This window comes from Lamprocystis purpurea DSM 4197, assembly GCF_000379525.1.
Lineage (GTDB): Bacteria > Pseudomonadota > Gammaproteobacteria > Chromatiales > Chromatiaceae > Thiodictyon > Thiodictyon purpureum.
In genome coordinates, this window is record NZ_KB902362.1 from 1 (window position 1) to 115,343 (window position 115,343).

The 115,343-nt window shown below is 64.8% G+C and carries 88 protein-coding genes, 1 tRNA gene and 1 pseudogene (1 of these 90 running past the window's edge); 44 read left to right on the forward strand and 46 right to left on the reverse strand.

All coding sequences use genetic code 11. The features are described 5' to 3' along the window. Positions 1-354 precede the first annotated feature (354 nt). Both A39O_RS40100 and A39O_RS0100010 read left to right on the forward strand, forming a co-directional pair. Positions 355-606, forward strand: a complete 252-nt coding sequence (locus tag A39O_RS40100) for a hypothetical protein (RefSeq protein WP_157639529.1) — start codon at positions 355-357, stop codon at positions 604-606. Between the two features lie 296 nt (positions 607-902). Beyond that, positions 903-1,835, forward strand: coding sequence for an Rpn family recombination-promoting nuclease/putative transposase (locus A39O_RS0100010; RefSeq protein WP_020502657.1), 933 nt, complete (start codon positions 903-905; stop codon positions 1,833-1,835). 683 nt (positions 1,836-2,518) lie between these two features. Here A39O_RS0100010 and A39O_RS0100020 read toward each other — a convergent pair. Continuing rightward, positions 2,519-4,447: a sensor domain-containing diguanylate cyclase gene (locus tag A39O_RS0100020; protein ID WP_020502659.1), complete on the reverse strand. Its 1,929-nt coding sequence runs from the start codon at positions 4,445-4,447 to the stop codon at positions 2,519-2,521. Between the two features lie 481 nt (positions 4,448-4,928). Between A39O_RS0100020 and A39O_RS0100030 the strand changes: the two genes are divergently transcribed. The 4 genes from A39O_RS0100030 (at position 4,929) to A39O_RS0100045 (ending at position 7,036) form a co-directional block, all read left to right on the forward strand. Then, the gene (locus tag A39O_RS0100030) at positions 4,929-5,261 is read left to right on the forward strand and encodes a hypothetical protein (RefSeq protein ID WP_020502661.1); all 333 of its coding nucleotides are present in this window, start codon (positions 4,929-4,931) and stop codon (positions 5,259-5,261) included. Positions 5,262-5,681: 420 nt separating this feature from the next. Beyond that, positions 5,682-5,984 carry a hypothetical protein gene (locus A39O_RS0100035; protein WP_020502662.1) on the forward strand — a complete coding sequence of 101 codons (303 nt, stop codon included), beginning with the start codon at positions 5,682-5,684 and terminating at the stop codon, positions 5,982-5,984. 21 nt (positions 5,985-6,005) lie between these two features. Further along, positions 6,006-6,461, forward strand: coding sequence for a hypothetical protein (locus tag A39O_RS0100040; protein ID WP_020502663.1), 456 nt, complete (start codon positions 6,006-6,008; stop codon positions 6,459-6,461). 74 nt (positions 6,462-6,535) lie between these two features. Beyond that, on the forward strand, positions 6,536-7,036 hold the full coding sequence (locus tag A39O_RS0100045) for a bacteriohemerythrin (protein ID WP_020502664.1): 501 nt from the start codon (positions 6,536-6,538) through the stop codon (positions 7,034-7,036). A 138-nt stretch (positions 7,037-7,174) separates the two neighbouring features. On the opposite strand, the gene recQ is transcribed toward A39O_RS0100045, so the two are convergent. From recQ to A39O_RS0100080, 7 genes are all read right to left on the reverse strand, one after another. After that, positions 7,175-9,436: a DNA helicase RecQ gene (gene recQ / locus A39O_RS0100050; RefSeq protein ID WP_020502665.1), complete on the reverse strand. Its 2,262-nt coding sequence runs from the start codon at positions 9,434-9,436 to the stop codon at positions 7,175-7,177. Between the two features lie 1,565 nt (positions 9,437-11,001). Further along, positions 11,002-11,931 carry a dTDP-4-dehydrorhamnose reductase gene (rfbD, locus tag A39O_RS0100055; protein WP_020502666.1) on the reverse strand — a complete coding sequence of 310 codons (930 nt, stop codon included), beginning with the start codon at positions 11,929-11,931 and terminating at the stop codon, positions 11,002-11,004. Next, positions 11,928-12,500, reverse strand: coding sequence for a dTDP-4-dehydrorhamnose 3,5-epimerase (gene rfbC, locus A39O_RS0100060; RefSeq protein WP_020502667.1), 573 nt, complete (start codon positions 12,498-12,500; stop codon positions 11,928-11,930). The genes rfbD and rfbC overlap by 4 nt, the downstream gene beginning before the upstream one ends. Continuing rightward, entirely contained in the window at positions 12,497-13,381 is an 885-nt protein-coding gene (gene rfbA / locus A39O_RS0100065; protein ID WP_020502668.1) for a glucose-1-phosphate thymidylyltransferase RfbA, read from the reverse strand. Before rfbA ends, rfbC begins: the two co-directional genes overlap by 4 nt. 16 nt (positions 13,382-13,397) lie before the next feature. After that, complete coding sequence (rfbB, locus tag A39O_RS0100070; RefSeq protein WP_026199040.1) at positions 13,398-14,456, reverse strand: dTDP-glucose 4,6-dehydratase; 1,059 nt, start codon at positions 14,454-14,456, stop codon at positions 13,398-13,400. A 137-nt stretch (positions 14,457-14,593) separates the two neighbouring features. Beyond that, on the reverse strand, positions 14,594-16,009 hold the full coding sequence (locus tag A39O_RS0100075; RefSeq protein ID WP_020502671.1) for a LutB/LldF family L-lactate oxidation iron-sulfur protein: 1,416 nt from the start codon (positions 16,007-16,009) through the stop codon (positions 14,594-14,596). Then, positions 15,999-16,736 (reverse strand): (Fe-S)-binding protein, encoded by a 738-nt coding sequence (locus tag A39O_RS0100080; protein WP_040526731.1) that lies wholly within the window; start codon positions 16,734-16,736, stop codon positions 15,999-16,001. Before A39O_RS0100080 ends, A39O_RS0100075 begins: the two co-directional genes overlap by 11 nt. A gap of 183 nt (positions 16,737-16,919) precedes the next feature. Here A39O_RS0100080 and A39O_RS0100085 point away from each other — a divergent pair, with 183 nt between their 5' ends. The 3 genes from A39O_RS0100085 (at position 16,920) to A39O_RS0100095 (ending at position 18,928) form a co-directional block, all read left to right on the forward strand. Further along, positions 16,920-18,050 carry a glycosyltransferase gene (locus tag A39O_RS0100085; RefSeq protein ID WP_026199041.1) on the forward strand — a complete coding sequence of 377 codons (1,131 nt, stop codon included), beginning with the start codon at positions 16,920-16,922 and terminating at the stop codon, positions 18,048-18,050. A gap of 258 nt (positions 18,051-18,308) precedes the next feature. Beyond that, positions 18,309-18,551, forward strand: coding sequence for a DUF433 domain-containing protein (locus A39O_RS0100090; RefSeq protein WP_020502674.1), 243 nt, complete (start codon positions 18,309-18,311; stop codon positions 18,549-18,551). Continuing rightward, positions 18,548-18,928: a DUF5615 family PIN-like protein gene (locus A39O_RS0100095; protein WP_020502675.1), complete on the forward strand. Its 381-nt coding sequence runs from the start codon at positions 18,548-18,550 to the stop codon at positions 18,926-18,928. Before A39O_RS0100090 ends, A39O_RS0100095 begins: the two co-directional genes overlap by 4 nt. A 177-nt stretch (positions 18,929-19,105) precedes the next feature. Here the strand turns inward: A39O_RS0100095 and A39O_RS0100100 are convergent, their stop codons facing one another. The 8 genes from A39O_RS0100100 to rpsP all read right to left on the reverse strand — a co-directional run bounded on the left by A39O_RS0100100 (position 19,106) and on the right by rpsP (position 26,764). Next, the gene (locus A39O_RS0100100) at positions 19,106-20,026 is read right to left on the reverse strand and encodes a transglutaminase family protein (RefSeq protein ID WP_020502676.1); all 921 of its coding nucleotides are present in this window, start codon (positions 20,024-20,026) and stop codon (positions 19,106-19,108) included. Further along, positions 20,023-20,985: an alpha-E domain-containing protein gene (locus A39O_RS0100105; protein WP_020502677.1), complete on the reverse strand. Its 963-nt coding sequence runs from the start codon at positions 20,983-20,985 to the stop codon at positions 20,023-20,025. Before A39O_RS0100105 ends, A39O_RS0100100 begins: the two co-directional genes overlap by 4 nt. 117 nt (positions 20,986-21,102) lie before the next feature. Beyond that, a complete protein-coding gene (locus tag A39O_RS0100110) occupies positions 21,103-22,575 on the reverse strand; it encodes a circularly permuted type 2 ATP-grasp protein (protein WP_020502678.1) in 1,473 nt (490 codons plus the stop codon). Positions 22,576-22,997: 422 nt separating this feature from the next. Further along, positions 22,998-24,449, reverse strand: a complete 1,452-nt coding sequence (sbcB, locus tag A39O_RS0100115; RefSeq protein WP_020502679.1) for an exodeoxyribonuclease I — start codon at positions 24,447-24,449, stop codon at positions 22,998-23,000. Positions 24,450-24,721: 272 nt separating this feature from the next. Further along, the gene (gene rplS / locus A39O_RS0100120) at positions 24,722-25,066 is read right to left on the reverse strand and encodes a 50S ribosomal protein L19 (RefSeq protein WP_020502680.1); all 345 of its coding nucleotides are present in this window, start codon (positions 25,064-25,066) and stop codon (positions 24,722-24,724) included. 56 nt (positions 25,067-25,122) lie between these two features. Then, positions 25,123-25,869, reverse strand: a complete 747-nt coding sequence (gene trmD, locus A39O_RS0100125) for a tRNA (guanosine(37)-N1)-methyltransferase TrmD (RefSeq protein ID WP_020502681.1) — start codon at positions 25,867-25,869, stop codon at positions 25,123-25,125. Between the two features lie 45 nt (positions 25,870-25,914). Continuing rightward, positions 25,915-26,433 (reverse strand): ribosome maturation factor RimM, encoded by a 519-nt coding sequence (gene rimM, locus A39O_RS0100130; protein ID WP_026199042.1) that lies wholly within the window; start codon positions 26,431-26,433, stop codon positions 25,915-25,917. Positions 26,434-26,482: 49 nt separating this feature from the next. After that, positions 26,483-26,764, reverse strand: coding sequence for a 30S ribosomal protein S16 (gene rpsP / locus A39O_RS0100135; RefSeq protein ID WP_020502683.1), 282 nt, complete (start codon positions 26,762-26,764; stop codon positions 26,483-26,485). A 635-nt stretch (positions 26,765-27,399) separates the two neighbouring features. Here rpsP and A39O_RS31285 point away from each other — a divergent pair. Next, positions 27,400-27,891, forward strand: a complete 492-nt coding sequence (locus A39O_RS31285) for a hypothetical protein (protein ID WP_020502684.1) — start codon at positions 27,400-27,402, stop codon at positions 27,889-27,891. Between the two features lie 248 nt (positions 27,892-28,139). On the opposite strand, the gene A39O_RS31290 is transcribed toward A39O_RS31285, so the two are convergent. Then, positions 28,140-28,556, reverse strand: coding sequence for a DUF302 domain-containing protein (locus A39O_RS31290; RefSeq protein ID WP_245561674.1), 417 nt, complete (start codon positions 28,554-28,556; stop codon positions 28,140-28,142). A gap of 447 nt (positions 28,557-29,003) precedes the next feature. After that, positions 29,004-31,241 carry an arginine/lysine/ornithine decarboxylase gene (locus tag A39O_RS0100150; RefSeq protein ID WP_020502686.1) on the reverse strand — a complete coding sequence of 746 codons (2,238 nt, stop codon included), beginning with the start codon at positions 31,239-31,241 and terminating at the stop codon, positions 29,004-29,006. 277 nt (positions 31,242-31,518) lie between these two features. Between A39O_RS0100150 and A39O_RS31295 the strand changes: the two genes are divergently transcribed. Both A39O_RS31295 and A39O_RS0100160 read left to right on the forward strand, forming a co-directional pair. Continuing rightward, complete coding sequence (locus tag A39O_RS31295) at positions 31,519-32,343, forward strand: hypothetical protein (protein WP_157639530.1); 825 nt, start codon at positions 31,519-31,521, stop codon at positions 32,341-32,343. Positions 32,344-32,439: 96 nt separating this feature from the next. Next, a complete protein-coding gene (locus A39O_RS0100160; protein ID WP_020502688.1) occupies positions 32,440-33,396 on the forward strand; it encodes a DUF808 domain-containing protein in 957 nt (318 codons plus the stop codon). 65 nt (positions 33,397-33,461) lie between these two features. Here A39O_RS0100160 and A39O_RS0100165 read toward each other — a convergent pair whose 3' ends face one another. Further along, entirely contained in the window at positions 33,462-33,686 is a 225-nt protein-coding gene (locus tag A39O_RS0100165) for a type II toxin-antitoxin system Phd/YefM family antitoxin (RefSeq protein ID WP_020502689.1), read from the reverse strand. Positions 33,687-33,927: 241 nt separating this feature from the next. Further along, on the reverse strand, positions 33,928-34,818 hold the full coding sequence (locus A39O_RS0100170) for a phosphoribosylaminoimidazolesuccinocarboxamide synthase (RefSeq protein WP_020502690.1): 891 nt from the start codon (positions 34,816-34,818) through the stop codon (positions 33,928-33,930). Positions 34,819-34,986: 168 nt separating this feature from the next. Here A39O_RS0100170 and A39O_RS0100175 point away from each other — a divergent pair, with 168 nt between their 5' ends. Further along, complete coding sequence (locus A39O_RS0100175) at positions 34,987-35,448, forward strand: hypothetical protein (RefSeq protein WP_020502691.1); 462 nt, start codon at positions 34,987-34,989, stop codon at positions 35,446-35,448. 247 nt (positions 35,449-35,695) lie between these two features. Here the strand turns inward: A39O_RS0100175 and A39O_RS36030 are convergent, their stop codons facing one another. Continuing rightward, complete coding sequence (locus A39O_RS36030; RefSeq protein WP_211211519.1) at positions 35,696-38,107, reverse strand: RHS repeat domain-containing protein; 2,412 nt, start codon at positions 38,105-38,107, stop codon at positions 35,696-35,698. An 859-nt stretch (positions 38,108-38,966) separates the two neighbouring features. Beyond that, positions 38,967-45,032 (reverse strand): Lcl domain-containing protein, encoded by a 6,066-nt coding sequence (locus A39O_RS0100185; protein WP_020502692.1) that lies wholly within the window; start codon positions 45,030-45,032, stop codon positions 38,967-38,969. A gap of 520 nt (positions 45,033-45,552) precedes the next feature. On the opposite strand from A39O_RS0100185, the gene A39O_RS0100190 reads away from it, so the two are divergent. Then, positions 45,553-45,939: a RidA family protein gene (locus tag A39O_RS0100190; RefSeq protein WP_020502693.1), complete on the forward strand. Its 387-nt coding sequence runs from the start codon at positions 45,553-45,555 to the stop codon at positions 45,937-45,939. 108 nt (positions 45,940-46,047) lie between these two features. Beyond that, on the forward strand, positions 46,048-47,175 hold the full coding sequence (gene mltB / locus A39O_RS31305; RefSeq protein ID WP_020502694.1) for a lytic murein transglycosylase B: 1,128 nt from the start codon (positions 46,048-46,050) through the stop codon (positions 47,173-47,175). 236 nt (positions 47,176-47,411) lie between these two features. Here mltB and A39O_RS0100200 read toward each other — a convergent pair whose 3' ends face one another. Beyond that, on the reverse strand, positions 47,412-47,828 hold the full coding sequence (locus A39O_RS0100200) for a secondary thiamine-phosphate synthase enzyme YjbQ (protein ID WP_020502695.1): 417 nt from the start codon (positions 47,826-47,828) through the stop codon (positions 47,412-47,414). A gap of 189 nt (positions 47,829-48,017) precedes the next feature. On the opposite strand from A39O_RS0100200, the gene recG reads away from it, so the two are divergent. From recG to A39O_RS0100215, 3 genes are all read left to right on the forward strand, one after another. Then, a complete protein-coding gene (gene recG / locus A39O_RS0100205) occupies positions 48,018-50,120 on the forward strand; it encodes an ATP-dependent DNA helicase RecG (protein WP_020502696.1) in 2,103 nt (700 codons plus the stop codon). A gap of 109 nt (positions 50,121-50,229) precedes the next feature. Beyond that, entirely contained in the window at positions 50,230-51,147 is a 918-nt protein-coding gene (gene ubiA / locus A39O_RS0100210; RefSeq protein ID WP_026199044.1) for a 4-hydroxybenzoate octaprenyltransferase, read from the forward strand. Positions 51,148-51,228: 81 nt separating this feature from the next. Next, positions 51,229-51,879, forward strand: coding sequence for a thiol:disulfide interchange protein DsbA/DsbL (locus tag A39O_RS0100215; RefSeq protein WP_026199045.1), 651 nt, complete (start codon positions 51,229-51,231; stop codon positions 51,877-51,879). A gap of 21 nt (positions 51,880-51,900) precedes the next feature. Here the strand turns inward: A39O_RS0100215 and A39O_RS0100220 are convergent, their stop codons facing one another. After that, complete coding sequence (locus A39O_RS0100220) at positions 51,901-52,755, reverse strand: pentapeptide repeat-containing protein (protein ID WP_020502699.1); 855 nt, start codon at positions 52,753-52,755, stop codon at positions 51,901-51,903. Between the two features lie 418 nt (positions 52,756-53,173). Here A39O_RS0100220 and A39O_RS0100225 point away from each other — a divergent pair, with 418 nt between their 5' ends. Then, entirely contained in the window at positions 53,174-54,448 is a 1,275-nt protein-coding gene (locus tag A39O_RS0100225) for an O-acetylhomoserine aminocarboxypropyltransferase/cysteine synthase family protein (protein ID WP_020502700.1), read from the forward strand. 271 nt (positions 54,449-54,719) lie between these two features. Here A39O_RS0100225 and A39O_RS37365 read toward each other — a convergent pair whose 3' ends face one another. From A39O_RS37365 to A39O_RS0100235, 3 genes are read right to left on the reverse strand one after another with little or no spacing between them, the layout of a single operon-like run. Beyond that, positions 54,720-55,397: a DUF6946 family protein gene (locus A39O_RS37365; RefSeq protein WP_083924370.1), complete on the reverse strand. Its 678-nt coding sequence runs from the start codon at positions 55,395-55,397 to the stop codon at positions 54,720-54,722. Next, positions 55,397-56,668, reverse strand: a complete 1,272-nt coding sequence (locus tag A39O_RS0100230) for a BPSS1780 family membrane protein (RefSeq protein WP_020502701.1) — start codon at positions 56,666-56,668, stop codon at positions 55,397-55,399. Before A39O_RS0100230 ends, A39O_RS37365 begins: the two co-directional genes overlap by 1 nt. Before the next feature lie 25 nt (positions 56,669-56,693). Further along, on the reverse strand, positions 56,694-58,625 hold the full coding sequence (locus A39O_RS0100235) for an SEC-C domain-containing protein (protein ID WP_020502702.1): 1,932 nt from the start codon (positions 58,623-58,625) through the stop codon (positions 56,694-56,696). A 225-nt stretch (positions 58,626-58,850) separates the two neighbouring features. Here A39O_RS0100235 and A39O_RS0100240 point away from each other — a divergent pair, with 225 nt between their 5' ends. Beyond that, positions 58,851-63,752, forward strand: coding sequence for an NACHT and WD repeat domain-containing protein (locus A39O_RS0100240; RefSeq protein ID WP_020502703.1), 4,902 nt, complete (start codon positions 58,851-58,853; stop codon positions 63,750-63,752). A 47-nt stretch (positions 63,753-63,799) separates the two neighbouring features. Next, positions 63,800-64,774, forward strand: coding sequence for a PDC sensor domain-containing protein (locus tag A39O_RS0100245; protein WP_026199046.1), 975 nt, complete (start codon positions 63,800-63,802; stop codon positions 64,772-64,774). 13 nt (positions 64,775-64,787) lie between these two features. Here A39O_RS0100245 and A39O_RS0100250 read toward each other — a convergent pair whose 3' ends face one another. The 8 genes from A39O_RS0100250 to A39O_RS0100285 form a co-directional block, all read right to left on the reverse strand. After that, positions 64,788-65,819 (reverse strand): PilT/PilU family type 4a pilus ATPase, encoded by a 1,032-nt coding sequence (locus A39O_RS0100250; RefSeq protein ID WP_020502705.1) that lies wholly within the window; start codon positions 65,817-65,819, stop codon positions 64,788-64,790. Positions 65,820-65,862: 43 nt separating this feature from the next. Beyond that, positions 65,863-67,176, reverse strand: a complete 1,314-nt coding sequence (locus tag A39O_RS0100255; protein WP_020502706.1) for a PilT/PilU family type 4a pilus ATPase — start codon at positions 67,174-67,176, stop codon at positions 65,863-65,865. A 327-nt stretch (positions 67,177-67,503) separates the two neighbouring features. Further along, a complete protein-coding gene (locus tag A39O_RS0100260) occupies positions 67,504-68,835 on the reverse strand; it encodes a hypothetical protein (RefSeq protein ID WP_020502707.1) in 1,332 nt (443 codons plus the stop codon). A 46-nt stretch (positions 68,836-68,881) separates the two neighbouring features. Next, positions 68,882-69,457: a 2OG-Fe(II) oxygenase gene (locus A39O_RS0100265; RefSeq protein WP_020502708.1), complete on the reverse strand. Its 576-nt coding sequence runs from the start codon at positions 69,455-69,457 to the stop codon at positions 68,882-68,884. Next, on the reverse strand, positions 69,454-69,927 hold the full coding sequence (locus tag A39O_RS0100270) for a CreA family protein (protein WP_020502709.1): 474 nt from the start codon (positions 69,925-69,927) through the stop codon (positions 69,454-69,456). Before A39O_RS0100270 ends, A39O_RS0100265 begins: the two co-directional genes overlap by 4 nt. Positions 69,928-70,048: 121 nt before the next feature. Continuing rightward, entirely contained in the window at positions 70,049-71,263 is a 1,215-nt protein-coding gene (locus A39O_RS0100275) for a protoporphyrinogen/coproporphyrinogen oxidase (RefSeq protein WP_020502710.1), read from the reverse strand. An 8-nt stretch (positions 71,264-71,271) separates the two neighbouring features. Then, a complete protein-coding gene (locus A39O_RS0100280; RefSeq protein WP_020502711.1) occupies positions 71,272-71,805 on the reverse strand; it encodes a hypothetical protein in 534 nt (177 codons plus the stop codon). A gap of 117 nt (positions 71,806-71,922) precedes the next feature. Next, entirely contained in the window at positions 71,923-72,531 is a 609-nt protein-coding gene (locus A39O_RS0100285) for a Tll0287-like domain-containing protein (protein ID WP_020502712.1), read from the reverse strand. 312 nt (positions 72,532-72,843) lie between these two features. Between A39O_RS0100285 and A39O_RS0100290 the strand changes: the two genes are divergently transcribed. Together A39O_RS0100290 and A39O_RS36035 are read left to right on the forward strand one after the other, a co-directional pair. Beyond that, positions 72,844-74,697 (forward strand): asparagine synthetase B family protein, encoded by a 1,854-nt coding sequence (locus tag A39O_RS0100290; RefSeq protein WP_026199048.1) that lies wholly within the window; start codon positions 72,844-72,846, stop codon positions 74,695-74,697. Next, complete coding sequence (locus tag A39O_RS36035; RefSeq protein ID WP_083924372.1) at positions 74,681-75,502, forward strand: potassium channel family protein; 822 nt, start codon at positions 74,681-74,683, stop codon at positions 75,500-75,502. Before A39O_RS0100290 ends, A39O_RS36035 begins: the two co-directional genes overlap by 17 nt. A gap of 187 nt (positions 75,503-75,689) precedes the next feature. Here A39O_RS36035 and A39O_RS37370 read toward each other — a convergent pair whose 3' ends face one another. The 3 genes from A39O_RS37370 to A39O_RS40105 are packed head-to-tail and all read right to left on the reverse strand — an operon-like array spanning position 75,690 to position 76,557. Further along, positions 75,690-76,244, reverse strand: coding sequence for a type II toxin-antitoxin system RelE/ParE family toxin (locus tag A39O_RS37370; protein WP_020502715.1), 555 nt, complete (start codon positions 76,242-76,244; stop codon positions 75,690-75,692). 39 nt (positions 76,245-76,283) lie between these two features. Continuing rightward, complete coding sequence (locus A39O_RS37375; protein ID WP_322786419.1) at positions 76,284-76,445, reverse strand: type II toxin-antitoxin system ParD family antitoxin; 162 nt, start codon at positions 76,443-76,445, stop codon at positions 76,284-76,286. Beyond that, a complete protein-coding gene (locus A39O_RS40105) occupies positions 76,390-76,557 on the reverse strand; it encodes a ribbon-helix-helix domain-containing protein (protein WP_169338387.1) in 168 nt (55 codons plus the stop codon). The genes A39O_RS37375 and A39O_RS40105 overlap by 56 nt, the downstream gene beginning before the upstream one ends. Positions 76,558-76,822: 265 nt before the next feature. Here A39O_RS40105 and A39O_RS0100315 point away from each other — a divergent pair, with 265 nt between their 5' ends. From A39O_RS0100315 to A39O_RS0100330, 4 genes and pseudogenes are all read left to right on the forward strand, one after another. Further along, the gene (locus tag A39O_RS0100315; RefSeq protein WP_020502717.1) at positions 76,823-77,131 is read left to right on the forward strand and encodes a DUF6088 family protein; all 309 of its coding nucleotides are present in this window, start codon (positions 76,823-76,825) and stop codon (positions 77,129-77,131) included. A gap of 8 nt (positions 77,132-77,139) precedes the next feature. Then, complete coding sequence (locus tag A39O_RS0100320) at positions 77,140-77,430, forward strand: nucleotidyltransferase family protein (protein ID WP_020502718.1); 291 nt, start codon at positions 77,140-77,142, stop codon at positions 77,428-77,430. Further along, positions 77,423-77,795 (forward strand): annotated as a pseudogene (locus tag A39O_RS0100325) (HepT-like ribonuclease domain-containing protein). The gene A39O_RS0100320 and the pseudogene A39O_RS0100325 overlap by 8 nt, the downstream one beginning before the upstream one ends. Continuing rightward, entirely contained in the window at positions 77,795-78,001 is a 207-nt protein-coding gene (locus tag A39O_RS0100330) for a hypothetical protein (RefSeq protein WP_040526736.1), read from the forward strand. The pseudogene A39O_RS0100325 and the gene A39O_RS0100330 overlap by 1 nt, the downstream one beginning before the upstream one ends. 24 nt (positions 78,002-78,025) lie before the next feature. Here A39O_RS0100330 and A39O_RS41995 read toward each other — a convergent pair whose 3' ends face one another. Next, positions 78,026-78,166, reverse strand: coding sequence for a hypothetical protein (locus A39O_RS41995; RefSeq protein ID WP_020502721.1), 141 nt, complete (start codon positions 78,164-78,166; stop codon positions 78,026-78,028). 473 nt (positions 78,167-78,639) lie between these two features. Here A39O_RS41995 and A39O_RS0100340 point away from each other — a divergent pair, with 473 nt between their 5' ends. The 7 genes from A39O_RS0100340 to A39O_RS0100370 all read left to right on the forward strand — a co-directional run bounded on the left by A39O_RS0100340 (position 78,640) and on the right by A39O_RS0100370 (position 94,454). Beyond that, entirely contained in the window at positions 78,640-79,647 is a 1,008-nt protein-coding gene (locus A39O_RS0100340; protein WP_245561675.1) for an ABC transporter substrate-binding protein, read from the forward strand. Continuing rightward, positions 79,644-82,892 (forward strand): EAL domain-containing protein, encoded by a 3,249-nt coding sequence (locus A39O_RS31320; RefSeq protein WP_020502723.1) that lies wholly within the window; start codon positions 79,644-79,646, stop codon positions 82,890-82,892. The genes A39O_RS0100340 and A39O_RS31320 overlap by 4 nt, the downstream gene beginning before the upstream one ends. Positions 82,893-83,041: 149 nt before the next feature. Beyond that, the gene (uvrA, locus tag A39O_RS0100350; protein ID WP_020502724.1) at positions 83,042-88,735 is read left to right on the forward strand and encodes an excinuclease ABC subunit UvrA; all 5,694 of its coding nucleotides are present in this window, start codon (positions 83,042-83,044) and stop codon (positions 88,733-88,735) included. Between the two features lie 348 nt (positions 88,736-89,083). Then, the gene (locus A39O_RS0100355; protein WP_020502725.1) at positions 89,084-91,399 is read left to right on the forward strand and encodes a cytochrome c3 family protein; all 2,316 of its coding nucleotides are present in this window, start codon (positions 89,084-89,086) and stop codon (positions 91,397-91,399) included. A gap of 45 nt (positions 91,400-91,444) precedes the next feature. Next, positions 91,445-92,035 (forward strand): BglII/BstYI family type II restriction endonuclease, encoded by a 591-nt coding sequence (locus A39O_RS0100360; RefSeq protein ID WP_020502726.1) that lies wholly within the window; start codon positions 91,445-91,447, stop codon positions 92,033-92,035. Next, entirely contained in the window at positions 92,019-92,705 is a 687-nt protein-coding gene (locus A39O_RS0100365) for an MT-A70 family methyltransferase (RefSeq protein WP_020502727.1), read from the forward strand. Before A39O_RS0100360 ends, A39O_RS0100365 begins: the two co-directional genes overlap by 17 nt. 540 nt (positions 92,706-93,245) lie before the next feature. Beyond that, the gene (locus tag A39O_RS0100370; protein ID WP_020502728.1) at positions 93,246-94,454 is read left to right on the forward strand and encodes a Fic family protein; all 1,209 of its coding nucleotides are present in this window, start codon (positions 93,246-93,248) and stop codon (positions 94,452-94,454) included. Positions 94,455-94,840: 386 nt separating this feature from the next. On the opposite strand, the gene A39O_RS0100375 is transcribed toward A39O_RS0100370, so the two are convergent. The 6 genes from A39O_RS0100375 to A39O_RS0100400 form a co-directional block, all read right to left on the reverse strand. After that, a complete protein-coding gene (locus tag A39O_RS0100375) occupies positions 94,841-96,922 on the reverse strand; it encodes a PTS transporter subunit EIIC (protein WP_020502729.1) in 2,082 nt (693 codons plus the stop codon). Between the two features lie 18 nt (positions 96,923-96,940). Next, a complete protein-coding gene (ptsP, locus tag A39O_RS0100380) occupies positions 96,941-99,469 on the reverse strand; it encodes a phosphoenolpyruvate--protein phosphotransferase (RefSeq protein ID WP_020502730.1) in 2,529 nt (842 codons plus the stop codon). Positions 99,470-99,802: 333 nt separating this feature from the next. Next, on the reverse strand, positions 99,803-100,627 hold the full coding sequence (locus tag A39O_RS0100385) for an undecaprenyl-diphosphate phosphatase (protein ID WP_020502731.1): 825 nt from the start codon (positions 100,625-100,627) through the stop codon (positions 99,803-99,805). Between the two features lie 102 nt (positions 100,628-100,729). Further along, complete coding sequence (gene zapD / locus A39O_RS0100390; protein ID WP_026199050.1) at positions 100,730-101,497, reverse strand: cell division protein ZapD; 768 nt, start codon at positions 101,495-101,497, stop codon at positions 100,730-100,732. A gap of 30 nt (positions 101,498-101,527) precedes the next feature. Further along, a complete protein-coding gene (locus A39O_RS0100395; RefSeq protein ID WP_051088740.1) occupies positions 101,528-102,445 on the reverse strand; it encodes a diguanylate cyclase in 918 nt (305 codons plus the stop codon). Beyond that, on the reverse strand, positions 102,432-103,049 hold the full coding sequence (locus A39O_RS0100400; protein WP_020502734.1) for an Hpt domain-containing protein: 618 nt from the start codon (positions 103,047-103,049) through the stop codon (positions 102,432-102,434). The genes A39O_RS0100395 and A39O_RS0100400 overlap by 14 nt, the downstream gene beginning before the upstream one ends. A gap of 251 nt (positions 103,050-103,300) precedes the next feature. Between A39O_RS0100400 and A39O_RS0100405 the strand changes: the two genes are divergently transcribed. The 4 genes from A39O_RS0100405 (at position 103,301) to lptF (ending at position 107,381) form a co-directional block, all read left to right on the forward strand. Continuing rightward, a complete protein-coding gene (locus A39O_RS0100405; protein ID WP_020502735.1) occupies positions 103,301-104,788 on the forward strand; it encodes a mannose-1-phosphate guanylyltransferase/mannose-6-phosphate isomerase in 1,488 nt (495 codons plus the stop codon). A gap of 170 nt (positions 104,789-104,958) precedes the next feature. Beyond that, positions 104,959-106,050: a redox-regulated ATPase YchF gene (gene ychF / locus A39O_RS0100410; protein ID WP_026199051.1), complete on the forward strand. Its 1,092-nt coding sequence runs from the start codon at positions 104,959-104,961 to the stop codon at positions 106,048-106,050. 75 nt (positions 106,051-106,125) lie between these two features. Then, positions 106,126-106,202: transfer RNA gene (locus A39O_RS0100415), tRNA-Met, on the forward strand. A 60-nt stretch (positions 106,203-106,262) separates the two neighbouring features. Next, positions 106,263-107,381 carry an LPS export ABC transporter permease LptF gene (gene lptF, locus A39O_RS0100420; protein WP_020502737.1) on the forward strand — a complete coding sequence of 373 codons (1,119 nt, stop codon included), beginning with the start codon at positions 106,263-106,265 and terminating at the stop codon, positions 107,379-107,381. Positions 107,382-107,622: 241 nt separating this feature from the next. Here lptF and A39O_RS31325 read toward each other — a convergent pair whose 3' ends face one another. Beyond that, positions 107,623-109,164: a hypothetical protein gene (locus A39O_RS31325; RefSeq protein WP_157639533.1), complete on the reverse strand. Its 1,542-nt coding sequence runs from the start codon at positions 109,162-109,164 to the stop codon at positions 107,623-107,625. Between the two features lie 404 nt (positions 109,165-109,568). On the opposite strand from A39O_RS31325, the gene A39O_RS0100430 reads away from it, so the two are divergent. The 6 genes from A39O_RS0100430 to A39O_RS36040 form a co-directional block, all read left to right on the forward strand. Next, positions 109,569-109,991, forward strand: a complete 423-nt coding sequence (locus A39O_RS0100430) for an acyl-CoA thioesterase (RefSeq protein WP_020502739.1) — start codon at positions 109,569-109,571, stop codon at positions 109,989-109,991. A gap of 190 nt (positions 109,992-110,181) precedes the next feature. After that, a complete protein-coding gene (locus A39O_RS31330; RefSeq protein ID WP_020502740.1) occupies positions 110,182-110,511 on the forward strand; it encodes a DUF2189 domain-containing protein in 330 nt (109 codons plus the stop codon). Positions 110,512-110,800: 289 nt separating this feature from the next. Beyond that, positions 110,801-111,607 (forward strand): tyrosine-protein phosphatase, encoded by an 807-nt coding sequence (locus A39O_RS31335; RefSeq protein ID WP_020502741.1) that lies wholly within the window; start codon positions 110,801-110,803, stop codon positions 111,605-111,607. A 75-nt stretch (positions 111,608-111,682) separates the two neighbouring features. Next, positions 111,683-112,429, forward strand: coding sequence for a polysaccharide biosynthesis/export family protein (locus tag A39O_RS31340; RefSeq protein ID WP_020502742.1), 747 nt, complete (start codon positions 111,683-111,685; stop codon positions 112,427-112,429). A 60-nt stretch (positions 112,430-112,489) separates the two neighbouring features. Continuing rightward, positions 112,490-114,829, forward strand: a complete 2,340-nt coding sequence (locus tag A39O_RS0100455) for a GumC family protein (protein WP_020502743.1) — start codon at positions 112,490-112,492, stop codon at positions 114,827-114,829. A gap of 12 nt (positions 114,830-114,841) precedes the next feature. Continuing rightward, positions 114,842-115,343, forward strand: partial view of a J domain-containing protein gene (locus tag A39O_RS36040; protein WP_026199053.1) — the beginning only. 1,022 nt of this gene lie beyond the right edge of the window; the window shows 502 of its 1,524 coding nt (coding positions 1-502); it begins with the start codon at positions 114,842-114,844; its stop codon lies beyond the right edge, outside the window.

Here is a 115,343-nt window from a genome sequence, read left to right on the forward strand (position 1 = left end):
GACATGCGGTGGAGCCTCCAGATGACGACATACGGGGCTCCCAGGCTACTGGGCTAGAGACGGGATTTCATGCAGGCTTGCCGGAAAGACACCCGTGCTCTATGTCAAGACTCCCGACTTTGACGGGGCCGTGGGGGGGCAGCAACCGGTTCTTGTCTGTCTGTTGAGTTCGGCGTACCCTTCGGTTTGGGGTCTTTCCCGCCCACCCCGACGAGACATTGGCGGAATCCGCGACGACTCGCGTATGCAGCACAGCAGATAGGAGCGCTTCAACGGCGGCACCTGCGCTCTGCCGGAAGACGAGCCCACCGCCGGTTTCTATCGTCAACTGAAGAGCGCCAGTGAGAACGCGATATGAGCCTTTCCATTCGCTTGCCAAAGACGCTGGAAGAGCGGCTGGCGATCTTTTGTCAGACACACGGAATGACAGAAGATCAAGCGATCGAGCGTGCTCTTCACCAGCTCTTGAGCGACGAGTCCCCCTCGCTCACACCCTATGCCCTGGGCGTTGAAGGATTTGGGGCGGACCGAACCCATTCCGGCGATATCGCGAAAAATAGCCGCCAACTGCTGCGGGACCGATTTCGTGACCCCGTTACTCGTTGACACCGGCTTCTTAGTCGCGCTCTACATTCGCGGCGATAATCTGCATCATGCGGCCGTTTCATATTTGCGACAGAACCAGGCGCCGCTGCGCACGGCAGCGCCCGTTTACAGATACCGAATTGAGTAGACTGTCCCCGAAATTGGCGCGTACCCGACGCGGAACGCGCGTCGGTTGGTTCCGCGCAGGATGCGGTCCGCTCAGCGAACCCGGCTGAGCCGGCGGTGCCTCCCGCCGGGCGCGGTGCCCCGGGACCGCGTCCCTTGTCGCACCGGCAACGGCTGTCTACACTGCCACCATGCGCCATCCCATCGATCCCAAGGTTGACTGCGTCTTCAAAGCCCTGCTGGGGGCGGAGGCCAACCGTGACCTGCTGATCCATTTCCTCAACGCCATCCTCGGCGCGGAGCTGCCCCGGCCGATTACCGCGGTGGAGATCCAGAATCCCTATAACGAAAAGGAATTTCTCGACGACAAGCTCACCGTGGTCGACGTCAAGGCCCGCGACGCGACCGGGCAGATGTATCAGGTCGAGGTCCAACTCCTCAATCACCGCGACCTGCCGGCGCGCATCCTCTACGGTTGGGCCGACCTCTACAGCGCACAGATCAAAGAGGGCGAGAGCTACCGCAAGCTGCGCCCCACCTATGCGATCTGGCTGTTGGGTCAGACGCTGTTGCCGGATGCCCCGGACTATGCCCACGTATTCCGGATGCGCGACCCGCATGGACGTGTCTTTCTGGACCACGGCGGCATCTGGCTGCTGGAACTGAGCAAATTCGCCGCCGACGCGGTCGAAACCGAGCAGGAGCGCTGGCTGAAGTTCTTTAAAGAGGCGGAGTGTCTGGATGAGAACGCACTGCCCGCCTGGATGCAGACCCAAGAGATGAGGCGAGCCATGAACACACTGAAGGCCTTCTCCGAGAAAGAGCACGCCTACCATGCCTATCAGGCGCGGCAGAACTTTCTGCGCGAACAGCAAAGCATCCAACTCGAATTCGACGACCTGCGCGCGGAGGTCGAGCAGGCGCGGGCGGACGCGGAGCAGGAGCGGGCGGCGAAGGAGCAGGAGCGGGCGGCCAAGGAGCAGGAGCGGGCGGCGAAGGAGCAGGCACGGGCAGACGCGGAGCAGGAGCGGGCCGCCAAGGACGAAGCGTTGGCCGAGATCGCGCGGCTGAAGCGCTTGCTCGCCGACCAGCCGGAACCGTCTGACCCCGAGACGCGGTCGTGATGTAGTGCGGGGTTCGGGCTCAGGTCTTGTAATCACCCATGTGTGAATGCAAGACCCGACTGCACTCTACGAGACGCGGCAGCGTCGTCAATTCCTGGTTCCACAGCAAACCCGGTGACAAATAACTCCCGGTAGGCGAGTTGCCGAGCGACGGCGCTATTGCCCAAAGCCATGTACAGTTCATGTGGCGACAGGATGCCGTTTGGTGCACCAAGAGCGTGATGCCGATCGCTCGACCAAGGATACTCCGCCGGGCCTTGATCACGGTTCCGGCCACGGGACATCGTAGGGTGGACAAGCGCAGCGCAGTCCACCAGCGGCGGCGCGGGATTCGGTGGACTGCGCTAGCGCTTGTCCACCCTACGGCCGGAACGATGATCAAGGCCCTCCGCCGGGTCGGCGACCATGGCCGCCCGGACCGGGTTCATCTCGATGTAACATTGGCACAACAGGAGAGACGTCTCGGCCTGCACCGGGGAGGATTTGTACCTGCTGTCCCAGAGGGTTCCCGTGCGCCGGTCGCTGTGGTTGATGTATGGCACGTACCGGCGCCCGACGGCGATAATGACCCGCGAATAGGCATGGTCGTCCTGTTCACCGAAGAAGCACGGCTCACGATTATTCGTCCCGTAGGATGGGTGTTTAGTCCCGCCAGCGAGCACATGCCGAGACTGCCAACGCCATCAATCCGCCACCTCGACGCGGTTGCGTCCGCCGTTCTTGGCGGCATAGAGGGCGCGGTCGACGCGGGCGAACAAGGACTGGAGGCTCTCGCCGGGCCGGGCGAGGGTGGCGCCGAGGCTCACGGTCCTGGCGCCGACGACCTCGAAACGATGGGCGGCGATGTGCTGGCGCAGGGTGTCGGCCAGGGTCGCCAGGCCGGCGCGGCTGGCGTTGGGGCAGAAGATGATGAACTCCTCGCCGCCCCAGCGGCCGAGCCAGTCGCTCTCGCGCAGCAAACTGGCGAGCAGGCGCGCCATCTCGGTGAGTACCTGATCGCCAACCAGATGGCCGTGCTGGTCGTTGACCTGCTTGAAATGATCGATGTCGCAGAGAATGACGCCGAAGGGCGGCCCGCCATGCGCAAAGCGGGCGTGCTCGGCGCCCAGCAGATCATCGATCTTGCGCCGGTTGTGGACCTGGGTCAGGGTGTCGGTGCTCGCCAGACGCTCCAGGGTCCGCGTCTCCTCCTGGCGCAGGCGCTCGCGGACCATGGTGGCGGCCAGTTGGCTGGTGCGCTCGTCGAGTTCCTCGATCATGGCGTTGAAGTGCTGGTTAAGCGCGTCGATCTCCTGGATTCCGGCAGCGCGCAGGGGATGGTTGCGCAGCTCCAGGCCCAGATGGCTGGTGGCCTCCGAGAGCGCGTGGATGGGCATGGCGATCCGGGTGCCCAGGCGCCGCGCCCTGGCGTTCAGCACCAGAAAGAACAGCAGATAAAAGAGCAGCATACCGCTAATGGCCAGATAACCGATGCGGGTGCTGAGCGCGCGCAGATCCGCGATGGGGGCGAAGATCTTCGCCTTGTCCGCCAGCACCATGAGACGCCAGCCGTTCTGCGCGACGATGCGCTGAATGAGCAGATAATCGGCGCCATCCACGTGAAGTTCGGTGCTGCTGTCGCGCGAATTGAAAAAGTGGCTCAGGCGGTCGCGAAAGACCGGATGCCGGCCGGTCAGCAGATTGTATTCATCGGGCTTTTCGTGCGTCCCGACGATCGGGCCCTGATAGTCGTACTGGTGCAGTTCCTTCAGCCCCATGAGCCGCTCGACCCCCGGTGGCATGGCCAGGATGGTCCCCCGGTCATCGACCAGGAAGGCCATGGCGTCCCAGGCGAGGTTCAGATTGAGCACGTGGCTCACCACGCGATCGAGGGTGATGTCGATGCCGCTGACCGCCACCAGACGCTCATCCCGGTAGATGGGCACCAGACTCGACATCACCCAACCTTGACCCGCCGGGTCGAGGTAGGCGCCCGTCCACACCGGACCGCGTCCGGGGTTGTGCGCCGCGTCGGCCTCGACGTAGAAGGCGAGGTCCTCGACGTTCCAGGATGGCCCGAAGCGCTCGGCGGCATCGTGCATGAAGGGATAGAGCCGGTTCATGCCATCGGCGGTGTTGATGTAAGCCTGGGTCACCAGCGGATGGGTCTCGACGATGGCGCGCAGCAGCGGGTCGATGGCCTCGCTACAGCGCGCCTGGCGCCGCTCGGCCGCGCCGATGGCGGTGCTGGCCGAGTAGTAGAGGCTCGCCCCGCCATTGTCCGCGGTCTTGAAAAAGGCGCCGTTGGGATGCGGCTCCAGGCGCGGCTCGCCATTGGGCAGCACACAGGTCTCGGGGTTGGCGAAGAACCGCTGATGATCGGCCTGCAGGAGACGGCTCAGGCGGGCGATCTCGGCCAGCCGCATGTCGATGCCCGCAGTTTCGGTGGCGGTGACCTCAAGCAGGTTGCGCCGCACCTCATCGAGCAACAGCGCCTGATTCTTGTCGGAGATATAGAGCGTGATGCCGAAATAGAGCGCCAGCAGCAGACACTCGACCAACAGCATCGGGACCAGCGCGCTGCGCAGATAATGGCGGTAGATGATGCGCTGCAGGCACGGGCTGTTCGACATCGATGCGGTGGACGATGCTGAGGGAGAAGGGGTCATGAGGGAGAAGGGATCAGGTCTCGCATCGTAACATTCCGATATCTGGGGCGATTTCCGAGTTAATTTATACCACTGCATGCGATAGTAGTGGCATGTTAAGAAACGACGACTCCAAGCGCGTGATCGCGCGTACCGCCCCGACGTTTCGCAGTACGGACACTTTCACACGGTTGACGGTCGCGGAAGCGCTCACGCTTGATCTAGCTCGGGTCCTCGATCAGGTGGCGGACCGCGCGTCCCGGAACAGCTCGCTGGAGGGCTCGAACTGCGTGCGCAGCGTCTCCGCGACGCCCTCATCGACGATCAGCGATGGCAGCATCCCAATCCTCCCTGGGTTATTACCTCGTTCATTACCCTCATATGAGGGTCATTCATTACCTTCATTGCCAGCGTCGCCCCTCGACCAGGCCGCGCCGGCGCCGCGCCCCGAGCAACTGATGGCGCCTTGCCCCTGCTGCTCCCGCAGGACGTGACGGATCATGTCACGGCTGACGCCTGGGCACACCTGCTCCAGCTCACTGATCTTGAAAGTGCAAAGAGGCGCAGCGTCGTCATCATGCGTCTGGAAGATCGTCCTGAGTGGCTTGTCGAAATAGTGACCGTGCTGCGCCTCGGTCGTGTGCAGGTCGGTCAGGGTGAGGTCGCGCAGGTGCTCCAGACAGTAGCCGCGGGTGTAGACATCGCTCCGGTTGATGGACGCGGAGCCCAGCTCGGGGCGGGCCTTGATGTAGAACAGGAAGATCAGCCGCTACATCAATATTATAGCCTTCGTACCTGATATCCAGACAGACCCTTGGTGTAGGGGCGGGTTTGAAACCCGCCCCTACGTCCGGTTATCAGGTCCGAATGCTATAAACCGGCGCATCAGCCCCTTCCAGGCAAGCATCCACGATCCGCGCCCGACATCTTCAGGACTCTACTGGAGAGGGCGGCGGCTAGTCCCCGGGGGTCGCCAATCAAGACCTGCGCGAGATGTCACGGCTGTCGTGCAACCGATCGATTTAGTTCGCTGTAAGCGGATGATATCAAGAGAAAAATAATCTGATGTGTCAAACTCTGTTAGGATAGCGGGGTGAGGCTGCGCCAACCCGACCCGCGCCGATGATTTTCACAGACGCTTGTGCGTGCGATGCCGAGAGGGTGACGCGGGCCACCCGAGCGCGTAAATTCCCGCCCAGACAGCCACCGGACAGACACGATGAACCAAAAAATCTATCATGGGATCAATCATGAGCCCAAGGGCGGCATGACCCCCACCGCCAACATCATTCGTGATGCCTGGGTGTTCGGCCTCATTCCCGAGGAGCAGACCTGTGAGGGCTGGACCATTCAGGGTATCGAAAACCTCTATGACCAGGTCCATGACGCCTGGCTACCCTACGGTCACCTGGCCTCCCGGCTGCCCCCGGAACTGGCCGAGCGCCATGCCCGCATCTATGGTGCGGCGGTTGAGCGCGCCCGCGCCGAGGGCTGGGACCCGTCGCTGGACGACGAGACCTGATCCTTCCCGGCGAACAGAGTCATGGCTTGTTATCGGATCCGCGAAACCTTCTTTCGACCGGAGACGGAGCACGCCCAAGAGACCGGCACGCTGCCGGCTGATCTCCACAACGGGTTGCAACTGCTGCTGGCACGTGACGGCGCCGAGCACTGTTTCTTGCCTATCCGCTCCATGCAGTATCTGGCGGTCATCGCGCGCGACGAAGTGGTGTTCGTCGATGCCAACGGCGGTTATGCCCATCAGGACGGGGTTGGCGGCCGGTTGATCCGGATCGCCTGGCGGCCGACCGGCGGGCCGCGTGAATCGATTTCGGCCCCGCTCCCTTACGCAATCATCTACTATTTCTCTGGTTTGGCGGAAACCCAGCGGCGACTGATCGGCGAGACTCGCGCGGCGCTCCGGCTCCAGGCGGCGCGTCAGCGGGAACGGGCCGCGCCGGTCCGCGAGTCCTGCATCGTGCCGATGCGCCGCCGCTGAAGGGTCTCCGTCAGACCCATTGCCCCCGTACCTTTTGGGGCAGGAAACGTGCTGTGCAATCGAGATAGAACAAGATGACGAAGTTGCTGACCTGGCGTGATGAATGGGCCTTGGGAATCGATGCCTTGGACGCGGATCACCGGGCCCTGATCGGGACCGTGATCGACATCTGCCTGCGCTTCTGTCCCCAGGCAGCGATTCCATCCGGCGTTTCCGCGGGCGTGGCACCGCCGCGCACCGCCGGGTTTCCTGGAGCGAGCCCGCGGGATCTGGTCGAGGCGTTGGTTGCCTTCGGCGGTCAGGTCCATGCCCATTTCCGGCGGGAAGAGTCCTTCATGCGCGCCATCGGGTATGCGCGGGCCGAAGAACACGCTGCCGAGCATGTCGTCCTCATGAGCCAATTCAGCGAGATGCTGCGCAACTGGCGGGCGCTCGGCATCACGGTGTTCGACGAGACCGCACAGGAGCGGGTCTGCCAGTGGCTCCTCACCCACATCCTGGAATCCGATCGGGCGTTCGCCAAGGACTATTTCGCGTTGTGTGGCTGGCCGGAGTCCGATGCCGATTCCGCTTAGGAACCGTTTACCAATAAGTTAAACAGCGAATATAGCCTTCGTGCTTGATATCCAGACAGATTCTTGGTGTAGGGGCGGGTTTGAAACCCGCCCCTACGTCCGGTTATCACGTCCGACGGCGATAAGGCCGAAATGGCCTCAGTCACGCGCCATGGCCGCCCGCACGCAGCGCAGCAGGCCATAATCATAGTGACCCTGAAAGGCGTCATAGACCGGCTTGAGCGTCTGCGGCGAATCCGCTCCCACCAGTTGGTCGAAGGCGGACCGGATGGCCTCGATCTCGTCCTCGCGGAGCGTGACCACGTCGCGCAGGCTCAACTCGCCTTCCTCGATGCAGCGCGCCAGATGGGTGAACACGGTGGTGAGCTTGAGGTCGCGTTGCTCGCCGATCGCCGCGGGCGGGAGGCCGGCACGAAACAGTTCCAGGGTCTCGCGGACGGTACCGCTCAGGCCCAGGTCCCAGGTGCGGCCCGCGGCGGGTGCTTTCTCTGCTAGCGGCCCCGCGGCCGATCCCGCCACCGACCGGTCGGCGCGTGTCGGCGGCTCGGGCAGCGGTGGGAGGTCGGCGGGCCGGCCGTGCTCGGCCTCATGGTCGGCCAGCACGCCCAGGAAGCTGACGCCATAGCGCTCCAACTTGACCACGCCAACGCCACTGATCCGGCTGAACGCGTCGGCATCGCGCGGTCGGTAGGTGACCATGTCCCGCAAGGTCGCGTCGTTGAAGATCACATAGGGCGGCACGCCTTGCTGCTGCGCCAGTTCCCGCCGGTGGGCGCGCAAACGCTCCCAGAGTGCCGCGGCTTCGGGGTCCAGCGGGGTCTCGGCCGCGACCGCTCGACCCTTGTTTTCCACGGCGCGGCTGGCCGGCCGGCGCTCCGGGTCCTGGCGCAGGTGCACCCGTTGCTCGCCGCGCAGGACAGCGCGGCTCAGTTCGGTGAGCTTGAGTGCGCCGTGGGCATCCATGTCGACCGCGACCAGCCCGGCGGCGACCAGTTGCCGGTAGACTGATTTCCATTGCTCGGCGCTCAAGTCCTGGCCGATCCCGAAGGTGGAGGTGCGGTCGTGGCCAAACCGGCGGATGCGCTCGTTGTCCTTGCCGAGCAGCACATCGATCAGGTAATTCACGCCGAAACGCTGTTCGGTGCGGAAGATGCACGACATCGCCTTCTGCGCGGCCACGGTGCCGTCCCAACGCGCCACCGGCGCCAGGCAGGTATCGCAGTTGCCGCAAGGCTCGGCCAAGGTCTCGCCGAAATAGTTCAGCATCACCCGGCGGCGGCACTCGCTGGTCTCGCAGAAGCCCAGCAGGGCGTTGAGCTTGTGCAGCTCGACGCGCTTGAACTGTTCCTCGGCCTCCGAGTCCTCGATGAAGCGGCGCAACATCACCACGTCGCCCAGGCCGTAGGTCATCCAGGCATTCGCCGGCAGCCCGTCACGGCCGGCGCGACCGGTCTCCTGATAGTAGGCTTCCAGGCTCTTGGGGAGGTCCAGATGGGCGACGAAGCGCACGTCCGGCTTGTCGATGCCCATCCCGAACGCGATGGTCGCGACCACGATGACCCCCTCGCCGCGCAGGAACTCCGCCTGGTGGGCCCGCCGGTGCTCGGCCGTAAGACCGGCGTGATAGGCCAAGGCGTTGAACCCCTGTCCGCGCAGGAATTCGGCCGTTTCCTCCACCTTACGGCGCGACAGGCAATAGACGATACCGGCGTCGCGCGGGTGCTCGTTGCGCAGAAACTCGATGAGCTGGCGGCGCGGCTGCGCCTTCTCGGTGATGCGGTAGCGGATATTCGGTCGGTCGAAACTGGAGACGAACTGCGCCGCCTGCTCCAGTGCCAGCTTGGTCACGATCTCCTTGCGGGTCGGGGCATCCGCCGTGGCGGTCACCGCGATGCGGGGCACCTGCGGCCACCGCTCGTGCAGCAGGTTCAACTGGATGTATTCGGGCCGAAAATCATGGCCCCACTGGGAGACGCAGTGCGCCTCGTCGATCGCGAAGAGCGCAATCGACACCCGCCCCAGCAGGTTCAGGAAACGCTCGCTCAGCAAGCGTTCCGGGGCCACGTAGCAGAGATCCAACTCACCGGCCAGCAGGGCGCGCTCCACCCGCGCCTGTTCGTCGGCCGCCAGGGACGAGTTCAGAAAGGCCGCCCGCACCCCAAGCTGGCGCAGGGCGTCCACCTGGTCTTGCATCAGTGCGATCAGCGGCGAGACCACCACCCCGGTTCCCGGCCGCAACAGCGCCGGAATCTGGTAGCACAGCGACTTGCCGCCTCCGGTCGGCATCAGCACCAAGGCATCGCCGCCGTTGCGGATCTGCTCGATGACCGCTTCTTGCGCGCCGCGAAAACTCGGGTAGCCGAAGACCCGGTTCAGTATCTCCAACGGGTTCTGGTTCATCGTCTGGTGCAGTTGCGAAGGATGAATTGGGTCGGATGACCACTGCCCATGCTACCCACTTGAGCCGAAAAAATCTTCGCGGAAGGGCGGGCGGGTGCGATCGGAACTGATGGGGCCGGGGCCTCTGCGGACGCGTAGACAGCGTTGGCGTACCGGATGCCAGACTCTCGGTCGGCGCCTACGAAAACGTGTGCGAGTCAATCTATACAAACCATTTGTAATGCCCAATCGAAGTCGCTAAAATCCCTACATCGCATCCGATCTCGGAACGAGCGACTGCAACTGAAAGAGGGCGATAAGGCACTGACCGCTCTGGTCCGGCCTCAGCGCCCCGCTCCAAACCCGATGTACCGGGCGAGGAGGACACCAATTCCCGGCCGGCCCACTCGGGCCGGTATCCCTCTGCCAAAGCCCCGGCAGCCGGCGCCTCACGCGACCGGCTGCCGATCAGGGTGTCTTGTGAATCCGCGCTCGAATCATTCTGCTGACCATTCCCCGGCCATGCGCGAAGCCAGCGGCTGCCCGAGATCCCAGTCGCGTAGCTTTACCGTGAAAGTCGCGCAGCGACCCCGTGGGAGCGGCGTCCCGCCGCGATGGATGCCGCGGTCACCCCGAACGGTCGGGTTACGCGCCCGGCCCCATCGCGGCGGGACGCCGCTCCCACAACGTCTTGGTCGGAAAGGCGCAGAAAAACAGTAGCTTTGGTGACCGGCAGCGGCCGCGCGATTTGGCGTTCGGCGGCTGCCCAGGGAAGCAGTCGGTTTATACAATACAAACCATTTGCAAAGACCGAATGTCCTCGTTAGACTTACTCCACGCCGCCGGACTCGTGGCGGGGCATGACGACAATACAGAGGGCGATCAGGCCGCGACCCCCGCCGGGGTTGCTGTCAAAAGCCCCACATCCGAGCCTGATTGATTGGGCGAGGAGGACAACATTCAATTTCCGACTTACGCGGAACGCCATGCCCGTCAGCACCTGGCTGTCGGCGTTTTCCCCCCGCCCGCCTCCCCGACCTTGAGTCGGGGGCGCGGGCGGTTCTCAGGGGGCTCAGTTTCCCGCCCGTCTGCTCTCATTCATCCTGGAAAAAGCGGTCAGCAATCAGCCGTCAGCTTGAGTTGGAATACTGCCTTGGGAGCGCTTGAGCAGCGCTATGCGTTCGTTCACAGGGTGACCGACCCCGCAAGCTGGCCGTCTCCCGTGGGAGCGGCCTCCGGCCGCGATACGGTGCCGCGGTGAACGCCGCTGGGCGTCATCTCGCGCGGCCCCAGCGCGGCCGGAGGCCGCTCCCACGGGAACCCGGTGTGACTTTCACGGTCACACACTGAGCTTACGAGGCTGGCGGTTCATTGTTGTTGTTAGGGTTGCCGCTATCGACGGAAAGCCCTGCTATAGCCTTCCTACCTGATATCCGGACAGACCCTTGGTGTAGGGGCGGGTTTGAAACCCGCCCCTACGTCCGATTATTACGTCCGATGGCTATAAATCGCGCCAGATCCGAGGATCGCCGATTCTACCGAGGCTGACCCAATCCAAAAACATCGCATATCGCGCCGGGCGCGATTTAGCAGGGGATCAACTCCAGACATTGATCCAATGATTCCTTCCAATCCGGCATGTAGAGCCCGAAGGTCTCGCGGAACTTGGTGTTGTCCAAGACCGAATAGGCGGGGCGCTTGGCCGGGGCGGGGTACTCGGACGAGTGGATGGGGATCAGGTGGCAGTTGGCGCCGCTCTGTTCCAGGATGGCCTGGGCGAAGCCGAACCAACTGACCTCGCCGCTGCCGGTCAGGTGATAGAGACCGCCGACCTGTTTAAGATCCAGGTCGCCGCGCAGCACACGGTAGAGGACCAGGGCGGTCTGCTCGGCGAGCATCCGGCTCCAGGTCGGCGCGCCGATCTGGTCGTCGACGATGCGCAACTCGTCCTTTTCCCGGAACAGGCGCAGCATGGTGAGCAGGAAGTTGGCGCCGCGTGCCCCGTACACCCAACTGGTGCGGAAGATCAGGCAGGGCGCGCCGGACTCGAGTAGGGCCAGTTCGCCGCCGAGTTTGGTCTCCCCGTAGACATTCAGCGGACCAGCGTTGTCGGTCTCGGTGTAGGGCCGGCTTGCCTGCCCCGAGAAGACGAAGTCGGTGGAGTAGTGGACGATGGGTATACCGCGTTCGGCCAGCAGCGTTCCCAATTCACCCACCGCGTCGGCATTGATGCGCCGGGCGACGTCGCGGTCGGTCTCGGCCTTGTCCACCGCGGTGTAGGCGGCGGCATTGACCACCGCGTCCGGACGCGATTCCTCCACCAGCTTGGCGAGCAAACCCTTGTCGAGCAGGTCGACGATGGGGCCGTAACCTCCTTCCACGGAAGCGGCGATAACCTCTCCCAGGCTGGCCAGGGTCCGGCGCAACTCCCAGCCGACCTGGCCGTTGGCGCCGATCAATAGGATTCTTGGCAGCTTCGATTCCTGGCGATCCGGGGTGGAGCGTCGCTTGGTCATGGATAGTCCTCGATGGCAGGCAGCCGCTCGGACGGAATCTCCGAAAGGCTGGGTGCTGCTTGGTCTTTTAAGGAGAGTTCGGGTGCGGCCTGGCTTTCCAGGGGCCACGCGATGCCGATCGCCGGGTCATCCCAGCGCACGCTGAACTCGGTTTCAGGTCGATAATAGTCGGAGCACTTGTAGCCGAACAGCGCCGTCTCGCTGGTCACCAGAAAACCGTGAGCGAACCCGGCCGGGACCCAGAACTGCCGTTTATTCTCGCCGGAGAGCGTGACACCCACCCACCGGCCGAAGGTCGGCGAGCCACGGCGCACATCCACTGCCACGTCGAACACCTCGCCGGCGTAGACCTGTACGAGTTTGCCTTGGGCGCCGGGATGTTGGCAGTGCAGACCACGCAGGACACCGCGTCGGGAGTAGGACAGATTATCCTGCACCAGAGGCGCGCGGATACCGAATTCCGCATAAGGGCCGGCGCGATAGGTCTCCAGGAAGAAGCCGCGTTCATCCCCCCAGACCTTGGGCTCGATGATGATAGCGCCGGGAATATCGGTCGTGATCACGTTCATGCGTGCCATCCACGGTGTAACAATGCGAGCAGGTATTCGCCGTAACCGCTTTTACGCAGTTCCTCTCCCATGGCGGCGAGTTGCGCTTCATCGATCCAGCGATTGTTGAAGGCGATTTCCTCCGGACAACAGATCTTGAGCCCCTGGCGCTTTTCGATGGTCTCGATGAAGGCTCCGGCCTCCATCAGGGATTCGTGGGTGCCGGTGTCGAGCCAGGCAGTGCCGCGCCCCATGCGTTGCACATAGAGTTCACCGCGTTCGAGATACAGCCGGTTGAGATCCGTGATCTCCAGCTCGCCGCGGGGCGAAGGCTTGAGATTCCGCGCCAGTTCGCAGACCCCCTCGTCGTAGAAATAGAGGCCGGTCACCGCCCAGTTGGACTTGGGGTGCTTGGGCTTCTCTTCCAGGCCGATGACCTGACCGGCGGCGTCGAACTCGGCGACTCCGTAGCGTTCCGGATCCGAGACCCAGTAGCCGAAGACGGTCGCGCCCTTGGCGCGCTCGCCGACCGCCTTGAGCTGGTCACCGAGACCTTGCCCGTAGAAAATGTTGTCCCCCAGGATCAGGCAGGAAGGGTCGCCTTCAATGAAGGTCTCGCCGATCAGAAAGGCCTGCGCCAGACCGCCCGGATCGGGTTGCTGCGCATAGGCGAGTCGGATGCCCCATTGGGACCCGTCCCCCAATAAGGTCTCGAACAGCGGCAGATCCCGCGGGGTGGAGATGATCAGGATATCGCGTACCCCCGCCAGCATGAGCGTGGACAGCGGGTAGTAGATCATCGGTTTGTCATAGACCGGCAGCAGTTGTTTGCTGACCGCCCGGGTGATGGGATAGAGCCGGGTGCCGGACCCGCCGGCGAGGATGATGCCTTTTCGGTTCATAGGGGTCGTCCGTCTGTCAAAGGGCCGCGCCCAGGCGCTCGCCGCGATAGCTCCCATCGGTCACGCGGCGGCACCATTCTGGGTTGTCCAAATACCATGCGACGGTGCGTCGCAAACCGGTCTCAAAGGTCTCGCTGGGCGTCCAGCCCAGGTTGCGCTTGATCTTGTCGGCGTCGATTGCATAGCGACGGTCGTGTCCGGGACGGTCGGTGACAAAGGTCTTGAGGTTTGCGTGGGGGCGCCGCGGCGAGTCGGGGAGCAGTTCATCGAGCAAGGCGCAGAGGGTATCGACCACTTGGAGATTGGTGCGCTCGCTGTCGCCGCCAACATTGTAGACCTCGCCGGGGGCGCCGGCCTCGAGTACCCGCCAGATGGCGCGGCAATGATCGGTGACGTAGAGCCAATCGCGGATGTTGCCGCCATCGCCATAGATCGGCAAGGGTTCTCCCTGTTGGGCCTTGTGGATCATCAGCGGGATCAACTTTTCGGGGAACTGATAAGGCCCGTAATTATTGGAGCAATTGGTCGTCAGTACCGGTAATCCATAGGTGTGGAACCAGGCTCTCACCAAATGATCCGAGGCCGCTTTGGATGCCGAATAGGGTGAATTGGGGGCATAGGGGGTCGACTCGGTGAAGCGTCCGGTGGCACCCAGTGACCCATAGACCTCGTCGGTGGAGACGTGCAGAAAGCGAAAGCTTTGCCGCGTCGCCTCGTTACGCTTGAGCCAATGGGCGCGGGCGCATTCCAGCAGGTTGAAGGTCCCCACGACGTTGGTCGTGATGAACGGGGTTGGTCCGTCGATGGAGCGGTCCACATGGCTCTCGGCGGCGAAGTTCACGACCGCGTCGACTTCAAAGTCTTTCAGCAGTTGTTCTACCAATGCCGCATTGCCGATATCCCCATGGACAAAGCAATGGCGCGGGTTGTTCGCCAGCGGGGCAAGTGTATCCAGGTTGCCGGCATAGGTCAGATTGTCGAGATTGACCACCCGGCAATCGGTCTCGTCCATCAAAAAGTGGACAAAGTTGCCGCCGATGAATCCGGCACCCCCGGTGACCATCACTGTGTGCATCAAAGAGACCCTCCTGGTGGAGTATATAAATTTGGACGAGGCAGTTGTTTGCCGCCGCGGGTTCCAGCAAACCCCGGCGTCCCTCGGCGCCGGGTGACCTTCACCGGTTTTCCCTGCGCTGACGAGATGATACCGCGTCAGAGCCGGTCCGTGAATCCGGCCGCGCGTGCCAGACGGTGCAGATCCTGGCCGGCGATACGCGGTGCCTCGCGGGTGTCGGTCCAGGGTTTGATGCGGGTCGGTTGCAGCGGACGCAGCGCCGTCATCAGCCTGGTCAGCGTGCGGTAGATGCGCGGGTGTGCGCAGGTCCAGGCCCACAGGCGCCAGAGTCCGGCCTGGCCGGCCAGCCGACGGCTGCCGTGGCCCAGGGCGGGCGAATCCGCCTGGGCGTTGACCGCTTCGAAGCGCAGGCGATTCAACAGCCGGGGGATCGGGATGCGTACCGGACAGACCTCGGCACAGGCGCCGCACAGACTGGACGCCTCGGCCATTTCGCCCCGCTCGGCCAGACCGTGGAGCTGGGGTTCGAGGATACTGCCGATGGGCCCCGGATAGACGGTGCCGTAGGCATGGCCGCCCAGGCGGGTGTAGACCGGGCAGTGATTCATGCAGGCGGCGCAGCGGATGCAGCGCAGGGTGGCGGACAGCTCCGGGTCCAGGCGGATGCGCGAGCGGCCGTTGTCGAGCAGGATCAGGTGGACGGCCCGCGGCCCGTCTTGCTCCCCTGGCCGGCGCGGTCCGCTGATGAAATTCACGTAGGTGGTGATCGGCTGACCGGTGGCGCTGCGGGTGAGCAGGGTGAGCAGCGGCGGGATCTGGTCCAGTCGGGCGACCACTTTCTCGATGCCCATCACCGCGATATGCAGATCCGGCAGGGTGGTGCAGAGCCGCCCGTTGCCCTCGTTCTCGACCAGGCACAGGGTCCCGGTTTCGGCCACCGCGAAATTGACCCCGGACAGCCCCGCGGTCATGCCGCGAAAGCGCTTGCGCATGACACGGCGGGCCAGCGCGGTGAGTTCCTCGATGCGCTCGGCGGGCGGCTGGTCCGGGTAATGCTCACGGAACAGGGCCGCGATTTCGGCGCGGTCCTTGTGGATAGCCGGGGCGATGATGTGGGATGGGGCTTCACCGGCCAGTTGGATGATGAGCTCACCCAGGTCGGTCTCGACCGCCTCGATGCCCGCGTGCTTCAGATACTCATTGAGCCCCATCTCCTCCGAGACCATCGACTTGCCTTTGAGCAGCGCGGTTGCCTCGGCGTGCCGCAGGATGTCCAGGACCAGCCGGTTGGCGTCCTCCCCGGTCTCGGCCCAGTGGACCTGGATGCCGTTGCGGGTGCAACTGCGCTCCAGTTCCTCGAGCAGTTCCGGCAGCCGGGCCACCGACTCGCCGCGGATGGCCTCGCCCTGATCGCGCAGGCGTTCACGCTCGTCCGCATCCGGGAAGGCCGCCGCCCGCTTGCTGACCAATCCGTCCATGGCCTTGCGGATGTTGGTACGGACCCGTTCGCGCCCCAGGGCCGCGCCGATGGCAAGGCGAAACTCAGTCGTCATGGCTGGTGCGCTCCCAGATGAACTCGGCAACGTGCTTGACTGCCGGACCCCCGCCGCGGCGGGCGAAGGTGCCGCCCAGGTTCATCAGGCAGCCGCAGTCCTGGCTGACTAGGACCGCGGCGCCGGTGGCGGCGATGGCGCTGGTTTTGTCCGCCGCCATGGCCGCGGAGATCTCCGGCTGTTTGATGGCGAAGGTGCCGCCGAAGCCGCAGCACTCGTGGGCGCGTTCCGGTTCCACCAGCTCCACCCGCTCAAGCCGCCGCAGCAGGTCCATGGTGGCGTCCGCGACGCCCAGTTCCCGTCGCGAAGAGCAGGAGTTGTGCACCGCGACGCGGATGGGCGGACCCAGGTCGGTGAGGCGCAGGTCGAGCACCCGCACGAGGAAGTCAGTCAGCTCCACCACCCGCCCGGCAAAGGCGTCGGCGCGCGCGGCGTCGGCCGTGCCGGCGAGCAACAAGGGATAATGGACCTTGAGCATCCCGGCACAGGAGGCCGAAGGCACGACCACCGGTAAGCTCTCGGGAAAGGCATCCAGTTGTGCCCGCGCCACCCGGCGCGCCTCATCGCGGTAACCCGCGTTGTAGGCCGGCTGGCCGCAGCAGGTCTGACCCTGGGGGAAGAGTACCCGCAGGCCCGCGCGCTCCAGCAGCCGCATCGCCGCGAGCCCGGTGCGTGGGAACAGGAGATCGATCAGGCAGGTGCCGAAGAAGTAGACGGTGTTGGGCATCTTTTGGTGTTCGGTGGTGCAGGCGCGGTCGACAGTATCGCCCGCGGCGCGGCCGCGGACCAGCCGGCGTTCATTGCGGCGACCCGGCGCACCGATCGTGCCGGACGGCTGGAAATGAGGCGGGGATCCGACATGGGGCCTCAAGTATGATGCGCTCGGTTCATTCGTACCGCCAGGTTTTCCATGTCTGCTGCGCCTCGCCCACTCGCGGTCTTTGCCTCGTTCTCCGGATCGGGTGGGGTGGAGCGCATGCTGATCAATCTGATCCGCGGTTTTGTGGATTTGGGGCAACCGGTGGAGCTGGTCCTGGTGCGCGCCGCGAGTCCGCATCTGCGGCGTTTGCCGGATTCGGTTGAACAGATCCGATTGGATGCCCGTCACACCTTCCTGGCCGTCCCGGCGCTGGCGCGTTATCTGCGTGACCGTCGTCCGGCGGCCCTGCTGGTCGCCAAGGACCGGGCCGGCCGCACCGCGGTGTTGGCGCGCGCCTTGGCCGGCACCGCAACCCCGATCGTGCTGCGGCTCGGGACCAATCTCTCCACCGCCATGGCGGGTCGCTCCTGGTTCGACCGCTGGCTGCGCTACCTGCCGATCCGGCTGCTGTATCCGCGGGTCGACCGGATCGTTGCCGTCTCCGCCGGCGTGGCGGAGGACACCGCCCGCATCGCCCGGCTGCCGCGGCAGGCGATTCTGGTCATCCGTAACCCGGTGATCACCCCGGAGCTGGCGGCCCAGGCGGCCCAGCCCTGCCCGCATCCCTGGCTGGACGATCCGGGAGTCCCCGCGGTCTGCGCGGCCGGCCGCCTGGAAGCCCAAAAGGACTTTCCGACCCTGCTCCGGGCCTTCGCCTTGGTTGCGCGGGATCGCCCCTGTCGGCTCCTGATCCTGGGCGAGGGTAAGGCCCGCCCCCGTCTGGAGGCATTGATCGCTGATCTGGGATTGAGTGAGCGGGTGGCCTTGGTCGGTTTTCAGCGCAATCCCTATGCGTTTCTCGCGCGGGCCGCGCTGTTCGTGCTGTCGTCCGCGTGGGAGGGGTCGCCGAATGTGCTGACTGAGGCCATGGCGCTGGGCATCCCGGTGGTCTCGACCGATTGTCCCAGCGGACCGGCCGAAGTGCTGGACGGCGGGCGGTTCGGCCCCTTGGTGCCGGTGGGTGATGCGTTGGCGCTGGCCGCGGCGATGACGACGACGCTGGAGCGGCCGCTCCCCGGCGCGGTCCTGCGGTTGGCCGTGAGCGAGTATGAGCAGGGTCGTAGCGCCCGGCGCTATCTGGAGGCGCTGGGGTTGGGTGTGGCGGGTGCCCCGCGCCATTGACTCCTTGTCGATGCGCAGTTGACCCGGCGACGGGCTGGCTGGCTTGCCACGCGGAGTCGCGACGTGCTAAACACCCTTCGCTTTGTTCCGACGCTCTAGGCGCAGGGGCATAATCGGGACGTCCCAGCGTCCTGTGTTACGCAAAGCAGCGCTTTGCGGACCGTGTTCCCAACTGGAAGTTCGGAACGAGAAGGACGGGATGCAGCGAAAACCATAACGCATTCGCTCCCCGTCGCAATGCAACCGGAGCTTCGATCAATGACCGAATGGCGCAACCGTATCACCGTGGACCCCGAGGTGCTGGTCGGCAAACCGATCGTCCGTGGCACCCGCATCTCCGTGGAACTACTGCTGGACCGGCTCGGGGACGGCTGGAGTGTCGAGCAGATCCTTGATGCCTATCCACGGCTGAGCCGCGAAGATGTGCTGGCGGCGATCAACTTTGTCAGCGAGGTCTTCCGTGAGGAGCGGTTCATCGCGGTAGCGAAGGCGAGTGTATGAGGCCGCGACTGCTGCTGAACGAGAACATGCCGATCCCGGCGGCACGACGCTTGCGCGCGGCAGGCTGGGAGGTACTGCACATCGCCGAGCAGTGCGCGAGCGTGACCGACGAGGCCGTGATGGCGCTGGCCTGCGCAGAGGCCCGTTGGCTGATCACCTTTGACCGCGATTATGGCGAGCTGGTGTTCCAACAGCACCTGCCACCGCCGCCGCTGATCCTGTTGCTGAGAGTAGCGTCCTACCAACCCGAGGAACCGGCGCGATGGGTCGAGGATCTCTACGCGAGTGGCGCATTGTTGGAAGGGCATTTCTGCGTCTTCGACGGCGAGACCCTCAGGCGCCGGCCGTTGGCGAACAAGCCAAGTCGGGCGCATTAGCGTCAGCGCGACGTTTAGTGTCATCCGGTTACCCTGGTGCGGCTCGGCGCTGCCCAACGAAAAAGATCCGCGGCGGCGTTTCCTCAGGCGTTTATCAGAGGCAGGTGTCGGAGCGACAAAGGCGACACTGAATACGTGGCGAGCCGCGCCGCGCCAATCCGGCCTGATTTGGCCACGTTATCCGCCCATCACTTGAGCGCTTGCAGATTCGCCCAGGCGGGTGACACTGAGGCTCTCGATCAGTTCAGGGGTTTCGCCGGTGCCCTTACTCGTGTGCCGGATCGGACTCACATCACCGGCGTCGCGTCCGACGGCGACCCGGATATAGGTATCATCGGCGACCAGGGCGAAGGCGGGGTCGAAACCGCGCCAACCGACACCCGGAATCAGCGCTTCGACCCATTGATGCAGGGTCTGGGGGCGCGGTTTGGTTCCAGGCGGTGCCTCGTCATCGGGTTCGAAGTAAGCGGCGTCCTGGTAGCCGGAGACGAAGCGCGCCGGCCAGCCCCAGCCCCGCAGGACGGCGATCAACAGGTGGGCCAGGTCGGCAGCGGTGCCGTGGCCGGCGTCGAACAGGGCGGTGAGGGTGGCGACTGAACTGGCCGCGGCCGGGTCGAATGCGGTGAAAGCGTGGACCCAGGCCGAGGCCTCCTGCACCTGGGTCAGGACCGGTATGTCATCCCGCCAGGCCGGCAGCGGCTGTCCGCCGATCTCGGCCGGCAGCGCCGGTGTCAGCGGCCCTTGATGGTAGACGAAGTCCCACAGGCGCGGCGCCTGATGCAGGCTATCCGCCAACCAGGCGCGCTCCCGCGCCGGGGTGATCGCCTCGTAGTCGAAGGGGTTGGCCAGTCGGGTTTCGACCTCCGCGGTGAGTTTGAACGCGAGCGCTCGATGGGCATCGAGCACGGAAAAGTGATGCGACAGATTGCCGAAACCGTCGTAGCGGGCCACGGGGATTGCGTCCGGTGAGACGCTCAGGTCCAGGCTGACCAACGCTTGGGCGCTGTCCTCCCAAGGCGCGAGGCGCACCTGGACATGATGCTCCCGCACCGGGGCGGGGAATTGGATGCGACAGTCACGCTCGATCCGATAGTTCACGGCTCGTCCCCCAGATGCGCCTCGAAGTAGTCGCTTTGGAGGGCGGTGGTCAGGTCAGCCAGCAACTCCAGGAACCGGTCGAGATATTCGTGTAACCCGCGGTCCAGGATGTCGGTCGCGGTGACGCCGGTGAGGTGTCCGCGTAACGCGTCCAAGGCCTGCGGGACTGTCCCCTGTTCCACGTAACCGATGCGCTTGACGGCGCGCTCCATGCCGTCGAGACAATAGGTCAGCGAGCGCGGAAAGTCCGGATTCAGGACGACGAATTCCACGACCTCGATGGGGCGGATGCCGCCGTGGTATTCGCGCCGGTAGGACTCGAAGCCGGAGAGTGATTTGAGCAGGGCGCCCCACTGATAATAGTCGAGCGGGGAGCCGACCATGCTCACATCCGGGAGCAGCAAATGATAGCGCACATCAAGAATGCGGGCGGTCATGTCCGCGCGTTCCTGAAGGCTGCCGAGCACGGTGAAGCCATAGGCCTCGCCGCGCATCATGGTGCTCTGGGCGATGCCGAAGAAGGTGGCGACCTCGCGGTGCACAAAGGCATAGAACTCGGCTGCCCGCCATGGCTGGAGCGTGGTTTTCAGGTGCTTGTCGGCCGAGAGCCAGAATTCGTTGATCGCCTCCCACATGGCGTTGGAGATGCGGTCGCGCACCACCCGGGCGTTCTCGCGCGCCAGGCGCAGGCTGTTGTAGAGCGAGCCGGGATTATCCTTGCCCTGGGTCAGCAGGTGGATGACGCGCTGCACCGTCACCCGTTTGTCCGGGTAGCGGATGGGGTAGATTTCATCAGCGCCGACGATGTTCAGCAGCGGCTGCCACTGCATCTCCTCGGTGGCGTCTTCGTCCGCCTCCAACATATAGACGACATTGATATCCAGGATGCGTGCAGTGCCGTCGACACGCTCCAGATTGCGTGTCATCCAATAGAGCGATTCGCCGATACGACTCAACATCCCCTGGGCTCCGGGAGGTATCTAATAAAGACGTTCAGCCGCGGTTGAACGCCACTGGACGCACATCACGAGGTGCGTTCAGTCGCCTCGACCGCGGCCTTCTTGGTAGGAACCGCATCAATCGGCCAACACCCAGGTGTCTTTGCTCCCGCCGCCTTGGGAGGAATTGACCACCAGTGAGCCCTTGGTGAGGGCCACCCGGGTCAGACCGCCGGGCACCACCTGAATGCCGTCGCCATAGATGATGAAGGGGCGGAGATCCAGGTGACGGGACTCCAGTTCACCGTCCAGGTAGCAGATGTGGCGTGACAACTGGACGACCGGTTGGGCGATATAGTTGCGCGGATTATCAGCGATCTTCTTGGCGAACTCGGTCCGCTGGGACGCTGTCGACGAGGGCCCCATCAGCATGCCGTAACCGCCCGACTCGGCGACCGCCTTGATCACCATGCGCTCCATATTGTCGAGCACATAGGCGCGGTCCTGATGGTCGGTCATCTGGTAGGTCGGGACGTTCTGCAGGATCGGTGACTCGCCGAGATAGTAACGGATGATCTCCGGGACATAGGCATAGACCGCCTTGTCGTCGGCAATCCCGCTGCCGGGAGCGTTCACCAGGGCCACATTGCCGGCCCGCCAGGCATCGATGACACCGGCCACACCCAGGGCCGAATCGGAGCGGAACACCAGGGGGTCGAGGAAGTCGTCGTCGACCCGCCGGTAGATCACGTCGACCCGGCGCAGACCGTGGGTGGTCTTGAGGTAGACCTTGTCGTTCTTGCAGACCAGGTCGCGGCCCTCGGCCAGTTCGACACCCATTTCCTTCGCCAGGAAGGTGTGCTCGAAATAGGCTGAGTTGAAGATCCCCGGGGTCAGCAGGACGATGGTGGCATCATCGGGGCCGCGGGGTGCGAGGAAGCGCAGTGCCTGCAGCAGCAGGGCCGGGTAGTGTTCCACCCGCCGGACCTTATAGCGAGCGAAGAACTCGGGGAGGATGCGCCGCTCCACCATGCGGTTTTCGATCATGTAGGAGACGCCGGACGGCGTGCGCAGATTGTCCTCGAGGACCAGATAGCGCCCCTCCTCATCGCGAATCAGGTCGACCCCGCTGATATGGGTGTAGATGTCGTGTGGTGGGTCGATGTCCATGATCTCCCGGCGAAAGTCTTTGCCGCGGTAGATCAGTTCCGGAGGCACGACCCCGTCTTTCAGGATGCGCTGGCCGTGGTACAGGTCTTTGAGGAAGAGATTCAAGGCGCGGATGCGCTGCTTGAGCCCAGCCTCCAGCATGGTCCATTCAGCTGCCGTGATGATGCGCGGCAGGATGTCGAAGGGCCAGACCCGTTCGATGCCTTCGTCTTCGTTTGCGTAGACCGTGAAAGTCACGCCTTCGGTATGCAGCGCGAGATGTGCCTCGTGGGCCTTGGTCCCCAGCATCTGCTGCCCGGTGGTCTGGATGTGCTCCCACATGGGGAGGTAGTGGTCACGAGGGCGGAAGTTGTCGCCGTAGAACTCGTGATAGGCCATCGCGGGGCCGGCGCCGTTGGCCTGGGCTTGGACGGCGCCGCTGGATTGAAATTGCCTCAGCATGGTGCGAATGTCCGTGCGATCGATGATCTTAGCTGTATAAAGGCAAAAATCATGCCATGTAGTTATTCATTCGCCGACTCCTTGATGGTGCCGCGTAAGCCACGGTTAAACAGTCGAGTGCCCGGCTGTGCTCGCGGCGTCCGGCCCGGCGGATGCCCTGAGCGGAGGGCATCGTACGGCCGATCGGCGCCCCAGGATCGCGCGGTGCGACCGGTTGGGGGCTGAATTGGTGCGGGTTCAGGATGGAGCGGTGTCGATGCTGCCGTCCCGTTCCGGTTTGGTCTGGTCGGGCGCGGCGACCCCAAGGTTCGCGTCGGCAGGCGTGCCAGGTGTCTGACCTGGGCCCGGCAGCGGCGCGGGATCGGCGGGATCCAGCGCAACAGGCCGGCTTGTTATCGTTTCTTGATAAACGAACAATCTGCTCAGTCCCCCGCGTCCATCAGGGTCTCGGCCCAAGCAGCCAAGGCCTCGATGAGTCGGCGTTTGGCTGGATCTGCGGCATGGGTTTGCGCGAGGACGGCGAGGCGTTCTTCGTATCGCTCCAGGTCGATACTGCCGCCGCCGGCCGGATCGGTGAGCCGGGTCAGGCGCCACGCGGCCCACTGCTCCCGCTCGTCCGGGGTCAGCGACAGCGGCCAGTTACGGGCGCGGTAGCGGAAGACCATTTCGGGCAGTCGTGGGTCATCGAAGCGAAGCCCGCCCCGTGCCAGTTCGTCAGGGGTGAGTCGACGCAGGTTCTCCAGTCGCCGCCGATCGGCATCGGTGAAGAAACCGCCGGTGTAAAGCATCAGGTCGGGGTCCGTATCGGCCGGATCCTTGGCGCCGCCGGATGCTCGCTGGTGCACCGCTTGCACGCGCTCGCGGATGGCCACCGCATGAGTCTTAATGATTTGTGTGCCGCGAGCCACCTGGTCCAGGTCGATGGACCAGCGCGCCGCCGCCTCAGCGCTCAGGGTCTTCATCGGCGCGAGGACCGGCGCGCGGTTCAGATGCACCGATTTCAGCGGGACCCGGGCCGTCCCCTGGGGGAGATCGGCCAGCGGGGTGAAGAGGCGCCGACGCAGTTCGTCCGCCGACAGATCGAGCAACAGCGTCGGGTCCGCGCGCAGATCGAAACAGATGATTTCGTTGGCGTTGGTGGGGTGGGCCGCGACCGCCAGGATCGGGGCGATACATCCCTGTGCGGCCGGAAAACGCGACGAGGCGTGCAGCAGGGGTTCGCCCTGATCGAGCAGCGCGCGCACCTGTTTTTTGTCGCGTAACGTCAGGGCGTAGTCGAAGAGTCGCGGCTGGGCCTGGCGCAGGAGTTTGGCCAGGGCGATCGTGGCCTGCACATCGGCCAGCGCGTCGTGAGCGCCCTCGTGGGGAATGGCGTTCGCGCGGGCGAGGTCTTCGAGCCGGAAGGAGGCGGTGCCATCGTCGCGCAACGGCCAATGAATCCCCGCGGGTCTCAGCGCTTGAGCCAAACGCAGGGTGTCGATCAGGTCCCAGCGGGAGTTGCCGTTCTGCCACTCTCTGGCATAGGGGTCCAGCAGATTGCGGTACAGGAGGTTGCGTGTGACCTCGTCATCGAACCGCATGCTGTTGAAGCCGACGCCGCAGGTATTCGGGGCACCCAGTTCCGCGACGATGGCGGCGGCAAACTGGGCCTCGATCAGGCCTTTTTCGTCGGCGAACTGGGGCGTGATGCCGGTGATCAGACAGGCATCCGGCTGGGGCAGCAGATCAGCCGTCGGGCGGCAGTAGACGACCAGGGGCTCACCGATCGGACGCAACTGCGCATCGGTGCGCAGACCGGCGAACTGACACGGGCGATCCCGGCGCGGATCGGTGCCCCAGGTTTCGTAGTCGTGCCAGTAGAAAGTGGTGGTCATGGCTCGGACGGTGCGGTGCCGGTGTGATGACCGGGTGCGTTATCGGGTTACGAAAAACGAGAAACCAACAACGACAGAGACCCGCCGGGTCCTATAGCCTTCGGACGTGATAACCGGACGTAGGGGCGGGTTTCAAACCCGCCCCTACACGAAGGTCTGTCTGGATATCAGGTGCGAACACTCTATCAAGACGCCAGGGGCCGCGGACGACGTGCCGGGCGCCGGTGTTACCGTCGCCGGTCCGGCGCAATCGTCCGTGTGACGCCGCTTGGCTAGACCTTTTCCTTGATGCGGGCCGCCTTGCCGGTGAGTCCGCGCAGGTAATAGAGCTTGGCGCGACGCACGTCGCCCCGGCGTTTGACCTGGATCTCGGCGACGGCCGGGCTGTAGGTCTGGAAGACGCGCTCGACACCCTCGCCGTGAGAGATCTTGCGAACCGTAAAGGCCGAGTTGAGGCCGCGGTTGCGCTTGGCGATCACGACACCCTCGAAGGCTTGAAGACGCTCGCGTTCGCCCTCCTTCACCTTGATCTGGACGACAACGGTATCGCCGGCGGCGAAGTCCGGGACTTCGCGGTTCATCTGCTCTTGATCGAGCTGTTGAATGATATTGCTCATGATTTCCTAAGCTCCTGTTCTCAGACTTGTTCTGACCCTTCTCCCGATCCCTGTGATCAGGCCTCGGGGTCTTCACGGGCCTGCATAAATTCATCGAGCAGCGCCTGATCCGCCGGGGTCAGACCACGTCGCTGCAGCAAATCGGGCCGTCGCAGCCAGGTTCGCCCGAGGGACTGGCGCCGCCGCCAGCGGGCGATCTGTGCATGGTCGCCGCCGACCAGCACGGCCGGGACCGCCGCGCCGTCGATTGTCTCCGGGCGCGTATAGTGCGGGTGGTCCAAGAGTCCATCGGAATGCGAATCCTGCTCCGCGGATTGGGCATGGCCCAAGGCTCCCGGCAAGAGCCGGATCACCGCATCCATGACGACCATCGCTGCCAACTCGCCGCCACTCAGAACGTAATCACCGATCGACCATTCCTCGTCGACATGGCCCTGGATCAAGCGTTCGTCGATTCCCTCATAACGACCTGCGACCAGTATCCACCCGCTCGATCGCGCCAGTTCACCCATGGCCGCCTGATCCAGCAGGCGCCCCTGAGGCGAGAGGTAGGCCACCCGGCTCTCCGGTGCCTGCCCCCGTGCGGCAACAATCGCATCGCGCAGGGGCTCGACCTTCATCACCATACCCGGTCCGCCGCCGTAGGGGCGGTCATCGACCGTGCGGTGCACGTCACGGGTGAAATCGCGCGGGTTCCACAGGTGCAACCGCGCAATCCCGCGAGTCATGGCGCGACCGGTGACTCCCTGATCCAGCAAGATCCGGAATAAGTCCGGGAACAGCGTGATCACGTCGAAACGCATGGCGGCCAGTCGTTCGCTCGGTGATCCGCTACGACGTCGCGGTCCTCAGAAGTCCGGGTCCCAGTCGACCTGGATCAAGGGTCGAGCGAAGTCCACTGATCGGATCACGTCATCCCAGACGAAGGGCAGCAGGCGCTCGCGCTCTCCGATGACGACCAGGACATCGTTGGACCCGGTCGAGAACAGGTGGCTCACGCGGCCGAGCGGAATGCCGCTCAGCGTCTCGACCGGGAGTCCTTCCAGGTCGATCCAATAAAACTCATCCGCGCTCGGCGGGGGCAGTCGATCACGGGTGACCGCGATCTCCCGATCCACCAGCAGAGCGGCCTGGTCCCGGTCATTGCATCCTTCGATGCGGGCCACGACACCCTTGCCGTGCGCCCGACCTTCCAGCACGCGCAGCGGTTCACCCGCTTCGCCGATCGTCCAGGGGGAGTAGCGCAGGATGCCTTCCCGCGGCTCGGTCTCGGAGAACACCTTGACCCAGCCCTGTACCCCGAAGACACCGGCGATGCGGCCGAGCACGACCCGTCGCGTCGCCCGGGCCTCAGTGTCGCCGGACACGGTGCTCAAGCCCGCGGGTCGCGATGGACGAGCGGCCTCCAGGCCGTTCTCAGGCTGCGGCAGCGGCAGCCGGTAGGGCCGCGGCTGCCTCACGTGCGGCCTGTTTCAGGATTTGCCGCACCCGATCAGTCGGCTGGGCGCCATTTTTGAGCCAGTGCTCGGCTCGGGCGCGGTCCACCCGCAACGGCACCTCGCCGCCTTTGGCGGTGGGATTGTAGAAGCCGATACGCTCGATGTACCGCCCGTCACGCGGGGAGCGGATATCGGCAACGACGATCTGGTAGAAGGGGTGCTTCTTGGCACCGCCGCGAGTCAAACGGATCGTGACCATGTGCAGTCCTGGCTGAAAATCGAATCGCCCCTGCTCCGGGCTGCGGAGCGTCGGATGAGGGCACAGGAAATGCGCGGCACTTGGAGCGCCTCGCAGGAAACGAGCAAGTATACAGGAATCCGTTTGGAACGGAAGCTGGTAATTTTCGAAGACATTTGCCTTGGAGTTTTTCGCGGGCGCGGGCGGCGAGGCCCCTGGACGCCGGGTGACCCTGACGCGCGGTCGTGTCCTTAATACCGGCATGCGTTACGATTGGATTCAGTGCTTTGGAAGCGGGCCAGGTCGGGCTGCGCGCCGGTACCAGGTATTGCGCCAACCAAGCGTCCGGGAGATGATCTTGTACCAGGGAGGGGCGATCCAGATCGCTGCGCGCTTCAGCGTCTTGCTAGTCAAACCTGCGCGTCGGACGGCCGTTCGGGACCGGGGCCTTCGTTAGCGATTATGGAGGCGTAAGTCGCCCGCGCGCTCCGGCGGCGAAAGCGCGGATCCAAGCCGAAGAGCGCAGACCGACGAGACGCCGGAACTTGTCCCTGGATTAAGGTCGGAACAGCAATTGACTGTCTGTTCCCGAACCTTCCTGTCGGCAGGTGACCGGTCTGAGACCTTTTCCTGACTCACCGAAGAGGAGTGCGCTTGTGATCCACATCAACAGTCGTCAGACGTTCCAGCAGCTGCTTGCCGACCTTCCGGTGCAGCAACAACGGCAGGTCGGGGCACGCTTTGTCGGCAATGTGCTCGACTTGACGCAGGACCCGCGGTTCCGCAATTGCGTGACGCTCCTGGCGAGGTCGGGCCTGTCCGCGCAGGAGTTGGTCGATGGGTACCATTCGATCCATGCCGTCAATGTTGCCACCCATCCTCGCTCGGACTTGTCCGAGCTCAACTATGCACTTCAGGCGGAACACTTTGTCGCCGAGGCGTGCCTGATCTGCCTCTCGCCGGTGTATGAGGAAACGCGCAAGCATCATTTGGCCGAGAAGGCGGCGATGTATTGTCGTATGGCAAGAACCTGCGCTTCCATCAATCATGACGAGGAACGGCCGTGCTTATCCGCGGCTGAGAATCTGCTGGCGCAAGAGATCCAGGATCAGTATAAAATATTAAGTGGATTTTTGAATCAGCAATAAGGCGATGGTCGGTTCTTCGGCCTTGGTCATCATTTCGTACTTCGAGCCCGTCTGGACCTCGGTCATCGGTCCGGCCGTAGGGTGGACAAGCGACAGCGCAGTCCACCGAATCCCGCGTCGTCCCTGGTGGACTGCGTTGCGCTTGTCCAGCCTTGTATGCCGCGTGGACGGAGCCAAGACCAAGGCCGGTTATTGACCTAAATCGCCTAATCACTCAACGCGACAGGTTTGCCGGATCGGCCCCCTGATCACCGACGCGTAGACGGTGGCGATTCAGCGTTGGTGAATGCGGTGATCGCCGCATCGTCCGCCGCAATGTCGGTCATAATGCGACCCACTTCGCCGCCGATCAGTCGTGCCATCAGACCCATGTTCATGGCTGCCAGATAGGTCCGGCCGTCTGACTTTTCGTAGACCGATATCGAACAGGGGGCCATGACCGAGACATATTTGGAGTCATCGTCGGCAAACATCCGTGAGGCAAATTGCGGTGAGCATAGTTTAATCACGGTGATGCGACCTGGGTCTGGTTGACCATGAGCCACTAAGGACGCTCGGAAATCGAAGGATTTTGGCGCCTCCCAGCCTCTCGCTGTTGCGTTGTTGACGACGGTAGCGACAGTTTTATCGAAGTCGTACGGGCTGCGATGTTCAAGAATCAGCATAGGCCCCAGGGAACACCCGCTCAGCAAGATCGTGAGGCCAACTGCGAACGTGCGTTCAGCGGATCGCGACAACATCTCTTAGCCCTCCTTAATCTTGGGTGATTTCTGCCACATCCGGTACCACCTCGCTCGTCCTTTCGCCCGCCTTCCGCGTCTCGTCGAAAGTCACATCGCCTTGCTATGTTATTGGCAGCGCCTCGTTAAGGCAGACGAAAATCATTCGCGATCTGGTACGTGATTTTCCAACAATCGGCTTGGTGCTTCTGATATCCATAATATTAGCCCATACTAATTTATCTGCAAGTGACATCCGACGATCGAAAACGAACACTTTTCGATGAGCGGTCACCCCGGCGTCAAGGTGATGTAAATCCGCGCGGCCATGGTTTCTGCGGTGATGAAACCTACGTTTGGTAGCATAGTCGTATCGCTTGCCTGCCATCTTGCTTATCGCACACAATCTACATAATAGCGCACATGCCCATTGACCTGCTCTTTGACCAGTCCGTGAATGTCGGTCTCGAATCCCGGAAACTGATCATTGAACGCCCGGGCGAACTGGAGATAGCGCACGATGGTGGAGTTGAAACGCTCGCCGGGGATGAGCAACGGGATGCCGGGCGGATAGGGGGTGAGGAGGATGGCGGTGATCCGCCCCTCCAGATGGTCGATCTCGACCCGCTCGATCTCGCGGTGGGCCATGCGGGCGAAGGCATCCGCGGGGCGCATGGCGGGTGCCATCTCGGAGGTGTACATTTCGGTGGTGAGTCGCGGGATGTCGTATTCGCGATAGACGGCGTGGATCCGGTCGCACAAATCCTTCAGGCCGATCCGTTCATAGCGCGGCTGCTTGGCGACGAACTCCGGCAGGACGCGCCACAACGGGCGATTGTGGTCATAGTCGTCCTTGAACTGCTGCAGCTCGGTGACCATGGTATTCCAGCGGCCCTTGGTGATGCCGATGGTGAACATGATGAAGAAGGAATAGAGCCCGGTCTTTTCGACGATGATGCCGTGCTCGACCAGATAACGCGTGACGATTGCGGCGGGGATGCCCCAATCCGCCACGTCACCATCCACGTCGACCCCCGGGGTGATGACCGTCGCCTTGATGGGGTCGAGCATGTTGAAGCCGGGGGCCAGATCCCCGAAGCCGTGCCAACGCTCGCCGGCGCGCAGAATCCAGTCCTCGCGTTCGCCGATGCCCTCCTCGGCCAGTGCATCCGGCCCCCACACTTTGAACCACCAGGATTCTTCCAGTTCCAGGCCGACCTTGCGCATGGCGCGGCGGAAGTCGAGGGCCTCCAGGATGGACTCCTCGACCAGCGCGTGCCCGCCCGGCGGTTCCATCATGGCGGCGGCCACGTCGCACGAGGCGATGATGGCGTATTGGGGACTGGTGGACATGTGCATGAGGAAGGCCTCGTTGAACACGTCGCGGTCCAGTTTGCAGTGCGTGCTTTCCTGCACCAGGATTTGTGATGCCTGGGACAGCCCGGCCAGCAGCTTATGGGTGGACTGGGTCGAGAAGATCATGGAATCTACGCAGAGTGGGCGACCCTCACCGATGGCGTGATAGTCGGCGTAGAACTCATGGAAGGGCGCGTGCGGCAGCCAGGCCTCGTCGAAATGCAGCGTGTCGATGCGGCCGTCCAACTGTTCCTTGATGGTCTCGACGTTGTAGAGCACCCCGTCGTAGGTGCTCTGCGTGATGGTGAGGATGCGCGGGCGGGCGCCGGTCTGAGCGAACGGGTTGGCGGCGATCTTGCGCTCGATGTTCTCCCAACTGAACTCCGCGAGCGGGATCGGCCCGATGATCCCGTAGTGGTTGCGGGTCGGCATCAGGAACACCGGGATGGCGCCGGTGATGGTAATGGCGTGGAGAATCGACTTGTGGCAATTGCGGTCCACCACGACCACATCGCCCGGTGCGACCGTGGAATGCCAGACGATCTTGTTGGAGGTGGAGGTCCCGTTGGTGACGAAGAACAGGTGATCGGCGTGGAAGATGCGCGCCGCGTTGCGCTCGGCTGCCGCCACCGGACCGGTGTGGTCGAGCAACTGGCCCAGTTCTTCCACCGCGTTGCAGACGTCGGCCCGCAGCAGGTTCTCGCCGAAGAACTGGTGGAACATCTGACCCACCGGGCTCTTGAGGAAGGCCACACCGCCGGAGTGTCCCGGGCAGTGCCAGGAGTAGGAGCTGTCCGCCGCGTAGTGGGTCAGTGCACGGAAGAACGGGGGAGCCAGTGAGTCCAGATAGTTGCGCGCCTCGCGTACGATGTAGCGGGCGACGAACTCGGGGGTGTCCTCGAACATGTGGATGAAGCCATGCAGTTCGCGCAGCACGTCGTTCGGGATGTGGCGGGAGGTGCGGGTCTCGCCATAGAGGAAGATCGGGATATCCGTGTTGCGAAAGCGGATTTCCTCCACGAAGGCGCGCAACTGCGCGACCGCTGCCGCCGCCTCCTCGGGTGACGAGAACTGCTCGTCGTCGATCGACAGGATAAAGGCCGACGCACGGGATTGTTGCTGGGCGAAGGAGGCCACGTCGCCGAAATTGGTGACGCCCAAGGCCTCGATGCCTTCCTCTTCGATCGCCTTGGCCAGCACCCGGACCCCGGTGCCGCTGGCGTTCTCGGAGCGGAAGTCCTCGTCGACGATCACTACGGGGAAACGGAAGTGCATGGGGGGAGTCTCCTGGTGCGGCGAGGAAAACGCGGAAGTATAGGGCCTTGTGCCGCCGCGCGCGTTAAGCTGTTGCGTCGGGCGAGCCGCGGCCGCACGTGCGCTGCGGGCTCGGGGCTTCGGTGATTTTCGGAACATCGGATACTATCCACTATCGGCTCGGATGTAGATGCGGCTGAAGTCGCACCTACACTCACCGGCATTCAAATTGTCGGAAATCGCCTTAGATCTCTGCAAGGACTATACTTTTCCCTAGTGCCCGACTTGAGCCGCCAGTATGTCTTCTGCCCCGTTGCCCGCCACCCAGGAACGCGTCGATCGGCTTGAAGCCTCGATCGACCGTTTCGTTGCCAACGCGGATCTCCAGTTCAGCCGGCTGTATGAGTCGCAGTTGCGCACCCAGGCTCAGTTGCGGGAACTCAAGGACGAAATGCTGGAGTTCAAGAACGAGATGGGGCAGTTCAAGGAGGAGATGCTGGAGTTCAAGATCGAAATGGGGCAGTTCAAGGACGAGATGGCCGCGTTCAAGGACGAGATGGCGGAGTTCAAGGACGAGATGGCGGAGTTCAAGGACGAGATGGCGGAGTTCAAGGACGAGATGGGCGGGTTCAAGGACGAGATGCAGTGTTTCAAGGCCGAATCCGTCGCCGAACGGCGCGAGATGAACCGCAAGTGGGGCGACCTCGCCAACAAACTCGGTTCCATGGTGGAGGATCTGGTCTATCCGAGCCTGCCGCGCGTCTTGCGCGAGACCCTGGGCCGCGAGTTCGACAGTATCCAGGCACGGGTGCGATTGCGTCTGCCCGACGGCCGGGTCCGGGAATTCGATGCTTATGCCATCGCGTCCGATCTGGCCGCGGTGAACAGTACCAAGGCCACCCTGCGCAGTGCCGACGTGGATCACATGATCGATGAGATCGCCGCTTTCCGGGAATTCCTGCCCGAACGTGCCCGATTACCTGTGGTTGGCATTCTGGCCACCCTTGCCGTCAACGACAGTGTGCTCACGTACGCCGAGCGGCTCGGCTTTTTGGTTCTTGCCGTGGGCGATCAGGTCATGGAAGTCAAGAACCGGCCGGGGTTCGAACCGAAGCGCTGGTAAGTCCCTGTCACGCTCCTGGACCGATGCCGTTGCGCAGGCAAGTTTGGCCCGCCCCCGGTATCATCGCGGCGAGTTTACCGACGCAGGAATCGACGCATGGCCGGCAGCAGCTTACTCGCACTGATCGACGACATCGCCACCGTCCTGGACGACATCTCCGTGATGACCAAGATGGCGGCGAAGAAGACCGCCGGGGTCCTGGGGGACGACCTGGCGCTCAACGCCCAGCAGGTCGCGGGGGTGCGGGCGGAGCGGGAGATTCCGGTGGTCTGGGCGGTGGCCAAGGGGTCACTGGTCAACAAGATGATTTTGGTTCCGGCAGCGCTCGCCATCAGCGCGGTCGCCCCCTGGGCCATCCTCCCGCTGCTGATGCTCGGCGGGGCTTACCTGTGCTTCGAGGGGTTCGAGAAGCTGGCCCACCGGCTGCTGCATTCCAAGGCCGAAGATCAGGGCCACCATGACGCGCTCACGCAAGCCCTTGAGGACCCGGCGGTCGACCTGGTGAGTCTGGAGCGGGACAAGATCAAAGGCGCGGTGCGCACCGACTTCGTGCTTTCCGCCGAGATCATCGTGATCACCCTGGGGACCGTGGCCGCCGCGTCCTTCCAGAATCAGGTCGTGGTGCTGGTCGGCATCGCACTGATCATGACCGTCGGTGTTTACGGACTGGTGGCCGGGATCGTCAAGCTGGACGACGCCGGACTCTGGCTCAGTCGGGTATCGGGGGCCGGCGGCGGGGCGCGGCTGGTGCGGGGATTTGGTCGGGGCCTGCTGTCCGCCGCACCCAAGCTGATGAAGGTGCTGGCGGTCGTCGGCACCGCGGCCATGTTCCTGGTGGGCGGGGGCATCATCACCCACGGCATTCCGGCCGCTCATCACCTGATCGAGTGGGCCACCCATGCGGCGCACACGGTTCCGACCATCGGTGGCGTACTGGCGGCCCTCACGCCGCTGTTGATCAACGTCCTGGCCGGGGTGCTGACCGGGGCCGTCGTGCTCGTGCTGGTCACCGTCGGTCAGAAGGTGTGGTCGACGTTGCGGTCTTGGGGCTGAGGGTCTGCCGACAGCGACGCCGAGGGCACGAATCGAGAATGCTCCACCAGGTCCCGCTCTTGCGTCTACCCGGCGCGATACTCGGCGATCGACCGGGCGAGATGGGCGGCGTTGGCCGGGGACCGCAAGAGATGGACGGTCTCCATCAAGCTGTTGAAGCTGTCGAGCGACATGACAACCGCGTCCTGGGCATCGCGACGGGTGATGACGGTGTAGTCCGCGTCGCGGGCGACGCGGTCCAAAACGTCCTTGAGGTTGTTGCGCGCATCGGTGAAATTGAGGGTCTGCATCGCCGGTACCTGTCTTGGTTTACTGTACAAATATAAGCGGGCCGGGCCTTGGGGTAAAGAAAAACCCCGGTAGAGGGTAGGTCATTTATTTGCCTAGGTGGGCCTGGCTATAGCCATCGGACCTGATAACCGGACGTAGGGGCGGGTTTCAAACCCGCCCCTACACCAAGGGTCCGTCCGGATATCAGGTAGGAAGGCTACATCTGCATCTACGCAAAGACTCGGACACCTCCGGGGGGGGTTACCGGCCGCCGCCCGTGAGCCGCTGTTCCGCCTCACGGTATTTGGCGGCGGTGCGTTCGATGATCGCCGCGGGCAGGTCGGGACCGGGGGCGGTCTTGTCCCAATCCAGTGTTTCGAGATAATCGCGCACGAATTGTTTGTCGAAGCTCGGGGGGCTGATGCCCGGCTGGTATTCGTCGGCCGGCCAGAAACGCGAGGAGTCCGGGGTCAGGACCTCGTCGATCAGGTGCAGGCGGCCGGCGGCATCCAGGCCGAATTCGAACTTGGTATCGGCGATGATGATCCCCCGTTCCAGGGCATAGGCGGCGCATTCGCTGTAGATGCGCAGGCTGGCGTCCCGTACCTGGGCGGCGAGTTCTGCGCCAAGGAGGTCGACCGTGTGGGCGAAGTCCACGTTTTCGTCGTGGGTGCCGGCCTCGGCCTTGGTGGAAGGGGTAAAGATCGGTGTGGGCAGTTGGTCGGCCTGGACCAGACGCGGCGGCAGCGCGATGCCGCAGACGGCGCCGCCGGTCTGGTAGTCTTTCCAACCGGAGCCGATCAGGTAACCGCGCACGATCGCCTCGACCGGCAGCGGTTTGAGTCGGCGCACGACCACGGCGCGCTCGCCGAGTTGGGCGCGTTCGGCCGGATCGGTGACGATCTCGGCGACGGGGATGCCGCTGAGATGGTTGGGGATCAGCGCCGCGGTCCGGGCGAACCAAAAGTTCGACACCCGGGTCAGGACCTCGCCCTTGCCGGGGATGGGCTGGGGCAGCACCACATCGAAGGCGGACAGCCGGTCGCTCGCCACCACCAGCAGGTGGTCATCGCCGACACCGTAGATGTCCCGGACCTTGCCCCGTCCAATGAGAGGCAGGCTGCGGAGGTTGGATTCGAAGAGTGCGGTCATAGCTTGCTCCCGGGTCGCTTGGGCTGACAGTATATCGGCTGGCGGACGGTCGCGGGTCGGCGTTCGGCAGGCAGCAAAGCGGCGAGGTGCCCGTCGGCAGGCGCGCGACCGCGCTGTTTTCCGCGCGCTCCGGGCCTGTTTAACGTTGTGATTGGCGGATCGGAATTCATGAAGGCGAGCCCTACACCCAACCCGCCGGAGCAGCCCGAAGCCCCGTTCCTGATCGCGTTTCGGGGCAGCTTCACCGCTGCTCTGCGCTGGCATCAGCTCGACGCCCTCTGGGCGCGCCTGCGCGAGCGTGCCGACGCGGGCTGGTTTTTGTACGCGGTCGGGGAACCGCCGCCAACCGAGCCTGCAGATGCCGCGCGGGTTCAGGTCTTCATCGCCGAACTCGACGCCCTGTTGCGCGCAGAGCATCAGGAGGACTACTGCGGGATCGTCTACGCGGATGACCCTCAGGCCCCGACGCTCGTGAAAATCTACGATCCCCATCACCTGGGAGTCGCCTGCGGTTCCAGCGCCAACCCGCCGTTGCCGGGTTGGGTCATGAGCTTGTTGCCGCCGGTGGACCTGCCCGCCGCGCGGGCGCCGGCCAACAACCGCCGTCGCTGGTGGCGTCGCCTGTTCTGAGGCGGGCGGGGCGCCCGCGCATTCAAGGGCTCTGTCCGGCGCACGGGTCAGTGGCGGCGCGGCTCATCGCGAGCGACGACGCGGCTGGGTCTCTGAACTATAGCCTTCGTACCTAATATCCAGACAGACCCTTGTGTAGGGGCGGGTTTGAAACCCGCCCCTACGTCCGGTTATCACGTCCGAACGCTATAAAAAAGAGTAGTCAGCGCTCAGCCGTCAAGGCTGAGTTCGCCGCAGTTTTCATCACCTACCAACGCCCCGTGACCGGCAGGTCTCCGCTCAAGCCGAAGGGCGCGCTGAGTGCATCCCCGGCACTCGCGTCGTTGCTCCCGTCCGCGTCCAGCGAGAACAATCGCTCGCTCGGGCGGTAGACGCCGACCTCGTCGCGGCCGTCGCCGTTCCAGTCGCCCGCCACCGGCAAGTCACCGGCCTGTCCAAAGGTCGCGGAGCGGTCGCCGCTGTCCCAGCTTCGGCTACCGTTGGCGTCCAGGTAGAAGGTCTTGGTGCTGGGTCGCCACACGCCGATCTCGTCACGTTGGCTGCCGCTCCAGTCCCCGATCACCGGCAGATCGCCGACCAGGCCAAAGGCCCCGGTGGTGAGGTCCTTGGTGGTGGGGCTCAGGCTCCCGTCCAGGTCCAACGTGAATTGGCCGGTGCTCGGGCGGTAAACGCCGATCTCGTCCCGGCCGTCACCATTCCAGTCGCCGCTCACCGGCAGATCTCCGGCCAAACCGAAGGCCAGGCTGGTGCGGTCGCCGGTGTTCCAGGTGCCGTTGCCGTCGATGTCCAGATAGAAGCGGCGGGTGCCCAGTCGGTAAAAGCCGGCCTGGTCGCGACCACCGCCGCTCCAATCGCCGGCGATGGGCCGATCGGTGGCGAGGCCGAGCGGACCGGTAGTGATGTCGCCCGCGCTCTCGCTCAGGCTGCCGTCGCTGTCCAGGATGAACTGGCGGGTACTCGGGCGAAACACGCCGATGCGGGCAGGCGGAACAGCGCCGGCATCGAGCGGGTCGGGGTCGATGGCATCGGGGAAGCCGTCGCCATCGTCGTCCTGATCGGCGTTGTTGCCGGTACCGTCCTCGTCGGTGTCGAGCCACTCGGTCCGGTCGCGGGGGAAGGCGTCTTCGGCATTGGTAGCGCCGTCGCCGTCGATATCCCCGTCACAGGCGTCGCCTTGGCGGTCGCCGTCCAAGTCGGCCTGGTCCAGGTTCATCAGGGTCGGGCAGTTGTCGGTGGCGTCGGGAATGCCGTCGCCGTCGGTATCGGCGAGCCAGGAGACCAAACGCAGCGCCCAGGGATCAGTCGCGGGCGGGTTGCGCGTGTTGTCGAAGACCAGCACCTGGCGCTGATTGGCCGGGAGCTTGAGGTGTTGGGTCGCACCCCAGGTCAGGTTGCCGCTCAACGGGCAGTACCCGAGTAGCGTGCCATTGCGCAGGATCCGGACCTCGGAGGTGGTATCGACGTCATAGCCACGGTAGTCGAGTACGCTGGGGGTGGTCGCGGCGCCGATCAGGACGCTGATCCGGTCATCCAGGCGCTCGGCGGCGGGGATCGTGCTCAGGTTGCCGAGGGTGCCGTCGAGCGGGCGCAGCCCGTCCAGGCGCAGGCCCCAGTCCTCGGTGTCCGGCCCGCTGTTGCCGATCACCAGTTGATTGTCGCCGGCCGCCAACCAGGCGCCGGGCAGCAGGACTTGATAGCCCGGCGTCCAGACGGCGTTGCCGCCCAGCGGCAGGTCCACCAGGGCGCTGCCGTTGAGTGTGATGCGGATCTCGTCCTCGGCGTCGCTGTCGTAGCCGCTCAGGCCCAGCAGGTAGCCGCCGGCGGACTGGGCCAGGTGCAATTGGATGCCGTCGGCGTGCGTGGTATCGCCGCCGACGAGCGTCTTGAGGTTACCGAAGGCGGCACCAACGGCATAGAGCCCGAGTTGGGTGACGCCCCAGGTCTCCCCGGCCGTCTCCTGGCGAATCTCGACGCGGTTCAGGCCGCTGACCTGGCCGGCGGCCGGCAGCCACCACAGGTCGCGGGGGCCGAGCGTGGCGGTCGTCGCCCGCGCCAGGGAGCCGAGTTGTTGGCCGTTGAGCCAGACGGAGACTTCAGTGGCCGTCTCGACGTCGTACCCTTGCGTATGCAGCACCCGATCCGTGCCGTCGCTGGTGAAGGTGGCGGCGAGGATGGTCCGATACGCCTGGTCGCCCCAGCCCCAGCCGTGCTCGGCGGACTCGAAGCCGTTGAGCAGCAGAGCGATGATCGTGCCCCGGTTGGTGGCGTCCAGGGGGGCGCTGTCCTGCGCATCCAAGACGCCGTCGTTGTCGTCGTCCGGGTCGGCGTTGTTGCCGATCCCGTCGCCGTCCGTATCCAGTGATTCGCCGGGGTCGAGCGGGAAGGCGTCCTGGGTGTCGGGCGCACCGTCGTTATCGTCGTCCGGGTCGGTGGCGTCGGGGAGTCCATCGTCGTCGGCATCGCCGGTCACGGTCTTGCCAATGCGGTTGCCGGCCTGGTCATAGGCATAGACGACCGCGCGCCCGTCGGCATAGGCGACCTGCACCAGACGGTTCAGCTTATCGTATTGATAGCTGACCGTGCCGGCGCAAGGCATTCCCGGAAGCAGCAGGGAACAGAGCCCGGCGGCGGCGGATATCCCGATCTTGTTCATTGTCATTTGCGTCCTCTCGCACCCCGATATCATGCCGCCATCGATGGGATTCTCGTTCCCACGCTCCAGCGTGGGAATGCAGTCTTCTCGTTCCCACGCTCCAGCGTGGGAATGCCGTCCGGCCGCTCCAGCGGCCCGTGGGATTACGCGACGCTGGAGCGTCGGGACTTGCTCCCACGCTGGAGCGTGGGAGCCAGATCAANCGCGACGCTGGAGCGTCGGGACTTGCTCCCACGCTGGAGCGTGGGAGCCAGATCAACCCCGGTATCATGCCGCCATCGATGGGATTCTCGTTCCCACGCTCCAGCGTGGGAATGCCGTCTGGCCGCTCCAGCGGCCCGTAGCGCTACGCGACGCTGGAGCGTCGGGACTTGCTCCCACGCTGGAGCGTGGGAGCCAGATCAACCCCGGTATCATGCCGCCATCGATGGGATTCTCGTTCCCACGCTCCAGCGTGGGAATGCCGTCTGGCCGCTCCAGCGGCCCGTAGCGCTACGCGACGCTGGAGCGTCGGGACTTGCTCCCACGCTGGAGCGTGGGAGCCAGATCAACCCCGGTATCATGCCGCCATCGATGGGATTCTCGTTCCCACGCTCCAGCGTGGGAATGCCGTCTGGCCGCTCCAGCGGCCCGTAGCGCTACGCGACGCTGGAGCGTCGGGACTTGCTCCCACGCTGGAGCGTGGGAGCCAGATCAAAACCGCTGCCGCCGGTAGGTTACCACCGTAAATTTATCCCCCATTCTCGTTCCCACGCTCCAGCGTGGGAATGCCGTCTGGCCGCTCCAGCGGCCCTTGGGGCTACGCGACGCTGGAGCGTCGGGACTTGGCTCCCACGCTGGAGCGTGGGAGCCAGATCATCAACCATTATTCTGGCATTATCGCGCCTACCCCAGAAGTTAACGGCTCGTTACTTTGATGAGAACCCTCTTGCGTAACGTCGAGACACCCAAGCGACTGGAAGAGATTTATGGCCGCATTAGTATTGCTGTTCACATAAAGCGCGGCCTCCGAATAACTACCCGCTATTTCTTTGTACCACCTTAATTTGGTTTTAAAGTTTTTTGATTTCCGCAAATAGCTATCTATTTGCGAAGAAGAATATTTACCCTTCCCGCTAGGCAATTTTGCAAAGCCGTAGAGCAGCTGGACATAATCTACGCGCTTATCCATTTCTTTTGTTATTGCTGCCATTTCTTGTTCAGACAGTTCCTCGCCAGTAAATTCTGCAGAAACCACGTTTGCAATTGCGATAGCATTCTTATTTGCTGTTTTTGAGAGAGTGAATGCTATCGATCCTGGTATATCTAGTCCAGCATTGAGTCCAGTAGTCCCAACATCCCACACAAACCCAAGCGCAGTTAGATTGTTATTGCATACAGCATTATCAACAATGGCTTGCGCTGGTGCGTAAATCGAATATGAAAGAGTGTCGCTAAGAACGCTGTATATCACTTTTGATCCGAAATCAGTATGAGCAGTCGGTCTGAGAACATTCCCGATACCACTGACTAGCTTTACATAACCGTTCGCGATCTCGTAATAGGTCGACCCGTAACTGGTATCGATATTCCCGCTTGGGTCTGTGCGCCCAATGGGGTTGCCTTTAACATAGGCATACCGATTCAGTGCTTGAGGGTCGGCTATCGCCCCTAGCAGTTTGTCTAAGCTCAGGAATCGCCCGATATCCGGTCGATAGTAGCGTGCGCGCATGTAATTTGTGCCGTTACCATCATCCATGACGCCGTATCGGCCAACGAACCGGAATGGGTTGGTGGTGTTACCTCTTGCTGTCGACTCACCAAATGGAGAATACGCGTAGGCGTCGGACAGCGCTCCATTGTCGTCCGTTAATGCAAGCGTATTGCCGGTCTGATCGAAGTGATAATACCGATGACTGGTCCCAAAGATCTGCGCCACCAGTCCCTCGCCATAGAGGTAATAGCGCAGCGGCTTGTTGGCGCTGTCGGTCTCGGCCAGCAGCGCGTAGAGGTCGCCGCCGGTGGGGTCGAGGACATAGCGGGTGGTCTGGGCGCCAGTGGTGCGTGCGACGCGGCGGCCGTCGCCATCATAGGTGTAGCGGTCGGTGAGGATGCCGCCGGCGGTGACGCTGGTGATCAGGTCTTGGGCGTTGAAGGCGTACTGAATCGCCGCGCTGCCGCTGTTGTCGGCGGTGGTGCGGCCGTCGCTGTCATGGGTGATGGCCGCGCCGTCGACGCTGGTCAGGCGGTTGGCGGCGTCATAGAGCGCCTCGGCGGATTTGCCCAGCCTGGCGGGCTCCAGCGGCAGTTCGAGGTCGGCGCTGAGTGGGTTGCCCAGGCCATCGAGTCGCAAAGTGTGGCTGGAGATGATGGTGTTGGCCGCGGTGCTGTTGATCAGCGAGGTCAGCCGGCCAACCGCGTCATAGCCCTTATGCACCAAGGCCCCGTTTCCATACAGGATGTCCGTGACCGCGCCGGCCGGGTCGCGGGTATAGCGGGTGGTCTGATTCAGCCAATCGGTGAGGTCCTTCAGTTGACCGGCGGCGTCGCGGGTGTAGGTCACCAGCTTATTGCCCGGATAGAGAAGTTGCTGCAACAGGCCGGCTGGGTCGTAACCGTAGGCGACGGCGTTGCCGAAGGCATCGGTGACCTTGGTCAGGCGGTTCTGCTCGTCATAGACATATTTGGTCACGCCATTGGTGTCGGTCATGGTCAGGCGGTTGCCGTTGGCGTCATAGGTATAGGTGACCTTGGGACCGCCGGGATAGCTGACGCTGATGACCCGGTCGAGTTTGTCATAGGTGTAGCTGGTGATCTGCCCGGACGGCAGGGTGCGGGTGAGCCGGTTGCCGTTGGCGTCGTAGGTGAAGCCCCACTGCCGCCCGGTGGCGTCGGTGAGCCGGGTCAGGCGGTCGAGCACATCGTAGGTGTAGGTGGTCGTCTGACCCTTGCGGTCGGTGGTGCTCGTGAGGTTGCCGTTGGGGTCATAGGTGGCGCGCGCGTCACCCTCGTCGTCGGCCACCTTGGTCAGTTGGCCGATGGCGTCGTAGCTATACCAGGTCATCTGACCGCGCGCATCGCGTCGGCTGGCGAGCAGGCCCTGATCGTTATAGGTGTATTCCTCGAAGTTATTCAGGGCATCGGTCACGCGCGTCTTGCGGTCGAGTGCGTCATAGGTAGTGGTGACTTGGCGGCCCGCGGCGTCGGTCACGGTCAGCACGTTGCCGTTGGGGTCGTAGGTATAGCTGATGGTCTGCGACAGCGGATCGATCTCCTGCAGCACCTTGCCGCGGGGGTCGAAGCGGGTGTCGCTGGACTGGCCGTTCTCATTGGTGACGCGCATCAGACGGCCCATGGCATCGTAGGTGAAGCCGCGGACCCGCGCCTGACCGCCGACGGTATAGCGCTCCGCGACCTTGCGGCCGATGGCGTCATACTCATAGGTGGTGGTGTAGCCGCGCGGGTCCTTGGTGCTGATCAGGTTGTCGGCCGCGTCATAGGTGTTGGTGGTGATGCCGCCCGCCGGGTTGGTGGTCTTGAGCAGGTTGCCGTTGGCGTCGTAGGTGTGGCTGGTCACCAAGCCGCGGGCGTCGCGCTCGCTCGTCAGGCGCCCGAGGGTATCGTAGGTCTGTTCGGTGTAGTTGCCGAGTGCGTCGGTGGTGCGCTTGGGGCGGCCCTTGGCGTCGTAGGTCAGGGTGGTGCGGATGCCGCGGGCATTGGTGGCCTGGTCGAGTTGGCCGATGGCGTTGTAGTGACGCAGGGTGGTCTGTTCCAGCGGATCGATGATGGTCTCGGGCTTGCCGCTGGGCTTGAAGTCCGAATAGCGCGTGGTGGTCGTGACACCCGGGCGCTTGACGCTGGCGCGCGGCGTCAGGTTGGTCTGGCCGGTCACTGTCCCAAAGGTGGAGATGGTCTCGCGGGTGAGGGGCTCGCCGGTGAGGGGCTTTGTGGTCTCGGTGATCTTCTCCGGATTACCCGCACCGTCATCAGTGTAGGCGATGGTGGTCTTGGCGTCACTGGGGCGCAGGGTCTCGACCGGTAGGGCCGTCTCGGCGATGCGGGTCCGGTTGGCGGTGGATTTGAAGGTGGTACGGCTGGTTTTATTGAGGAACTCGTTCACGTTAAGTGAGTCGATCCGCTCCACCACCCGGGTCCGGGCATCATCCAGAATGAAGGCGATATTGTTGCTCACGCCATTCACGGCGGGTCGGTTGATCCGGGTCACCTGGCGGATGACGTCGGTCTCGTGGGTACCGTACAGATAGCGCCAGGCCTCGTCGATACCGTTTGAAACGGAACATACTGAGCCGGCCTTCTGACCACTGGCGACAACGGCTGTCACCGGACACGGCTCCTCTGGCTTGGCCTGCGCGCCCCAGATATTGTAGGCGATCGTTGCCTGCACCTTGTCGCGCGGGTCGGTGATGCTCACCAGCTTGTAGCGATCGGCGGGGGCGCTGCCGGTCGTATAGGCGTATTTGGTCAGTTTTCCCAGCGGATTGCGCACGGCGGTGATCATGCCGTCGGCGTTGCGGGTGTATTCGACATAACGGCCGGTGAAATCGGTGACCCGTTTGATCCGGCCGCCCTCGCGCAGGATGCTGTACTTGTCCCCGCCGGCGGTGGTCGCGCCGGTGATGCGGTTGGCGGTGTGCGTGAATTGGAGGACATTGTTGTCGCGGTCCGCGATGGCCTCCAGCCGTCCTGCGCCGGCGCCCTCGGGGGCGGCGAAGCGATAGAGCAGGTTGCCCTGGGTATAGAGCACAAAGTGGCCGTCGGACGCTTGCGTCAGTTGATCGAAGTTGCCGGGGTTCAGCGCGTGCCAGGGGCCGTCCAGTTCGCGGTAATAGCGCTGCTCCCGGCCATCCTCGCGCGGGCCGACGGTGAGCTCGCGCCCCATGCTGTGCGCGCTGAAATAGAGGCTCAGGTCCAGATTGAAGGTCCAGGCGCCGTTGTCTTTCACGTTCGAGTTATAGGCGCGGGTCAGGACAAAGTCCGGTCCCTTGCCGGACACCGACAGGTCGGTGGCAGACAGGTGATAATTGCCGCTCGCGAGATCCACCCCGCGCTGCAACTGGCTGCCGCTGCCGCTCAGTGCCGGGTTGCCGTTGAGATGCGGATTGGTGACCGCGGCCAGGCACTGGACGGTGGCCAGCTTGCCGGTGCTGTCGGTGACGCGCAGGTTGATCGGGTGCAGGTCGTTGATGGCACCCCAACGCCCTGTCAACGCGGGACTCTGGTATTTCTCGCCATAGGCCGGCAACTCGATGGTCGCGCTGGCGGCGGTCCCCCAATCGTTGTCTCCGTAACCTTCCAGGTAATCGAGCACTTCGCTCCAAGCGTAGGTATAGGGCGCCGTGCCGCCGGATGGGGTCGCCGTGAAGGTTGCAATGGCCTGGGGGCCGCTCATGGGAAAGGTCTGGTCGGCCGTCACATCCACTCCGAATTGGGAGCGGGAGGCCGTGAGAGCGCCCAGCACGCGGGTGGTGCCATCGGGGCGCACCGCGGAGATCTCGACCGCGACCGTATTCGCTGTGCCGAACAACGCGGACCAGTCTGAAATGGGCTTGCCCGCGGCATCCAGCCACAGCAGGTTGCCCGCGCAGAACCCGCCCTCGTTGCCGGCCAGACTGGCTGTCGCCACCACCACGCCGGCCTTTTTCAGGATGGCCTGGCGCCAGTCGTCCGTTCTGTCATAGAAGCAGGCGGTTTGATCGAGCGGCAGGCCCAGGGTGTTGGTGGTGCAGGAGAGGCCGACAACAGGCAAAGCCTGTCCGCCGCGCACGAGACGAACGTGCCAGTTCTGGAACTTTGGGGAGATGTAGACGATGCCAACGTACACGTACCAAGCGTCTTCCGAGCTGTTGGCAAACGGGGACGCGGACCAAAAAGTTCCTTCTCCGAGAAAATAATTAGGGTCGATGGCTGGGTAGGAGCGACTGCCATCGACGAGGGACAGAAGTTCCTCGCTGCTTGGCAGGCGCCAATCGTTGGCCCCGCATAGGCCGGCTTGGTTGACGGCCTGCGTGAACCCCAGGGTGTCGCAGTCGGTCCCGCCAGTGCAATCTCCAAAGTTACGGTAGCCGGCAGCCCCGCCGTTGGTGGCCGAGTCCGGATTGTACCAAGAGTAGGTGTTCCCATACGAGTGTAGTCCAGCGTCGCTGGTCTTGTTCTCCCAGACGAGTCCGGTGACCTCATCACGAACACAAGACCAGGTTGCCGCCGTGGCGGGCAGGGTATTGCCGTCAGAATCGAGTTTGGTGTAATGGAATCCGGCATGACCGTCGGCATCGTTGTGCTGGATTTTGTCGCGGCCGTAGCTTGCATCTTGGCCCGGATAACCGACCGGTTCGCTGGTCAGAGAGTTCGTGCTGCCATCAGCCCACCAATCGATCCCGGTGTCGTTTAAAGGACCCAAATCCTGTCCGCCACGCACGAGACGAACGAAAACGGCGGAGCCCTTACTGGTAGGGCCGATGCCGATGGCGCCACCGCCGAAGTTCTCGTACCATGCATAATCGGGATCTAAGGCATACGGGGACGCGGACCAAAAATCCGAATAGCCCGGCGTGCCCGGGAACACCGCCAGATCAATGTAGGGATCTGAACAAGCCTGCTCTATGATAGAAAAGAGTTCCTTGAAATTGGGCAGCCGCCAGTCGTTCACCCCGGCATAGTTCGCGCCGTCTGCGAGTTGCAATGCCTCCTGCCAGGTGTGGTCGGTTGGGTCGCCGGTACAGGTAGTCCCATCCCAAGTCTGTCCCTCGCTACACCGCTTCCACTGAAGCCCATTCACCTGATCCGTCACGGTCCCATCGCCGTTATCGGTAAACCGGCTCGCCGGTGCCGTGGCGGTGATGCTGTCGTATTTGCAAATCTGCTCAGCCAAGGCCCCGCCGGCAAGCAGCATCAGGCCCAGGGTGCAGGCCAGTGAGAGAAGTCGCAGCGGCATGGTCGGTTGCTCCTTGTTGACGGCTTGGCCCGACCAGACGCGGGGGTGCGGTAGGCTTTCGCGGCAACGGTATACACGTTTGCAACCTTTCTTACAAGTAAGGGCTTTGGGGTAGGGCTTGTGCGATTCTTGTGTCTACGCGGGCCGATTGCACCGACGGGCGTCGCTGCCGGGTTCAGCTATGCCCAGCAATTCCAAGTCTAAGGATCTCGTGCGACCTCTGGTGGATGCGGCGCGCACAACCGCCGTGCCGCGTCCCGAACATTGTGCCGCGCGCCTTATCCACCCTACAGCAGCGCCGCGGATTTGTAGGGTGATAAGCGCAGCGCATCCACCACCAGCCCCGCCGACGGCTCCCCATGCGGGGTGCTGCCACCCAAATTTGGAACCGCTGCCCTACGCCAAGACCCTGTCTGGTTGTCAGGCGCGAAGGCTATAATCCGGTATCGCTTGCTCTGCGGTACCGGGCTGTTCTTCATCCATCCGCATCCTTCAAACTTAATGTTTTCTGGGAGTTCTCATGGCGAAAGCAATCATCAGCACCGACCGGGCGCCGCGCGCGATCGGCACCTATTCTCAGGCCGTGCGGGCGGGAGACACGGTGTACCTCTCCGGGCAAATCCCGCTGGTGCCCGAGACCATGGCCGTGGTGGAGGGCGATCGGGAGGCGCAGATTCGGCAGGTCTTCGGCAATCTGTCGGCGGTGGCCGAGGCCGCCGGGGGCAGTCTCGCCGATGTCGTCAAACTCAATGTTTTTTTGATCGATCTCGGCGACTTTGCACTGGTCAATCAGGTCATGGCCGAGTTCTTCACCGCGCCCTATCCGGCGCGTGCCGCGGTCGGGGTGGCGGCTCTGCCGCGGGGCGCGGCGGTGGAGATGGATGCGGTGATGGTCTTGGGTGGATAGCGCATCGTGAGCCGGAAAGCTCGATAAATTTGGATCTTGGCTTGCATTCTTGAGAGGATGTCTTACCATTTGTCTTGGCTTTATCTGGTGTCGTCTCCGGGGTTTTTCATGCGTCGCGTGTTCGTATTGCTGACCATTCTGCTGGCGGTCGCCCTGACCGGTTGCGGTTCAAACACGCCAAGAGACGACGGCTCGGCGACCCGACCCGAGGGCTCCGGCGGCAGTGCTTCCGGTCCCGTCGGCGGCGGAGGCTTCGCCCGCAACCCGGCCGCCCTGCGCTTCGCCAACCATATGCAGAAGCAGCACGGGTTCGATGCCAAGGCTGTCACCGCGGTGCTGGCGCGGGCCAAGCGTGAGTCCTGGATCATCGAGCAGATGGACAAGCCGGTCCGCAAGAGCCGAGGTCCGTCCGCACCCACGGGGGCCTGGAAGCGCTACCGGGCCAAGTTCATCACCGACGACAACATCGACAAGGGCGTTGCTTTCTGGCGCCAGTACGCCGGTGAACTGAAACGCGCCTCCGCCACCTACGGGGTGCCGCCCGAGATCATCGTCGGCATCATCGGTGTGGAGACCCGCTGGGGGCGGATCATGGGCAAGACGCGCATCATTGACGCGCTTGCCACCCTCTCGTTCGCCTATCCGCGGCGCTCCGAGTATTTCACCGGTGAGTTGGAGTCGTTCTTCCTCATGGCCCGTGACGAGGGGTTCGACCCCCTCAAGCCCAAAGGGTCCTTCGCCGGGGCCATGGGTTACGGTCAGTTCATGCCGTCGAGCATCCGCAAATACGCGGTGGATCACAATGGTGACGGCCACCGCAATCTGTGGAATCCCGTGGACGCGATCGGCAGTGTCGCCAACTATTTCAAGGGCCACGGCTGGCGCACGGGTCAGCCGGTGGCGGTGCGGGCAACCGCGAGCGGTTCCGCGGCCGGGTCTCTGAAGAGCGGATTCGATACCAGGTATTCACCCGGTACCTTGGCGCGTGCCGGGATCACGCCGACGGGGAGTCTGGGCGGGGCCGATCAGGTCAGCCTGCTCAAGCTCGATGTGGGCGGCGGCTACGAGTATTGGCTCGGACTGCACAATTTCTATGTCATCACCCGTTACAATCACAGCACCTATTACGCGATGGCGGTCTATCAGCTCGGCAATGCGGTGAAGGCGCGCATGGGCGGCACGGGCGGAGCGCGGGTTGCGCAGGTGTTGGCGCCTTCGGTGGATTTGGCCCTGTGATCAGGCGCCCTCAGGCGAGCGGGCCATGATCTTCGTGCCGGCCGTAGGGTGGACAAGCGACAGCGCAGTCCACCGAATCCCGCTTGGGTCCGCCGGGTGCGTCGTCAGGCCATCCTGGCCTGACACTGTCAGGGCTGGAAGCCCTGACGACGCACGCCGCCGGCCGGGATTATGATCAAGGCCCTCGAACGCACCAACAAGCCCTCTGAAGTGACCGCTGATTGCTCTTTCTTGGTTCATTCGCCCATTAGCGTCAGCAGGACGCGCCGGCCATGACTTTGGGTGCGGTGCTCGTAGAGATAGATCCCCTGCCAGGTGCCCAAGGCCAAACGGCCGTCACTGATCGGCAGGGTCAGGTCGGTCTTGGTCAGGATGGTGCGCAGATGAGCGGGCATGTCGTCCGGACCCTCGTCGGCGTGCTCGAAGCGCGGGTCTCCGTCCGGAACCAGGCGCCCCAGGAAGGACTCCAGATCGCGACGGACACTGGGGTCGGCATTCTCGCAGAGGATCAACGAGGCGCTGGTATGCTGTAAGAAACAGTGACAGAGCCCGGTGTGCAGACCGCTGCCGCGCACCAGCCGTGCTATCTCCGCGGTGATATCGTAAGTACCGCGTCCGCGGGTGCTGACTGACAGGGTGCGTTGGAGGATCATTGGTCGGGTCCGGGTGTCGGTGATTCGGTTGACCGACTCCAGCGGAATCGGCGATCCGGATTGTCCGGCCCGCGGACGGGAAACGCCAGGGCTCCGGCCCCCCGAACCACCAGCCCCGCCAGGCGGGTAGCGAGCACCGTGTCTACCAAGCCAGACTCAGAGCCGGTTCCAGTCGATCCGCAACGCCCGTTGGACTGCCAGCCGGTTCAGACGTTGGATCGCGTGGGCCCGCGCGTACAGGAGCGGCTGGCGCGGCTGGGTATCCACACGGTTGGGGATCTGCTGTTTCATCTCCCGGTCCGCTACCAGGACCGCACCCGCGTGGTGCCCCTGGCGGAGGTGCGTCCGGGGGCCGAGGTGCAGGTGGAGGGGCAGGTGAGCGACGCTCAGATCAGCTATGGTCGGCGGCGGTCGCTCAAGGTCTGGCTGACCGATGCGGCCGATCCGGCCGACGCGGAGGACCGGCTGTCCGGGGGCGGGCTGCTGCTGCGCTTTTTTCATTTCTCGCCCCAGCAGTTGGCGGCCTTGCGGCCCGGGGCGCACCTGCGTTGCTACGGGGAGGTGCGTCAAGGGCCGAACAGCCTGGAGATCATTCACCCCGAGTATCGCCTGTGCGAGGCGCCGGCAGCGCCGGAGCCGGCGCCGCGCTTGACCCCTATCTATCCGTCCACCGAGGGGATGCAGCAGTCCGCCTGGCGGGGACTCACCGATCAGGCACTCGCGCTCCTGGAGCAGTTGGCCCCGGCCGAGTACCTGCCCGCGGAAAGCCTTGCCGGGATGCCCTTCCCGGATCTGCGCGCGGCCCTGCGCTACCTGCATCGGCCGCCCCTGGAGGCCCACCTCGAAGACCTGCTGGAGCGTCGCCACCCGGCCTTTCTGCGCCTGGCCTTCGAGGAGTTGGTGGCGCATCAGGTCAGCCTGCGGCGTCTGCGTCAATCCCATGCGCGGGTCACGGCGCCGGCTCTGCCGGGTGACGGCGGCCTGCGCCGGGGCCTGCGCGAGGTGCTGCCGTTCCGGTTGACGCCGGATCAGGAGCAGGTGGTCGGGGAGATTGCCGCCGACCTGACGCGCGCCGTGCCGATGCAGCGGTTGCTGCAAGGGGATGTCGGATCGGGCAAGACGGTGGTGGCGGCGTTTGCCGTGCTCCAGGCGATCGAGAGCGGTTACCAGGCGGCGCTGATGGCGCCCACCGAATTGCTGTCCGAGCAGCACTGGAAAGGGCTGCGCACCTGGCTTCAGCCCTTGGGTCTGGAGCCTGTCTGGCTCGCCGGCCGCCACAAAGGGCGCGAGCGTGCCGGACTGCTCGCGGCCATTGCCGAGGGGCGGGCACCCCTGGTGGTGGGGACCCATGCGCTCATTCAGGATGATGTGCGCTTCGGCCGGCTGGGCCTCATCATCATCGATGAGCAGCACCGCTTCGGTGTCCATCAGCGGATGCGTCTGCGCGACAAGGGTGCCGGGGGGGGCGGTGCGCCGCACCAGCTCATCATGACGGCGACCCCCATCCCGCGGTCGCTGGCCATGACCGTCTACGCGGACCTGGACCTGTCGGTGATTGCGCGGCCGCCGCCGGGACGCACCCCGATCGCCACCGCGGTCGTGCCGGATACCCGCCGCGACGCGGTGATCGCCCGTATCCATGAGGCCTGCGGCGCCGGGCGTCAGGCCTATTGGGTCTGTACCCTGATCGACGAATCGGAGGCGTTGCAGGCGCAGGCTGCCGAGGAGACCGCGCTCGCGCTGACCGCGGCCCTGCCCGGGGTGCGGGTCGGGCTGGTGCACGGCCGTCAGCGGGCGGCCGAGCGGGAAACCGTGATGGCTGCTTTCGCCGCCGGCGCCCTGGACCTGCTGGTGGCCACCACGGTGATCGAGGTCGGCGTCGACGTGCCGAACGCCAGCCTGATGATCATCGAAAACCCGGAGCGGCTCGGGCTCTCCCAACTCCACCAGTTGCGCGGTCGGGTTGGCCGCGGGGCGGTGGCGAGCCACTGCGTGCTGCTGTACCGCGCGCCGCTCTCCGCCGCGGCCCGTGATCGGCTGGGCCTGATCCGTGAGACCCAGGACGGCTTCCGCATCGCCGAGGAAGACCTGCGGATGCGCGGGGCCGGCGAGGTCCTGGGCACCCGGCAGACCGGCACCATCGAATTCCGCGTGGCCGACCCGTTGCGCGACCAGCACCTGACCGCCGCGGCCCAGCGGACGGCCGACCTGATCCTCGCGCGGTATGCGCATGTGGTGGAGCCCCTGATGCACCGTTGGCTCGGTCAGCGGGAGGAGTACGGGCAAATCTGACGCCGGGGCGGCGGGGCAGGATGCCGCGACCCCTTCCCCGCTCGCGCCGCTGTGCCATAATCGCCCCCGTTTTTACTCGGTCGTCAACACCCCTTGCAGTCTCACCGCTATGGCATTACCCCAGGTAAAGATCGGTCGCTCCAGACCTGCCCCGGGACCCTCCCGCTGGCACGAACGCCTGCGTGATTACGCATACCTGGTGCGCCTGCACCGCCCCATCGGCATCTTTCTGCTGATGTGGCCGGCCCTGTGGGCGCTCTGGCTGGCGGGGGAGGGGCATCCGCCCTGGACGATCGTGCTGATCTTCGTCTCCGGGGTGGTGCTGATGCGCTCTGCCGGTTGTGCCATCAACGATTATGCCGATCGTGACTTCGACGGACACGTGGCCCGCACCAATCAGCGTCCGCTGGCGACCGGGGCGGTCAGCCCAGGGGAGGCGGTGGCGGTGTTCATGGTGCTGTCACTGGTGGCCTTCGCGCTGGTGCTGCTGCTCAACTGGCAGACCGTCGCACTCTCGGTCGTCGCCCTGGTGTTAACCCTGGTCTATCCGTTCATGAAGCGCTTCACCCATGTGCCCCAGCTCTTTCTCGGGGCCGCGTTCGGGTGGGCGATCCCGATGGCTTACATGGCGGTCGGCGGCGCGATCCCGGCCATCGCCTGGATACTCTTCGGCGCCACCCTCATCTGGGCGCTGATCTATGACACCCAGTACGCGATGGTTGATCGGGAGGACGATCTGCGAATCGGCATCAAGTCCACCGCGATCCTGTTCGGGAATCAGGACCGGCTGGTGATCGGGCTGCTCCAGATATTGATGCTTGGATTGCTCTCCTGGGTCGGGGTGCTCGCCGGGCGCGGGGTCTGGTTTTATGGCGGGTTGGTGGTCGCGGCCGGGTTTTCCGTCTACCAGCAGTGGCTGACCCGCAACCGTATGCCGCGCGCCTGCTTCGAAGCATTCCTCAACAACAACTATTTCGGGATGGCTGTGTTTGTCGGCCTGGTGCTCGATTACGCGGTCGGCGGCTGATCCTGGGTCGGCCGCGATCTGAATCCATTGAAAGCGGAACGCTTTCGCTTTGTACAACAGTCAATCATGGGAAATCACGAAATGCTCCGCCCGTTACGTACGTCTATTCTGGTGTATCTTTCGGCCATCTTGTTGTTCATCCCGCTCCAACTGCGGGCCGTCGACGAGGGGATCGACTATTCGATTCTGAAGGTCGTGCAGCCCACCGAGACCGGCGATCAGGTCGAGGTTCTGGAGGTCTTCTGGTATAGCTGCCCTCACTGTTGGCACCTGGAGCCCACGATGCAGTCTTGGGTCGCCACCCTGCCGGCGGGCGCGGCCTTTCGGCGTCTGCCCGGCGCCGATGGGCGTCTTGAGCCGCATGCCCGCGCCCATTATGCGGCGGAACTGATGGGCAAACTGGACGTGCTGCACCCGGCGTTGTTCAAGGCAATTCACGAGGACAAGCGGGCGCTGTGGACCGAGGATGCGCTGGTGGAGTTTGCGGGGCAGATCGGGCTGGATGAGCAGGCGTTCCGCGAAGCCTTCAATTCGTTCGCGGTTGATGCGAAAGTCCGCAAGGCGCAGGACATGAGTCGACGCTATGGGATCGACGGTGTGCCGGCCGTGATCGTAAACGGCAAATATCGCACCAGTCCGAGTCAGGCCGGTGACCAGGAGCGCTTCACCGAGGTCATGAATACCCTGATCGCCCGAGAGCTGGCCGCCAAGGGTGCCGCGGCCGGCCAATGATCGCGAAGCGCCGTGTCGTCGTCAACGCAAGTTCTTCTTGTAGGACGGGATCGCGGCGTTGTGCGCCTTGGAGAAATTGGCGAATTCCATCGTCACGCTCGCCAATTCGACCCTCGTGAAATCCGCGTCGGTGACGTCCGCCCGGCGCAGGATGGCGCCGCCGAGCACGGCATCGGTGAAATCCACCCCGATAAGCGTGGCATTTCTGAAATTCGCATCCTGGGCCGAGCAGTTGCGCAGTCGCGCACCGCTCAGATCGGCACCCTCCAGGTTTGCCAGGTTGATGACGGTAAAGCCGTCCGCATGGACGCTGGTCAGGTCGGCATTGCGCAGGTTGGCACGCGCCAGATTGGCATCGTTCAAGTGCGCGTCGCGCAGGTCCGCGGCGGACAGATTGGCCTCGCGCAGGTTGGCTCTGATGAACAGCGCCTTGGGTGCGCTCACCTGCGTCAGGTTGCTGCGGAAGAAGTCGGTGCCGCGCAAATCGGCGTGGCTCAGATTTGCGTGCTGCAGGTCAGCGTCGTGCGCCTCGACATTGCGCAGGTCCGCACGGGTGAGATTTGCCTGGCTGAGCACGGCGCCATTGAGCACGGCCGCCATCGACGGCTGTTCCGACCCGAGCCGGGCGCGGGTCAGATTGGCGCCGCAGAGATTGGCGTCTTTGAGGTCGGTACCAACCAGGATGGCATCCGTCAGGTCGGCCCCGGCCAGATCCGCCCCGACCAGATCGCTCGACTCCAGGTTGGCCCCGGCCAGATCCAGGCCCCGCAGGTCGGCGCGGTTGAGGCGCATGTCGCGCAGGTCCGCGCCAGCCAGCACGTCTCCCGCGATGGTCTCCAGAACTTCGCCCGTCTCCCGGTGTTTGATCTCGATCATGGTTGTCTCCGGATGCTCTTAGGGTTGCGAGGCGAATCTACCATGTTTATTCGGCGGCCTTGAAGCGGATCGCTGTTGTCCAGAGCGCCGACGGCCTTGGTTAAGGCTCCGGGGCCGTGCGGCATCGCAGGGTGGACCAGGGGGCCTTGATCGTCATCCCGGCCAGCAGCGTACGTAGTCAGGGCTTCCAGCCCTGACGGTGTCAGGTCAGGATGGCCTGACTACGCACCCGGCGAACCCAAGTGGCCGGAATCTTGATCGAGGCCGACAAGGGCAGCGCAAGTCCGCCAGCGGCGGTGCGGGATTCGGGTGGGCACGCGTCCATCGACAGCCCGCGCCGCGGTCGATACCATCCCAGCGGGCGCCCCATCTGCTCAGACTGATACCAACAAGCCTCACCACCACCGACGGAGATCCCATGAAGATCGAAACCCTGGCCATCCACGCCGGCTTCGCCCCCGACCCGACCACCAAGTCGGTCGCTACACCCATCTACCAGACCACCAGCTACGCCTTCGACGACACCCAGCACGGGGCCGACCTTTTCGACCTGAAAGTCGCGGGCAATATCTATACCCGCATGATGAACCCCACGAGCGACGTGCTGGAGCAGCGGGTGGCGGCGATGGAGGGCGGCGTCGGCGCCCTGGCCTTGGCTTCCGGAATGGCGGCGGTGACCTACGCGATCTTCACCATCGCCCAGGCCGGAGACAACATCATCGCCGCTTCGACCCTCTATGGCGGCTCCTATAACCTGTTCGCCCACACCTTGCCGCGTCTCGGCATCCAGGTCCGCCTGGTCGCACCCAATGACATCGCGGCGATGGAGGCGCAGATCGACGGCAAGACCAGGGCGATCTTCTGCGAGTCCATCGGCAACCCGGCCGGCAATGTGGCGGATATCACCCCCATTGCCGACATGGCGCATGCCCATGGGGTACCGCTGATCGTCGACAACACGGTGCCGACCCCCTATTTGTGCCGCCCCTTCGAGCATGGTGCCGACATCGTGGTTCATGCCGCCACCAAGTACATGGGCGGACACGGCACCACCATCGCCGGGGTGCTGGTGGACTCGGGCAAGTTCCCCTGGGCCGAACACGCGGAGCGCTTCCCCATGCTCAACGAACCGGACGTGTCCTATCACGGTGTAGTCTATACCCAGGCCCTGGGCGCGGCGGCCTTTATCGGCCGTGCCCGCGTGGTACCGTTGCGCAACATGGGCGCGGCCATCTCGCCTTTTAACAGCTTCCTGATTCTGCAAGGAATCGAATCCCTGCATGTGCGTATGGACCGGCATTGTGAGAATGCAGTCAAGGTGGCCGAGTATCTGCAGGGTCATCCGAAAGTCGCATGGGTCCGTTACGCCGGTCTGCCCGACAGCCCGGATTACCCATTGATCCAGCGCTATATGGACGGCGGCAAGGCCAGTTCCATTCTCTCGTTCGGCATCAAGGGTGGGCTCGAGGCCGGTGCACGCTTTATCGACGCACTCAAACTCACGGTGCGTCTGGTCAACATCGGCGATGCCAAGACGCTCGCCTGCCACCCGGCCACTACCACGCACCGCCAGCTCTCACCCGCGGAATTGGCCCGCGCCGGGGTCTCAGCGGACCTGATCCGGCTGTCCATCGGCATCGAGCATGTGGACGATATCATTGCCGATCTGGAGCAGGCGTTGGCGGCGGGGTAGTGTCTCTTCGTTCCAATAAAGAGGCATTGATCATCGTTCCGTCCGTAGGGTGGACAAGCGATAGCGCAGTCCACCGAATCCCGCGCCGCCGCTGGTGGACTGCGCTGCGCTTGTCCACCCTACGATGTCGCGTGGCCGGCCTTGATCATCGTTCCGAAGCTAATCGGCGCGTTGTGGTGTGACAACATTTGAGCCAAAATAAAACGGCGAGGCAAATGGCGGCGCGCCGCAATGTGTCCAGTGGAGCGATTGGTTAGGCTCTGACGCGCAATCATCTGAAGAGGTATTTTTCATTCCCGCATACCCAGCCAATGTGGAGATGAACGCCACCCCGAATACCCGCCGACACGATTTTGTTTACTGCAGATTCAACACGGAGTAAGGATGCAAACTGTTCAAAATCTTGAATCCAATCGCGTGATGGGCTGAAGGAGTGAACAATCATAACTGCGTGTGTTGCGCCGAAGCGCTTAGCCTCGATGATCGCGGAGGCTGTCCTATGAAGTAGCTGGTATCTAATAGTGCCTGCGAGTTCTTCGTTCAGATTGAGTTCTCTGCGAAGAAATGCAAGTCGGGCTGATTTACCCTTTGATCCTTCGGCAAGCCAATCTGACATCGTTGGACCGAAGGGTTCTTTGACCTTGCCCTCGACGGCAATCGAAACAAGGTCAGTGCTCGTACGCGCAAGTGCCCAGATGTCATTTTGGGAAGGCCTCGACCCGCCAACGAGAGGTACCTGATGCTCCGGTAGTGCTAGAAGTAATTGAATTCCTGCAAGGTACTCATTAGATGTCAGTGCCTCCTGGATTTCACTAGGGAAGCCGTGGGCATCCTGCCAAGAGTGGGCAAGCGTGCGCGCGGAGTACCCGGTTCTCCAGTGTTTCTCCGGATCGGCCAAGAACTGTGCCCAATCGTCGGCGGAACGGGCTGGTAGGTAGATGTGTGGCATCAGCGGTAATAAATCTCCCGGTACGCGATATAGATGGCGATCGTCAGTACGGGCATGACCACCAGCAGGGCCAGGCCCAGGGTCAGTACGCTGGCCAGCACCAGACCGAGGCCGACCAGACTGAAAACGAGGAAGGGCAGGACATTGCGCCAGCAGCCCTTGAGGCTCAGGTTGAGTGCGCGTAGCACCGGGACCTTATTGAGGACCACCAGCGCCGGGGCGAACAGCATGGCCATGGCCAGGGGGACGACCAGGAGCAGGCCGACGAGGAACGGTACGGCCATGAGTGGGCTCAATTGCGCCGGGTCGAACCGGCTGAGATCGACCCCGGCCGACCATCCTGGACCAGTAAGGGCGAAGACCGCGACGAGACCCAGCAGAACGACCAGCACGATCAGGATGCCAAATCCCAGGTAGGCTATGCCGACCAGGGCCAGCGGACCTGACTGGTGTGAGAAGCCCGCGAACAGGTGCTTGAGTTCAAAACGCCCGCCGGCGTGCTGGTGATGGGCACCGATGATCAGTCCGCCGGTGAACAGCGGACCAAGGATGGTCGTGGCAAGCCCGCCGACGAAGGGAATGAATCCCAGCGCGATGGTGATCAGGAGATAGAGCACGATGGCGCCGACCCAGGCCAAGGGGCTGTCCTTGAACAGTTGCCAGGCCGCGGTGATCCAGCCCCAGCCGCGTCCGGCCGCGACCGATCGCGGTGGATACAGGTGCTCGCCGCGGTTGTCCGGGGCGGGTGGTGTGAGGTCCGCCGCCGGCGGCGCATAGGGGTCGTCCGGTCCGTTCCCGGCTGGCCGGCCGTTCTGACGTGCAATGAAACGCTCCACGACCACACCGCAGGCCTGGCAGACCCCCGTGAGTGGAGCTACGGCCTTGGCTCCGCACTTGGGACAGGGGGTTGCCCCGGCCGGCCGCGCGTTGGCGAGGGGAAACTCCGATACCAGATCGGATTGGGCGAACATCGACTCGTGGTGGCGCAGATCGATGCTCGGAGGCTGATCCACCCGGAGTTCGGAAACTGGGTCAAATCCTTGCGGCTCCAGGACGACCAGGAGGCCGACCTCCTTGAGTGCTTTGCTGTAACGTTGTGCGCGCGCTTCGCTCAGGTTGCGTTTGAGCACGGTACGATCGCCGCCGAGGACAATGTCTCGCGCGGTTTCCTCATGGACCCGAAAACGCGCCGCAAAGGCCTCAATGATCTTGCGGGCGGGTTCCCCCGGGACCAGTTCCCCGGAGAAAACGATACGGTAGCGGGTTTCCATCAGGTGCTCCCGGTCGACTCGCTATTCAGGCAGTGACCCGCTTCATCCACCGCAGGATGCCCGGCTCGGCTTCCCAGACGTCGCGCATCGCCTCCCGATACATCCACGCCTGGTCCTCGCCGCCTGGGGTCATGCCCAGGGGGCTCGGGCGCGGTCGCTTGATGCGCTTGCGGGTCAGATACCGCGGGATGCGCGGGAGGCGATCCACCGCCGTGCGCAGGACCGCGCGGGCGCGCTCCTGTTCACCCAGTCGATACAGCGCCAACACCTCGCCGTAGGCCAGATCGGCGAGCAGGTCATCCGGAAACCGGCGGGCCAGGGTCAGCGCGCGCGCGTCTTCGCCGCCGCGCAGGTAGTGATTCATGAGTTCGGCTCGCACCCCATGATGATCCTGGGGGTTGAGCCGCAGCAAGGTCTCGAGGGTGACGGCCGCTGCCTGGGTTTGACCCTCGTCGATCTGACACAGGTAGCGGCGGAACAGCAGCCGCAACGCGGGTCGATTGGCTTCCCGTGTCCAGGGGCAATGACAGGCTGCCGCGGCGGGCGCCGCCCGGTTGAGGATTCCCCAGGCGCGGTCGACCAGTGGCCGCAACAGGGCGTGGGAGATCCAGGGCAGCGTGCTCTCGGGGTGTTCGTAGAGCGCGGTGGCTAGATCGTCCAGGATATCGAGGCTGTCGGCCGCCTCCGGGGTCTCAAGCAGATACTCGATCCACTCCACGGAGAGCCAGACCTGTCCGGCATCACCCAGGGCCAGGTCGGTGGCGTTGGGCTTGCCGCCGGGGAAGAGTGCCCGCCATACCGACTCCAGGCGCCGCACCCGCGCGGGTGCGCGCAGGTCCGCGGGGGTGCCGCGGACCATGAGTGAGCGTCGCGTACTGCCCGCGCCGCCGACGCTTGCCAGGGCGCGCGCTGGGGCATCGCGCTGGGGTGGTTTCAGCGGGATGACGCCATAGTCCGGCAGCGGCCGGTCGGCGGCGGTGGTGATCCAGTCCTGCAGGTCGACCAGCAGCGGGTCGAGCGCGTCCGCGTGGCTATCGACCAAGGCCTGTTGCGGGTTCTTGACGGCTTGGGCGAGGAAATCCAGAAACCCCTGTTCCTGGGCTCCGATCTTACGCAGTCGATGCAGCCAGAACCGCGCCCGCGCGCTGGCCAGGTCGTCCTGGTGCTGGGCGGCCAGCAGGGTGATTTCCAGGAGTGCGTTACTGGGGTTGTCCGGGTCGCTGCGCAGGGCGGCAGCGAAGGCGTCCCGTGCCTGTTCGAAGTCACCCTCGTCGATGTGGATGGTGCTGATCCGCTGCCAGGCGGCGGACTGAAGCGCCCGGCTGCCCGCGGTGCACAGACGCTCCAGAAAGGCTTTCTTCTTGCGCCAGTGATCGAGCCGATCATAGGCATCGCAAAGGACGTCGAAGGCCGGCTCATAGGCCTCGTCCAAGGCCTCGAGCGGACCGCAGAAGACCGGCTCCAACAGCGCGACGGCCCGGCCGGGGCGGTCTTGTTCCAGCCAGCGGTCGGCCACGCGCGCGAGCAGCGGCCGCGGGACGGCATCCGCATCGAGGGCGTCCTTGAGGGCGCGCTCCGGGAGTTCGTCGAGCAGCAATTCCCAGATCAGTTCGGCCGAGAGTTCCGGCACATCGTCGAGGTCGCCGCAGCAGGCGTCGTAACGCTCACCCGACCCGCAGGGGCAGGGTGCATGAGCGGATGGGGGTTCCAGCGGCTGGGCGCGGTATCCCAGCGCCGGTTGCGGGGTGGCGTTCCAGATGGCCGTGGCCAGCATGTTCGTCAGACGTCGGATCTCCACGTCTTCGAGCCCATAGTCGTAAAGGCCCAAAATGCGCGGGACCTCGTTCTTGGCCCAGGCGAGAAAGCGCGCCGGCTCCGGGTCTTGGATGATTTGCCGGAGCGCGAGCAGGATGACCTGCTCGAAGCGTTCGGTATCTGCGGTTTCATGGTGGAACATGATGCGTTCCTCCTGCTCAAACGGCGATGGGGTATCGCTTTGGTCGGATCGGACGTGTCGTCCGCCCAGCGCTGTTGGATTCTACCCCGGTTTCGCGATTCTTGGTTGATCCAGTATCTCAGGTTGAGGGCGGCGTTGGACAGGGCCACTCCCGGTCGACCCCCAGGCTCGTTATAGTGTGGGCGTTTGCTCCCGATTACCGTTCAATCCCTCCAGGCGCGCGCGATGGCAGAATCACGGGTCAGAATCTTCGTCTCGTCGCCCGCCGACCTGGATCATGAGCGCGCGCTGGTCAAGGAGTTGATCACGCAGCTGGCCGCCGAGTATCTCCCCTATTTCAAACTCCAGTCGGTGCTGTGGGAGGAGGAGGTGCTGACCGCGGCGCAGAGCTTCCAGGCCGGTCTGTCGCGTCCGTCGGAATGCGAGATCGTCCTGGTGATGCTGTGGACCCGGCTGGGTACGCCGCTCGCCGATGACCCTTACGGCGGCATGACCGGAACCGAATGGGAGTTCGTCGACGCGGTGGAGGCGTCGACGCGCGCTAACCCGCCCGAGGTCTTGGTCTATAAGAAGACGACACCGCGCCTGATCGATATTACCGATGCCGAGACCACCCGCGCGGCGATTGCCGACCGGGAGCGGCTGGATCTCTTCTTCCGCACCCATTTTTTCAATCCGGACGGCAGCTTCAGTCGCGCCTTCCGCCAGTTCGAGAACGACCGGGTGCTGCGCGAACTGGTCCAGGTGCAGTTGCGTAAACTGCTGAATCGGCGCATCAGCGCGGAGCGTGGCCGGCGTCCCGGCGCCGGCGAGTGGCGCGACAGCCCCTTCCGAGCCCAAGCCCGCTATGAACTGCGCGATGAGCCGGTCTTCGTCGGGCGCGAAACCGAGACCCGTGAGTTGGTGGCGTGCCTGGATCGCGTGCGCGGTTCGGGCCGCGGTCTGGTGTTGATCAGCGGGCCATCCGGTGTGGGTAAGAGTTCGCTGGTACGGGCCGGGCTGCTGCCGCGGTTGGTGCGGCCCTTCCTGTTCGCCGGGATTGCGGCCTGTCGCTGGGCGGTGCTGCCCGCTCATCGGACCGATCCGCTGGCGGCGCTGGCCGAGTCGCTCCTGTCATCCGACCTGCTGGGCGCCTCCTTGAGTGGATTCGGACTCGACGCGGCGGGGCTGGCCCGTTTGTTGGAGGCCGAGCCGGAGGTCGCCGCCGGTCAGGTGCGTGCCGCGCTCGCCCGCCTGGACACCGAGGTCGGAGGCCGCGCGGGTGATACGGACGGACACCGGCAACTGGCCTTGATCCTCGACCCGCTCGACGGGTTGTTGTCCGAGGCGGCGCTCGCGGCCCCCAGCACCCGGACCTTCGTTGCGGCCCTCGCCGCCCTGGCCGCTCAGGACGGCGTCTGGATCATCGCCACCCTGCGCAGCGATCTCCTGTGCCGGCTCCCGCGCCTCCCCGTCTTGACGGCCGCGGTGGATGAGGGGGCCTGGTATCCGCTCGATCCGCCGCCCCCCGCCCGTATCCGACAGGTCATCGAGATTCCCGCCCGGGTCGCCGGGATCGATTACGAGGACATAGACGGCGGACCGGGTCACGGCTTGGCGGATCTGCTCGAGGCCGAGGTCAGCGATCTGACGCACTGGCCGGTGCTGCTGCAACCGGTCCTGCAAGATCTTTACACACGGGCCCGCGCGGCTGCGGTCGACGGGGGCGAGGCGGGGCTCATGCTGCGGATCGCGGACTACCGTGCCGCGGGCGGTGTCGCCGGCAGCGCGCTGCGGCGGGCACAAACCTGCTGGGAGGGGCTCGACGCGGCGGCGCGGGCGGCCCTGCCGATGCTGTGCCGGGCTTTGATCGCCCTGGAGGGCGGCCCCGCTGCCCGCCCGGTGACACGTGTCGGTGACCTGCGGGCCCTGTTTCGGGACCCTGGCTGCGTCGGTCTGTTGCAGGCACTGGTCGCGGCGCGCTTGGCGGTGACGGAGGGGATTTTCGACCCCGCGGAGCATCTGCCCTGTGCTCAGACGGATGATGCGCTCTTCGGGGCCGTCGCGCGCATCGCCCGGGAAACCGCCGAGGAGTGGCGCGCCCGCCTGTTGCCGGGCCGTGCCATCAAGGCGCTGACGGAAGGAGTCGCGGCGGTGGCCGCCGCTCCATCCGCCGAGTCCGACCCGCAGCGCCGCGAGTGGCATGACTACCGTCCGGCGGTGAGCTTCATCCACCCGGTGCTGATCGACCGCTGGGCGCCGGTGCGTGACTGGCTGGCCGATCCAGCTAACCGGCGCGACCTGCAATTGCGTGTACAGATCACCCGCCAGGCGCGGCTCTGGAAGCGTACCGACTGCAATCGCGAGTACCTGCTGGGCGAGGTCGGTCACGCCGGCGCCCGCCGGTTCGCTGACGCGTTCGCCCAGGAGTTGGAACCGGTCGAGCGGGAGTTTCTGGACCGTTCGTTGCTCAATCTGCGCAATCAGCGTCGTCGTAACCGCTCAATGCGTCTGATCGGACTCATCCTGGCGGTGCTCCTGGTCTTTGCGACCGCAACCGCCTGGTGGGCCTGGGAGGCCTCGCGGGCGGCCACCCTGAACCTGCACCGCAGTCAACTCAACGCCGCGGACCTGGCGATCAATCAGGGCAACACGCCCGCGGCAATCCGCCTGGCCCTGGACGCGGGTCGGGACCTGCCGCAGGCCGCCACCGATACCCTGAGTCGCGCGTTCAGCGCCAATCGGCTCATCGCGATGGCCCAGGCCGGCGGGCCCCTGTCGGAGCGAGCGCTCTCACCCAGCTTCAGTGAAGACGGTCAGCAATTGGTCACGCTCTCGCTCCAGGACGGGGCCAGCCTGTGGCGTCTGGAGGAGAATCGCTTCGTGCTCGCCCGGCGGCTGTCCACTCCCGCCTTGTCCATCCACGCGGTGCGCCTGACCGATGGGGCTGAGCCGCCCCTGATCCTGGGCATCGGTGAGACCGGGGTCTGGCGGCTGCCGGCCGCGGACGGGGCGGCGCCGGACTGGACCTGCGGGGCGCGGCCCGGGGGTGCCATCGCGCTGGATGGCAGCCATCGCGCTCTCGCGCTCTCCCACCCCGTGGCGGGCGGACGTTTCGGACTCTGCGTCATCGATACGCAACATCTCGGTCAACCCCGATGGGATCGCGCACTTCACGACAAGGAGATCCGCGGGGTTGCCTTCTCCCCGGACGGCATGCGGTTGGTCACCGCCTCCCGCGACGGCACCGCGTTGGTGGTCGAGTCCGCCACCGGTGACGTGCTGGTGAGCCTGCCGCCGGGCGGTCCGCTGGATCGTCCGGTGAACCGCGCCATCTTCGACAGCCGGGGTGAACGCATCGCGGTCGCCGCGGCGGACGAACGGGTGCGGCTCTATGATCGCGATGGGCGTGAACTCGCGGTCCTTGGCGACGTGACTCGCCAGGGACGCAAAATCCAGATCCATAAGACTGCGGTGCGTGATATCGCGTTCGCGGCCGCGGATCGCTATCTGCTGGCCGGCGACGATGCCGGCCAATTGGTGCGCTGGGATCTCCGCACCGGCGACGCCGAGGTCTTGGGCCAGCATCGGCTCAGTGTGGAGCATGTGCGTGCGTCCCCGGTCAGCGATCCCCGTGAGGCGGAAGACCTGGTACTGACTGCCTCACTGGATAAGACTGCGCGGCTGTGGGGGCTTCAGGGCGGGCGCGAGGTGGCCGTGTTCAGTCACGATGCCGCCGTGACCAATGCCCGTTTCAGTGTGGATGGTAGCCGGGTACTGACCTATTCCGATGAGGACGGCTCGGCGCGGCTCTGGTCCGTGGACCCGGTCAGCGCCTTGTCCTTTCCGCTCCCCCATGCGGATCACGTCTGGCATCTGGAGATGGCCCGGCCGCCGCCGGAACTGGATACCGATCCTGGTGCCTTCCTGATTGCCACGGGTTCGTTCGACGGTGCCGTGCGGGTCTGGCGCTATGACAGCCAGGCCCCCACCGCAACGCCGGCGGAGATCTGGAACCTGCGGGGACACCGCGGCCGGGTGCGGCGTGTCGCCTTTTCGCCGACCGGGCGGTGGCTTGCCAGCGCGGCCTTCGATGGCAGCGCGCGGGTCTGGAACCTGATCACCGGCGGCGGGTGCGCACTGGAAGCGGGGCCTGCCGCCGTGCCCGAGTCTGCCGCCGGTGTCAAACGGACGGCGCGTGTCGAGTTTTATCGCGTCCTCTTCACCCCGGACGCGCGTTGGCTGCTGACCACCTCCAATGAGGCCGCGCGACCGGTGCGTCTGTGGGACCCCGCCACCTGCGCCGAACTGCAGCTGTCCCCGGCCCTGGAGCACGGGCCGGATCGGGTTCAGGCCGCGGCCGTCGCTGTCGCCGGGTCGGGCGGCACCCAATTATTCGCCACCGGCGACGATGCCGGGATCCTGCGGGTGCTGCGCTCCGAACCCGGCGGGGCGGCCTGGACCCTGGTGTGTCGACTCGACCCGCATGGGGCTCCCATCACCGATTTGGCATTTGCCCCGGATGGACGTGCCATCGCCAGTGTCGGCGAGGACGGGCGGGGCGTCCTGGTCCCGTTGGCGGACGGCGTCTGTGGGACGCCCCGGTTTCTCGATGCGCAGACCGAGGCGCTCTATAGTGTCCGCTTCTCCCCGGACGGCGCCGTCTTGGTGACCGCGTCCATGGACGCCCGCGCTCAGGTCTGGGATAGCCGCGGCGGCGCGCTGATTGCGGAACTCAAGGGTCACAAGGACCGTATCTACTCCGCCGAATTCAGCCCGGATGGACGCTGGATCATCACCGCGTCACGTGACGGCGCGCTGCGCCTGTGGCAGCGTCCCGTGCCGCCGCGCCAGACGGACAGGCAGCCCCGCACCGCGGGGTCCTATCTGGTGCTGGAGGCCGATCTGGGTGGTGTGGCCTACGCCCGTTTCAGCCCGGACGGCAACAGTGTCGCGGCGGCCTATTGGGAGAACGCGGCCTTGCTGTGGCGGATCTGGACCAACGACACGACCCCCGACCCCGCGATCGTGACGGTGTGGGGTAAAGATCGGTCGCGTCTCGCACTGATCCGCGAGGCGATGCGCTTTCGTCGGGACAATGGTCTGGGGGTACGGGTGAATTGGGAAGCGAGGGATGCGTACCCTTAAGTCATGGGTCAAGAACAAGTCAAACACGAACACAAGCGGATAAGTCAATGAGCGAACCTTTACGTGCCGCGGTTGCGCGGCAGCGGATGTTGTTGCGGGGTCGGCTGGCCTCGCTCCTGGAGCGGCTGGCGCACGCCTGTGCCGGGGCTTGGCCAGAACGGGCGGCCCTGGAGCAGCACCTGCTGGAGGCCTTGCCGGGCTTGCCGTCCTGCAAGTATCTCTATGTGCTCGATGCGCAGGCGCGCCAATTGACCGCCAACTGCACCCCCAATGGGCTGCTGCCCGAGTATTACGGGCGCGACCGTAGCGATCGGCCCTATCTTGTCGATGCCCTGGCGGGGGAACGTTTTTCCCTTTCCCAGGCTTATATAAGCCGCAATCAGCGTCGCCCCTCGCTCACCGCGGTGCAGCGCATCGCCTCCCCGGCGGGGACGACGCTCGGTTATTTGGGGGCGGATTTCGATCTGCGCGAACTGCCGCTGACCCGCGAGATCTATCGGCCGCCGGAGCAATGGGTACAGCTCAAGGGAGACCCGGCGATCCGCGGCGGACTCTTTCTTCAGGAGCGGGTGGAGAGCCTCATGGACACCCGCATCGACGCGGTGTTGGACTTGCTGCGGGAGTTGATCGCGGTGCATGGGGTCTTCCACGGCAAGCTGCACTTTTCCAGTTCGCGTGCCACCCTGTGGTTGATCGACGACCCTTACCGTTTCCGCCTCCTTGATTTCGAGGACCTGACCGACCCGGGGATTTGTCTGGCCTACCCCAGTCGGCCCTATCCGGCGGATGCGGCGATTCCCCTGGATCAGGTCGGCGAGGTCTTCAAGACTTTCCGCGCCCTGCGTTTCATGGATGAGACGATCTACCTGCGCTCTGGTTCGCTCAACGTATTCAACGGGATCGTCGGCCTGAATTTCTCGTGCGACGGCTCACATTACATGCCGTGGCAGGAGTTTCTGCACAAGAGTTTGGGCTTTTGGATCGGTAACGGCGAGACCTGTGCCCTGGAGGAAACTGAGTAACGCGTCGGAAACTTCAGCCGAAGTTGATCCTGGCCTCCAGATTCGGAGCCGAATCGGCATTGGCCAGTGCCTCGTTGAAACTGATGGTCCCGGCGCGAAAGAGGTCGAGCAGGGCATCGTCGAAGGTCTTCATGCCGTCTTCATTGCTTGCCTGCATGGCCTCACTCACCTCGTCGACGCGACCGTCGCGGATCAGATCGGCAATGTGCGGCGTGTTGACCAACACCTCGATGGCGGCGGTGCGCTTGCCGCTGACTGTCTTCACCAGGCGCTGGGAGATGATGGCGCGCATGTTGATGGACAGATCGAGGAACAGGGTCTTGTGCAGTTCCTGAGGAAACAGGTTGATGACCCGTTCCAGCGCCTGATGGGCATTGTTGGCGTGCAGGGTCGAAATGGCCAGGTGTCCGGTTCCGGCCAGTTCGATGGCTGCCTCCATGGTCTCGCGACTGCGGATTTCGCCGATGAGGATGATGTCCGGCGCCTCGCGCAATGAGCTTTTCAAGGCGGCGGCATAGCTCTTGGTGTCGACCCCAACCTCGCGTTGGTTGATGATGCACTGTTTGTGGGGGTGGACGAACTCGACCGGATCCTCGATGGTGAGGATATGGCCTGGCGCCGCGGCATTGCGTGAGTCGATCATGGCCGCGAGTGTCGTGGATTTGCCGGACCCGGTGGACCCGACCATCAGGATGATCCCGCGCTTCTGCATGATCAGCCGGGTCAGCACCGGCGGCAGTCCCAATTCCTCGGCGGTCGGGATGGTGGCCCGGATATAGCGCAATACCATGGCGGCCTGGCCGCGCTGATGAAAGGCATTGACGCGAAAACGTGCCCGTTCCTCCAGTGCGATCGCGAAATCCACCTCCAATTCGTTTTCGAATTGCTGCGCCTTGTCCCGATCGAGAATCGACAGCACCGCGTCCCGGCAGAATTCCGCGGTGGTTTCCGACTCACCGATCGGGCGAATGACCCCCTCGATCTTGATCCGAACCGGAGTTCCGGGCGTGAAAAAGAGATCCGACGCCTGATGCCGGATCATCATTTCGAGATAAGGTGTAATGTCCAACGCGGTGTCTCACGCGTGCTCAGGTGCCATGTGATTTGGCGATACCGGGCTGGTAGACCGCGGCCTGATGGGTCGTCTCCACCGCGAGCCCGGCGGTCGTCTCGCTTGGCGCATAGGGGACCCGGTCGCTTTCCGATCCCGCCGGCGGAGCCGGCGGCGCTCCGAACAACGCGGGGTCGGTGATGCCCTCGTCACCTTCCGGCACGATCGAGAAGGCATCCATGTCCGCGAAGTGATCCTTGCCGCGGGACTCGTGACCCTCCAATTTGATGGCCAGCCGCAGCTCGTTCATCGAGTCGGCGCTGCGGATCGCGTCCTCGTAGCTGATCTTGCCGGATTCGTAAAGGTCGAACAGCGCCATATCGAAGGTCTGCATCCCGAGTTCCCGTGATTTTTTCATGATTCCCTTGATACCATGCACGTCGCCCTTGAAGATCAGGTCCTGAATCAGCGGCGAGTTGATCATGATTTCGATCGCCGCGATGCGCCCGCCATTGGTGCAGGGCAGCAGGCGTTGGGAGATCACCGCCTTGAGGTTGAGCGAGAGATCCATCAGCAGTTGCACCCGCCGCTCTTCCGGAAACAGATTGATGATGCGGTCCAGTGCCTGATTGGCGCTGTTGGCGTGCAGGGTGGAGAGGCACAGGTGGCCGGTCTCCGCGAAATTGATGGCGTGCTCCATGGTCTCGCGTTGGCGGATCTCACCGATCAGAATGACGTCCGGGGCCTGGCGCAGCGTGTTGATCAGGGCGGCGTCCCAACTCTCCGTGTCGACACCGACCTCGCGTTGAGTGATCAGACAATTACGGTGCGGGTGGACATACTCCACCGGGTCCTCGATCGTGATGATATGCCCGAAGCTGTTGGCGTTGCGGTGGCCGAGCATGGCCGCCAGGCTGGTCGACTTGCCCGAGCCGGTGCCGCCGACGACCAGGATCAGCCCGCGCTTGGTCATGATCAGGTCTTTCAGGACCGGCGGCAGGTTCAGCTCGTCCAGTTCCGGGATACGGCTGGTAATGGTGCGCAGCACGGCGCCGGCGAGTCCCTGCTGGATGAACGCATTGACACGGAAACGCCCGATCCCTTGGGGACTGATCGCGAAGTTGCACTCCTTATGCGCTTCGTAATCACGCACTTGGCGGTCGTTCATGATGGCGCGCACCAGTACACTGGTCTGTAGCCCGGTGAGCGTGTGATCACTCAGCGGTGTCATCCGCCCGTCGATCTTGCACGCCGGGGGAAACTCCGCGGAAATGAACAGATCGGAGCCTTTGCGAGCCAGCATGGTGCGAAGGCAGTCGAGCATGAATTTTGCTGCTTCTTGGCGGTCCATGGGGTACCGTGCCTTGTGGTCGTCGCCTGACGTCTGTGTGTGCTTGCTTGTCGTCCGGCGGCAGCCGATGCGACGAAGATGCGCTTACAACGATAGCCCCGTCCGAGTGATTAAGCAACTCGCGGAGCCTTCATGAAGCTGATATAAATCAGGTGCTTGTTTTACGTTGACGCGCATTTCCCCGGCCGTTTCGAAAAATGCAGACTAGGTCCGCCCGCTTCCGCGAGGGGGTGCATCGCTACCCCGACGGTTCGGCGAGGGATCTCGGTGGCGACAGGATGGCTCGCGGTCCGCGTGGATATCGTTGTTTCATAGGGCGTTTACGGATCAGCCTGGTTCGCTGCGTCTGAGCTGGTCGGTGAGCTTTTCGAACTCGCGGCGCAACTCCAGGTTCTCGAACGGCCGCAGCGCCGGGACCTGGCGGTTCATCAGGCCTTCCAGCAGTTGCCGGCTGGATTTCACCAGCCCGACCAATTCTCCGGAGACGCGCACCGTTTCATAGGTGTTCCAGGCCGCCGCGATATCCTTTGCCACTTCACGCCGGGCCTTGCTGACCTGATTCGCCTGATCGCTCAGGTATTGACGATAGATGCCGGCCGCATCGATGGTGAGTCGCTGGGCCTCGAGGTTGGCGGCGAGCAGCTCGCCTTTGGTCGGTGAGGTGCGCAGCAGTTCACGGGTCTCGCCGCTCAACTGCTGGGCGCGGGCTATGATCGAATCAATCTGTGGAATGTACTGTTCGCCGATGGCCTCTTCGATCTTCACATGCATCCGTTCGAGCGCGCGCAGCAGGACCACGTACATGCCGTAATAGCGGCGAGCGCTCTGAAGGTCCTCGCCGCTCTGTGCCACCAGGGTCTCCAGTTGATTGGTGACCGACTTGACGTTATCGAATAGGATGCCGAGGTCGACCATGTTGTCGCCGACCACGGTGGATAGCAGGAACTCCACCTGTTCGTCACTCAGTTCCACTCCCAATGCCCGGACCGCCGTTGCGAATTCGCGCTTCACCTCGCCCAATCGCTTGGTGAGTTGCGCGATTTGCTGCTCTTGTTCGACGATCAGCCGGTCGTAGTCGGCGACCGTCCGTTTGATGGTCGACTCGCCGGGTGCGGAAACACGGCTTTGACGATAACCGGCGATGGCCGCGCGGGCGGCCTCGATCTCGATCTGGATGGCGCGGATGCGCTCGCGGAACTGCTGCACCGGCGAGCTGGAAAGAATGGCGACAGCATCATCGAGCAGGTCATCGATCTCGGCCTGATTGGATGCCTTGTCTTTGCCGATCCAGGCACTGTCAGGCAGGTCCGCGTGGCGGTCCTCGAGGACCAGCGTGTCTTCGAGCTTGGGAACCACCTGCTCCCAAACCTGCGGGAATCCCATCGGTTGGGGACCGAGGATGCCGCGGGCGTCTTGGGCCGCTTGCCCCGCAACGTCGCGGGAGCGCTGCCACCAATGCTCGGCGGTCGTGCGGGTGCGCTGCCACAGATCCGCACTGCCGCCGGTTTCGCCTGGCGCGGCTCCGGTGGTCATCGGTTGGTCGGCGACCGGCGCCTCCAGAACGATCGGGCTGGTATCCGCCGCGGAGCACAGACCGGGCGAGACGATCAGCAGGATCGGGAGTAGGGGCCAGGCGTCGAGAGAGAGGCGATAAGACATCGTGGGCCTTGTGTCGTGTGGCGGGGTGAGGGGCCAGCCGCCGGGTTTATAGGTCCGCGGGTAATGGCCCGAAGTTGATGCCGATCGAGAGCCTCAATTGACCGCTGCGATTGGGCTCCACCGCATGTGGAAGGTTGGGGGGGAAGAAGAGCAGCGTACCGGCGACGGGTGTGACACGCATGGTGAGTGGGCCGTCATAGAGGATCAGATCGCCGCAGTCGGCCGGGGCGTCAACATAATAGACCGCCGAGAGTCGCTCATCGCACTCGTCATGCGTGTGTTCGCTGGTGTGGTGGCCGGGTCCCGTGGCGTTGAACCAGAAGCCGCAGCGCAGTCCGTGGGCTGATTCGCCGAGGATGGTCGCGGCGCAGTGCAGCGCGTGCTCGAGTACGGGCGCGAGTGCCGGCATCCGCGCCCGCTCCAGATAGAGGTTCTCATAGCGCCCGCCGACAAGATGGCTGCGGCGGTCGAAAGACTCCGGCGTCAAGGTCTGGAACGCGGTCAGGATAGCGGCATTGACGGCCGCGGCGCCCGGCAGGACGCAGCGCTGGATACGCGCGTTGACCCAGGGATGGGAGGCCGCGGTTTCGGACACGGCGTCCTGATCCAGCTCCCCGTTCATTTGGCGCTCTGGGGTGCCGTGGGTGCAGGGGTCGGTGTTTGCCAGGGCGCAATGGCCACCACCGTCACGCTGTTCTTGGGTGAGCCCTCGATGATCCGGTCGCTGTAGGTCAGATAGACCAGGACATTGCGCGGGGCGTCGTAGAACCGAACGACCTGAAGCGTCTTGAAGAGCAGTGAAGTGCGCTTCTTGAAGACCTCCTCGCCGTTGCGCTTCCCGCTACGGATGTCCTCCGGCAAGGTGATGGGGCCGATCTGAGTGCACTCGATATCCGCATCCGAGGTGTCTTCCGCCACCCCGACGGCCCCGGAGATCCCGCCCGTCTTGGCCCGGCTCAGATAGCAGGCGACTCCGGGGAGATCCTCGTCCAGAAAGACCTCGACGACGATCTTGTCGTTCGGCCCCATGAACTTGAACTTGGTGCCGACGCTGCCGATGATGTCCGCTGCGGCGGACTGGGCGAGCACCATCGCGATCAGCGTGATGAGACCGCAGCGCGCGCCATGTACGAGTGTTGACGAGTTCACTTGCGGACCACTCCTCTGCTGCGTTTTTCGGTTTTGCCGCCTGGTCCGGTCCGATTCAGTCCGGTCAGCGACTGGCGTTGGGTTCGGGTCCGAACAGCCGATCGAATTCCCGACGGCTGCGCGTCAAGGCGTCCTCGATGGAGACCCCGAGGAACCAGTTACCGGTGATTCCGAGCCGACTGCCGGCCAGCGCCTGATCGATCCGGGCCACCACGGAGGCATGACCGGCACGCAGGGCCGGCAGCCGGTTGTGGGTTTCCCCCTGTGCGGCGATGTGCCGCGGATCGACGCCGAGTGCCGCGCAGGCGACAGTCACCTGTTCCTTCGGGCACAGTTCGCCGGGACGGAAATGAAAAGCAAAGCCGCGATAGGTGCTGTCCGGGAGGAAGTCGCGCGACACCGCCGAGTAGAAGCTGCCGCCGACCGCGATCAGACCTGCCAGTGGCGGCAGTTGCAGGTCGCTGACGCGGAAGGCGAGTGTCAGGGTCTCGATCTCCGCCATGGCGATGGCGGCGATCGTCTGTTGCGCGGCGGCGAAACCGGCCGGCATCAGTCGGGCGGCCTGGTCCGGCGGGACCGCCAGCGTCAAATAGGCGCAGGTGAGCGCGGTGCCATCCCCCAGGTCGATCCGGAAACCGTCCGCGGCGGGGGTGACGGCGGCGACATTCACCCCGGTGCGCACCTGGATGCGCTCCTGGGCCGCAATCGCCTGGGGGATGCGGGACAGTCCGTCCGCGAAGGTGAAGGCCTTGATGACGTCCTTGCGGCGCGGCTTGCGCCGGAACAGGGCCTCCGCGGGATAGTCGTCCGCGTCCTGGCAGATCACCGCCTGGAAGGCGTGGCGCAGCAGGTCGCGGTAGTTGCGTCGACCCAGGACCCGGCCGTAATAGTCGGCGACCCGCTGCCCCTCCTTGGGGGTGGTGAAGAGGCGCGGCAGCGAGACCGCCGCCTCCAGCGGATGCAGGGCGGAGCCGATGCTGCGGCGCTTACCGTCTTTCCACAGCCGGTAGCCGACCTTGGTCTTGGTCTGGACCGCGGCGGTCAGGCCCAGATCGTCCATGATGCCGAGCAGGTTGCCGTAACTGTTGAAGCAGGTGTGGCTGCCGGCCTCGGTCCAGAACCCATCGAGTCCCGCGAACGGGTGGGTCTTGATGCAGCCGCCCACGCGTTGGGACGACTCCAGCACCAGCGTGCCGAGTTCGCGCCGGGCCGAAAAATGGGCGGCACCCAGCCCGCTGATGCCGGCGCCGATGACGATATGGTCGAAATCCTTGGTCATCTCGATTGCTAATCCAACTGTGGATTGGTATTGCCTTCGGCCCGCGGTTCGACAGGCGCCAGGCTGAGGTAACTGATGTCCGGTTCCGGGGTGGGCGTGGGCGGGGGCGCGCAGTCCGCCAGGGTCCACTGATCACCCGGTACCAGGCTCAGATAACTGATATCCAGGTCCGGTCCGCCGCCGACCGGTGGTTCCTCCAGATGACCGCCTTGTGGAGCCAGGGACAAATGCCCGGTGTCGATGGTGCGCACCCGTGCGGGCGCATCCGTCGCGGCTATCGCGTCGACGCTGTCCGGTCCATTCGGACCCTCCACCGGCGTGATCGTGAGCGTGGCCCCCGCGTGAGCAAAAATCGTCTCGAAGCGGGTCGCGGTGGCAAAATCGACGTCGCGCTTGACGATGACGGGTCGGCCGGTGAACAGGCGCTCCGTACCCTTGTCGGTGAGCTTGAAGACCGCGCGCAGGCGCTGTCGGACTTGCTCTGGGTCGGCTCCTGGTGCGATCAGACCCAGGTAACTGAGATCGAAGCGTTCGTCGGACATGGTTCAACTCGCTCTTGGCAGCGCGCCCCTGCCGTCATCGCGCCAACGGGCCATACCGAAGGCGCGCGTCGGCAGCCTGGGATAGGGCCCGCTGAGGCGGATCGACGCGGAACGCGGTTACTCGATCGTTTTGCTCAGGCTGACGGCCCCGCGGACATCACCGACAGCATAACCGCGCGCCTGGTCTTCTGGATAGGCTTGATCCAGTGCGGCGGCGACTTCCGGGGTGATGGCGTTGCCATGACAGGCCAGGCAGGGCTCACCGGTTGGAATCGCTTTCATGAAGCGGAACTGCTTGGTTCCGTCGATTTGTACCACTTCGGCGAAGGCCATGGTGTCGACCGGCTCGCCGGCCGCCTGGCGTTGATCGAAACGGGTCAGGACTTGCTGTTCCCAGGCGTCCGGTGTGTCGAGCTGCGGATTGCGTGTCTTGAGGCTGACGCGTCCGACCTCCCAGCCGGACCGGGTGGCGATGTCTTTCGCGATGGCTGGGGCGCGGTCCTGGCAGACGCTGACCGCCTTGGTCGGCCCGCCGGACTTGATGGCGGCCTCCAGCTCACCTTTCAGGGTGCCGGCGAACTCCTTGACGAGTGACTTGGCTTCCTCGGCCAACGGGTTTGCGGCGGGCGCGGCAGCCGTCGGCGCCATTGGCGCCGCGGGCGGCTCCGCGGCCAGTGCGCCGGCGGTAAACAGGGTGGCAATCGCGCCGAGCAGGGTGTGGTTCATGAGAAAACTCCAGTGCGTCGATAATGTTGATCAAGGTACTCTGAGACAGCGTTGCAGTGTGCCTGGTTCTGGCTGCCGGGGCTTTGCGGAATCTCATGCTGCCGACGTCAGGGCCACGTCTGGATATTCCGGTGCGAAGGGTATATAGCCTTCGGACGTGATAACCGGACAAGGGGCGGGTTTCAAACCCGCCCCTACACGAAGGTCTGTCTGGATATCAGGTGCGAACGCTATAATCCGCTCGCGGCCTCACCGCGGCGGGATGCGATGCAGTCCCCGCCCGGAAGTCGCCACCACCCCACGGGAGTCGCGATGCACGCCATATGCGGTTGGATGGGGCAGATTGCCGACGCGGCGGCCTCGGACCGAATCCTCGACCAGATGCTTGAGCGCTGCCGCGGCGGTGCACCTGACGCCAAGGGCGCGGGTCTGATCCGCGACCTGAGCGGCCATGCGGCAACCCTGGCCGGAGCTGGGCAGGTCTATGCGGACGGGGAGGTGGTGGTCTGTCTCACCGAGCCGGTCATGCTGTCGACTGGTTCCGCGCCGGCCGTGCCGGCGGACGCGGAGGCGGTGGCTCGACGCTATCACGCGCAGGGCGATGCGCTGCTCGGCCACTGTCATGGCAGCTTCGGCCTGGTGGTCATGGACTTGCGCCGCCGCAAGATCCTGATGGCCGTGGATCGGGCCGGCATCCGGCCGCTCTATTTCCGGCGCAGCGGTGCGGCCGTGGTCTTCGCCAGCCGGCTGTCCGCGCTGCGCGAGCTCCCCGATTTTCAGGCGAACCTGAGTGACCAGGCTCTGTTCGATTATCTGTACTGTCATGTCGTCCCGAGTCCGGGCACCATCTATCAAGGCGTTGAGAAGCTGTTGCCGGCCCAGGCCATTGATCTCGGTCCGCTGGGTCGACATGCGTTTTTCTATTGGCAGATGCCGTATCGGGACGACAACCCGGCCGCGCTGACCGATCTCAAGCGCGAATTTCGCGGCCTGCTGCCGCTGGTGGTGGAGCAGGCCGCGGCGGCTCCCGGACCCGACGCGACCGCGGTCGGCTGTTTCCTGAGCGGCGGTACCGATAGTTCCACCGTCGCCGGCACGCTACGCCAATTGCGTGGTGCACCGGTGCGCACCTATTCGATGGGATTTGCGGCGGCGGGTTTCAACGAGCGCGATGATGCGCGTCTCGCCGCCCGTCACTTCGCGACGGATGCGCGTGAATACCAGGTCCAGCCGCAGGACCTGCTCGAGGCCATTCCGCTGGTGGCCGCCTATTGTGATGAGCCCTTTGCCAACGCCTCCATCGTGCCGGCCTATTTGTGCGCCCGCTATGCCCGGGCCGACGGCATGGAGCGCTTGTTGGGCGGCGACGGCGGTGACGAGATTTTCGGCGGCAATGCCCGCTATGCTACCCAACAGGTTTTCGAGATCTACGGCAATCTGCCCGGCTGGCTGCGCCGCGGACTGGTCGACCCGCTCGCCGCCATTCCTGGTCTCCGTGCGGTTCCCGGACTGCGCAAGTTCAAGCACTACGTGGAGCAGGCCCGCATCCCCCTGCCGGATCGTCTGGAGACTTACAACTTCCTGCACCGTACGCCGCTCGGCGAGATCTTCGACCCCGGCTTCCTCGCGCGGGTCGATCCGGACGCGCCCTTGGCGAGTCAGCGCGCCTGTTACGAGCGCACCGCCTCCCGCGCCATCGTCAACCGGATGATGCATCTCGATCTCAAGATCACCCTGGCGGACAACGATCTGCGCAAGGTCAGCCAGGCCTGCGAACTGGCGGGGATCGACGTCCGGTATCCGCTGCTCGATGAGCGTCTCATGACCTTCGCGGCCGGGGTACCGCCCCAGATACAGATCAAGAACAACCAGTTGCGCTGGTTCTTCAAGGAGGCGTTGGCCGATTTCCTGCCGCCCGCGATTCTCACCAAGAAAAAACACGGCTTCGGCGTGCCGATCGGGCTGTGGCTGGCCGAGTACCCGCCGCTCAAGGCCCTGACCGTGGACAGCCTGGGCACCTTGCGCGAGCGCGGCATCGTCAATCCCGCCTATATCGACTGGCTGCGCGCCCGGCACGCGGGCGAGCAGGCGGGCTATTACGGCGTCATGCTCTGGGTGCTGGTCATGTTGGAGCACTGGCTGCGCGCCCATGGCCATGCATCCTGAGCATTCCGGCGCGATACCGCCGACGGGGGGCTCCATGGCGCCGCGGCCGGGGGCGGTCCATGGTGCTCGGGCCAGGTTCAATCCTGGTGCCGCGGGTGGTCCGCCCGGACGCTGGAACGAGCGGCTGAAAAGCCACAGGTATCTGATCCTGCTCCTGGTGCTGGTCTGCGTCCTGATTGTTCAGTCGGTTGATCGGCGTCTGGTCGGCGTGACCGCCATCGCGGAGTTGCTCGTGATGATCTCGCTGGCCGCCATGGTGTTGGTGGTGTTCGAGGGACGCCGGGGTCGGCTCGCGGCCCTGTGGTCCGGGGTCGTGGTGGCCGCCCTGGGCGGGGCGCGCTATCTCCTGCCGGCGGTGTCCCATCCCGGACTCGAAGTGCTGCAACAAGTGTTGTTGATGTGTTTTCACGGCTGGGCCGCGGCGCTGATTCTGCGCGACGTCTTTCAGCAGGAGCGGATTCGTACGGACGACGTGCTCGGGGCCGTGAGCGGCTACCTTCTGGCCGCTGCCGCCTGGGCGAACCTCTATGCCGTCTTCGAGATCCTGTTCCCCGGCTCCTTCACCATCAGCCCCGACCTGACGGCCCAGTTCAGCGATCTGCGGGGGCGCCTGGCCCTGTTAACCTACTTCAGCCTCGCGACCATTACCTCGGTCGGCTATGGCGACATTGCGCCGGCACGCGGACCCATGACCGCCTTCGCCATGCTCGAAACGGTGTTTGGTCAGTTCTACATCGCCGTCGTCGTCGCGCAACTCGTCGGCATGCGCTTGGCGCAAGGGACGCGGGGCAAGGGCGGCCGGTGAGGCGGGCGTATCATCACCGGCGCTACGGAAAGCCGCCAATGTCGGTGCGACTTCAGTCGCACCGACATCCAATCCGATGGTGGGTGGTATAGCCTTCGTACCTGATGTCCAGACAGACCCTTGGTGTAGGGCGGGTTTGAAACCCGCCCCTACGTCCGGTTATCACGTCCGAATGCTATAACCGGTCTCACCTGACATCGGCATAGGGTCGCAACACCTCGGAATGCTCTACGGCGAGCCGGGCCACCAGTAGCGCGCTGCCGGGCGGCGGGAAGCGTCCTTGTTCCCAGTCGCGCACGGTGCCGACCGGGGTTTGCAGCAACCGGGCAAAGGCCGGTTGCGAGAGTCCTAAGGCGGTACGGGCCGCGCGCAGGGCGAGTTGGTTGGGGGTATAGGTGCGGGCGCGCACGTCGGCGGCCATCTCGGCGAGCGAGGCAGACAGTCCGGGGACAGCCTCGCCGGCATCAGCTTCAATCGCCGCCGCAATACGTTCCAGATCAATCTGACCGCTGCCGCTCTGACGATAAAAAGCAATGTGCTTTTCAATCTGGTGCTTGCGGTAGCCAGGGCGGATGTCGTCGCAATCTTTCCCCAGCAGCGGATTGTCCGCCAAGGCACGAAAGCCGACGTCCAACAACGTCAGATAACGGGTGCGCTGATCCCGGCCCCAGGTGGCTTGGGTGTAGCGACCGATGGCCTTCAAGTCAGCCTTGGCCGCCTCGGTCAGCACAAACCTGGGCATCAGTGCGTACTTTCGCTGTCGAGTTCAGCCAGCAACCCGCTAATAGTCGGCCCTGCCGCTGGCTTCACCGTCCGCGAGCGCCTGACGCAAGGTAGACGGTTTCAATTCGTGTTCTTCCAGAAGCCGTAAACCGGCTCGAATCGCCTCACTGGCCGAGCCGTAGCGACCTTGGGCAACCTGCTCGGTGATGAATTGCTCGATCCTGGTCCCCGCGGATCAGATCACGCACGTACGCGCTGCTGGTACCGAAGCGGCGGCTGACGACCTGCTCGTCCATATAGGACTTGAGCGCGTCCGGGAGGGAAATGTTCATGCTGCTCATGCCCGGAGCGTAGCGGCGATGGCAAATTTTGGCAAGGTAGGCGCTGTCGGTTATGCGCAGGCGTCGCAAACCGCTAACTGTTCCTTTCCCTTGCGGATGATGCGCTCGGCATCGAAGTCGCGCACGCGCCCGGCCGCGATGTCGGCGAGCCCCTCCTGAACCTGCGCGCTTGGTATCGGTCTCGACTTTGTAAGAAAAAATAGCCATTTTTTCTTACAAGCGATAACCTATCTGCATGTCTCAACCTACTGAAAAAATGATCCTTAGCAGGCTCTATGGCAAAGGCAGGGGTTGGGTCTTCTCGCAGACCGATCTAGCGGATCTGGGGAGCCGTTCGACCCTCGATGTGGCCCTGCATCGCTTGTGGACGCAGGGCGCTATTCGCCGCGTCCTGAGGGGGATCTACGACTACCCACGGTACAGCCTCCTCCTGGGCGAGCCCTTGAGTCCGGACATCGATCGGGTCGCGCAGGCACTCGCCCGCAAACTCGGTTGGCGCATCCTGGCGAACGGCCCATCCGTGCTGAACCTGATCGGGCTTTCCACCCAGGTGCCGGCCCAGTAACGGGAGAAATGATGCGCAACAGCACCTTGCAGATTCTCGCCGAGCACAAAGGACTCCTAACCCGACGCTACGGCGTGACCGAGCTCGCCCTGTTCGGCTCCAGGGTCCGAGGCGACGCGCGGGAGGATAGCGACGTGGATATCCTGGTGGCTTTCGATGGACCGGCCACATCGGAGCGTTTCTTCGGCGTGCAGTTCTATCTTGAAGATCTACTAGGCTGTCCGGTCGACCTGGTCACGGAGAAGGCCCTACGCGACGAATTGCGGCCGCACATCGAGCGAGAGGCGATCCGTGTCTGAGGTCGGCTGCGGTCCCCGCGAATGGGCCTTCTATTTTGGATGACATGATCGGATTCGCCGAGAAAGTCATGACCTACACGGCCGGTCTGGACCAGGAAGGGTTCTTGTGCGATGACCTAGCTTACGATGCCACTCTGCGCAATCTTGAGCTGATCGGCGAGGCAGCAACCCATGTCCCCGAGTCGGTGCGAACCGCCAACCCCCAGGTGCCCTGGCGACTCATCGTCGCCACCCGCAATCGCCTGATCCACGGCTATCTCGGAATTGACGACGACACCCTCTGGAGCATCATCCAGGGCGACGTGCCGGCGCTGCTGCCGTTGCTTCGCGCGCTTCGCGCGCGGTCGCAATCATTGCCCACATGATGCACTACCCTATTTGCCATGGTGACCGTGGCGACTCGGCCGGTCCCGCCCGGCGCGGCTTCCGGCTACAGATCCTCAATACGCGCGCCCGGCTGATCGAACCGCAGACAACCCTGTTGCCCGAAGGCATCGAGGATGATCTCACTGCTGGAGGCGTACTCGCCGGCCTGGGCCTTGATCCTAATCCCGGTCGACGGTATGCGTAGTCAGGGCTTCCAGCCCTGACGGTGTCAGGCCAGGATGGCCTGACTACGCACCCGGCGAGCCCAAGTGGCCGGAATCTTGATCAAGGCCCCGGCCTGCACGGCGCCGCGCACGGCCTGGGCCATCTCGGCGGTCAGTGTGATGGTGATACGTTCGATGGTGTTCATGAGTATGAGGATGTCGTACTGGCGGTGTTGCGAAGAGGCCGACCGGCCTTCGGTTGTCCGTTGTGGTGATCGCGGCCGTGATCGAGACCCTGGGCGACCGGTGCTGAATGTTCCACGGCCCGGCGACGTCGTCTCGTGACGACCTGGCCCCGACGCGCCTTCATCTATTTCATCTTTCTTCCAGAAGTCTGGCGGGGCGTGCTATCAGAAACATATTTCGTGGTACGTCCCCTATTTCCCCCGCGTCCCCTATTTCCCCCGTCCCCTATTTCCCGCCCGTCCCCTATTGCCCGTTGCCGGAAAGCCTCAGTGAGCGCACGCTTGCTGCATCGGATGAGCGGTCAGCGATTGAGACGTTACGCCAATGTACGACGCATGTTGGTTTCGTGAGGTGATCCCTTGACTGCGCTCTGGTCAACTCGCCGCAGTGCCCGCGTGTCGGGGTGTATATGCTCGCCATGTGGAACCCCTCGATGACTAGCGCACAGCAATGGATCGGTGTCATGGCGACAAGCGCGGTGGCCGCGCTGAGCCTCATCGCCATCGTCTGGCTGATCCGGGCGTCGCCAGCCCCTGAACCCCTGAGTATCGCCGTCGCCACCAATTTCATCGGCGTACCGCTGTGGGTGGCCGAGCGGCAGGGGTTCTTCGCCGCCGAGGGCCTGATGGTGACCCTGCAGCGTCTGCCCAGCGGCAAGCTCGCCCTGGAGGCCATGCTGCGCGGCGAGGCGGAGGTCGCCACGGTCGCCGAGACCCCGCTCGTGTTCGCTGCCCTCGCGGGGCGGTCGTTGCGTGTCATCGCCACCTATGCCGGCAGCGGTGAGCACGCCATCGTAACCAGGGCCGACCGGGGCATCGACCGGGTGGCGGACCTGCGTGGCCGGCGCGTCGGGGTCCTCATCGGCACCACGGTCCATTACTTCCTGCACGTCATGCTGATCGACCAGGGGCTGAACGAGACGGACGTCACCCTGGTCGAGCTGCCGGCCGCGGAGCAGGCGCCGGCCCTGGCGGCCGGCCACGTCGATGCGGTCGCTACCCTCGCCCCCTTTACGACCCAGTGCCAGCGTGCTTTGGGCGAGGCCGCCCGCACCTTCCCCACGGGACCGCGTTATCGGGGCTATGCCAGCCTGGCGGTGGCGCCGGATCTGCCGCAGCGCCGGCCGGAGGCAATCGGTCGTCTCCTGCGGGCCCTCGATCGCACCATTGGCTGGATGCGCACGCATCCGCATGAGGCCATGCAGATCGCGATGATCGAACTGAATGTTGAAGGCGCGGTCGTCGAAGACATCTGGGAGCGGCTTGGATTCAATCTGGCTCTCGACCAGGGGTTCGTCATGCTCCTGCAGTCGCAGGCCCATTGGGTGATCGCCAGCGGACTCGCTTCCGGTCGGACGTTGCCCGATTTTCGTGCCATGATCGACCCTTCCAGCCTTGCGCGGCTGCGCCCGGGGTCCGTCACCGTCACCCCGCCACCATGACCCTGCGCACCCGAATCCGCCTGCTCGTTTTGGTGTGCACCCTGATCGCCCTGTGGTTGCTCGGCGTCTTTTTCGCCGCTTACCGGGAGAAGACCCGCGCCGAGCAGGACTTGGCGCTGAGCGAGTCCCTGACCGTTGCGACCGCCCAACTGCGCACGATGCTCTTCGGCCATCTGGTGTCCCCGCACACCCAACCCCGATCCCAGGTCGAGGCGCAATTCAAGCGCCTCACCGACCTGCTGCAGCCGGGAACCCAGTCCAGCGCCGCATCCGACGCACCGGATTCGGATACCCGGTACGCCTGGAACGGCGCAAGGCGCATGGTGAGCGATCTGCTGGAACTCCTCGCCGACCTGGACGCCACCGGGACCGACCCGCGGCTGAGCGCGCGCGGCCGGCAGACCACCGACTTGATCCTGATGAACAGCCATGCCATGACCCTGTTCGTCAGCCAGATCCGCGATCACGCCCTCGATGGTTTCTTCCGGGCGAGTACGCGGGAAAAACACGCCTTGGGCCTGCTGCTGGCGGGACTGGCAGCCATTGGGCTGGGACTGCTCCTGCTGATCGAGCGGAGTCTGTTGTTGCCGATCGACCGGTTGCGCCAGGCCGTGTTACAGATCGGCGGCAGCGCCACGGCGTTGCGCCTCAAGACGCACCGCCGGGACGAACTGGGCCAATTGGCCAAAGCGTTCGACCGCCTGCTGGACCAGATCCAGGAGACCACGGTCTCGCGCGATCGACTGGCGGTCGAGGTGGACGAACGCGCGCGGGCCGAGCGCGCCCTGCAGGAGAGCCAGGACTGGCTGCATCTGGCGATGCAGACCAGCCGCTCCTTCGCCTTCGATTGGGACCCGCAGAGCGACCGGGCGCGGCGCAGCGCGACCTGTGCGGCGATCCTGGGCGTGACTGGCGAGACGGCGGCGCACGACACCGGGCAGGACTATGTTGCGCGGGTGGTGCCCGCGGACCGCGCGCGCTTCATCGCGCTGCGGGAGGCGTTGCGGCCGGCTGCGGACCGCTACCACACCGAGTACCGCATCACCCGCGGCGACGGCAAGACCGTCGTCCTGGAAGAGACCGCGCACGGCTTCTTCGATGCCCAAGGCCGCTTGCAGCGTTTGGTCGGGGCGGCCACGGACATCACCGAGCGGACGCAGGCGGCGGAGGCCCTCCGGCAGAGCGAAGAGCAATTCCGCACCCTGGCCGATGCCGTGCCACAAATCGTTTGGATGACCAGACCAGACGGTGGGAACAACTATTTCAATCAGCAATGGGTGGATTACACCGGGTTGACGCTGGAAGAGAGCTATGGCGACGGCTGGAACATCCCCTTCCATCCCGATGACCGGCAGCGCGCCTGGGACGCCTGGCAGCACGCCGTCCAAACCGATGGCGTCTACGCGCTCGAATGTCGGCTGCGTCGCGCCGACGGGGTCTACGGCTGGTGGCTGGTCCGCGGCGCGTCGCTACACGATGCCGACGGCCACGTCGTCAATTGGTTCGGAACCTGCACCGACATCCAGGACCTCAAGGATTCCGAGGCACAGTTGGAGCGCAGCGCGCACTACGACGGCCTGACCGGACTACCCAACCGCGTGCTGCTGGCCGATCGCCTCCATCAGGAGATGGTTCAGGCGCAACGGCGTGCGCGCCCGGTGGCCGTGGTCCTGCTCGATCTGGATGGCTTCAAGACGATCAACGACCGCCACGGGCATGCGGCGGGGGACCAGTTCCTGATCGCCGTGGCGGCCCGCATGCGGCAAGCGCTACGCGCGGGCGACACCTTTGCCCGTCTGGGGGGGGACGAATTCGTCGCGGTGCTCCCGGACCTGGCCGACACTCAGGACGGCGTGCCGCTGCTCGCCCGTCTGCTCGCCGCCGCGGCCCAGCCGGTGGCGGCCGGCGACCGGGTACTCCAGGCGTCGGCCAGTCTCGGCGCGACCTTCTATCCGCAGGCGGAGGACATCGATGCGGAGCAACTGCTGCGTCAGGCCGATCAGGCCATGTATCAGGCGAAACTGGCCGGCAAGAATTGCTACCACGTGTTCGACGCCGAGCACGATCGCACCCTGCGCGGTCATCACGAGGTTCTGGAGCGCATTCGCCGTGCCCTGGTCGCGCATGAATTCGTGCTGTATTACCAGCCCAAGGTGAATATGCGCACGGGGGCGATCATCGGTGCCGAGGCCCTGATCCGTTGGCAACACCCGGAGCGGGGCCTCCTGCCGCCGGCGGCGTTCCTGCCGGTGATTGAGGATCATCCACTGGCCATCGCGATCGGCGAGTGGGTCATCGACACCGCTTTGACCCAGATGGAGTGCTGGCAGGCCACCGGGCGAGAGTTCCCGGTCAGCGTCAATGTGGGGGCCCGTCAGTTGCAGCAGGCGAACTTCGTCGAACGCCTGCGCGCGCTCCTGGCGGCGCATCCGCAGGTCCGTCCGGGCCATCTGGAACTGGAGGTGCTGGAGACCAGCGCCTTGGAACTGGCCGGGGCCTCCCGTGTCCTCGACGCCTGCCGGGGCTTCGGGGTCCTGTCTGCCCTGGATGACTTCGGCACGGGTTTCTCATCGCTCACCTATCTGCGGCGCCTGCCGGTCGCCCAGCTCAAGATCGACCAGAGCTTCGTGCGCGACATGCTCGTGGACCCGGATGACCTGGCCATTATCGAGGCTGTACTCGGCCTGGCCACCGCCTTCCAGCGCCAAGTCATCGCCGAAGGGGTAGAAACCGTCGCCCAAGGCGAACTGCTGTTGCGGCTCGGCTGCGAACTGGCGCAGGGCTACGCCATTGCCCGACCCATGCCGGCCGCCGACCTCCCGGGCTGGTCGGCTGCCTGGCAACGCGATCCGGCCTGGATCGACCTGCCGACGGCGAGCCGCGACGATCTGCCGCTGCTCTTTGCGGGCGTCGAACACCACGCCTGGATGACGGCCCTGGAAAGTCACCTCAAGGGCGATCGCGCAGCACCGCCGCCGCTGGATCAGCGTGAGTGCCGCTTTGGCATGTGGCTGGATGCCGATGGTCTGGCCAGTTATGGTGCGCAGCCGGCTGCCGCCGCGATCAGGCCTTTGCACCAACAAATACATGTGTTGGCAACAGCCGTGTGTGACCTCCATACCCAAGACCGGACATCCGAAGCCCTGACGAGACTGGGTGAACTGCATGACCTGCAGGACGCCCTGCTCGAACACTTAAAGTCACTGGTCCGGGACGGGATGCATCCGTCAAGTGCGTCGGGATAGGGTGCCTGTCACGCTTTCTTGACACCCGCCTCGTAAGGTCATGGTCATCCAAGCGCCGGTGCGCCGGGATTGGTGACGGTCGACCCGCCCGCATCCGCCGTGTCACCATGGGCACCCGGCCGCGTTGGCCTGCTCACGTCCATCCGCCTATGCCGAATTCCAAGGACCGTCACGACTGCATCCGCCTGCGCGGCGTGCGGCAGAACAATCTCAAGAACCTGGATCTCGATCTGCCGCTGGGTGAACTGATCGTGGTGACCGGGGTCTCGGGGTCCGGCAAGTCGTCGCTTGCCTTCGATACCGTCTATGCCGAGGGTCAGCGGCGCTATGTCGAGACCTTCTCGCCCTACGCCCGGCAGTTTCTGGACCGTATGGACCGGCCGGTAGCCGACCGCATCGACGGGATTCCGCCCGCCATCGCCATCGATCAGACCAATCCGGTACGCACCTCGCGCTCGACCGTGGGGACCATGACCGAGTTGGCGGATTATCTGAAACTGCTGTTCGCGCGGGCGGGGCGGCTGTTCTGCCGGGGCTGCGGGCGGGAGGTGCGGCGCGATACGCCCGAGTCGATCTGGACACAACTCACCGCCGCCGCGCCGACCGACCGGCCGCGGGTCGCGATCTGCTTTCCAGTGCCGGTGCCTGAATCACTGGGGGCGGCGGCGGTGCGGCAACTGCTGGCTCAGCAAGGCTATGTGCGGCTGCTGGACGAGGACGGCCCGGTGCTGCGGGTGGTCCAGGATCGGCTGCGTCTGACTGAGGACAATCGGGGACGCGCGCTGGAGGCGATCGAGACGGCGCTGGACCGCGGTCACGGGCGGCTCTTGGTCTATCCGCTCGGTGAGGGTCGGGAGCCGCCGGTGCACGACGCCGATGCGCACCGGTTCTCTGCTGATCTGCATTGTCCGGATTGCGATATCAGCTACCGCGATCCGCAGCCGAGCCTGTTCTCGTTCAACTCGCCGCTGGGTGCCTGCGAAACCTGTCGCGGTTTCGGGCGGGTCATCGGCATCGACTGGGGGCTGGTCATCCCGGACCCCGGCAAGTCGCTGCTCGACGGGGCGATCAAGCCGATCCAGACCGACAGCTATTCCGAGATCCAGGAGGACTTGATGGGCTTCGCCCACCGTCACGGTCTGCCCACCGATGTGCCCTGGCGCGATCTGCCCCAGGCCGACCGCGACTGGGTGATCGAGGGCGAGGGCGAGTGGGAGACCGGGGTTTGGTACGGCATCCGCCGGTTCTTCGCGTGGCTGGAGGGCCGCGCCTACAAGATGCATGTGCGGGTGCTGCTGTCGCGCTACCGCTCCTACGACACCTGTCCGACCTGCTCCGGTGCGCGGCTGAAGGCGGAGGCATTGGATTGGCGGCTGGTGGCGGCGCCAACTGTCGGCGGTGACGCGGGCGGCGAGCCAGGCACGCCGCGGCCCCCGGCCCTCAACATCCGCGACCTGACGGCGCTGCCCATCGACCGCTGTCTGGCCTATGTCGAACAGTTGGACCTCCCCAAGGCACTCGACCAGGCGCTGGACCTGGTGCTGACCGAGATGCGCTCACGTCTGCGGTATCTGTGCGCGGTGGGCCTGCCCTATCTGACCCTGGACCGCCAGTCGCGCACCCTGTCGGGCGGCGAGGTCCAGCGGATCAACCTGACCACGGCGCTCGGCACCTCGCTGGTCAATACCTTGTTCGTCCTGGATGAGCCCAGCATCGGCCTGCATCCCCGCGATCTGGACCGGGTGATCGGGGTGCTGCACCGGCTGCGCGATCAGGGCAACTCGCTCCTGGTGGTCGAGCATGACCCGCAGGTGCTGCGGGCGGCGGATCGGATCATCGATATCGGTCCGGGCCCCGGTGAGCACGGCGGTCAGATCTGTTTTCAGGGCACGCCGGACGCGCTGCTCGCGGCGGCGGGCTCGCTGACCGGGGACTACCTGGCCGGCCGACGGCGGGTGGCCGAACCCCGTGCTCCCGCGCCGGTGACCGACACGACCCCGCGCCTGCGCATCCGCGGTGCCGGTGCGCACAATCTCAAGCGCATCGATGTCGCGATCCCGCTGCACCGGCTGGTGGTGGTCACCGGGGTGTCGGGTTCAGGCAAGTCCACGTTGATCGGGGATGTCCTCTATCCGGCCCTGTGTCAGTTGAAGGGCCACCCGACGGACCTGCCGGGCGCGCATGACGGGATCGACGGGGCGGACCTGATCGAGGATGTGACCCTGCTCGACCAGTCCCCGATCGGCCGGACCTCACGCTCCAATCCGGCGAGCTATGTCGGCGCGCTGGATGAACTGCGCAAGCGGTTCGCGGCCCTGCCGCTCGCCAAGGAGCGGGGCTATACCGCCGGGACCTTCAGCTTCAACTCGGGCAACGGACGCTGCCCCACCTGCGGCGGCAACGGGTTCGAGCAGGTGGAGATGCAGTTCCTCGCCGATGTCTATTTGCGCTGTCCGGACTGCGACGGGCGCCGCTACCGCCCGGAGGTGCTGGAGGTCCGGCTGCCGCCGCCGGACGGGGCGGGGGGCGCGGCCCTCTCGCTCGCCGACGTGCTGGACCTGACCGCCAGGGAGGCGCTGGCGCGGTTCGCGGACGATGCGCCGCTGGTCCGCGCCCTTGCGCCCCTGACCGCGGTGGGGCTTGGCTATCTGCGCCTGGGTCAGCCGGTACCCACCCTGTCCGGCGGCGAGGCGCAGCGCTTGAAGCTGGCGGGGCACCTGGCCAAGACCAGGCGCGGGGTCGGGCGGCGAGGCTCCGGCTCCGGCGGGGGTCTGTTGTTCCTGATGGACGAGCCCACCACCGGGCTCCATCCGGCGGACATCGCGGTGCTGATCGAGGCGCTGCGGCGCCTGCTCGACCAGGGGCATTCGCTGGTCGTCATCGAGCACAACCTGGACCTGATTGCGGCGGCCGATTGGCTGATCGATCTGGGACCCGAGGGCGGGGATGACGGCGGGGCTCTGGTCGCCGTCGGCACCCCGGCGGAGGTGGCTGGCCATGCGGGCAGCCACACGGGGCGGGCGCTCTTACAACTGGAGACGGATGCGCGGCGCGTGACGCCGGGGATCGACAGCGCGGGCGCCGCACCCGCGGCCGGTGTCCGCGAAGCGCCGATGCCTGCGTATGGGCCCGCGTCCGCGGCGGCTGTCCCGCTTCATCCGCCAGTCACCGCGCGCCCTTCGATCGATATCCTCCACGCCCGCGAACACAACCTCAAAGACCTCACGGTCGCCATCCCGCGCGGCCGCTTCACTGTCATCACCGGTGTTTCCGGCAGCGGCAAGAGCACCCTGGCCTTCGATATCCTGTTCGCCGAGGGCCAGCGGCGTTATCTGGAGTCGCTGAACGCCTACGCCCGCCAGTTCGTCCAGCCGGCCGCGCGGGCGGATGTGGAAGCGGTGCACGGCATCCCGCCGACGGTCGCCATCGAGCAGCGGGTGAGCCGGGGCGGGGCCAAGAGTACCCTGGGCACCCAGACCGAGATCCATCACTTTCTGCGCCTGCTCTATGTGAAACTCGGCACTCAGTATTGCCCGGCGTGCGACATTCCGATCGAGCCCATGACGCCGGAGGCGATCCTGGCGCGCATTCTGCGCGATCATGGGGGTCAGCGGATCACCCTGATGGCCCCGCTGGTGGTCGCCCGCAAAGGGCTCTATGCCGAGTTGGCCGAGTGGGCGGCCCGCAAGGGGTGGACTGTCCTGCGAGTCGACGGCGCGCCGGTGCAGACTCAGGGCTGGCCGCGGCTGGACCGCTTCCGCGAGCATTCCATCGACCTGCCGGTCGGCGAGGTGCGCATCACCCCGCAAGCGGAGCCGGACCTGCGGGCGCTGCTCGATCAGGCCCTGGATTTGGGCAAGGGGCTGGTACGGGTGGTGCGTCTCACGCCGGAGGGCTGGGGCGCGGAAACTCCCTATTCGCTCCAGCGCGCCTGCCCCGGTTGCGGACGCGCCTTCGCGGAGCCGGACCCGCGGCAGTTCAGCTACAACTCCAAGCAGGGCTGGTGCCTGGCCTGTCTTGGGACTGGACTCGAAATCCCCGACTTCGACGCCGAACAGAGCGGCGCCGAGGATCAATGGCTGGAGCCGCTCGAACAGCATCAGACCTGCGGCCAGTGTCGGGGTGCGCGCCTGAACCCGGAGACCCTGGCGGTGCGCTTCCGCGGTCGCTCAATCGCCGACTTGTCCGCCCTGACCGTGACGGCGGCGACGCGGGTGCTGGACGACCTGGTGCTCGACGCGCGCGAGCAGGCCATCGCCCATGACCTGCTCGGCGAGGTGCGTGAGCGGCTCAGCTTTCTCGTCCATGTGGGTCTGGGTTATCTGACCCTGGACCGGGGCGCGCCGACGCTCTCCGGCGGCGAAGCCCAGCGCATCCGGCTCGCCGCCCAGCTCGGATCGAACCTGCAAGGGGTCTGCTATGTGCTGGACGAGCCCAGCATCGGCCTGCATCCGCGGGATAACCGGCTGCTGCTCCAGACGCTGACGCGGCTGCGCGATCGGGGAAACACCGTCGTGGTGGTGGAGCACGACGAGGAGACCATTCGGCGTGCCGAGCATGTCATCGACCTGGGGCCCGGCGCCGGCGTCCAGGGTGGGTTCGTGGTCGCCGAGGGGACGGCCGCGGATTTGATCGCCGCTTCCGCCTCGATCACCGGCCGCTATCTGGCGCGGACCCGCGGTCATGGCCTGGGCGAAGCCCGTCCGCGCCGGCCGGCTCCGGGTAAGGGCGAGTGGCTCGCCATCCGCGGGGCCGGGCTGCACAACCTCAAGAACCTGGATGTACGGTTGCCGCTGCGGCGGCTGGTGTGTGTTACCGGAGTCTCGGGGTCGGGCAAGTCCAGCCTGGTGCGCGATGTGCTGGTGCGCAGCCTGCAGGGGTTGTTGGGGGCGGCGGACGAGGGCGCGCGTGGCGGGCGGCGGGGGGCGCGCTTGGCAGAGGCGGGGACGGCGGCGGGGGAATCGCGGCGGGACGCCGCTCCCACGGGCAGGGTCCATGGCTGCGCCGGGTTGTCGGGCTGGCATGGTCTCAGTCGGGTGCTGGAGGTGGATCAGACCCCCATCGGCAAGACACCGCGCTCCTGCCCGGCCACCTATGTCGGCTTCTGGGACGCCATCCGCAAGCTCTTTGCCGCGACCGCCGAGGCGCGCATCCTGGGTTGGAGTGCGGCGCGCTTTTCATTCAACACGCCGGGCGGGCGCTGTCCGGCCTGCGAGGGCCAGGGCGTCCAGCGCTTGGAGATGAGCTTTCTGCCCGACGTGCGCGTGCCCTGCGAGGTCTGCGGCGGCCGCCGCTTCGACCGCGAGACGCGAGAGGTCCGCTATCTGGGGCTCGACATCGGCGCCGTACTGGCGCTGGATGTCGATCGGGCGGTCGAGGTCTTTGCCGCGCACCCCGCCATCCGCCACCCGCTGACCCTGTTGCAGGACGTTGGGCTCGGCTACCTGAGCCTGGGTCAGCAGAGCCCGACCTTGAGCGGCGGCGAGGCCCAGCGCATCAAGCTGGTCACTGAACTCACCAAGGCCCGCCCGACCGCGGACGGCACCCATCCACGCCCGACGCTTTACGTTCTGGACGAACCCACGGTCGGGCTGCACATGGCCGACGTGGAGCGCCTGATCGGCGTGCTGCACCGGCTGGTGGACGCCGGTCACACGGTGCTGGCCATCGAGCACGATCTGGACCTGATCGCCGCGGCCGACTGGGTCATCGACCTGGGACCCGAGGGCGGCGAGGCGGGCGGACGGGTGGTGGCCGAAGGCACGCCGGAGCAGGTCGCAGCAAAGGGCGGGGAGTTGCCGACCGCGACGGCGTTGCGGGAATGGCTGGGTGGAACTGCGTGAGTCGCGTGATAACCTGTCGTTGTCGGAGAAGCGATGCAATGTGGTCATGAGCAACGCGCTGTCGAATGCGTTTCCATCCAATCCGTGGCGTGGGCGCACGGGTCTTGAACATCGTTCCGGCCGCAAGAAAACTGGAGGCCGAGGCTTTACCGTGAAGGTCGCGTAGCGACCCCGTGGGAGCGGCGTCCCGCCGCGATGCGGTGCCGCGGTGACCTCGAACGCTGCGGCTGCACGCCAGGTCCCATCGCGGCGGGACGCCGCTCCCACGGGGGATGCGGAAGCTGACCGGAACGATAATCCAAGGTCGAGCACCCTAAAGCACAATACTCCACTCGGATACTCAACGTCATGTTCCTACACACCCTGCTGCCCCTCCTTCTATTGATCCCCATCGCCTCATCACCGCGCGCGGCGGCGGATGCGGCCGGCTATCTGGGTGTCCAGGTCTGCGGCGAATGTCACGTCAAGGAACGCGATCTGTGGCGGGATTCCTACCACGACCGGGCGATGAAGGAGCCGACGGCGCAGACCGTGCTGGGTGATTTCAATGATGTCGAGTTCACCGCCCACGGGGTGACCTCCCGCTTCTTCAAGCGCGACGGACGTTATTTCGTGCATACCGACGGACCGGACGGGACCCTCACCGACTACCCCATTCGTTACACCTTCGGCTGGTATCCGCTCCAGCAATACCTGATCGAATTTCCCGGCGGCCGGCTGCAAGCCCTGGGCATCGCCTGGGACAGCCGTCCCACGGAGCGCGGCGGTCAGCGCTGGTTCCATCTCTATCCCAACGAGAAGATGGACCATACCAACCCGCTGCATTGGACCGGGCTGGACCAGACCTGGAACTACCAGTGCGCCGACTGTCATTCAACCGATCTGAAAAAGGGTTACGACGCCCAACGCAACGTCTATGACACTCGTTTTGTCGAGATCAATGTCGCCTGCGAGGCCTGCCACGGACCCGGCGCGCGCCATGTCGAGTGGGCGAGGGCGGCGGCGGACGCCAAGGCGGCCGGCAGTGCGCCGCCGGCGAGCGATCCGGCCCTAGGACTCGCGGTGGACCTCAAAGACCGGGACGGCGGCCAATGGCAGATCGATCCGGCGACCGGCAAACCAATGCGCAGCGTGCCCCGCACCACGCACACCCAGACCGAGACCTGTGCCCGCTGTCATTCAAGGCGCGGGCGCATCTGGGAGGAGGTGCGTCCGGGCGAAGCGCTGAATCAGGGTTTTCGGCTCGCCCTGCTGGAGCCCAACCTGTACTTCCCGGACGGTCAGATCAAGGACGAGGTGTTCGACTTCGGGTCCTTCATCCAAAGTCGCATGTACCATCAGGGGGTAGTCTGTTCCGATTGTCATGAGCCCCATAGCCTGAAACCGATGGCTGCCGGCAATGCACTCTGTCTGCGTTGCCACCAGGCCGACCGTTACGACGTCGCGGCGCACCATCACCACGCGGAGAACAGCACGGGCACCGCCTGCATTGCCTGTCACATGACTCAGCGGTTCTATATGGTGGTCGATGAGCGCGCCGATCATAGTCTGCGGGTGCCGCGGCCGGACCTGTCGGCGCAGCTCGGCACCCCCAATGCCTGCAACGGCTGTCATCAGGATAAAGATGCCGCCTGGGCCGCGGCTGCCGTGGCGGGCTGGTTCCCGGACCCGGTCAACCGCAAGCCGCATTTCGGCGAAGCCCTGCATGCGGCCGACACCGGCGCTCCGGACGCGGCCTCCCGGCTGCTGGCTCTGGCCGGGGACCCGAATCAGCCCGGCATCGCGCGGGCGACCGCGCTGGAACGGCTCCATGACCGTCCGAGTCAGGATGCGCTGCTGACCGTGCGGCGCCTGCTCGCCGACCCCGATGCCCTGGTGCGGGCGGCCGCCGTTCGCTTTCTGGACCTGACCGATCTGCGCACCCGCGTGGAACTGGCCTGGCCCCTGCTCTCCGATCCGGTGCGCACCGTCCGCCTGGAAGCGGCCCGCGTTCTGGCGCCGCTGATGACTCAGAAAATGGGCGACGCGCTGGTCGGTGAACTGACGACCGCTTTGGAGGAATACGTGGCGGCGGAGACGGTGAACGCGGACCGGCCGGAGTCGAATCTGAACTTGGGGTCGATCGCCGCCGCGGCTGGTGAACCGGAAGTGGCGCAGCGTGCGTATCAGGCGGCCCTGCGGCTCGATCCGCGCTTTGTTCCGGCCTATGCCAACCTGGCGGACCTCTACCGTGCCCAGGGGCAGGAGTCGCAGGCGCAGGCGCAACTGCGTGCCGGGCTGGCCGTGTCCCCCGACAGTGCCGACCTGAACCACGCCTTGGGGCTCGCGCTGGTGCGCGCCAAGCGCCTGGACGCGGCACTGGAGTCGCTGCGGCGCGCGAGCGACCTGGCACCCAACAACACCCACTACGCGTATGTCTATGCAGTCGCCCTGGATGGCGCCGAGCGCACGGCCGAGTCCCTGCCGGTGCTGGAGGCCGCCGCGGCCCGCGACGGCGCGGACAGCGACCTGCTGATCGCCCTGGTCCAGTACAACGCCAAACTGGGGCGGCCGCAGGCCGCGGCGGCCTGGCTGGACAAGCTGGCGATCCTGACCCCGGCGGACCCGGCGGTGGAACAACTGCGAAAGTCGCTGGGACAGTCGTCTGGGGTGGGCTTACCATAGGGCACCGCGAGGCATCTATCATCATCAGCCGAATCCGGACCGCGCATGCCGCTTGCCGCACTTCCCCCGATCATTCTCGCCAACTATGAATTGCACGAATGGCGTCATGCCAGCGCGATTCTCGAACGCGATTTCCCGGAGGAATGGGACGACATCTGCGATGTGTTGTCCCGCTTTCGTCTGTGTCAGACCTTCATCGCCTCCGGCGGCGGCAACAAGTCACGGGTCTCCAATTGGATCGATACGGAATTGTACGCGAGACACTGGGTCGAGAAGAAATTTGCCACCTCGGTGGTGGTCGACGGCCGTGCGATCGATAGTCCCACCCATGCGGTGGACTGCTACAAGAATCGGGTGGCGCTGGAAATTGAATGGAACAATAAAGACCCGTTCTTTGACCGCGATCTGAATAACTTCCGTCTGCTGTTCGATCTGCGCGTCATTTCGGTCGGTGTTATCATCACCCGCTGTGATTCGTTACAGGCTATTTTCGCGCAACTCGGCCGCGGGAGCAGCTATGGTGCCTCGACGACACATATGAGCAAACTGCTGCCCAAGATCGAGGGCGGCGGCGGCGGTGGTTGTCCGGTTCTTGTTTTCGGAATAAAAGATACCCTGTATGACACGAATTGTTAGTATTACCGAACCAACGCCGGGCGAAGACCTGCTCTCCAAGGCGTGCGAGCTGTATTCCACCATTCTGGCGGATCCACCCTGGCAATTCCAGAATCGCACCGGCAAGATGGCCCCGGAGCATAAGCGACTGCTCCGCTATCCGACGATGGAAATCAAGGAGATCATGGATCTCCCCGTGCATAAGTTCTCCGCGGCCAGATCGCATCTGTATCTCTGGGTTCCCAACGCGCTGCTCAGCGAGGGTCTACGCGTCATGGAAGCCTGGGGTTTCACTTACAAATCGAACATCATCTGGTACAAAATCCGCAAGGACGGCGGACCGGACGGCCGGGGCGTGGGCTTTTATTTCCGCAATGTCACCGAAATGATCCTGTTTGGCGTGCGCGGCAGCATGCGGACCCTGCAGCCCGGCCGGCGCCAAGTCAATCTGCTCTCGACCCAGAAACGCGAGCACTCACGTAAGCCGGACGAGATCTACGACATCATCGAGCGCTGCTCACCCGGTCCCTATATCGAACTGTTCGCCCGCTTTCGGCGCGAGGGCTGGGATCAATGGGGTAATGAAGACGTGGAGCGCAACTCATTCGACGGAGTCGCCATGCGCAAAGGTCACAAGGACCCGGCGCTGCGCCTCGTCGAATCGCCGGCGGGTTATCGCGGCAAGGGATGAGCGGCTTTGGTCTGGTGAGGCTGTCGCGTGCGGTGTGGGGCCTTGATCGTCGTTGCGGCTCCAAGATCACTGGAGGTCGAGGCTTTACCGTGAAAGTCGCGTAGCGACCCTGTGGGAGCGGCGTCCCGCCGCGATGGGGNCGGGCGTGTCACCGCAGCGTTCGCGATCACCGCGGCACCGCATCGCGGCGGGACGCCGTTCCCACGGGGGACATTCATCGTCCGGGGCGGCTGATGTTGCTTCCATGGCCGTTAGCCGGTCGACATCGCGTCTGCGCGGCCCTGGTCCGGCTAAAGCCTCGACCTCCAGTGCACCAGGCCGGTGCACTGGCCGGAACGACGATCAAGACCAGCGAAATCGGGCGCGAGTAAACTCCGTCGACAATTCTCGGGGCAACCTGGGAATCGGGCGCCTGAGCGTAAAGATCGGCATTCCGGCCCCGAAGCGGACGGTCGCAAGCGGCTTGATTCATCCTTCGATCAATCTGTTATCTTCTGGAGCGATCGGCACCAAGATCGGCACGGCCAGCCGCGGAGACCAATGTACGACGACCCGGCAACCATGGAGCCCATGCTCCCCGACTGCGCCGGCGACCGCGCGGACCTGAGTGACCTAGCCCTGGACCTGGTCGCTGAATCCGCCCGTGCGGTCGGCCAGTTGCATCCTCTCACCGAGGGCACCTTGCGGGCGCTGTTGCGCACCATCAACAGCTATTACTCCAACCTGATAGAGGGTCATCGAACCCATCCCATCGACATCGAACGGGCCATGCGCGCCGACTACGCGGGAGAGCCGGTCCGCCGCGCGCTCCAGTTAGAGAGCCGTGCGTACATTGAAATCCAGCAGGCTATCGAGGGTCGCATCGCGTCCGAGCCCGGCCTGCGGGTCTGCGACCCGGCCTTCCTGTGCTGGATCCATGAGCGCTTCTACCAGCAACTCCCGCCGTCCCTTCGCGAGGTCGGGGATCCGTCCGACCAGGAGCGCGAGACCCTGGTACCCGGACGCCTGCGCGAACGCCCGGTCCAGGTAGGGCGGCATGTGCCCCCGGACGCCCGGTCGCTCGACCGCTTCCTCACGCGCTTCGCCGACGTCTATGCCCCGGAGCGGCACCGCGGCCAGGCCCGCTTCATCGCCGCTGCCGCCAGCCACCACCGCCTGGCCTGGATACACCCCTTCCTGGACGGCAACGGACGCGTCACCCGACTCTTCACCGACGCCTATCTGGGCGCCGGCGGCACCGTGGGGCATGGCTTATGGTCGGCCAGCCGCGGACTTGCCCGCAACCGTGCGGAATACTTGGACCGACTGGCCGCCGCGGACGCACCGCGTCGCAACGACTACGACGGGCGCGGCAACCTCTCGCTTGCCGGGCTCGCGGATTTCTGCCGGTTCTTTCTCCAAACCTGCATTGACCAGGCGCGTTTCATGGGCGGGATGCTCGCGACCGACGACCTGCACAAACGCATCCAGGGCTATGTGCAGTTGCGCGCCGCCGGTACCCTGCCTGGTCGGGCCATCAAACCGGTCGCCGCGCCGGTCCTGGTGACGGTCTTCCTGCGCGGCTCGCTGCCTCGCGGTGAGGCCGCGGCACTCACCGGCTACGGCGAGCGGGCCGGCCGCGACGTGATCGCCGGCCTGCTGGAAGAGGGCCTGCTGGTTTCGGACAGTCCCAAGGGCGCGGTGCGCATCGGGCTGCCGATGGCGGCGGTGCCCTATCTGTTTCCGGGGGTGTTTCCGATGGACTCGTAAAGGAGCGAGTCAAACAGAAGTTAAACACGAAGACAATCGTTGTCGTTGTCGTTGTCGTTGTCGTTGTCGTTGTCGTAATCGGATAAGCGATTCAAGTCGGCATGAACAGCCTGCTGTCTGTCGGGTTTCGATTCGCTACACAGCCTGGGCGTACAAGGCCGCCAAGTATTTGAAAGGCTTCGATCGCCACGCACGGGACCAACGCATCCCGCGCGGATCGTCAACTCGATTACGACAACGACAACGACAACGACCGAGACGCCAAAGGCGTCCCTTAAGGGACTTGTTTAACTTATTAGTGAACCGTTCCTTGCCGATGCTCCAGCGGAATCCGAGGCGGGGGTGTGCCCCGCTCGGACTTCTTCTCTCGGGTGTCCTGCCCTAACTCATCCCGCCATCGCCGCCTTCATCTCCGCGGCATATTGATCGGCATTCAATCCGACCAGCAGATGCAGCACATTGTCGGGCAGCCGCAGAATGCCCTGCACGCCGGCGGCCTGCAATGCGCTCTCATCCAGCATGGCGGCGTCGGTGACGGTGACGCGCAGCCGGGTCTCGGCGGCGGCCTCGGCCTGGCGGACGTTGGTTCTGCCGCCCAGGCTCGCCAGGATGGCGCGCGCCTTGGCCGGGGCCTCGGCGTCGCGGGCACGGGGTTTCAAGGCATCCGCCTTGTACTTGACCTTGGGCGCGGCGGCACCTTCCGGCAGTTCGGCCTCGGGGCCGGCGGTCAGCAGGTATTCCTCCATGTCGGTCTTCAGGTTGTCGGACTTGGGTCCGAAGATGGCCTGGAGGTTGTTGCCGACAGTGACGACACCGGCCGCGCCGAGCGCTTTGAGCTTGTCCGGGTTGGCCTTGCCCATGTCGGCCACCGCCACGCGCAGCCGGGTGATGCAGGCGTCCAGCCCCAGGATGTTGCTCTTGCCGCCGAAGGCCAGAACGAGTTCTTTGGCAAAGTCATCCGCGACCATGGCCTTGGCGTCCGCCGCGTCCAGGGTCTCGAGTTCGCGTCCGGGCGTCTTGAGATCCAACCATTGGATCAGGACGCGGAAGAGCACGTAGTAGACCAAGGCGAAGATGGGTCCCAGGATCAGGACGATCCAGGGCTTGATGTCGTTGACGTAATAGAGCGCGTAGTCGATGAAGCCGTGGCTGAAGCTGTAGCCCAGGCGCGCATCGAGCAGGTAGGTGCTCAGATACGCAATGCCGACCAGCACCGCATGGACGATATAGAGCAGCGGGGCGACGAACAGGAAGGAAAATTCCAGCGGCTCGGTGATGCCGGTGAGGAAGGCGGTGAGCGCCGCGGAACCCATGATGCCGGCGACCCGCGCCTTGTTCTCGGGCTTGGCGCAGTGATAGATGGCGAGTGCGGCGGCCGGCAGGCCGAACATCTTGAACACGAAACCGCCGCCCAGGATGGCCGCCTCATAGTCTCCGGCGAAGAAGCGGTTGAGGACGCCGTGGACCGTCTTGCCGGTCTCCGGGTCGACATAGGTCCCGACCTCGAAGAAGAACGGAACATTCCAGATGTGATGCAGACCGAAGGGCAGCAGCATACGCTCCACCACGCCGTAGATGGTGACCGCCGCGGCCGGGTTGCCGTAGGCCGCCCAGTCGCCGAAGTCGCGGATGGCCACGCCGATGGGCGGCCAGATGATGGCGAGAATGGCGGCGAGCCCAATGGCCGCAAAGGCGACGGCGATCGGCACGAAGCGCTTGCCGGCGAAGAAGCCGAGATAGGCCGGCAGCGAGATGCGGTAATACTTGTTGAACAGGAACGCGGAGAGCAGTCCGATCAGGATGCCGCCGAAGACGCCGGTGTCGATCGACTCGATGCCGAAGATTTTTTTGATCTCGGCGCGGCTCTGCGCCGGCGGGAAGGCGACCAGTTCACCCTTGCCGGCGTCATAGAGCGCGATGGCGCCCTCTTCACCCTGGCCGGCCTGGAGGACGAAGGGTACTGAGACTCCGTCACAGGTCAGTGCCGTGCCCTCGATTTCGCTCGCCCGCAGTTTCTCGATCGTTCGTCCGTCCTTGTCGAGACAGAGGAAGCGGTCGCGCTGCGTGTCGTATTCCACGTAAACCGACTTGGCGTTGTCACCGGTGAGGGCGAGCGGCTGTACGGGGGCCGTCCAGCCGATGAAAAGCAGGCCGATGACCCCCAGGGCGGCCAGCAGGACGAAGTAGCCGACGGTGGCTGCCATGGCCGCCACACCGTCGTTCTTGGTGAAGCCCAGAACCACGCCGATGGCGAAGATCAGCGGCAGGATCATAAAGATGGCGTCGCCGGAGGCGGACATGATCCGGCCGATCTCGGCGATCCAGGGCGTCTCGGCCTCGCGGGCGATGGAGGCGCCCACACCCAACAGGATGCCCGCCACCGGCAGCACCGACACCGGCAGCATCAGGGCCTTGCCGATCTTTTGCAGACCGCCGAAGGTGTCACCCCAAACAGTTGATAGACTCATCGTGTTCTCCGGATCGAATCAGTAGTCCAAGGGCACCAGCGCGCGGACCGCCGCGGCGCTGTCCTGAGCCAGTGCGTGCTCCGCCAGCGCCTGGCACGCGGCAAGCGAGTTCGCCCGCACCTCGGCCTTGACTGCCGGGATCGAGGGGACGCTGACCGAGAGTTCGCTGACGCCCAACCCGATCAGGATGGCGACTGCCTGAGGATCGCTGGCGATACCGCCGCACACGCCGACCCACTTGCCCTCCGCTTTGGCTCCTTCCACGGTCTGGGCGATCAGCCGCAGCACCGCCGGGTTCATGCCGTCCGCCTTGGCGGCGAGCTTGGGATGGCCGCGGTCCATGGCGAGCGTGTACTGCGTCAGATCGTTGGTGCCGATGGAGAAAAAGTCGACCTCGCGGGCGAACTGGCGGGCCAGGATAGCCGCGGCGGGGACTTCGACCATGATGCCCAGTTCCACCGGATCGACGGTGCCCAGGCGCGCCCGCTCCTCCTCGACCAAGCCCTTGACCGAGCGCACTTCCTCCATGGTGGCGATCATGGGGAACATCATGCGCAGTGTCCGGCCCTGGCCGGCGCGCAGGATGGCGCGCACCTGGGTGCGCAGGATTTCCGGCCGGTCCAGTCCGATGCGCACCCCGCGGATGCCGAGGAAGGGGTTTTCCTCACGCGGCATGGGCAGATAGGCCAGGGGCTTGTCGCCGCCCACGTCCAGGGTGCGGATGATCATCGGCCGGCCGTCCAGGGCCTTGGCGATCTCCGTATAGATCGCGTATTGCTCATCCTCGGTGGGGGCCGAGGTGCGGTCCATGTACAGGAACTCGGAGCGCAGCAGACCGACCCCCTCACCGCCCAGGGTGATGGATTTCGCCGCGTCCTCCAGGCCGCCGATGTTGGCTGCCACCTCGATGCGGTGTCCGTCCGTGGTCATGGCCGGCGTGAAGGCCGCGGCCAGGTCGGCGGCGCGGCGTTGCGCCATCCGCTGTTTGAGGGTGCGAATCCGATTGATCTCAGCCGGGTCCGGGTCGAGTCGCAGGCTGCCCTTGCTGCCGTCCAGGATCACCGGGGTGCCGTCCGCCAGGTCCATGGCGCGCGGTTCGATGCCGGCCACCGCCGGGATGTCCAGCGACCGGGCGATGATGGCGACGTGGGAGGTCGCACCGCCGCCCACGGTCGCGAAGCCCAGCACGCGGGTGCGGTCGAGCCGGGCGGTGTCCGAGGGGTTGAGCTCTTCGGCGATCAGGATACTGTCGGCGGGGGCCTGGGGCTCTTCCAAGGGGTGGCCGGTGACGATGGCGAGCACCCGCCGGCCGACATCGCGCAGGTCATTGGCGCGGCCGGCCAGCAGGGGATTCTTGAGCCCGGCCAGGCGTTCGGCGTGGGTGGTGAAGGCGGCTCGCCAGGCGAAGGCGGCGCTCTTCCCCTTGGCCATCGCGCTCTCGGCGATGTCCAGCAGGTCCGGGTCGCTCAGCAGTTCCTGGTGGGCGGCAAAGATGGCGGCTTTGGCCGGGTCGGCCTGGGTGCGCAGCTCGATCTGTAAGGCTTCCAGTTGGTTGCGGGCCATGTCCATGGCGTCCTCCAGGCGGCGCCGCTCCTGGTTCGGCGTCTCGCCGGTCTCCTGAACCTGGATTTCCTCGCGCCGCAGGCGCCACACCTTGCCGACCGCGAGACCGGGAGAGGCGGCGACCCCGAGCAACAGTTTGGGATCATCGGAGCGCGGGCGCGGGGCCGGTGCCGCATCGGCACTGATCTCGGTGGTGGCCGGTGCCGGGGCGGGGACGCTGCCCTCGTCGCCCAGGCCGGCGGCGATCTCGGGGGCCAGGGCGGCGATGGCCTGCGCCGCGTCCGGTCCTTCCGCAACCAGCACCACCTTGTCGCCTTGTTCGATCCCCAGTCCCATGATGGAGACCAGACTCTTGGCGTTCGCCTGATCGTCGCCGCGCTGAAGCGTGATGCGGGATTGCCAGCGTTTGGCCAGGTTGGCCAGCACCGCGGCCGGGCGGGCATGCAGCCCGGTCGGGTTGGGGATCAACAGCGCCTCCGAGACTAGGCGCTGACCGCCGATCGCCCCCGTGCTCGCGGCCTGGTCGGCCAGGTCGAGGGTCATCACCGTATCCTGGCCGGCACGCACCCTGCCGCTGACCTGATGGTAGGCCGTCACCCGCTCGCCGTTGGTGACGACGATCTGGGTCAGCAGGCTCTTGGCGTGGGTGGCGAGATAATCCGCGTCGAAGGCGATCAGCGCCTCGCCGGCGGCCACGGTCTGACCTTCGACGACCTTGGGGGTGAAGCCCTGGCCCTTCAGGTTCACCGTGTCCAGGCCGATGTGCATCATCAGTTCGATGCCCTCGGGGGTCGTCAGGGTCACCGCGTGGCCGGCGCGATGCAGGTTGACCACGGTCCCCGCGCAGGGGGCGACGAGCACCTGCGACAGCGGGTCGATCGAGAGTCCGTCACCGACCATTTTTTGTGAAAAAACAGGGTCCGGGACCTGCTCCAATGGCAGGGTGACGCCATCCAGGGGCGCCTTCAGCTCGATGGTTCGCACCGCGATCTCCTCTGTGGTGGTTGGGACATGGGTCGCGCGCCGACCCCCGCGGGGTGTGGGCGTGCGCAAGACATGCGGGAGGGAACGCAGCGGGCGAGCAGCCGTCGTGCGGTGGCGCAGTGGGTGACGGCATGGGGTCGCATCACATCGATCCCTGTCCGGGGGTGCGTGATGGCACCCCTTGTTGTTTATCGTTCCGGTGACCAGGCCGCGGTTGAGCGGGCTCTACCGCGGCCTGGTGGTGGTCAGCTCCAATCCTCGCAGGGTCTGCGCCGATCAGCAACTGCCGTCGCGAGTGCCCGCGTTGCCGGGGCTGAAACCGGTCGCCCCGTTTCAGTCGTGCCAATCCACGAGTCCAGTGTACGCGGTTCCCAGGACGATCAAGCCGAAGGCGATGCGGTACCAGGCAAAGACTTCGAAGCTGTGGTTGGAAACGTAGCGCAGCAGTGCCTTGATCGTGAGCATTGCGGCGATAAAGGCCGCCGCGAAGCCCACGGCGAAGACCGGCAGGTCAGCGACGTTGAGCAAGTCGCGCGACTTGTAAACGTCGTAAACCGTGGCGGCCAGCATGGTCGGGACGGCGAGAAAGAACGACAGTTCGGTGGCCGCTTTGCGCGACAGCCCGAAAATCAGCCCGCCCATGATGGTTGCCCCGGCGCGAGAGACCCCGGGGAACATGGCGACGGCCTGGGCGAGACCCACTTTCAGCGCCTCTCGCCAAGTGATGTCATCGACTGTTTGGAACCGCGCCGGGCGCGGGTTACGTTCCACGAGGAGAATGACCAGACCGCCGACGATCAAGGCTCCTGCCACCGTGAGCGGGTTGAACAGGTAAGTCTTGATGGTGGAGTAGAACAGCACACCCAGCAGCATGGCCGGCAGGAAGGCGATCAGGATGTTGGCGGCGAAGCGCCGCTCCCGCTGCTTGGTCCAGAGCCCCAAGGTGACGCCCACGAGGCGCTCCCGATAGAGCCAGCAGACGGCGAGGATGGCACCCAACTGGATGGCGATTTTGAAGACCTTGCTCTGTTCGTTCGTATAATCGAGCAGGCTGCCGACGATGATCAGGTGACCGGTCGAGGAGATCGGCAAGAACTCCGTCAATCCCTCGACGATGCCGAGGATCAATGCCTTCAACAACAGGGGCAGTTCGAACATGTGCGATTCCCAAGGTGCGCCGCGCGGCGGCGGATGGACGGATCCGACTAGGGCCGCGACTTTACACCGATCGGGAGCCGGACAGAAGGCCGGACAGCGGGTTCAAAAGACACAGCAAGTGAGACGGAACTCCACGGCCTCTCCGGTTTGGGTTGGCCTGCCGCGGGGTGCGAGGTGCATGAAGCGGATACTGAAGCGATTGCGGTGTCCGCTGATCTCAGGATACAGCGGGCCTCCGGCCGGTAATCCCGCGCGGACCATTTGCGCCGGGGCCTGGGGATCCAGGGACTCCTGGTAAAAACCGCCCGGTGCCAGCACCTGACGCGGTGTCGCGCTGCCGCGCGCGAGGGACAGGATCAACCGGATCGCCACATCCGCCGGCCGCAGGTCTTTGAGCCAGTGGTCGAGACGGGATTGGCGACGTTCCGGTGACTGGAGCAGCCAGTGGTGATAGATCGGGAGGTCGAAACTACAGGCGCCGCCGGGGATACTGCTGCGCTGGATCACACCCTTGAGGAATTCGTCCTCGCGGGCCGTTTGGCCGATGGGGCTGCCAAGCGTTTGGATAGTGCCCGCCGCCCGTTCCAGTTCGCCCAGGACTCGCGTCAGGGCCGCCGGGTCCACCCCGGGTTGGCTGGCGATGCGGTTCAGCGAAGTGATATTCCGTTCCAGTTCCTTGCCGATCTCAGTGCGCAAATCCGCCCGCGCGGTGACGGCGGTGATATCCAGCAAGGCCTCGACCGCCACCCGGGTCGCCCAGGGGTCGTATTGCGGCATGAAGTAATCCACCTTCTCGAACAGGTGCTCCAGGCGCAGGAAGGTCCGGATGCGCTCGTTCAACGGATGTTCAAAGACAATGTGTTGGGACACGGCGGGCCTCGCGCGCAACGCTTTGGAGTGTTATTGAGTCGTGACGACGGTCGCGCTGTCCGTCGCCGCGCAGACGCGGTTACGTCCGCTGCGCTTGGCCGCGTAAAGGTGGCCGTCAGCCTGGGCGAGCAGCTCATCCAGTGTTTCCAAGGCCGCCGATGTGGGGGCAACGCCGATGCTGACGGTGACCGACAAGGATCCTGATGGGGTGTCGATGGCGAGGGTTTGCAGGTGTTCGCGCAGACGATTCGCGAGCCCGACGGCCAGGGCGGTATCCGCCACGGGGAGCAGCAGCGCGAATTCCTCCCCGCCGACACGGGCGCATAGATCGCGCGGTGACAGGTAGTCGCGCAGTCCATCCGCGACGCGCTTCAGGACTTCGTCGCCATAGGCGTGGCCGTAGCGGTCGTTCACATGCTTGAAGTGATCAATGTCGACCATCATCGCCGCCAGCGGCAGGGCGCGCGCCCGCGCCTCGTTGAACAGACGGACCCCGTCGGCAAAAAAGGCGCGGCGGTTGAGCAGGCCGGTCAGGGCATCGGTCACCGCCATGGTGCGCAGTTGATCCATGGCGCGGCGGTACTCGACTTGAATGCGCACCCGGGCCAGCAGTTCCATGCTGCGAAAGGGCTTGGTCACGTAGTCGCTGCCGCCCGCCTCGAACGCCTCGATGATGCTGGCCTCATCGGTGAGGGCGGTGATGAACAGGATGGGAATCGCGTTCCAGTCTTCTCTGGCCTTGATCCGGCGGCATACCTCGAACCCATCCAGGCCCGGCATGACGATGTCCAACAGGATCACGTCCGGCGTCTCCAGCTCCAGCAGTTCCAGGGCGCTGTGGCCTTCCAGGGCAACCAGGACGTCATAATCCCGCAACAGCCCAACCAGGATGCCGACGTTGGTCTGACTGTCCTCGACCACCAATACCTTGGCTCTAGGGTCTGACATTGAGGCGTCGTTCAAGGAGATCCTCAGCTTCTTTGAAGCGATAGGAGCGGACCAGGGCGCGCAGTTGGTCGAAGAAGGGCTGCTCCGCTGCGGGCAGACTGGTTGCGGTCATCGCATCCGTGAGGGTCTTGCAGTCGCGGGCACGATGTCCCTGCAGCGCGATCAGCAGCGCCGCATATTGTTCGGCGAGCCAGGCCGAACTGATCGGTGGACCCGGTGGGGCGTCGCTTCGGGTCTGGCCGGCGCGGGCCGCGCCGATGGCATCGCAGAGGATCGGTACACCCTGCGAAAGGGTGGCGAGCAGGGCCGGGTAGTGCTCGGTTCGACCCTCCCGAATGGCATCGTCCAAGGCTTTACAGGCAGCGAACAGCTCGGTGGCCGCCAGGTTGCCCAAGACGCCTTTGAGGGTGTGCGCCAATTGTTTGGCGGCGGTCGGGTCGTGCTCCAGGGCCGCGGCAATCTGCGCCGGGGTGTCGCGATAGGCGGTGCTGAACTCACCAAGGACCTCCCAAAACAGATCCATATCCTCACCGATGCGCTCCAGGAACTCGGCGCTGTCGATGCCTGGGATGGACGGCGGTTGATCGTCTGAGCGTGGCTCCATCGGTGCGAGTACCTGGTTAGGTGGCGGGACTTGCGGGGCGGAACTCGAGGCCGCGACGGTGCTCCGCAGTGCAAGGCGCAATTATCCTCAAGCGAACCCGATCCTACCAGAGAATGCCCGCATTTCCCTTGGTCCCGCGATCGATCCGTGCCGTCCGGCGACGCGCGGCGCAACGCGGGTAGTGGTACATGATTGGATGGAAATCGCCTAAGATCCGCCCACGCTGGCAATCGCCGAAAGGTCTATCCCTCATGCTTCTGCAACCCGTTGTCTTGTCAGGCGGCTCCGGTACCCGTCTGTGGCCGCTCTCGCGCGAGGCGTACCCGAAGCAGTTTCTCCCCTTGACCAGCCAACATACCATGCTCCAAGAGACGGTGCGGCGGCTCGACGGTCTGGGTCAGGAGCATCCGCGGCGCGCCATCGGCTTGGTCGATCCCGTGGTGGTGTGCAACGAGGCTCACCGCTTCCTGGTGGCCGAGCAGTTCCGGCTCATGGGCCGGCAAACGGCAGCCGTCATCCTCGAACCCAAGGGCCGTAATACCGCGCCGGCGCTGACCCTGGCGGCGCTGGCGGCGACCCGCGGCGGCGCCGATCCGGTGCTGCTGGTGATGCCCGCCGATCATACGATTCGCAATGAATCGGCCTTCCGCGCCGCCGTGGCCGATGGTTTCAGCCTGGCTCTGGAGGGTGCGGTCGTGACCTTCGGCATCGTCCCCAGCACGCCCGAGGTCGGTTACGGCTACATCCGTCAGGGTGAACCCTATCCGTTCGCGGGGGCGGAAGGGCGCGCCTACCATCTGCGCGGGTTCGTCGAAAAACCCGATGTGGAGACGGCCCAGGGGTATCTCGCCTCCGGTGAATACCTCTGGAACAGCGGCATCTTCATCCTCAAAGCGTCCGTGTGGTTGACGCTGATCCAGCGCTTCCGTCCGGATATTGCCCAGGCCACCACCGACGCCTATGCCCAGGGGCATGAAACCGGCCAATTTTTCCTGCTCGACGCGGGGGCCTTCGCCGCCTGCCCGAGCGACTCGATCGACTACGCGGTGATGGAGCATATCGCCGGGGAGGCCGCCGACGTCCCAATGGCCATTGTCATCCCGTTGGACGTGGGCTGGTCTGACGTCGGCGCCTGGTCGGCGCTGTGGGCGGTGCGTGAGCAGGATGCCGCCGGCAACGTGCTGGACGGCGATGCTTTCGTCCATGATTCGTGTAACAATCTGTTGATCGCCCGCCACCGCATGGTGGCCGCGGTGGGGGTGAACGACCTGATCGTGGTCGAGACGCCGGATGCAGTGCTGGTCGCCCGCAAGGATCGCGCCCAGGACGTCAAGGCGGTCACCCAGTTCCTTGAGCGCGAGCATCGCGATGAATTCCGCCATCACCAGCGTGTGCATCGCCCCTGGGGCAGTTACGAGTCCATCGGCCATGGTTCCCGCTACCAGGTCAAGCGGCTCTCCGTGAAGCCGGGTGAATCCCTGTCGCTGCAGATGCATCATCATCGCGCCGAGCATTGGGTGGTGGTTTCCGGCACCGCGCGGGTCACCTGCGACGACAAGACCTTTCTGCTGACCGAGAATCAGTCCACGTACATTCCCGTGGGGAGTCGTCACCGGCTGGAGAATCCGGGGGCCATCGCGCTGGAGATCATCGAGGTCCAGTCCGGCAGCTATCTGGGCGAGGACGACATCGTGCGCTTCGAAGACGCCTACGACCGGGGAGCGAAGGAGGGCTGCTGAGTTTGCGCGGGATCCCCGTCGCGTCGGACGAATGGCACCGTCCGGCAGCGGCATTGCGATTCGATCGCGGCGCAATGCCGTTGCGGCGATGACAGCCTTTGCGCCCTCATTGTTCCGCGGGTGGGCGCTGCTGCTGTACCATGGGGCGTTTTTCCCGCCGGTACCTCATCATGGGATTCAAATGTGGGATCGTGGGCCTGCCAAACGTCGGCAAGTCTACCCTTTTCAATGCTTTGACACGCGCTGCCATCGCCGCCGAGAACTATCCGTTCTGCACCATCGACCCCAACGTGGGCGTCGTGCCGCTGCCGGATCCGCGGCTCGACGTGATCGCCGCCATCATCAAACCGCAGGCGATCCTCCCCACGACCATGCAGTTCGTCGATATTGCCGGGTTGGTGGCGGGTGCCTCCAAGGGCGAGGGCCTGGGCAACAAATTCCTCGCCAATATCCGCGAGACCGACGCCATTGCCCATGTCGTACGCTGTTTCGAGAACGACGACGTGATTCATGTGGCGGGTGCCGTCGATCCCCTGCGTGACATCGAAATAATCGACACCGAACTGGCCTTGGCCGATCTCGAGTCGGTCGATAAAGCCCTGGATCGGGCGACCCGTGCCGCCAAAGTCGGGGACAAGAAGGCGGCGGTGCGCAAAGATCTGCTGGAACGGGTGCGCGCCCAACTCGACCAGGCCAAGCCGGTGCGGGCGCTGGGCTTGAGCGACGACGAGCAGGCCGAGTTGCGCGATCTCTTCCTGCTCACCGCCAAGCCTGCCATGTACATCGCCAACGTGGCCGAGGACGGCTTCCAATCCAATCCATTCCTGGACCGGGTACGCGAGCACGCGGCCGGCGAGGGTGCGCTGGTGGTGCCGGTGTGCGCCGCCATCGAGGCGGAGATCGTCGAACTGCCGGAGGATGAGCGCGGTGAATTCCTGGCCGAACTGGGCCTGGACGAGCCTGGTTTGAACCGGGTAGTGCGGGTGGGCTATCAGCTGCTGGGGCTCGAGACCTATTTCACCGCCGGACCCAAAGAAGTGCGCGCCTGGACCATTCCAGCGAAGGCGCGGGCGCCGCAGGCGGCTGGTGTCATCCACTCGGATTTCGAACGTGGCTTTATCCGGGCCGAGGTGATCAGCTACGCGGATTTCGTCGCCTGCAAGGGCGAGCAGGGGGCCAAGGAGGCCGGCAAGCTGCGCTCAGAGGGTAAGGAGTACGTGGTCAAGGACGGCGACGTGATCCACTTTCGCTTTAACGTCTGACCGGGATTCCTGCTGCGAAGGTGCGGGCCGGGTTGACGCCTGCAAGCGACCTCTTTATACTTTCGCGTTCTGCTTGGCTACGTAGCTCAGCTGGTTAGAGCACCGCACTCATAATGCGGGAGTCGGTAGTTCAAATCTACCCGTAGCCACCACACATCCAAGCACCTATGATGAACCGGCCGAGTGCCGGTTTTTTTTGCCCTCCCCGACTCATGTTACCGATCGTCGACCGCTACGTGCTGACCGAGGTGGCGAAGACCTTTACGGCGATCGTTGCCACCTTGGTCGCGATCGTCGCCAGCATGTTGTTTTTGCGCACCCTGGAGGAGGTGAATCTGGGTGCGCTGAACGCCGAACTCGTGCTGCGATTCCTCGGTCTGCAAATCGTGCGCGACACGCCCAGCCTGCTGCCGCCGGCATTCTTTTTGGCCGCCCTCGGTGCACAGGGCCGCTTGGCTCGCGACAGTGAGCTGGTGGCCCTGAATGCCTGCGGGATCGGACCAAGCCGACTGTTTCGGCCCTTGTTCCTTCTCGCGCTGCCGGTCGCCATGGTCACCGGCTGGTTCGCGCTGGTACTCCAGCCTTGGGCGGCGGCCGGAATCGCCGAGATTCGTCTTCAGCAGAAAGAGCAGGCGACGCAGATTGCCGGGCTCCAGGCCGGGCGCTTCTACACCGAGGAAGGTGGAGATCTGGTGATCTATATCGGATCGATCGCCAAGGGTAAGGGGCTGGAGCGTATCTTCGTTATCGACCGGAGCGGGGAGACCACGCGCATCGTGGTCAGCGAGACTGGGCGGCATCGGTTGGAGGAGCAGAGCGGGGATCAATTAGTGATTCTCAGGGATGGTCACCGCTTCGATGGGAAGGCCGGCGAGGGTAACTACCTGATCGGACAGTTTCGGGAATATCTTCTGCGGCTCGAAGGGCAGGGGGAGCGGCACACCTTCACCAAGCGTTCCACGACCCCGTCCGGCGATTTGCTGAGGTCGGATGCCATCGAAGACCGCGCCGAGCTGGAGCACCGCATCGCCGCTCCCCTGGCGATTTTAACGCTGACCCTGATCTCGGTTCCCCTGGTGGCGATCTCGCCCAGGCAGAAGACCTCGGGGCGCTTGCTTCTCGCTTTCCTGGCCTATTTCACCTTCTTCAACTTGCAGCAGTTGGCCGAAAGCTGGCTCGGGAGCGGGCTGACTCCGGTCTGGCTGACCAGTTTTTGGTATCAACTCCTGGTCCTGGCGCTTGTCTATCTGGTCATGGCGCCGGAGTCGCGGTGGTACAGGCAATTGCGCGCGGGTCTTGCCCGGGTGTGGACGTCCCCCGCGTCTAGTTGATCTGAGACGCAAGCACGGTCGTCTCGGCCCGCCTGTCCATGATGATTTCATCGACAGGCGGCCGCGGGAATGAACCACCGACCGGGCGAACGCGTTAGACCCGCGACCGGGGAGGCGACGATTGATGCCGTTGGCGTGTGGGCCGGATGGGTACGACGACCCCGCGCGGGTCATCCTGACCAACGCGGGGAGCGGTCTTTTTCTCCTCCTGTTCCTTAGCCGATGGGGACGGTTGAGGCGATCAACGGTTCCAAGGCATCCATTGGAGGGGCGAGGACGGCGGCGACACTGGTTTGGCCGGTGGTGGGGGCGGAGCCGCTGGGGGCTGAGCCGGTGGCTGGGCACCACGCCGGGGCAAACCGCTTCCAAATAAACCCCAAGTCGGAGTCTGCGGGGGGGCGGTAACTGCCTTGGCAGGCGTTGCGGCGGTCGCCACTGGCGCTGCCGGGGCCACTGGCGCTACCGACGGCTCCGTCGTCGTGGTGGCCGGTGCGGCGTCGACTGGTGCCGGTGCGGCCTTGACGACCGGCGTCGGCTCGGCGGCAGCCGGTGCCGGTGCGGCCTCAGCCACTGGTGCCGGCTTGGCGGCAGCCGGTGACGATGCAGCCTCGACGACTGGTGTCGGCTCGGCGGCAACCGGTGCCGGGGCGGCCTTAACCACTGGTGCCGGCTCGGCGGCAACCGGTGCTGGGGTGGCCTCGACGACTGGTGCCGGCTCGGCGGCAGCCGGTGCCGGGGTGGCCTCGACGACTGGTGCCGGCTCGGCGGCAGCCGGTGCCCGTGCGGCCTCAACCACTGGTGCCGGCTCGGCGGCAACCGGTGCCGGGGTGGCCTCGACGACCGGTGCCGGCGCGGCGGCAGCCGGTGCCGGTGCGGCTTCGACGACTGGTGCCGGCTCGGCGGCAACCGGTGCCGGGGTGGCCTCGACGACTGGTGCCGGGGCGGCCTCAACCACTTGTGCCGGCTTGGCGGCAGCTGGTGACGATGCAGCCTCGACGACTGATGTCGGCTCGGCGGCAGCCGGTGCCGGGCTGGCCTCGACGACTGGTGCCGGCTCGGCGGCAGCCGGTGTCGGAGTGGCCTCGACGACTGGTGCCGGCTCGGCGGCAGCCGGTGCCGGGGCGGCCTCGACCACTGGTGCCGGCTCGGCGGCAACCGGTGCCGGGGTGGCCTCGACCACTGGTGCCGGCTCGGCGGCAGCCGGTGCCGGGGCGGCCTCAACCACTGGCGCCGGCTTGGCGGCAGCCGGTGCCGGGCTGGCCTCGACGACCGGTGTCGGCTCGGCGGCAACCGGTGCCGGGGTGGCCTCGACGGCTGGCGTCGGCTCGGCGGCAACCGGTGCCGGGGCGGCCTCGACGATCGGCGTCGGCTCGGCGGCAACCGGTGCCGGGGCGGCCTCGACGATCGGCGTCGGCTCGGCGGCAACCGGTGCCGGGGTGGCCTCGACCACTGGTGTCGGCTCGGCGGCAGCCGGTGCCGGGGTGGCCTCGACCACTGGAGTCGCCTCGGCGGCAACTGGTGTCGGGGCAGCCTCGGCGACCGGGGCCGGCGCTTCAGTCGCGGCAACTGCCGGCGCTGGCGTAACAGGCGCTGGGGGCGGAGTTAACGTGACCTTACCGATCGGCGCGAGCCGCGCCGCTAACGCCTGCGAATCGCTCGGGGGTCCGATCGGTGCGAACGAGGCATCGGTCGCCAGGCGGATCACGCCGGCGGCCATGGCCAGGGCAACCGCCCCAACAATCACGGTCTGGTAATCCATGCCGCTTGAATTTTTGGAAGACATACGCGAATTGATCCTCTGTTGTCTGGTGATTGACCGCCTACTCACCTTGCCCACTGCCCACCGGGCAGTAAAGGGGCGTGCAGACGGGTGCAACGCGTCGGACAGCCCGGTCACACCTAGGCGAACCTCGCGACAACCGTGAATCCGGCCTGGTGTCCCAGTCGGCTCGATATCGACGGCCCCGATGGTTTCCCGCGTATTGTACGGTAATGGACTCCGAAACGCCGTACCGCAAGCACGGCCGACCGGCTGCGCCAAATTATGCGAAAATCCGGTCGGCAGCCGCGGTGTCGCGGCCCCGACCCTAGCGACCGCGCCCCGATGGCGCGGTTCTTCCGCCGTTCAACACGTAGTCGTCTTCGATGGCGATGGCTGCTGTTGAACGCCCCGCTCCAGGATACCCGATGAAAGATCCCGCGAACCCCGAGAACGGCTCCCTGGATGACTGGCAGTTGGCGATCCGCGTGGTTGCCATGCCGGCGGACACCAATGCCTACGGCGATATCTTCGGCGGCTGGATCATGTCGCAGGCGGACATCGCCGGCAGTACCATCGCCATACAGCTCGCCCAGGGGCGGGTAGCGACCGTCGCGGTGAAAGAGTTCCGCTTTCTCGCCCCGGTGCTGGTCGGTGACCTGACCGAGCTGTTTGCACGATTGGAGCGTACCGGCAACACGTCGATCAGCGTCGAGGTTGACGTTTGGGCGCAAGGCGAACCCGACCCAGGCAGTCGGCGTCATGTCGCACACGCAGTGTTTGTATACGTCGCGGTTGATGCCGATGGTCGGCCGCGGCAACTCGCGCAACCGGCTACGATCACTACCTGATTAGCGTTGGCAAGGGCTCGGGCCGTCGTGTGGTGCACGGTTGGAGGTGGAGCGCCGGGTCCATGAATCCCATGAGAAATGCATCATTGTTTCAGATGCGGCCGGCCCATAGTCACACAAGACGGCCGTTTTCGGGTTGACGGCTTCCGGTCTCCAACCGGACTGGAGGACCGGATAACCACTTTGTACGATGGAAGACTACCTGGGCGTTCTCAGCGGCGGCGCGGACCCCTGGGTCTTGGCGTTCTTTGTAGGAATCGGCTCGGTGTTGGCAATCACTGTTTTCGTCACGAGCGCGGTGTCGGTTCCGTTGATCATCGATCGCGATCAGGATCCGCTCAGTGCCATTCGCACCAGCGCGCGTGCCGTGGGCCGCAACTGGCCAGCCATGAGTCTCTGGGCCGCGCTGATCGTGATCCTCACCGCGGTTGGTGTCGCGACCTTTGGGGTTGGGCTGGTGGTCTTGTTCCCCGTCCTGGGTTATGCCACCTGGCACAGCTATCGCGACTTGGTTGCCTGAGGACACCGCGCGACCTCAGGTTTCCCGTGCCCCGTGGCGGGGCCGGGGAATCACTGCTGTAGAGCCGGGGTGTCGCCAGGTATACCCGACATACCGGATACCGTCGGCTTCTTGTTGTCGAAGGTTGGCCGGATCCGCGACACCCCGGCTGGGTCGGAACACGGATACCCGTTATCTGAGGAACGCATACAGTAAATTTTCCGGGTCGATCGTCGTTTCGTCGGAAACTGTTTTGAAGAACTGGCAGAAGGCCCTATGCTTCACGCCCGGTTCTGGATTCCGGAAAAACATGATTGACTTACACGCACACATCCTGCCTGGTATCGACGACGGGGCACCTGACTTGGCGACCGCGCTGGCCATGGCACGCATCGCCGCGGCGGATGGGATCGAGGTCATGGCCTGTACGCCGCATATCTACCCTGGGATGTACGAAAATTGTGGCCCTGGGATCCGTCAGGCGGTTGCCGCACTCCAAGCCGACCTGGACGAGGCCGGGATCGCGCTGCGCTTGACGCTTGGGGCCGACACCCATATCGCCCCCGATCTGGTCACGGGTTTGCGCTCCGGCCGGGTGCCGACCCTGAACGACAGTCGCTATTTTCTGCTTGAGCCGCCCCATCACGTGGCCCCGCCGCGGCTTGAAGAGACCGTATTCAATTTGCTGACTGCTGGCTATATCCCCGTCATCACCCATCCGGAGCGCTTGAGCTGGATCGAGGATCAGTACCAGGTTTTCGTTGAATTGGCGCATAAGGGGGCCTGGCTGCAGGTGACGGCCGGGAGCCTGACGGGTCGTTTCGGCGCGGCCGCCCGCTACTGGGGCGAGCGTCTGCTCGACGAGGGCTGGGTTCATATTCTGGCGACCGACGCGCATGGTGCCAACCGCCGCCCACCCTTGCTGGCCGAGGGTCGGCGCGCCGCAGAAGCTTGGGTCGGTGCGGACGAGGCTTATCGACTCGTCGATACCCGCCCTCGTGGTATATTGGCGAATGTTGAGCCGGGAAGTCTGATATCAGCCCCAGCGGCGGCCGCGGTCGCACCGACCGCCCGACGCGGCTGGTCGCTGCTCGCCAACTGGTTCGATCGTCGCTGAGTGACCCCGGAAATCGTCATCATGCTGTCGTATGGGTTCCGCTCGGCGACGCGAAGAACTGTGAGGTTAGCGGGTTTGCACAAGAACATCGTGCGCGGTTTCGCATTCTCATCATTCTTGCCCGTGCTGGTCCGCGCACTGTGGTGTGCGCTGGCGCTTGGTCTCGCTGCTTGTGCGGGTCAGCCGTCCGGGGATGCGGCGCTCGATTACGCCTCAGCGAGTTCTCGGGCAGGTGCTGCCGGACTCAATCCGGCCGCGGGCACGCAGGACTATCTGATCGGCCCTCAGGACTTACTGAAGATCGAGGTTTTTGGGATCGAGGCGCTGAACCGCTCGGTGCGGGTCAACTCAACCGGCAGGATCGGCCTGCCGTTGATCGGTATGGTCCAGGCGGGTGGTCTGACCAGCGAGCAACTGGCGGCTGATATCGGCGCGCGGCTCACCCAAGACTATCTGCAAGACCCCCAGGTCATCATCTTCATCGAGGAGTACACCAGCCAGCGGGTGACGGTCGTTGGTGCGGTGAAGAAGCCGGGTGTCTATCCGGTCAAGGGCCGCACGACACTGCTGCAGGTGGTGGCGGGTGCCGAGGGCCCGACCAGTGTGGCGAATATCGGATCGGTCAAGGTCCTGAGGCCCCAACCCGACGGCACCCGCAAGGTCATGCGCTTCGACCTGAAGGCGATCCGCGACGGACGGATCCGCGACCCGGAGATTCGCGGTGAGGATGTGGTTCAGGTCGATAGCTCGGTGGTCAAGGATAGCGTCAAACAGGCATTCGAATTCGTTCTTCCATTCTGGGTCCTTGGCAGCCTGCTCTGAGTCGACCGCTGTTTCAATTATTCCGCACGCGTCCTGTCCTGATTTGAATCGGAAGTCTTTATGAACGCGCCCGACATGTCTATCCCGGCGGATCCCGCCCGGCCGCCGCAGGGCCACGCCCTGATCGAACGCCAGTCCGGTGTTCCCATTCCGGCTCCGCCTGCTCCGCCTCCTGGCTACGAGGAAGAGTCGGACAGTGACGGTCTCGACCTGCGCGAACTGTGGCAGGTGGTGCTCAAGCGTCGCTGGACCATCATCGTCTTCACCGCGATCGTCGTCGTGGCGGCGGTGACAGCGACCTATCTGATGACGCCCATCTACCGCGCCAGTCTGACCCTGCAGATCGACCGCGAAGACATCAAGGTGACCAAGATCGAGGACGTGGCGCCGGTCGACGCCTCCACCGGCGGCCAGGATTATCTTCAGACTCAGTATGAACTGCTCAAGAGCCGCAGCCTGGCCCAGCGGGTGATCGAGCAGATGGGCTTGGCCGATCAACCGGCAGAACCGCCGCCGCCGTCGATGATGCAGCAGGTCAAGGCCTGGGTGGTCGCCTGGCTGCCGGGTGGTGGGGTCAGTCAGGACGCTGCTGCAGCGCGTGAGCCGGCGGATGCGGCGGCAGACGGCAACCGGATCGAGGGCGTCATCTCCGGCTTCCTTGGCGGCTTGACTATCGAGCCGGTACGCAATTCGCGCTTGGTGCGGCTGCATTACAACAGCCCGGACCCCAAGCTGGCCGCCGCCATCCTGAATAACCTGGCCAAGAGCTATATCAACCTGAACCTGGAGCGGCGTTTCGATGCCACCACCTACGCGCGCAACTTCCTGCAGGAACGCTTGCAGCAGGTCAAGGCCAAGCTGGAGGAGTCTGAACGGGAGTTGGTCGAGTTGTCCCGCCGGGAAGAGATCATCTCCGTCGACCAGAAAGAGAGCGTCATCACCGGTAACCTCACGGCTGCCAGCGCTGCTTTGATCGAGGCCGGCAAGCAGCGGATGGGGGCTGAATCGGTTTACCGGCAAATGCTCGGCACCCGCGGCCAGGGTCTGACACAGGTGCTCGAGAGCAAGATCATCCAGGATCTCAAACAAACAAAGGCCAAGCTGGAGGCGGAGTATCAGGAGAATCTGAGCACCTACAAGCCGGCCTATCCGACCATGGTGCAGTTGCGCGGCCAGATCAAACAGGTCGACGCCATGATCAATGAGGAGGTCGGCAACATTCGGGCGGCGATCACATCCAACTACGAGGCGGCCAAGGCCGAGGAGGCAATGCTGCGCGCCAACCTCGATAAGATGAAGCAGGAAGTGCTGTCGCTGCAGGGGCGCAGCATTCCGCTCAACATCCTGCGCCGTGAGGCGGACACCAACCGCCAACTCTACGACGGTCTCTTGCAGCGCTACAAGGAAGTGGGGGTGGCCGCCGGGGTCGGCACCAACAACATCTCGGTGGTGGACGAGGCCAAGGTTCCAGCCGGTCCATACAAGCCCAGTCTGCGCCAGAACGCGTTGTTGGCACTGGTGCTCGGCTTGCTGGGCGGCGTCGGTCTGGCCTTCCTGTTCGAGCATCTGGACGACACCTTCCGTCGGCCGGAGGAGTTGGAGCGGCTGCTGGATCTCCCGCTGCTGGGCGTGATTCCCAAGACGCCCCTGGAGCCTGGCGACGACCGTGCGATCGCCCTGATCGGTCACGATGACCCGCGTTCGGCCTTCGCCGAGGCGTATCGGTCGGTGCGGACCGCCCTGCAATTCTCCACCGCGAGCGGTGTGCCCCGACTGCTGACCGTCACCAGCGCGATGACCGGCGAAGGCAAGTCCACCACCGCGCTCAGTCTGGCGATTCAGTTCGCCCAAGCCGGCAAACAGACCCTGCTGATCGAGGCCGATCTGCGCAAGCCATCGATTCACCGCATGTTGCGGCTGGATAATCAGACCGGGCTGACCAACTACCTGGCGGGCGGGGAGGCACAGCCGGTCGAGATCACCCGGCCCACCCATATCCCCAACCTGTTCGCCATCCCGTCTGGTCCCTTACCGCCCAATCCTGCTGAACTCCTGTCTTCGGCGCGGATGGTCGAGTTGCTGGCCCTGGCCGCCGGGAAATTCGACCAGGTGATCGTGGACAGTCCGCCGCTGCTCGGGCTGGCCGACGCCCTGATCATCGGCAACCTGTGCGAGGGCACCCTGTTAACCATTGAGATGGCCAGCACGCCGCGCGGCTATGTGCAGGGCGCGGTGAAGCGGCTGCGCGGGGCGCGCGTACCGCTGCTCGGTACTATTCTGACCAAGCTGGAAGCGCGGGCCGGCGCCTACGGTTATTACCGAAGCTATTATTATTATTATCATCACTCCGGTTACTACGGCGATACCGGGGGTGCCGAGGCGAAGCGGTTACCGGGTTAAGGCGATCAGACCATGTCCGCCGACATTGCCGATCTCGCGCTGGCGTGCTATCGGACGCCGCTGGCGTATCAAGACCAGTTGGCGCCGTCCGCGCCGCTGCCGCCTGATATGGACCGGTTGTTGGCGCTGGCCAACGGGTCCGGGTCGACACTCGATGACGCCGCCCGGCAAGTTGGTGCCCGACCCGATGAGATGCGTGAGGCCGCGCGGTTCCTGGTGCAACGACTCTGCTTTGGTCGCGGCGCCAATCATTACCGCGTCCTGGGCCTGGCCCCGGACGCGCCGCTGGAGCAAGTCAAGGAACACCATCGGCGGTTGATGTGGCTGTTTCATCCCGATCGTATCGCCGGCCGCGCGAGCTGGACCGAGGGCTATGCGGCACGCGTCAATGAGGCCTGGGCCGTGCTGTCCCACCCCGAGTCACGGGCCCGCTACGATGCCCGGTTGCTTCAGTCGAAGTCCCCGCCGGCCGCGGAGGCCGTCGGTGCCTGGTCGGCACCCCGGCCGTTGGTTC

What these genes read in the sequence shown, in the direction of transcription:
- A39O_RS0100190 (WP_020502693.1), top strand. Translation starts at nt 45,553, where the DNA reads ATGGCGAAAGCAATCATCAGCACCGACCGGGCGCCGCGCGCGATCGGC.
- A39O_RS31320 (WP_020502723.1), top strand. Translation starts at nt 79,644, where the DNA reads ATGACCCTGCGCACCCGAATCCGCCTGCTCGTTTTGGTGTGCACCCTG.
- rfbB (WP_026199040.1), bottom strand. Translation starts at nt 14,456, where the DNA reads ATGCACACAGTGATGGTCACCGGGGGTGCCGGATTCATCGGCGGCAAC.
- A39O_RS0100330 (WP_040526736.1), top strand. Translation starts at nt 77,795, where the DNA reads ATGCACTACCCTATTTGCCATGGTGACCGTGGCGACTCGGCCGGTCCC.
- A39O_RS37370 (WP_020502715.1), bottom strand. Translation starts at nt 76,244, where the DNA reads ATGCCCAGGTTTGTGCTGACCGAGGCGGCCAAGGCTGACTTGAAGGCC.
- ychF (WP_026199051.1), top strand. Translation starts at nt 104,959, where the DNA reads ATGGGATTCAAATGTGGGATCGTGGGCCTGCCAAACGTCGGCAAGTCT.
- A39O_RS0100385 (WP_020502731.1), bottom strand. Translation starts at nt 100,627, where the DNA reads ATGTTCGAACTGCCCCTGTTGTTGAAGGCATTGATCCTCGGCATCGTC.
- A39O_RS37365 (WP_083924370.1), bottom strand. Translation starts at nt 55,397, where the DNA reads ATGCCACACATCTACCTACCAGCCCGTTCCGCCGACGATTGGGCACAG.
- trmD (WP_020502681.1), bottom strand. Translation starts at nt 25,869, where the DNA reads ATGCGTTTCGACGTGATCACGCTGTTCCCGGACTTATTCCGGATCTTG.
- A39O_RS0100355 (WP_020502725.1), top strand. Translation starts at nt 89,084, where the DNA reads ATGTTCCTACACACCCTGCTGCCCCTCCTTCTATTGATCCCCATCGCC.
- A39O_RS0100250 (WP_020502705.1), bottom strand. Translation starts at nt 65,819, where the DNA reads ATGATGATCCGGCATCAGGCGTCGGATCTCTTTTTCACGCCCGGAACT.
- A39O_RS0100075 (WP_020502671.1), bottom strand. Translation starts at nt 16,009, where the DNA reads ATGACGACTGAGTTTCGCCTTGCCATCGGCGCGGCCCTGGGGCGCGAA.
- A39O_RS0100370 (WP_020502728.1), top strand. Translation starts at nt 93,246, where the DNA reads ATGTACGACGACCCGGCAACCATGGAGCCCATGCTCCCCGACTGCGCC.
- A39O_RS0100365 (WP_020502727.1), top strand. Translation starts at nt 92,019, where the DNA reads ATGACACGAATTGTTAGTATTACCGAACCAACGCCGGGCGAAGACCTG.
- A39O_RS0100225 (WP_020502700.1), top strand. Translation starts at nt 53,174, where the DNA reads ATGAAGATCGAAACCCTGGCCATCCACGCCGGCTTCGCCCCCGACCCG.
- A39O_RS0100375 (WP_020502729.1), bottom strand. Translation starts at nt 96,922, where the DNA reads ATGAGTCTATCAACTGTTTGGGGTGACACCTTCGGCGGTCTGCAAAAG.
- sbcB (WP_020502679.1), bottom strand. Translation starts at nt 24,449, where the DNA reads ATGACCACCACTTTCTACTGGCACGACTACGAAACCTGGGGCACCGAT.
- A39O_RS0100360 (WP_020502726.1), top strand. Translation starts at nt 91,445, where the DNA reads ATGCCGCTTGCCGCACTTCCCCCGATCATTCTCGCCAACTATGAATTG.
- A39O_RS0100430 (WP_020502739.1), top strand. Translation starts at nt 109,569, where the DNA reads ATGAAAGATCCCGCGAACCCCGAGAACGGCTCCCTGGATGACTGGCAG.
- A39O_RS0100175 (WP_020502691.1), top strand. Translation starts at nt 34,987, where the DNA reads ATGAAGGCGAGCCCTACACCCAACCCGCCGGAGCAGCCCGAAGCCCCG.
- A39O_RS31330 (WP_020502740.1), top strand. Translation starts at nt 110,182, where the DNA reads ATGGAAGACTACCTGGGCGTTCTCAGCGGCGGCGCGGACCCCTGGGTC.
- rfbD (WP_020502666.1), bottom strand. Translation starts at nt 11,931, where the DNA reads ATGACCAAGCGACGCTCCACCCCGGATCGCCAGGAATCGAAGCTGCCA.
- A39O_RS0100455 (WP_020502743.1), top strand. Translation starts at nt 112,490, where the DNA reads ATGAACGCGCCCGACATGTCTATCCCGGCGGATCCCGCCCGGCCGCCG.
- A39O_RS31335 (WP_020502741.1), top strand. Translation starts at nt 110,801, where the DNA reads ATGATTGACTTACACGCACACATCCTGCCTGGTATCGACGACGGGGCA.
- A39O_RS0100270 (WP_020502709.1), bottom strand. Translation starts at nt 69,927, where the DNA reads ATGGTGCTCGCCCAGTCCGCCGCAGCGGACATCATCGGCAGCGTCGGC.
- A39O_RS0100400 (WP_020502734.1), bottom strand. Translation starts at nt 103,049, where the DNA reads ATGGAGCCACGCTCAGACGATCAACCGCCGTCCATCCCAGGCATCGAC.
- A39O_RS0100035 (WP_020502662.1), top strand. Translation starts at nt 5,682, where the DNA reads ATGAACCAAAAAATCTATCATGGGATCAATCATGAGCCCAAGGGCGGC.
- A39O_RS31295 (WP_157639530.1), top strand. Translation starts at nt 31,519, where the DNA reads ATGTCTTCTGCCCCGTTGCCCGCCACCCAGGAACGCGTCGATCGGCTT.
- A39O_RS0100230 (WP_020502701.1), bottom strand. Translation starts at nt 56,668, where the DNA reads ATGGAAACCCGCTACCGTATCGTTTTCTCCGGGGAACTGGTCCCGGGG.
- A39O_RS0100085 (WP_026199041.1), top strand. Translation starts at nt 16,920, where the DNA reads ATGTCTGCTGCGCCTCGCCCACTCGCGGTCTTTGCCTCGTTCTCCGGA.
- A39O_RS0100395 (WP_051088740.1), bottom strand. Translation starts at nt 102,445, where the DNA reads ATGTCAGACCCTAGAGCCAAGGTATTGGTGGTCGAGGACAGTCAGACC.
- A39O_RS0100080 (WP_040526731.1), bottom strand. Translation starts at nt 16,736, where the DNA reads ATGCCCAACACCGTCTACTTCTTCGGCACCTGCCTGATCGATCTCCTG.
- rfbA (WP_020502668.1), bottom strand. Translation starts at nt 13,381, where the DNA reads ATGAACCGAAAAGGCATCATCCTCGCCGGCGGGTCCGGCACCCGGCTC.
- lptF (WP_020502737.1), top strand. Translation starts at nt 106,263, where the DNA reads ATGTTACCGATCGTCGACCGCTACGTGCTGACCGAGGTGGCGAAGACC.
- A39O_RS0100020 (WP_020502659.1), bottom strand. Translation starts at nt 4,447, where the DNA reads ATGTCGAACAGCCCGTGCCTGCAGCGCATCATCTACCGCCATTATCTG.
- A39O_RS0100285 (WP_020502712.1), bottom strand. Translation starts at nt 72,531, where the DNA reads ATGAACCACACCCTGCTCGGCGCGATTGCCACCCTGTTTACCGCCGGC.
- A39O_RS36030 (WP_211211519.1), bottom strand. Translation starts at nt 38,107, where the DNA reads ATGACAATGAACAAGATCGGGATATCCGCCGCCGCCGGGCTCTGTTCC.
- A39O_RS0100160 (WP_020502688.1), top strand. Translation starts at nt 32,440, where the DNA reads ATGGCCGGCAGCAGCTTACTCGCACTGATCGACGACATCGCCACCGTC.
- A39O_RS0100265 (WP_020502708.1), bottom strand. Translation starts at nt 69,457, where the DNA reads ATGAACGGGGAGCTGGATCAGGACGCCGTGTCCGAAACCGCGGCCTCC.
- A39O_RS0100105 (WP_020502677.1), bottom strand. Translation starts at nt 20,985, where the DNA reads ATGTTGAGTCGTATCGGCGAATCGCTCTATTGGATGACACGCAATCTG.
- ubiA (WP_026199044.1), top strand. Translation starts at nt 50,230, where the DNA reads ATGGCATTACCCCAGGTAAAGATCGGTCGCTCCAGACCTGCCCCGGGA.
- A39O_RS0100320 (WP_020502718.1), top strand. Translation starts at nt 77,140, where the DNA reads ATGATGCGCAACAGCACCTTGCAGATTCTCGCCGAGCACAAAGGACTC.
- A39O_RS0100235 (WP_020502702.1), bottom strand. Translation starts at nt 58,625, where the DNA reads ATGTTCCACCATGAAACCGCAGATACCGAACGCTTCGAGCAGGTCATC.
- A39O_RS0100010 (WP_020502657.1), top strand. Translation starts at nt 903, where the DNA reads ATGCGCCATCCCATCGATCCCAAGGTTGACTGCGTCTTCAAAGCCCTG.
- A39O_RS0100280 (WP_020502711.1), bottom strand. Translation starts at nt 71,805, where the DNA reads ATGTCCGACGAACGCTTCGATCTCAGTTACCTGGGTCTGATCGCACCA.
- mltB (WP_020502694.1), top strand. Translation starts at nt 46,048, where the DNA reads ATGCGTCGCGTGTTCGTATTGCTGACCATTCTGCTGGCGGTCGCCCTG.
- A39O_RS0100165 (WP_020502689.1), bottom strand. Translation starts at nt 33,686, where the DNA reads ATGCAGACCCTCAATTTCACCGATGCGCGCAACAACCTCAAGGACGTT.
- A39O_RS31325 (WP_157639533.1), bottom strand. Translation starts at nt 109,164, where the DNA reads ATGTCTTCCAAAAATTCAAGCGGCATGGATTACCAGACCGTGATTGTT.
- rfbC (WP_020502667.1), bottom strand. Translation starts at nt 12,500, where the DNA reads ATGAACGTGATCACGACCGATATTCCCGGCGCTATCATCATCGAGCCC.
- A39O_RS0100255 (WP_020502706.1), bottom strand. Translation starts at nt 67,176, where the DNA reads ATGGACCGCCAAGAAGCAGCAAAATTCATGCTCGACTGCCTTCGCACC.
- A39O_RS40100 (WP_157639529.1), top strand. Translation starts at nt 355, where the DNA reads ATGAGCCTTTCCATTCGCTTGCCAAAGACGCTGGAAGAGCGGCTGGCG.
- A39O_RS0100170 (WP_020502690.1), bottom strand. Translation starts at nt 34,818, where the DNA reads ATGACCGCACTCTTCGAATCCAACCTCCGCAGCCTGCCTCTCATTGGA.
- rplS (WP_020502680.1), bottom strand. Translation starts at nt 25,066, where the DNA reads ATGAGCAATATCATTCAACAGCTCGATCAAGAGCAGATGAACCGCGAA.
- A39O_RS31290 (WP_245561674.1), bottom strand. Translation starts at nt 28,556, where the DNA reads ATGCTGATTCTTGAACATCGCAGCCCGTACGACTTCGATAAAACTGTC.
- A39O_RS0100110 (WP_020502678.1), bottom strand. Translation starts at nt 22,575, where the DNA reads ATGCTGAGGCAATTTCAATCCAGCGGCGCCGTCCAAGCCCAGGCCAAC.
- A39O_RS0100045 (WP_020502664.1), top strand. Translation starts at nt 6,536, where the DNA reads ATGACGAAGTTGCTGACCTGGCGTGATGAATGGGCCTTGGGAATCGAT.
- A39O_RS0100185 (WP_020502692.1), bottom strand. Translation starts at nt 45,032, where the DNA reads ATGCCGCTGCGACTTCTCTCACTGGCCTGCACCCTGGGCCTGATGCTG.
- A39O_RS0100220 (WP_020502699.1), bottom strand. Translation starts at nt 52,755, where the DNA reads ATGATCGAGATCAAACACCGGGAGACGGGCGAAGTTCTGGAGACCATC.
- A39O_RS0100150 (WP_020502686.1), bottom strand. Translation starts at nt 31,241, where the DNA reads ATGCACTTCCGTTTCCCCGTAGTGATCGTCGACGAGGACTTCCGCTCC.
- A39O_RS0100095 (WP_020502675.1), top strand. Translation starts at nt 18,548, where the DNA reads ATGAGGCCGCGACTGCTGCTGAACGAGAACATGCCGATCCCGGCGGCA.
- A39O_RS0100340 (WP_245561675.1), top strand. Translation starts at nt 78,640, where the DNA reads ATGACTAGCGCACAGCAATGGATCGGTGTCATGGCGACAAGCGCGGTG.
- A39O_RS0100275 (WP_020502710.1), bottom strand. Translation starts at nt 71,263, where the DNA reads ATGACCAAGGATTTCGACCATATCGTCATCGGCGCCGGCATCAGCGGG.
- A39O_RS0100315 (WP_020502717.1), top strand. Translation starts at nt 76,823, where the DNA reads ATGATCCTTAGCAGGCTCTATGGCAAAGGCAGGGGTTGGGTCTTCTCG.
- A39O_RS0100240 (WP_020502703.1), top strand. Translation starts at nt 58,851, where the DNA reads ATGGCAGAATCACGGGTCAGAATCTTCGTCTCGTCGCCCGCCGACCTG.
- A39O_RS0100090 (WP_020502674.1), top strand. Translation starts at nt 18,309, where the DNA reads ATGACCGAATGGCGCAACCGTATCACCGTGGACCCCGAGGTGCTGGTC.
- recQ (WP_020502665.1), bottom strand. Translation starts at nt 9,436, where the DNA reads ATGAACCAGAACCCGTTGGAGATACTGAACCGGGTCTTCGGCTACCCG.
- A39O_RS36035 (WP_083924372.1), top strand. Translation starts at nt 74,681, where the DNA reads ATGGCCATGCATCCTGAGCATTCCGGCGCGATACCGCCGACGGGGGGC.
- uvrA (WP_020502724.1), top strand. Translation starts at nt 83,042, where the DNA reads ATGCCGAATTCCAAGGACCGTCACGACTGCATCCGCCTGCGCGGCGTG.
- A39O_RS41995 (WP_020502721.1), bottom strand. Translation starts at nt 78,166, where the DNA reads ATGAACACCATCGAACGTATCACCATCACACTGACCGCCGAGATGGCC.
- A39O_RS0100405 (WP_020502735.1), top strand. Translation starts at nt 103,301, where the DNA reads ATGCTTCTGCAACCCGTTGTCTTGTCAGGCGGCTCCGGTACCCGTCTG.
- A39O_RS0100200 (WP_020502695.1), bottom strand. Translation starts at nt 47,828, where the DNA reads ATGATCCTCCAACGCACCCTGTCAGTCAGCACCCGCGGACGCGGTACT.
- A39O_RS0100290 (WP_026199048.1), top strand. Translation starts at nt 72,844, where the DNA reads ATGCACGCCATATGCGGTTGGATGGGGCAGATTGCCGACGCGGCGGCC.
- A39O_RS0100245 (WP_026199046.1), top strand. Translation starts at nt 63,800, where the DNA reads ATGAGCGAACCTTTACGTGCCGCGGTTGCGCGGCAGCGGATGTTGTTG.
- A39O_RS0100040 (WP_020502663.1), top strand. Translation starts at nt 6,006, where the DNA reads ATGGCTTGTTATCGGATCCGCGAAACCTTCTTTCGACCGGAGACGGAG.
- rpsP (WP_020502683.1), bottom strand. Translation starts at nt 26,764, where the DNA reads ATGGTCACGATCCGTTTGACTCGCGGCGGTGCCAAGAAGCACCCCTTC.
- A39O_RS0100215 (WP_026199045.1), top strand. Translation starts at nt 51,229, where the DNA reads ATGCTCCGCCCGTTACGTACGTCTATTCTGGTGTATCTTTCGGCCATC.
- A39O_RS0100260 (WP_020502707.1), bottom strand. Translation starts at nt 68,835, where the DNA reads ATGTCTTATCGCCTCTCTCTCGACGCCTGGCCCCTACTCCCGATCCTG.
- A39O_RS40105 (WP_169338387.1), bottom strand. Translation starts at nt 76,557, where the DNA reads ATGAACATTTCCCTCCCGGACGCGCTCAAGTCCTATATGGACGAGCAG.